117 protein-coding genes and 1 riboswitch (1 of these 118 cut by a window edge) are annotated in these 115343 nt (G+C 42.6%); of the genes, 74 read left to right on the plus strand and 43 right to left on the minus strand.

Annotated features, from left to right (window positions below; translation table 11 throughout):
• Together GZH31_RS00835 and GZH31_RS00840 are read left to right on the plus strand one after the other, a co-directional pair.
• Nucleotides 1–630, plus strand: partial view of a potassium channel family protein gene (locus GZH31_RS00835; RefSeq protein ID WP_036974230.1) — the 3' portion only. It extends 438 nt beyond the left edge of the window; only the last 630 of its 1068 coding nucleotides appear in the window; the start codon falls outside the window, past its left edge; it ends in the stop codon at nt 628–630.
• Entirely contained in the window at nt 630–836 is a 207-nt protein-coding gene (locus tag GZH31_RS00840) for a PLDc N-terminal domain-containing protein (protein ID WP_036974228.1), read from the plus strand. Before GZH31_RS00835 ends, GZH31_RS00840 begins: the two co-directional genes overlap by 1 nt.
• Nucleotide 837: 1 nt before the next feature.
• On the opposite strand, the gene GZH31_RS00845 is transcribed toward GZH31_RS00840, so the two are convergent.
• Nucleotides 838–1869: a cytosolic protein gene (locus GZH31_RS00845; RefSeq protein WP_180311292.1), complete on the minus strand. Its 1032-nt coding sequence runs from the start codon at nt 1867–1869 to the stop codon at nt 838–840.
• 85 nt (nt 1870–1954) lie between these two features.
• The gene (locus GZH31_RS00850; RefSeq protein WP_036974223.1) at nt 1955–2416 is read right to left on the minus strand and encodes an EVE domain-containing protein; all 462 of its coding nucleotides are present in this window, start codon (nt 2414–2416) and stop codon (nt 1955–1957) included.
• A gap of 79 nt (nt 2417–2495) precedes the next feature.
• Here GZH31_RS00850 and tesB point away from each other — a divergent pair, with 79 nt between their 5' ends.
• The gene (gene tesB / locus GZH31_RS00855) at nt 2496–3353 is read left to right on the plus strand and encodes an acyl-CoA thioesterase II (protein WP_036974222.1); all 858 of its coding nucleotides are present in this window, start codon (nt 2496–2498) and stop codon (nt 3351–3353) included.
• Here tesB and plsB read toward each other — a convergent pair.
• Nucleotides 3350–5800, minus strand: a complete 2451-nt coding sequence (plsB, locus tag GZH31_RS00860; RefSeq protein WP_180311293.1) for a glycerol-3-phosphate 1-O-acyltransferase PlsB — start codon at nt 5798–5800, stop codon at nt 3350–3352. The genes tesB and plsB overlap by 4 nt on opposite strands.
• 419 nt (nt 5801–6219) lie before the next feature.
• Here plsB and rpsJ point away from each other — a divergent pair, with 419 nt between their 5' ends.
• The 14 genes from rpsJ to GZH31_RS00930 all read left to right on the plus strand — a co-directional run bounded on the left by rpsJ (nt 6220) and on the right by GZH31_RS00930 (nt 13498).
• On the plus strand, nt 6220–6531 hold the full coding sequence (gene rpsJ, locus GZH31_RS00865) for a 30S ribosomal protein S10 (RefSeq protein WP_002957900.1): 312 nt from the start codon (nt 6220–6222) through the stop codon (nt 6529–6531).
• Between the two features lie 27 nt (nt 6532–6558).
• Nucleotides 6559–7194, plus strand: coding sequence for a 50S ribosomal protein L3 (gene rplC, locus GZH31_RS00870; protein WP_036974218.1), 636 nt, complete (start codon nt 6559–6561; stop codon nt 7192–7194).
• Nucleotides 7195–7211: 17 nt separating this feature from the next.
• Nucleotides 7212–7817: a 50S ribosomal protein L4 gene (gene rplD / locus GZH31_RS00875; protein WP_036974217.1), complete on the plus strand. Its 606-nt coding sequence runs from the start codon at nt 7212–7214 to the stop codon at nt 7815–7817.
• The gene (gene rplW / locus GZH31_RS00880) at nt 7814–8116 is read left to right on the plus strand and encodes a 50S ribosomal protein L23 (protein WP_036974214.1); all 303 of its coding nucleotides are present in this window, start codon (nt 7814–7816) and stop codon (nt 8114–8116) included. Before rplD ends, rplW begins: the two co-directional genes overlap by 4 nt.
• A gap of 17 nt (nt 8117–8133) precedes the next feature.
• Nucleotides 8134–8958, plus strand: coding sequence for a 50S ribosomal protein L2 (gene rplB / locus GZH31_RS00885; RefSeq protein WP_036974212.1), 825 nt, complete (start codon nt 8134–8136; stop codon nt 8956–8958).
• A gap of 16 nt (nt 8959–8974) precedes the next feature.
• Nucleotides 8975–9253, plus strand: coding sequence for a 30S ribosomal protein S19 (rpsS, locus tag GZH31_RS00890; protein ID WP_010376377.1), 279 nt, complete (start codon nt 8975–8977; stop codon nt 9251–9253).
• 14 nt (nt 9254–9267) lie between these two features.
• Entirely contained in the window at nt 9268–9600 is a 333-nt protein-coding gene (gene rplV, locus GZH31_RS00895; protein WP_004588690.1) for a 50S ribosomal protein L22, read from the plus strand.
• Nucleotides 9601–9611: 11 nt separating this feature from the next.
• Nucleotides 9612–10313 (plus strand): 30S ribosomal protein S3, encoded by a 702-nt coding sequence (rpsC, locus tag GZH31_RS00900; protein WP_036974210.1) that lies wholly within the window; start codon nt 9612–9614, stop codon nt 10311–10313.
• Nucleotides 10314–10325: 12 nt separating this feature from the next.
• Complete coding sequence (gene rplP, locus GZH31_RS00905) at nt 10326–10739, plus strand: 50S ribosomal protein L16 (RefSeq protein WP_036974208.1); 414 nt, start codon at nt 10326–10328, stop codon at nt 10737–10739.
• Nucleotides 10739–10930, plus strand: a complete 192-nt coding sequence (rpmC, locus tag GZH31_RS00910; protein ID WP_004588692.1) for a 50S ribosomal protein L29 — start codon at nt 10739–10741, stop codon at nt 10928–10930. Before rplP ends, rpmC begins: the two co-directional genes overlap by 1 nt.
• Nucleotides 10930–11187, plus strand: coding sequence for a 30S ribosomal protein S17 (gene rpsQ / locus GZH31_RS00915; protein WP_036974206.1), 258 nt, complete (start codon nt 10930–10932; stop codon nt 11185–11187). Before rpmC ends, rpsQ begins: the two co-directional genes overlap by 1 nt.
• Before the next feature lie 527 nt (nt 11188–11714).
• Nucleotides 11715–12476, plus strand: coding sequence for a hypothetical protein (locus tag GZH31_RS00920; protein ID WP_180311294.1), 762 nt, complete (start codon nt 11715–11717; stop codon nt 12474–12476).
• A 64-nt stretch (nt 12477–12540) separates the two neighbouring features.
• Nucleotides 12541–12837 carry a hypothetical protein gene (locus tag GZH31_RS00925; RefSeq protein WP_075594184.1) on the plus strand — a complete coding sequence of 99 codons (297 nt, stop codon included), beginning with the start codon at nt 12541–12543 and terminating at the stop codon, nt 12835–12837.
• Nucleotides 12838–12910: 73 nt separating this feature from the next.
• Nucleotides 12911–13498: a hypothetical protein gene (locus GZH31_RS00930; protein ID WP_180311295.1), complete on the plus strand. Its 588-nt coding sequence runs from the start codon at nt 12911–12913 to the stop codon at nt 13496–13498.
• Between the two features lie 42 nt (nt 13499–13540).
• Here the strand turns inward: GZH31_RS00930 and GZH31_RS00935 are convergent, their stop codons facing one another.
• Complete coding sequence (locus GZH31_RS00935; RefSeq protein WP_180311296.1) at nt 13541–15181, minus strand: endonuclease; 1641 nt, start codon at nt 15179–15181, stop codon at nt 13541–13543.
• Between the two features lie 340 nt (nt 15182–15521).
• Here GZH31_RS00935 and GZH31_RS00940 point away from each other — a divergent pair, with 340 nt between their 5' ends.
• The 5 genes from GZH31_RS00940 (at nt 15522) to GZH31_RS00960 (ending at nt 21174) form a co-directional block, all read left to right on the plus strand.
• Complete coding sequence (locus GZH31_RS00940) at nt 15522–17336, plus strand: assimilatory sulfite reductase (NADPH) flavoprotein subunit (protein WP_180311297.1); 1815 nt, start codon at nt 15522–15524, stop codon at nt 17334–17336.
• 49 nt (nt 17337–17385) lie between these two features.
• A complete protein-coding gene (cysI, locus tag GZH31_RS00945; RefSeq protein WP_065978922.1) occupies nt 17386–19083 on the plus strand; it encodes an assimilatory sulfite reductase (NADPH) hemoprotein subunit in 1698 nt (565 codons plus the stop codon).
• Between the two features lie 89 nt (nt 19084–19172).
• Nucleotides 19173–19862, plus strand: a complete 690-nt coding sequence (locus GZH31_RS00950) for a phosphoadenylyl-sulfate reductase (RefSeq protein ID WP_341868784.1) — start codon at nt 19173–19175, stop codon at nt 19860–19862.
• A 100-nt stretch (nt 19863–19962) separates the two neighbouring features.
• Complete coding sequence (locus GZH31_RS00955) at nt 19963–20685, plus strand: ABC transporter substrate-binding protein (RefSeq protein ID WP_081759807.1); 723 nt, start codon at nt 19963–19965, stop codon at nt 20683–20685.
• A gap of 15 nt (nt 20686–20700) precedes the next feature.
• Nucleotides 20701–21174 (plus strand): DUF4124 domain-containing protein, encoded by a 474-nt coding sequence (locus GZH31_RS00960; RefSeq protein WP_180311298.1) that lies wholly within the window; start codon nt 20701–20703, stop codon nt 21172–21174.
• A gap of 37 nt (nt 21175–21211) precedes the next feature.
• Here GZH31_RS00960 and GZH31_RS00965 read toward each other — a convergent pair whose 3' ends face one another.
• From GZH31_RS00965 to GZH31_RS00985, 6 genes are all read right to left on the minus strand, one after another.
• Nucleotides 21212–21457 carry a hypothetical protein gene (locus GZH31_RS00965; protein ID WP_036974184.1) on the minus strand — a complete coding sequence of 82 codons (246 nt, stop codon included), beginning with the start codon at nt 21455–21457 and terminating at the stop codon, nt 21212–21214.
• 84 nt (nt 21458–21541) lie between these two features.
• Complete coding sequence (locus tag GZH31_RS19955; protein ID WP_083633673.1) at nt 21542–22108, minus strand: DUF4097 family beta strand repeat-containing protein; 567 nt, start codon at nt 22106–22108, stop codon at nt 21542–21544.
• A 27-nt stretch (nt 22109–22135) separates the two neighbouring features.
• Entirely contained in the window at nt 22136–22429 is a 294-nt protein-coding gene (locus GZH31_RS19960) for a hypothetical protein (protein WP_083633672.1), read from the minus strand.
• A 187-nt stretch (nt 22430–22616) separates the two neighbouring features.
• The gene (acnA, locus tag GZH31_RS00975) at nt 22617–25367 is read right to left on the minus strand and encodes an aconitate hydratase AcnA (protein WP_036974180.1); all 2751 of its coding nucleotides are present in this window, start codon (nt 25365–25367) and stop codon (nt 22617–22619) included.
• A gap of 208 nt (nt 25368–25575) precedes the next feature.
• Nucleotides 25576–25995 (minus strand): hypothetical protein, encoded by a 420-nt coding sequence (locus GZH31_RS00980; RefSeq protein ID WP_036974178.1) that lies wholly within the window; start codon nt 25993–25995, stop codon nt 25576–25578.
• A 63-nt stretch (nt 25996–26058) separates the two neighbouring features.
• The gene (locus GZH31_RS00985) at nt 26059–26439 is read right to left on the minus strand and encodes an RNA-binding S4 domain-containing protein (RefSeq protein ID WP_036974175.1); all 381 of its coding nucleotides are present in this window, start codon (nt 26437–26439) and stop codon (nt 26059–26061) included.
• A gap of 236 nt (nt 26440–26675) precedes the next feature.
• On the opposite strand from GZH31_RS00985, the gene GZH31_RS00990 reads away from it, so the two are divergent.
• The 3 genes from GZH31_RS00990 to GZH31_RS01000 all read left to right on the plus strand — a co-directional run bounded on the left by GZH31_RS00990 (nt 26676) and on the right by GZH31_RS01000 (nt 28560).
• A complete protein-coding gene (locus tag GZH31_RS00990; protein ID WP_036974174.1) occupies nt 26676–26963 on the plus strand; it encodes a hypothetical protein in 288 nt (95 codons plus the stop codon).
• Nucleotides 26964–27020: 57 nt separating this feature from the next.
• Complete coding sequence (locus GZH31_RS00995; protein ID WP_036974172.1) at nt 27021–27683, plus strand: hypothetical protein; 663 nt, start codon at nt 27021–27023, stop codon at nt 27681–27683.
• A 67-nt stretch (nt 27684–27750) separates the two neighbouring features.
• Complete coding sequence (locus GZH31_RS01000; protein ID WP_180311299.1) at nt 27751–28560, plus strand: arylamine N-acetyltransferase; 810 nt, start codon at nt 27751–27753, stop codon at nt 28558–28560.
• Here GZH31_RS01000 and GZH31_RS01005 read toward each other — a convergent pair.
• The 5 genes from GZH31_RS01005 to glnA form a co-directional block, all read right to left on the minus strand.
• A complete protein-coding gene (locus GZH31_RS01005) occupies nt 28549–29007 on the minus strand; it encodes a cyclic nucleotide-binding domain-containing protein (RefSeq protein WP_036974168.1) in 459 nt (152 codons plus the stop codon). The genes GZH31_RS01000 and GZH31_RS01005 overlap by 12 nt on opposite strands.
• Nucleotides 29008–29032: 25 nt before the next feature.
• Nucleotides 29033–30418, minus strand: coding sequence for a nitrogen regulation protein NR(I) (gene ntrC, locus GZH31_RS01010; protein ID WP_036974166.1), 1386 nt, complete (start codon nt 30416–30418; stop codon nt 29033–29035).
• A 19-nt stretch (nt 30419–30437) separates the two neighbouring features.
• Nucleotides 30438–31508 (minus strand): nitrogen regulation protein NR(II), encoded by a 1071-nt coding sequence (gene glnL / locus GZH31_RS01015; RefSeq protein ID WP_036974163.1) that lies wholly within the window; start codon nt 31506–31508, stop codon nt 30438–30440.
• Between the two features lie 78 nt (nt 31509–31586).
• The gene (locus tag GZH31_RS01020) at nt 31587–32108 is read right to left on the minus strand and encodes a DUF4124 domain-containing protein (RefSeq protein WP_374027190.1); all 522 of its coding nucleotides are present in this window, start codon (nt 32106–32108) and stop codon (nt 31587–31589) included.
• Between the two features lie 123 nt (nt 32109–32231).
• Entirely contained in the window at nt 32232–33638 is a 1407-nt protein-coding gene (glnA, locus tag GZH31_RS01025) for a glutamate--ammonia ligase (protein ID WP_036974159.1), read from the minus strand.
• A gap of 506 nt (nt 33639–34144) precedes the next feature.
• On the opposite strand from glnA, the gene typA reads away from it, so the two are divergent.
• Both typA and GZH31_RS01035 read left to right on the plus strand, forming a co-directional pair.
• Complete coding sequence (typA, locus tag GZH31_RS01030) at nt 34145–35968, plus strand: translational GTPase TypA (protein WP_036974157.1); 1824 nt, start codon at nt 34145–34147, stop codon at nt 35966–35968.
• A gap of 314 nt (nt 35969–36282) precedes the next feature.
• Complete coding sequence (locus GZH31_RS01035; protein WP_065978929.1) at nt 36283–36702, plus strand: BLUF domain-containing protein; 420 nt, start codon at nt 36283–36285, stop codon at nt 36700–36702.
• A 69-nt stretch (nt 36703–36771) separates the two neighbouring features.
• Here GZH31_RS01035 and GZH31_RS01040 read toward each other — a convergent pair whose 3' ends face one another.
• A complete protein-coding gene (locus tag GZH31_RS01040) occupies nt 36772–37212 on the minus strand; it encodes an Rrf2 family transcriptional regulator (protein ID WP_180311300.1) in 441 nt (146 codons plus the stop codon).
• A gap of 106 nt (nt 37213–37318) precedes the next feature.
• On the opposite strand from GZH31_RS01040, the gene GZH31_RS01045 reads away from it, so the two are divergent.
• On the plus strand, nt 37319–37981 hold the full coding sequence (locus tag GZH31_RS01045) for a DUF542 domain-containing protein (protein ID WP_180311301.1): 663 nt from the start codon (nt 37319–37321) through the stop codon (nt 37979–37981).
• 2 nt (nt 37982–37983) lie between these two features.
• A complete protein-coding gene (locus GZH31_RS01050; RefSeq protein WP_180311302.1) occupies nt 37984–40266 on the plus strand; it encodes a nitric-oxide reductase large subunit in 2283 nt (760 codons plus the stop codon).
• A 46-nt stretch (nt 40267–40312) separates the two neighbouring features.
• On the opposite strand, the gene GZH31_RS01055 is transcribed toward GZH31_RS01050, so the two are convergent.
• Nucleotides 40313–41401, minus strand: coding sequence for an MBL fold metallo-hydrolase (locus tag GZH31_RS01055; protein ID WP_180311303.1), 1089 nt, complete (start codon nt 41399–41401; stop codon nt 40313–40315).
• A 181-nt stretch (nt 41402–41582) separates the two neighbouring features.
• Entirely contained in the window at nt 41583–42239 is a 657-nt protein-coding gene (locus GZH31_RS01060; RefSeq protein WP_180311304.1) for a DUF2959 domain-containing protein, read from the minus strand.
• Between the two features lie 86 nt (nt 42240–42325).
• Between GZH31_RS01060 and GZH31_RS01065 the strand changes: the two genes are divergently transcribed.
• Genes GZH31_RS01065 through dtd form a run of 3 tightly spaced genes read left to right on the plus strand, consistent with a single transcriptional unit; the run spans nt 42326 to nt 44602 of the window.
• Nucleotides 42326–43198 carry a virulence factor BrkB family protein gene (locus GZH31_RS01065; RefSeq protein WP_036974141.1) on the plus strand — a complete coding sequence of 291 codons (873 nt, stop codon included), beginning with the start codon at nt 42326–42328 and terminating at the stop codon, nt 43196–43198.
• Between the two features lie 25 nt (nt 43199–43223).
• Nucleotides 43224–44177, plus strand: a complete 954-nt coding sequence (locus GZH31_RS01070) for an alpha/beta fold hydrolase (RefSeq protein WP_036974139.1) — start codon at nt 43224–43226, stop codon at nt 44175–44177.
• Complete coding sequence (gene dtd / locus GZH31_RS01075) at nt 44165–44602, plus strand: D-aminoacyl-tRNA deacylase (RefSeq protein ID WP_036974137.1); 438 nt, start codon at nt 44165–44167, stop codon at nt 44600–44602. Before GZH31_RS01070 ends, dtd begins: the two co-directional genes overlap by 13 nt.
• Here dtd and GZH31_RS01080 read toward each other — a convergent pair whose 3' ends face one another.
• On the minus strand, nt 44603–45292 hold the full coding sequence (locus GZH31_RS01080; RefSeq protein WP_075594175.1) for a spermidine synthase: 690 nt from the start codon (nt 45290–45292) through the stop codon (nt 44603–44605).
• Nucleotides 45293–45521: 229 nt separating this feature from the next.
• On the opposite strand from GZH31_RS01080, the gene GZH31_RS01085 reads away from it, so the two are divergent.
• On the plus strand, nt 45522–46415 hold the full coding sequence (locus GZH31_RS01085) for a bifunctional GNAT family N-acetyltransferase/hotdog fold thioesterase (protein WP_036974132.1): 894 nt from the start codon (nt 45522–45524) through the stop codon (nt 46413–46415).
• Nucleotides 46416–46479: 64 nt separating this feature from the next.
• Here GZH31_RS01085 and GZH31_RS01090 read toward each other — a convergent pair whose 3' ends face one another.
• The 5 genes from GZH31_RS01090 to dapA all read right to left on the minus strand — a co-directional run bounded on the left by GZH31_RS01090 (nt 46480) and on the right by dapA (nt 51771).
• On the minus strand, nt 46480–47517 hold the full coding sequence (locus tag GZH31_RS01090; RefSeq protein WP_074989655.1) for a phospholipase A: 1038 nt from the start codon (nt 47515–47517) through the stop codon (nt 46480–46482).
• 285 nt (nt 47518–47802) lie between these two features.
• On the minus strand, nt 47803–48921 hold the full coding sequence (locus GZH31_RS01095) for a succinylglutamate desuccinylase/aspartoacylase family protein (RefSeq protein ID WP_180311305.1): 1119 nt from the start codon (nt 48919–48921) through the stop codon (nt 47803–47805).
• 5 nt (nt 48922–48926) lie between these two features.
• On the minus strand, nt 48927–50132 hold the full coding sequence (locus GZH31_RS01100; protein WP_075594173.1) for a PLP-dependent decarboxylase: 1206 nt from the start codon (nt 50130–50132) through the stop codon (nt 48927–48929).
• The gene (locus GZH31_RS01105; protein WP_036974123.1) at nt 50132–50872 is read right to left on the minus strand and encodes a 2,3,4,5-tetrahydropyridine-2,6-dicarboxylate N-succinyltransferase; all 741 of its coding nucleotides are present in this window, start codon (nt 50870–50872) and stop codon (nt 50132–50134) included. The genes GZH31_RS01100 and GZH31_RS01105 overlap by 1 nt, the downstream gene beginning before the upstream one ends.
• A 14-nt stretch (nt 50873–50886) precedes the next feature.
• Entirely contained in the window at nt 50887–51771 is an 885-nt protein-coding gene (dapA, locus tag GZH31_RS01110) for a 4-hydroxy-tetrahydrodipicolinate synthase (protein ID WP_074989658.1), read from the minus strand.
• Between the two features lie 137 nt (nt 51772–51908).
• A riboswitch (Lysine riboswitch) is annotated at nt 51909–52104 on the minus strand.
• Nucleotides 52105–52286: 182 nt separating this feature from the next.
• Between dapA and GZH31_RS01115 the strand changes: the two genes are divergently transcribed.
• From GZH31_RS01115 to GZH31_RS01145, 7 genes are all read left to right on the plus strand, one after another.
• Complete coding sequence (locus GZH31_RS01115; protein WP_074989659.1) at nt 52287–52982, plus strand: DNA-3-methyladenine glycosylase I; 696 nt, start codon at nt 52287–52289, stop codon at nt 52980–52982.
• 8 nt (nt 52983–52990) lie between these two features.
• Nucleotides 52991–54403, plus strand: a complete 1413-nt coding sequence (locus GZH31_RS01120) for a YdiU family protein (protein WP_180311306.1) — start codon at nt 52991–52993, stop codon at nt 54401–54403.
• Between the two features lie 469 nt (nt 54404–54872).
• Nucleotides 54873–55943, plus strand: a complete 1071-nt coding sequence (locus GZH31_RS01125) for an OmpA family protein (protein ID WP_075594171.1) — start codon at nt 54873–54875, stop codon at nt 55941–55943.
• A 613-nt stretch (nt 55944–56556) separates the two neighbouring features.
• A complete protein-coding gene (gene acnB, locus GZH31_RS01130) occupies nt 56557–59154 on the plus strand; it encodes a bifunctional aconitate hydratase 2/2-methylisocitrate dehydratase (protein ID WP_065978931.1) in 2598 nt (865 codons plus the stop codon).
• A gap of 217 nt (nt 59155–59371) precedes the next feature.
• A complete protein-coding gene (locus GZH31_RS01135; protein ID WP_075594170.1) occupies nt 59372–60313 on the plus strand; it encodes a hypothetical protein in 942 nt (313 codons plus the stop codon).
• A gap of 362 nt (nt 60314–60675) precedes the next feature.
• Nucleotides 60676–61308 carry a 2OG-Fe dioxygenase family protein gene (locus GZH31_RS01140; RefSeq protein WP_180311307.1) on the plus strand — a complete coding sequence of 211 codons (633 nt, stop codon included), beginning with the start codon at nt 60676–60678 and terminating at the stop codon, nt 61306–61308.
• Between the two features lie 10 nt (nt 61309–61318).
• Nucleotides 61319–62560, plus strand: a complete 1242-nt coding sequence (locus tag GZH31_RS01145; RefSeq protein WP_180311308.1) for a cysteine desulfurase-like protein — start codon at nt 61319–61321, stop codon at nt 62558–62560.
• A gap of 57 nt (nt 62561–62617) precedes the next feature.
• Here GZH31_RS01145 and GZH31_RS01150 read toward each other — a convergent pair whose 3' ends face one another.
• Nucleotides 62618–64660 (minus strand): glycoside hydrolase family 97 protein, encoded by a 2043-nt coding sequence (locus GZH31_RS01150; protein WP_180311309.1) that lies wholly within the window; start codon nt 64658–64660, stop codon nt 62618–62620.
• 237 nt (nt 64661–64897) lie between these two features.
• Here GZH31_RS01150 and GZH31_RS01155 point away from each other — a divergent pair, with 237 nt between their 5' ends.
• Nucleotides 64898–66499, plus strand: a complete 1602-nt coding sequence (locus GZH31_RS01155) for a methyl-accepting chemotaxis protein (protein ID WP_036974095.1) — start codon at nt 64898–64900, stop codon at nt 66497–66499.
• Nucleotides 66500–66577: 78 nt separating this feature from the next.
• Here GZH31_RS01155 and speE read toward each other — a convergent pair whose 3' ends face one another.
• Entirely contained in the window at nt 66578–67441 is an 864-nt protein-coding gene (gene speE, locus GZH31_RS01160; protein ID WP_074989836.1) for a polyamine aminopropyltransferase, read from the minus strand.
• Nucleotides 67442–67638: 197 nt separating this feature from the next.
• On the opposite strand from speE, the gene speA reads away from it, so the two are divergent.
• From speA to GZH31_RS01180, 4 genes are read left to right on the plus strand one after another with little or no spacing between them, the layout of a single operon-like run.
• On the plus strand, nt 67639–69519 hold the full coding sequence (speA, locus tag GZH31_RS01165; protein ID WP_036974291.1) for a biosynthetic arginine decarboxylase: 1881 nt from the start codon (nt 67639–67641) through the stop codon (nt 69517–69519).
• Between the two features lie 21 nt (nt 69520–69540).
• Nucleotides 69541–70419: an acyltransferase gene (locus tag GZH31_RS01170; protein ID WP_180311310.1), complete on the plus strand. Its 879-nt coding sequence runs from the start codon at nt 69541–69543 to the stop codon at nt 70417–70419.
• Between the two features lie 29 nt (nt 70420–70448).
• Nucleotides 70449–71372: an acyltransferase gene (locus tag GZH31_RS01175; protein ID WP_075594167.1), complete on the plus strand. Its 924-nt coding sequence runs from the start codon at nt 70449–70451 to the stop codon at nt 71370–71372.
• On the plus strand, nt 71369–72622 hold the full coding sequence (locus GZH31_RS01180) for a mechanosensitive ion channel family protein (protein WP_180311311.1): 1254 nt from the start codon (nt 71369–71371) through the stop codon (nt 72620–72622). Before GZH31_RS01175 ends, GZH31_RS01180 begins: the two co-directional genes overlap by 4 nt.
• Here the strand turns inward: GZH31_RS01180 and chrA are convergent.
• On the minus strand, nt 72619–73758 hold the full coding sequence (gene chrA / locus GZH31_RS01185) for a chromate efflux transporter (protein ID WP_180311312.1): 1140 nt from the start codon (nt 73756–73758) through the stop codon (nt 72619–72621). The genes GZH31_RS01180 and chrA overlap by 4 nt on opposite strands.
• A gap of 122 nt (nt 73759–73880) precedes the next feature.
• Here chrA and GZH31_RS01190 point away from each other — a divergent pair, with 122 nt between their 5' ends.
• Nucleotides 73881–74660: an ABC transporter substrate-binding protein gene (locus tag GZH31_RS01190; RefSeq protein WP_036974287.1), complete on the plus strand. Its 780-nt coding sequence runs from the start codon at nt 73881–73883 to the stop codon at nt 74658–74660.
• Nucleotides 74661–74729: 69 nt separating this feature from the next.
• Complete coding sequence (locus GZH31_RS01195) at nt 74730–75362, plus strand: OmpA family protein (RefSeq protein WP_036974089.1); 633 nt, start codon at nt 74730–74732, stop codon at nt 75360–75362.
• Nucleotides 75363–75431: 69 nt separating this feature from the next.
• On the opposite strand, the gene GZH31_RS01200 is transcribed toward GZH31_RS01195, so the two are convergent.
• A complete protein-coding gene (locus tag GZH31_RS01200; protein WP_075594165.1) occupies nt 75432–77204 on the minus strand; it encodes an ABC transporter transmembrane domain-containing protein in 1773 nt (590 codons plus the stop codon).
• A gap of 78 nt (nt 77205–77282) precedes the next feature.
• Between GZH31_RS01200 and GZH31_RS01205 the strand changes: the two genes are divergently transcribed.
• The 6 genes from GZH31_RS01205 to GZH31_RS01230 all read left to right on the plus strand — a co-directional run bounded on the left by GZH31_RS01205 (nt 77283) and on the right by GZH31_RS01230 (nt 86547).
• Nucleotides 77283–77687, plus strand: coding sequence for a DUF3224 domain-containing protein (locus GZH31_RS01205; protein WP_036974086.1), 405 nt, complete (start codon nt 77283–77285; stop codon nt 77685–77687).
• A 1-nt stretch (nt 77688) separates the two neighbouring features.
• Nucleotides 77689–77871 (plus strand): hypothetical protein, encoded by a 183-nt coding sequence (locus GZH31_RS01210; protein WP_036974085.1) that lies wholly within the window; start codon nt 77689–77691, stop codon nt 77869–77871.
• Nucleotides 77868–78485 carry a LysE family translocator gene (locus GZH31_RS01215; protein ID WP_036974083.1) on the plus strand — a complete coding sequence of 206 codons (618 nt, stop codon included), beginning with the start codon at nt 77868–77870 and terminating at the stop codon, nt 78483–78485. Before GZH31_RS01210 ends, GZH31_RS01215 begins: the two co-directional genes overlap by 4 nt.
• Nucleotides 78486–78665: 180 nt before the next feature.
• Nucleotides 78666–81560, plus strand: coding sequence for a TonB-dependent receptor (locus tag GZH31_RS01220; protein WP_036974081.1), 2895 nt, complete (start codon nt 78666–78668; stop codon nt 81558–81560).
• Nucleotides 81561–81582: 22 nt separating this feature from the next.
• Nucleotides 81583–85899, plus strand: a complete 4317-nt coding sequence (locus GZH31_RS01225; RefSeq protein WP_180311313.1) for an alpha-1,6-glucosidase domain-containing protein — start codon at nt 81583–81585, stop codon at nt 85897–85899.
• Nucleotides 85900–86007: 108 nt separating this feature from the next.
• Nucleotides 86008–86547 carry a PH domain-containing protein gene (locus tag GZH31_RS01230; protein WP_036974075.1) on the plus strand — a complete coding sequence of 180 codons (540 nt, stop codon included), beginning with the start codon at nt 86008–86010 and terminating at the stop codon, nt 86545–86547.
• Here the strand turns inward: GZH31_RS01230 and GZH31_RS01235 are convergent.
• From GZH31_RS01235 to GZH31_RS01245, 3 genes are all read right to left on the minus strand, one after another.
• Nucleotides 86544–88328, minus strand: a complete 1785-nt coding sequence (locus GZH31_RS01235; RefSeq protein ID WP_036974073.1) for an alkaline phosphatase — start codon at nt 88326–88328, stop codon at nt 86544–86546. The genes GZH31_RS01230 and GZH31_RS01235 overlap by 4 nt on opposite strands.
• Nucleotides 88329–88390: 62 nt before the next feature.
• Nucleotides 88391–88735: a rhodanese-like domain-containing protein gene (locus GZH31_RS01240; protein WP_036974070.1), complete on the minus strand. Its 345-nt coding sequence runs from the start codon at nt 88733–88735 to the stop codon at nt 88391–88393.
• Nucleotide 88736: 1 nt separating this feature from the next.
• Nucleotides 88737–88925: a DUF2892 domain-containing protein gene (locus GZH31_RS01245; RefSeq protein WP_036974067.1), complete on the minus strand. Its 189-nt coding sequence runs from the start codon at nt 88923–88925 to the stop codon at nt 88737–88739.
• A 134-nt stretch (nt 88926–89059) separates the two neighbouring features.
• Between GZH31_RS01245 and GZH31_RS01250 the strand changes: the two genes are divergently transcribed.
• The 3 genes from GZH31_RS01250 to GZH31_RS01260 are packed head-to-tail and all read left to right on the plus strand — an operon-like array spanning nt 89060 to nt 93698.
• Nucleotides 89060–89365 carry a metalloregulator ArsR/SmtB family transcription factor gene (locus GZH31_RS01250; RefSeq protein WP_036974065.1) on the plus strand — a complete coding sequence of 102 codons (306 nt, stop codon included), beginning with the start codon at nt 89060–89062 and terminating at the stop codon, nt 89363–89365.
• Nucleotides 89366–89368: 3 nt separating this feature from the next.
• Nucleotides 89369–92656: an efflux RND transporter permease subunit gene (locus GZH31_RS01255; protein WP_180311314.1), complete on the plus strand. Its 3288-nt coding sequence runs from the start codon at nt 89369–89371 to the stop codon at nt 92654–92656.
• On the plus strand, nt 92646–93698 hold the full coding sequence (locus GZH31_RS01260) for an efflux RND transporter periplasmic adaptor subunit (RefSeq protein ID WP_036974062.1): 1053 nt from the start codon (nt 92646–92648) through the stop codon (nt 93696–93698). Before GZH31_RS01255 ends, GZH31_RS01260 begins: the two co-directional genes overlap by 11 nt.
• 16 nt (nt 93699–93714) lie before the next feature.
• Here GZH31_RS01260 and GZH31_RS01265 read toward each other — a convergent pair whose 3' ends face one another.
• From GZH31_RS01265 to GZH31_RS01300, 8 genes are all read right to left on the minus strand, one after another.
• Nucleotides 93715–94782, minus strand: coding sequence for a hypothetical protein (locus GZH31_RS01265; protein ID WP_036974060.1), 1068 nt, complete (start codon nt 94780–94782; stop codon nt 93715–93717).
• 90 nt (nt 94783–94872) lie between these two features.
• Nucleotides 94873–95550, minus strand: a complete 678-nt coding sequence (locus GZH31_RS01270) for a nitroreductase family protein (RefSeq protein WP_036974058.1) — start codon at nt 95548–95550, stop codon at nt 94873–94875.
• Nucleotides 95551–95587: 37 nt separating this feature from the next.
• Complete coding sequence (locus tag GZH31_RS01275; protein ID WP_036974056.1) at nt 95588–95962, minus strand: DUF5329 domain-containing protein; 375 nt, start codon at nt 95960–95962, stop codon at nt 95588–95590.
• Nucleotides 95959–96801, minus strand: a complete 843-nt coding sequence (locus GZH31_RS01280) for an endonuclease/exonuclease/phosphatase family protein (RefSeq protein ID WP_036974054.1) — start codon at nt 96799–96801, stop codon at nt 95959–95961. The genes GZH31_RS01275 and GZH31_RS01280 overlap by 4 nt, the downstream gene beginning before the upstream one ends.
• A 120-nt stretch (nt 96802–96921) precedes the next feature.
• The gene (locus GZH31_RS01285; protein WP_036974052.1) at nt 96922–98160 is read right to left on the minus strand and encodes an ABC transporter permease; all 1239 of its coding nucleotides are present in this window, start codon (nt 98158–98160) and stop codon (nt 96922–96924) included.
• The gene (locus GZH31_RS01290; protein WP_180311315.1) at nt 98153–98860 is read right to left on the minus strand and encodes an ABC transporter ATP-binding protein; all 708 of its coding nucleotides are present in this window, start codon (nt 98858–98860) and stop codon (nt 98153–98155) included. Before GZH31_RS01290 ends, GZH31_RS01285 begins: the two co-directional genes overlap by 8 nt.
• Entirely contained in the window at nt 98860–100026 is a 1167-nt protein-coding gene (locus GZH31_RS01295) for an efflux RND transporter periplasmic adaptor subunit (RefSeq protein WP_180311316.1), read from the minus strand. Before GZH31_RS01295 ends, GZH31_RS01290 begins: the two co-directional genes overlap by 1 nt.
• Before the next feature lie 47 nt (nt 100027–100073).
• Nucleotides 100074–100784, minus strand: a complete 711-nt coding sequence (locus tag GZH31_RS01300) for a YIP1 family protein (protein WP_074989828.1) — start codon at nt 100782–100784, stop codon at nt 100074–100076.
• A gap of 169 nt (nt 100785–100953) precedes the next feature.
• Between GZH31_RS01300 and GZH31_RS01305 the strand changes: the two genes are divergently transcribed.
• Nucleotides 100954–101847 carry an aldo/keto reductase family oxidoreductase gene (locus GZH31_RS01305; RefSeq protein ID WP_180311317.1) on the plus strand — a complete coding sequence of 298 codons (894 nt, stop codon included), beginning with the start codon at nt 100954–100956 and terminating at the stop codon, nt 101845–101847.
• 70 nt (nt 101848–101917) lie between these two features.
• Here the strand turns inward: GZH31_RS01305 and GZH31_RS01310 are convergent, their stop codons facing one another.
• The 4 genes from GZH31_RS01310 to GZH31_RS01325 all read right to left on the minus strand — a co-directional run bounded on the left by GZH31_RS01310 (nt 101918) and on the right by GZH31_RS01325 (nt 104827).
• A complete protein-coding gene (locus GZH31_RS01310; RefSeq protein WP_036974042.1) occupies nt 101918–102595 on the minus strand; it encodes a TorF family putative porin in 678 nt (225 codons plus the stop codon).
• 287 nt (nt 102596–102882) lie between these two features.
• A complete protein-coding gene (locus GZH31_RS01315; protein WP_180311318.1) occupies nt 102883–104049 on the minus strand; it encodes a hypothetical protein in 1167 nt (388 codons plus the stop codon).
• A 149-nt stretch (nt 104050–104198) separates the two neighbouring features.
• A complete protein-coding gene (locus tag GZH31_RS01320) occupies nt 104199–104399 on the minus strand; it encodes a helix-turn-helix transcriptional regulator (protein WP_036974038.1) in 201 nt (66 codons plus the stop codon).
• Nucleotides 104400–104407: 8 nt separating this feature from the next.
• On the minus strand, nt 104408–104827 hold the full coding sequence (locus tag GZH31_RS01325; protein ID WP_036974036.1) for a hypothetical protein: 420 nt from the start codon (nt 104825–104827) through the stop codon (nt 104408–104410).
• Nucleotides 104828–105051: 224 nt separating this feature from the next.
• Here GZH31_RS01325 and GZH31_RS01330 point away from each other — a divergent pair, with 224 nt between their 5' ends.
• The 17 genes from GZH31_RS01330 (at nt 105052) to GZH31_RS01410 (ending at nt 115312) form a co-directional block, all read left to right on the plus strand.
• On the plus strand, nt 105052–106995 hold the full coding sequence (locus GZH31_RS01330) for an AsmA family protein (protein ID WP_180311319.1): 1944 nt from the start codon (nt 105052–105054) through the stop codon (nt 106993–106995).
• A gap of 276 nt (nt 106996–107271) precedes the next feature.
• Entirely contained in the window at nt 107272–107640 is a 369-nt protein-coding gene (gene rplN, locus GZH31_RS01335) for a 50S ribosomal protein L14 (RefSeq protein ID WP_010378257.1), read from the plus strand.
• Nucleotides 107641–107650: 10 nt separating this feature from the next.
• The gene (rplX, locus tag GZH31_RS01340) at nt 107651–107965 is read left to right on the plus strand and encodes a 50S ribosomal protein L24 (RefSeq protein WP_036974032.1); all 315 of its coding nucleotides are present in this window, start codon (nt 107651–107653) and stop codon (nt 107963–107965) included.
• A gap of 16 nt (nt 107966–107981) precedes the next feature.
• Nucleotides 107982–108521 carry a 50S ribosomal protein L5 gene (gene rplE / locus GZH31_RS01345; RefSeq protein WP_036974030.1) on the plus strand — a complete coding sequence of 180 codons (540 nt, stop codon included), beginning with the start codon at nt 107982–107984 and terminating at the stop codon, nt 108519–108521.
• Nucleotides 108522–108531: 10 nt separating this feature from the next.
• A complete protein-coding gene (gene rpsN / locus GZH31_RS01350; protein ID WP_036974028.1) occupies nt 108532–108837 on the plus strand; it encodes a 30S ribosomal protein S14 in 306 nt (101 codons plus the stop codon).
• A gap of 21 nt (nt 108838–108858) precedes the next feature.
• Nucleotides 108859–109251 carry a 30S ribosomal protein S8 gene (rpsH, locus tag GZH31_RS01355; RefSeq protein ID WP_036974026.1) on the plus strand — a complete coding sequence of 131 codons (393 nt, stop codon included), beginning with the start codon at nt 108859–108861 and terminating at the stop codon, nt 109249–109251.
• Between the two features lie 13 nt (nt 109252–109264).
• On the plus strand, nt 109265–109798 hold the full coding sequence (gene rplF / locus GZH31_RS01360) for a 50S ribosomal protein L6 (protein ID WP_036974024.1): 534 nt from the start codon (nt 109265–109267) through the stop codon (nt 109796–109798).
• A 9-nt stretch (nt 109799–109807) separates the two neighbouring features.
• Nucleotides 109808–110158, plus strand: coding sequence for a 50S ribosomal protein L18 (gene rplR, locus GZH31_RS01365; protein ID WP_036974021.1), 351 nt, complete (start codon nt 109808–109810; stop codon nt 110156–110158).
• A 9-nt stretch (nt 110159–110167) separates the two neighbouring features.
• Complete coding sequence (gene rpsE, locus GZH31_RS01370; RefSeq protein ID WP_036974018.1) at nt 110168–110674, plus strand: 30S ribosomal protein S5; 507 nt, start codon at nt 110168–110170, stop codon at nt 110672–110674.
• A gap of 3 nt (nt 110675–110677) precedes the next feature.
• Nucleotides 110678–110860, plus strand: a complete 183-nt coding sequence (rpmD, locus tag GZH31_RS01375; RefSeq protein WP_016710201.1) for a 50S ribosomal protein L30 — start codon at nt 110678–110680, stop codon at nt 110858–110860.
• Between the two features lie 4 nt (nt 110861–110864).
• Nucleotides 110865–111299: a 50S ribosomal protein L15 gene (gene rplO, locus GZH31_RS01380; RefSeq protein WP_036974015.1), complete on the plus strand. Its 435-nt coding sequence runs from the start codon at nt 110865–110867 to the stop codon at nt 111297–111299.
• A 10-nt stretch (nt 111300–111309) separates the two neighbouring features.
• Entirely contained in the window at nt 111310–112638 is a 1329-nt protein-coding gene (secY, locus tag GZH31_RS01385; protein WP_180311320.1) for a preprotein translocase subunit SecY, read from the plus strand.
• A 22-nt stretch (nt 112639–112660) separates the two neighbouring features.
• Nucleotides 112661–112774, plus strand: coding sequence for a 50S ribosomal protein L36 (gene rpmJ / locus GZH31_RS01390; protein WP_002959476.1), 114 nt, complete (start codon nt 112661–112663; stop codon nt 112772–112774).
• Between the two features lie 128 nt (nt 112775–112902).
• Nucleotides 112903–113259, plus strand: coding sequence for a 30S ribosomal protein S13 (rpsM, locus tag GZH31_RS01395; protein WP_036974011.1), 357 nt, complete (start codon nt 112903–112905; stop codon nt 113257–113259).
• 13 nt (nt 113260–113272) lie between these two features.
• Nucleotides 113273–113659 carry a 30S ribosomal protein S11 gene (gene rpsK / locus GZH31_RS01400; RefSeq protein WP_036974009.1) on the plus strand — a complete coding sequence of 129 codons (387 nt, stop codon included), beginning with the start codon at nt 113273–113275 and terminating at the stop codon, nt 113657–113659.
• 21 nt (nt 113660–113680) lie between these two features.
• Nucleotides 113681–114301 carry a 30S ribosomal protein S4 gene (gene rpsD / locus GZH31_RS01405; RefSeq protein ID WP_036974007.1) on the plus strand — a complete coding sequence of 207 codons (621 nt, stop codon included), beginning with the start codon at nt 113681–113683 and terminating at the stop codon, nt 114299–114301.
• A 24-nt stretch (nt 114302–114325) separates the two neighbouring features.
• Complete coding sequence (locus tag GZH31_RS01410) at nt 114326–115312, plus strand: DNA-directed RNA polymerase subunit alpha (protein WP_004589198.1); 987 nt, start codon at nt 114326–114328, stop codon at nt 115310–115312.
• The last annotated feature ends 31 nt before the right edge of the window (nt 115313–115343 follow it).

A 115343-nucleotide genomic window follows, 5' to 3' on the forward strand; every position in this document is an offset into this window, starting at 1 on the left:
CGTTTAGATCGTCGTATTCTGCTCGCTGTGACAGAGCAAATGGAGCATCCATTTTTAGCCAACCCGCACGTCGATTTTGCCCGTTTAAGCAGCTTTACCGACATTGACGAGCTAAAACGAGTGGCGATTGAACGCGCAGATAAAATTATTATAGATGGTCAAGATGACGACCAAACGTTTACTACAGCGTTACGTATCAGCAAATTAGTGAATGAACACTGCCATATCAGCGCGCATTTTGATGATGAAACAAAAATCGAAATGTTGCTAGAGCATTGCCATAATGTCGAGTGCAGCAGTGCAAAATCGGCTGAAATACTTGTACGCTCTATGCAAGACCCTGGCTCAAGCCGTGTTCAGGAAGAGCTATTATCAACCTTACATGGTGATACACAGTTCAGTTTGCCAATTCCTAAGGGAGTGCAAGCAATGACATTTGGTAATTTATTTCATCATTTTAAGCAAAGTCATGACGCTATTTTATTGGGCGTTGCCCATAATCTTAGTGCGCAAGATATGGATTTAAATCCGCCGCTTGACTATGTCGTTAGTGAAGGCGATATTTTACATTATATTGCTGTTGAGCGTGTGTTAAGCAACGAAGTTGATTGGCCGGCCTTGGTGAAATAATGAATGAAGTCGCGTTTTTAATTATTGTTCTCAGTGCCTACATTTTACCTGTGGTCATTGTACTCAATAGTAAGCGCACGCAAGGTCACGAAAAGAACGCCTGGTTGATCGGTATCATCTTTTTCTCATGGCTTGGTTTGATTATGTATCTGACCATTGTGCCCAAGCATGGGCACGTCAAAAAGCACCGTAAAGGTAAAAGCTAGATTACTTGAGTTGCTTTAATTTATGTTCAATCAATGGATCATCTGGCGACAGTTGCTGAGCGACTTCGAGTAACTTTATCGCGTCTTTAGGGTGCGCCTCTTGGTGCTTAATGGCTATATCAATCAGAGGCTGTACATCAACAGCTTCCTTTTGCTCTTGGAGATGCTCAGCCTTTTCATCAATCAAAATATTATGTGCGGTACTGAGCAAGGCTAAACGGTGTGCAGAGCCTTTATTCGCTTTATTTAAGCGTCGGTAGTAATCTTCTTTAAAGCGCAAGGTTTTTGTTTGTTGGCGAAACTGGGCAATATCAACCTGTTGATGGCGAATAAAATCCACCGCCACATCCTTATAAAAACCAAACTTATTTAAATAGGTTGCATGAACACTGTGACCCATGCCAAACACCCGTAAATGGGTTAATTGTGAATACCGTTTAGCATGAGCGCGGTCAATTCGATTGGTCGGGTCATAAATAATGTAACCTTTAGCCTGCCCTAAATCTACGTCGTGGTAATCACCTGCCCAATCAAATTTTTGTGCGATATCAGTACTTGAACGGTCATCCCATGGCGCTTTTTCTTTATTTTTTGTACTGACAGGGTGAAATAGCAGCACCTTATCGAGCTTCAACAAATTAGCAAATGCACCTACTGCAAAGCCACCTCGGCTTAAACCATAGCCTAAGCGTTCTTTAAAGCTGCCAATAAGGGGGGCTAACTGCTCAATAAAAAATAATAAATTACGGTGTCTAAACCAGTTACTGATACCTAAATGTTGAAAGGCAATAATATTAACATCTTGCTTTTTTGCAAGCTTGTAGGCCCATGGTGAGAAATCATCAGTAAGGTCATGTTCTTGATAATTTGTCCCCGCAGGAGAAAAGGTAAATAGCAGAGGTTTGCTGGCGTCGATGATATGATACTTCACATACACATCACCGAGTAAGTCACCGCCTGTGAACGGCACTTGTTTTTGCTGTTCTGCATGGGGGAGCTGGGTCCATTCATCTAGCCAATACAATAATTTCATACATCCCCCACGGTACCTCTAAAATAAAGGGGACACATTATAGCAAAAATAGCCATTTAATAAAAATGGCTGCGACTTTAATATGTTAGCTTTCACTCATGGCGATTATTTGTTGCCAATCATGCTCCGTGACGGGCATGACTGATAAACGCCCACCTTTTTTTAAGGCTATGTCAGTGATGGCGTCATTTGCTTTTATCGCTTGTAAGCTCACTAGTTTGTTAAGGTGCGCTTTATAAGTAACATCAACGACAAACCAACGTGGATTTTCTGCTGTGGCCTTCGCATCATAGTAGTCACTGCTTAAATCAAATTGCGTTGGATCAGCATAGGCTTCACGTGTAATTTCGCCAATGCCCGCAACGCCTACATGTTTACAGCTTGAGTGATAAATCATCACTAAATCCCCTGCTTTTATGCCATCACGCATAAAGTTACGGGCTTGATAATTACGTACACCATCCCACATTGAGGTTTGCTTTGGCGCGTTTTTTAAATCATTGATTGAAAACGCATCAGGTTCGGTTTTAAAAAGCCAATAAGCCATAATTAGGTGCCCTTACAAAGATTTACTTCCAATTAGTCTATAGTATCATTAAACGCTTGTCGGGATTGAGGATAAATAAATGAGCCAAGTATTAGATGATTTACTGTCGTTGCTATCGTTAGAAGAAATTGAGCAAGGCTTGTATCGAGGGCAAAGCCAAGATTTAGGGTTTCGTGCTGTATTCGGTGGTCAAGTTATGGGGCAAGCTTTGTCGGCTGCCAAAGAAACGTTACCAGAAGGGCGCATTGTCCATTCTTTGCATTCCTATTTTTTACGCCCTGGTGATGCCGAAAAACCAATCATTTATGACGTCGAAAATATTCGTGATGGTAAAAGTTTTAGTACGCGTCGCGTGAAAGCGATTCAATATGGCAAACCAATTTTTTATATGACAGCGTCATTTCAAGGGGAAGAAGAGGGGCTGTCGCATCAAGCTCATATGCCAGATGTACCCCAGCCTGAAGAACTTAAGTCATCGCTTGAATTTTACCAAGCGAATGCTGAGCATATACCCGAGGTGATCCGCAATAAATTTATTCGTGAGGTGCCGATTGAAATGCGCCCAGTCACGTTTCATAACCCATTTAAACCTCAGGTAATGGAACCTGTTAAGCACATTTGGTTTAAAGCCAATGGCGAGATGCCAGATGACCAACGGATTCATAATTATTTATTGGCGTATGCATCGGACTTTGAGTTTTTACCTACGGCTTTACAACCGCACGGTGTGTCGTTTATGCAACCTAATATGCAAGTGGCGACAATTGACCATGCGATGTGGTTTCATCGTCCGTTTAGGCTTGATGATTGGATTTTATATTCGATTGATAGCCCAAGTGCGAGCTCGGGAAGGGGTTTGGTGAGAGGGCAGTTCTTTGACCGTCAAGGCAACTTAGTTGCCTCAACGATCCAAGAAGGGGTGATGCGCCAGCGCTAATCCTTTGAGTGCGTAGCTTGGCTTTGCACTATGTCATCAATTGACTGCCAGACACGTGCTGGCAGCAATGCTTTTAGATACATATATACTTCACAAAGTGCATTACTACCGGTAAAACCGTGCTCTGTTTCGGTAATTAACTTTTGCTCACGTAAGCTTGAAATAAACCCGATAAGTACTTTTTTATCAAAAAACTCAGGGGTTTTAATGCCATGCAGCGTGCCTAAACGCTCTGCTAATACTTGGCTTTCGTGCTCAAGCTCTTCTCGCTCAATCCCCTTGCTGGTTTGAATAAAGCCAACCACGATTGCATAACGCTGCAAGGTTAAGCTCAAGGCTCGCCCTAGCATTTCGAGTTTTGCTAAGCAGTCGTTGCTGTTTGTTACTTTGATATTATTGCCATCGATTTCAATTAAGTCTTGATCAACAAAGCTGGCAAGAACGCGAGTAATGTAGTTTTTATCTAACTCATGTAAGAACCACTCTTTGGCAAATAGCGGGTAAAAGCGTGTAATCACGGCTTGGCAATCAGCCAGAGTCGTTTTGTGTGTTTTAAATAAATGCAGTGCCAGTAAGCTGGGAACAGCGAACAAGTGCAACACATTATTACGATAATAGTTAAACAGCGTTTTTTCTTTATCGTTAATTGCAATGATTTCGCCAAATTCGTCGCTGATCACATCAAATTTATTCAGTTTCAATGCATGCTCTAACAGCTGCTCTGCGCTTTCATTGGGGGTGGTCACTTTGTCGCTATAGCTTGCACTACGTTGCAGGTGCAAGTAGAACTCAAGTTGGGCAATCAGTTTGGGTTTACTCAGCGCATGTTTATCGTTAACCAGTAAGATCATCGCTAACAAATTCACCGCATTAAGCGCCGCAGCGCTATTGATATTAACCATCACTTTGTCTGCAAGATTAGCGACTTGTGAACCCAACCAGTGTGGTTTTTGTACATCTGTTGGGTGAATCGATTCACGCCAATCAGGTTGCTGCTCATTAAGGTATTGGTTTATCGAAATGGGGTCGCCAAAGTTTAAGTAGCCACGGCCATAGTTTTTAAGGTTTTTAATGGCCTTAAAAATCCCTAATACAGATTCGCCTTTTTTGTCGTTACCTGCCAGCTCTTTTAAATACGTATTAATCTCCATTACGTGTTCATAACCAATGTAAACGGGCACAATCGAAATAGGGCGATCGATGCCGCGCAGCATCGCTTGCAATGTCATTGCTAACATGCCCGTTTTAGGTGGTAATAAACGACCTGTACGACTGCGGCCACCTTCGGTATAAAACTTTACTGAGTAGCCTTTAATGAATAACTGGCTTAGGTACTCTTTAAATACAGAGGAGTACAATTTATTGCCCGCGAATGAGCGACGAATGAAAAATGCACCACTGCGGCGGAATACGCCACCTGCAGGGAAGAAATTTAAGTTGATGCCCGCTGCAATGTGCGGCGGTACTAAGCCTAAATGGTAAATCGAATAGGTCAGTAATAAGTAATCCATATGCGAGCGGTGACAAGGCATATAGATAATCTCGTGGCCTTTGTCGGTTAGCTCATGGACTTGCTCAGAAAATTTAATATCGATGCCGTTATAAAGCTTATTCCACAGCCACGTCAAAATACGATCGGCAACACGAATAGTCGCGTCACTGTAGTTAGCAGCGATCTCGTCTAATAATTTAAGCGCATTTTGACGCGCTTCATTTTGGCTAATGTTTTTTTCTTTTGCCTCTACTTGAATGGCTTTTTTGATGGTTGGCGAGGCAAGCAGCGAATTAAACAACTGCTCACGTGAGGGCATTTTTGGCCCGGTAGCTGCCAGTTTCTGACGACGGAAGTGCACGCGAGCAACACGTAGCAATTTATGTGGCAGTTCATCAACATCGGCTTTTTCGTTTACCAAGAGCGATAAGTCGAGCGGTTGGCTAAAGCGAATAAAGTTGTCACGACCTGAAAACAAAATGACAAAGAACTTACGAAACCAGCTTGGCGTAAGTGAGTGTGATACCAATGTACCTAAACCTGGCTTTTCTTTACCTGGGTTACGACCCCATAAAATAGTAACCGGGATAACCTGTACGTTTTTCTCACCTGAGTGCATTAGGTGGTCAATAATGTGTTTGCCTTGGTGAAGTGCATTACTGGGTTTACTTTTATTACCAAACAGAGGCGGCGGGTTTTGAATACCAATAAAACGATCAAGCTCTTTATTACCCAAAAGCTGCTCTTCTGTTGGACTTGGTAAGCCGTATTTTTTACACACGCGCGCGAGTGCCGCTAAATCAGAGCGCGCATTGAGTCTAACAATATAAAAGGTCGGGTTGGCGGGGTTTAGGTTATATTGCTCAATCGGGTTTTCTGGCAAGACCTTACTTTTAACAAATAAGCGGTTCATACCGGCAGAAATGATATTTAAACAACGATTAATGATACGCATTAACTCACCAAAGTAATTAAGAGTAATAATAGAAACAAAAAAAGCGCCATAGAATAGCAATTATTAACTGGACTGACCATTGCCATAGTGTGGCTTTTGGGTTTATTCAAATTAACTATAGTAAAGCAAAGACATAGCTTAACTGAATTTAACTGAAATATTATACAAAGCAGACTTTATTCGTTTTAATCCTAAAAAGTTGTTGCATTTATCACCAATCTCACTATAATACGCAGGCTTTCAAAATTCCCTCGGGAACTTGGAAGGAACATTAAGCTTGGATTTCAAGCTAATAAAACAGGAACTCCGATTTGGAGTTCAACGTAGATATAAGAGAACAGCCGACATCTTAGTTAGTAAGATTGTTTCGGTCGTTTTTTTATGCTCTTTTTAAATGCTCTTTATATTGAGGTTTAAGAATGTCAAATCAACGCATTCGTATTCGCCTAAAAGCTTTTGACCACCGTTTGATTGACCAATCAACGGCGGAAATCGTGGAAACTGCGAAACGCACTGGCGCACAAGTACGTGGTCCAATCCCACTACCTACACGCTTTGAACGTTTTACTGTACTAACTTCACCGCACGTTAACAAAGACGCGCGTGATCAGTACGAAATCCGCACCCATAAACGTCTGATCGACATCGTAGAACCAACTGACAAGACTGTTGACGCGCTTATGCGTTTAGATCTTGCTGCTGGTGTTGATGTTCAAATCAGCCTGGGTTAATCGGAAGATTAGAGAGGTTTTAGGAAAATGGCATTAGGTCTAGTCGGTCGTAAAGTGGGTATGACACGTATCTTCACTGAAGATGGTGTATCTATCCCTGTGACAGTTATCGAAGCGACTCCTAACCGTATTGCTCAGATCAAATCTGAAGCAACAGACGGTTATAACGCGCTTCAAGTAACCGCAGGCACTAAAAAAGCAAGCCGTGTAAACAAAGCTGCAGCGGGTCACTTCGCTAAAGCAGGTGTTGAAGCGGGTCGCGGTCTGTGGGAATTCCGCCTAAATGGTGGTGAAGGCGATTTTGAAGTAGGCGCTGAGCTTACTGTTGAATTATTCAACGAAATCAACAAAGTTGACGTAACCGGTACTTCTAAAGGTAAAGGTTTCCAAGGTGGTGTTAAGCGCTGGAATTTCAGCATGCAAGACGCGACTCACGGTAACTCTCTATCTCACCGTGCTCCTGGTTCAATCGGTCAAAACCAATCACCTGGTAAGGTGTTTAAAGGTAAGAAAATGGCCGGTCACATGGGTGCTGAGCGTGTAACGACTCAAAACTTAGAACTAGTTCGCGTTGACGCTGAGCGTAACTTGCTTTTAGTTAAAGGTGCAGTACCTGGCGCTATCGGCGGTGACGTTATCGTTAAACCAGCTGTTAAAGCATAAGTCCTGGAGATTTAGTGATGGAATTAGCAATTAAAGACGCTTCTGGCGCTCTTGAAGTTTCTGAAGCTACTTTTGGACGTGAGTTTAACGAAGCATTAGTACACCAAGTAGTTGTTGCTTACGCAGCAGGTGCTCGTCAAGGTACTCGTGCTCAGAAGACACGTTCTGAAGTAAGCGGTGGTGGTAAAAAACCATGGGCTCAAAAAGGTACTGGCCGTGCACGTGCTGGTACAATCCGTAGCCCAATTTGGCGTTCAGGTGGCGTTAGCTTCGCAGCTAAACCACAAGATCATAGCCAAAAAGTAAACCGTAAAATGTACCGCGGTGCGATCAAAAGCATCTTATCTGAATTAGTTCGTCAAGAGCGTTTAATCGTTGTTGAGCAGTTTGGTCTTGAAGCACCAAAAACTAAAGAACTAGTTGCTAAGCTTAAAGAACTTGAGCTTAAAGATGTTCTTATCGTGACTGAAGAAGTAGATGAGAATCTATTCTTATCGGCACGTAACCTGTACAAGGTTGACACGCGTGATGTAGCTGGTATCGATCCTGTAAGCCTAATCGCTTTCGATAAGGTACTTATTACAGCTGCTGCTGTTAAGCAACTTGAGGAGGCGCTAGCATGATCCGTGAAGAACGTCTTTTAAAAGTGATCCTTGCTCCACATATCTCTGAAAAAAGCACTATCGCTGCTGAAGAAAACAACACGATTGTTTTCAAAGTAGCTAAAGATGCAACTAAAGCTGAAGTTCAAGCTGCAGTTGAGAAGCTTTTTGAAGTAGAAGTAACTGGTGTTCGCACACTAAACGTTAAGGGTAAAACAAAACGTACTGGCATGCGTTTCGGTCGTCGTTCAGACTGGAAGAAAGCTTACGTTACTCTTAAAGAAGGTAGCGAGCTAGACTTTGTCGGCGGCGCCGAGTAATAAGGGGAGTTAGAATTATGGCACTTCAAAAGTGTAAACCAACTTCTGCGGGTCGTCGTCACCTGGTTAAAGTGGTTAACCCTGATCTTCATAAGGGTAAACCTTACGCACCACTACTAGAGAAAAACTCTAAGTCTGGTGGTCGTAATAACAAAGGTCGTATCACGGTTCGTCACATCGGTGGTGGTCATAAGCATCATTACCGTGTAATCGACTTTAAACGCACTAAAGATGGCATTCCAGCTGTTGTTGAGCGTCTAGAGTATGATCCAAACCGTAGCGCAAACATCGCTCTTGTATTATATGCAGACGGTGAGCGTCGTTACATTATTGCACCTAAAGGCTTAAAAGCTGGTGATTCAATCCAGTCTGGTGTTGATGCACCAATCAAAGCTGGTAACACATTACCAATGCGTAACATGCCTGTAGGTTCGACTGTTCACAACGTAGAATTAAAACCAGGTAAAGGTGCTCAAATCGCACGTTCTGCTGGTGCATACGTTCAAATCCTTGCACGTGAAGGTCAATACGTTACTCTACGTCTTCGTTCTGGCGAAGTTCGTAAAGTTCCAGCTGACTGTCGCGCAACACTTGGTGAAGTAGGCAATGCTGAGCATATGCTTCGTTCACTAGGTAAAGCTGGTGCAAATCGCTGGCGTGGTATCCGTCCGACAGTTCGTGGTGTTGCCATGAACCCGGTAGATCACCCGCACGGTGGTGGTGAAGGTCGTACATCTGGTGGTCGTCATCCTGTGTCTCCATGGGGTAAACCGACTAAAGGTGCTAAGACACGTAAGAACAAGCGTACTGATAAATTTATCGTACGTCGTCGTACTAAATAATAGTTGAGGAATAGCCATGCCACGTTCTCTCAAGAAAGGTCCTTTTATTGACCTACACTTGCTGAAGAAGGTAGAGAAAGCGTTGGAAAGCGGTGACAAGAAGCCAATTAAAACTTGGAGCCGTCGTTCAATGATCATACCTAACATGATCGGATTGACCATCGCTGTCCATAATGGTCGTCAGCACGTTCCTGTGTTTATCACAGACGAAATGATCGGTCACAAACTAGGTGAATTTGCACCAACTCGCACTTACCGCGGTCACGCTGCGGATAAGAAAGCGAAGAAACGTTAAGAGGAGAATGATAAATGCAAGCATTAGCTAAACATAAATTCGCCTCTGGTTCGGCGCAAAAAGCACGTCTAGTTGCAGATCAGATCCGCGGACTTCCGGTTGATCGCGCTCTAGAAATCCTGGCGTACAGCCCTAAAAAAGCGGCTGTATTAGTTAAGAAAGTACTTGAGTCTGCTATTGCTAACGCAGAGCATAACGAAGGTGCTGACATTGATGAGCTTCGTGTAACTACGATCTTTGTGGACGATGGTCCAACAATGAAGCGTATTATGCCACGTGCTAAAGGACGCGCAGACCGCATCCTTAAGCGTACAAGCCACATCACTGTTGTGGTTTCAGATAGCTAGGAGTATAAGTAATGGGACAAAAAGTTCATCCTACTGGTATTCGCCTAGGTATCTCTAAACCTTGGGTTTCTACCTGGTACGCGAATTCAAAAGATTTCTCTGATCAGCTTTTTGGCGATCACAAAGTACGTACATTCCTTACTAAGGAATTAAAAGCGGCTTCTGTGTCTAAAATCGTTATTGAGCGTCCAGCAAAATCTATCCGTGTAACAATTCACACAGCTCGTCCTGGTGTTGTTATCGGTAAAAAAGGCGAAGACGTTGAAAAACTACGTCAAGCAGTAACTAAGATTGCAGGTGTTCCGGCTCAGATCAATATTTCTGAAGTTCGTAAGCCTGAACTTGATGCACAACTAGTAGCTGACGGTATTGCGTCACAACTAGAGCGTCGTGTTATGTTCCGTCGCGCTATGAAGCGTTCGGTACAAAACGCAATGCGTATTGGTGCAAAAGGTATCAAAGTTGAAGTTAGCGGTCGTCTTGGCGGTGCTGAGATCGCACGTTCAGAATGGTATCGTGAAGGTCGTGTACCTCTACATACTCTTCGTGCTGATATCGACTACGCAACTTCTGAAGCCTTAACCACTTATGGTATCATTGGTGTTAAAGTTTGGATCTTCAAAGGCGAAGTTATTGGTGGTTTACCACTAGTACAAGAGCAAGAGAAGCCAGCTAAACGCGCGCCAAAGAAAGCCAAAAAAAGTGCTAAGTAGAGGTAGCGAGTAATGTTACAGCCAAAACGTACAAAATTCCGTAAAATGCACAAAGGCCGCAACCGTGGTTTAGCGCAAAACGGTAACAAAGTAAGCTTCGGTACTTTCGGTTTGAAAGCTACTGGTCGTGGCCGTATGACTGCTCGTCAAATCGAAGCAGCTCGTCGTGCTATGACACGTCACGTAAAGCGTCAAGGTAAAATCTGGATTCGTGTATTCCCAGATAAGCCAATTACGAACAAGCCATTAGAAGTTCGTATGGGTAAAGGTAAAGGTTCTGTTGAGTATTGGGTTGCTGAAATTCAACCTGGTAAAGTACTTTACGAAATGGAAGGTGTTTCTGAAGAGCTTGCTCGTGAAGCGTTCAACCTTGCAGCACGTAAATTACCATTCACAACAACTTTCGTAACTCGGACGGTGATGTAATGAAAGCTAGCGAACTAAAAGACAAAAGCGTAGAAGAGCTAAATGCTGAACTTCTAGGACTTCTTCGTGAGCAGTTCAACCTGCGCATGCAAGCAAGCACTGGTCAGTTAGCTCAAACACACACGCTAAGAACAGTACGTCGCGATATCGCGCGTGTAAAAACAATTATTAACCAGAAGGCAGGTCAATAATGAGCGATAAAATCCGTACTCTTCAAGGCCGTGTAATCAGCGACAAGATGGATAAATCTTTCACTGTTGCTATCGCACGTTACGTGAAGCACCCAATCTATGGGAAATTCATCAAACGTACGACTAAGTTACACGTACATGACGAAAACAATACAGCTCAAGCTGGTGACGTAGTTACTATCCGTGAGTGTGCTCCTATTTCTAAGACTAAGTCTTGGACTTTAGTAGACGTTGTTGAGCGTCCAAAGCAAGCTTAATTTTTAATTAAGTTTACTTACTAAAAAACCCCGGCTTTGCTGGGGTTTTTTGTATTTAAAATAACCTTCACTGCTTTGTGACGTGAGTCGTTAGCTCAGTGAGTAGGGGGTATACCCACCTGAAATAACACTGATACCAACCCGCAATAATACTTACTCATTTTGAGTGATTAAACCTGTTGCTACTTACGTTATAAATGTCTGATTTACGACTGCATGGAGGTAGGGGGAAATGCAGGAGCAATTGCCGAGAACAACTAAATAACTAAATTTTTGCCTTGTTATCAAGGAATGGTATTACTCATTTAAAACACTAAACCTGACGTTCACAGCGTTATACTTTGTTCATTTAGCACAATTCAATAACCAAATTAGTGCCTTGCCACCGACACGTTTTGCACCTCAACATAGACCACTTAATTAAGCGAATTGCGACCAGTTAAACGGGATTTACTGTGTGCTAACCCCTTACGAGTTAACAATGAACTTATTGGGTTATTAAATACTCTTAGAATAAAAAACAAGGAGTGTTGGTTTTAAAGGGACGTTATAAAGCATGGGTGTTTTCGATTACACTTCATGTTCTCATACTGCTTATATTTGCTAAACATGCTCAGCGTGTCATTGTTGCGCCTTGGCTTGAACCTAAAGGTGTGATGCAAGCCTATGTTACCGTTGATCTCACGACCTTACCTCGTTTAAATATAGATGTAGAAAAAACGCCCGAAGAAAAAGCTAAGAGTAGCCAATTAGGTTCTGCGACAGAACCAAAATCAGAGGACACTGCTTCAGAAGTTGCTGAACAGCCGAGTTACGCAGCTATGAATGAAAGTACTTTAAGTCTGGCTGCTCAAACAAATTCCAGAGGAAGGACAATGACCAATGCGTCAACAGTCGCTACGCCAACAAAAGAGCCTGAAATCGTTGCATCAGAGGTATCACCAAGGCCATTTAAAAAGCTTAATCCTTATGCGCCATTACCTAACATGGATGTTGAGTACAACCAGTCGACCGCGCACGCGACAGGAAATTTACACTCAGCAACAAACAATGCGAGTGGAGTACGAATAACGAGCCCTAAAGAGTACTCAATTTCAAGCGAAGCCACGGTATTATGGGAAAATGGTGATGGTAGTCGACGCATCGAGATGCTGAATGGACAGTGTTATGGCATTGACTTTAATTCAGTGTTCGGTAAATCAGGCGTACCGAGTGGTTCACCCAGACCCTGTGAAGATAAAGAAGCGGCGTTGTTCAAGGAGATTATGAATAAGTGGAGCAAAAAATAAATAAAGTTCTTTACCTCAACTAAAGTTGAGCTTTTAAAGTGGCGTTTTTTAGAAGGACGTTGCTATGAATGCACTCGAAAACTACCTGTTAAGTCTACAAATTAATTGCTACAACACCTCAGTCACACAAATCATCGACGTACAGAACCGTATTTTTCGGTCTCTTTTATCAGCATCTCATTACGCTGAGGCATTGTTAGTTGCACTCGATATTTCTCATTATTCAACACCGCAGCAGCATCAAGCTTTATTAAAACAGGTGTTACATCATCTTGGTTACCGTATCCGTGTTGAGCGGCAACGACATGATGTACTGTTTATTGAACACACACGTTTAGCATATACATTACATTTAGCGTGAGCTGTCATTAACTGGTCATGTTGCTGGCGTGAAATAACACTGTTTTAAGGAATAACATGGAGTGCCTTGGGTCATGCAACAACCAAACATTATTATTTTAGGTAATGGCCCTGTGGGTGCGCATATCGCAGCGAGCGTTAATCGCTGCCCACGCGTGGTTAGGTTTAATCGTTGTGCAGACATGCCAGCCCATTTAGGTAAGCGTTGTACCGATCTATGGCTAGTTGGGCGAGGCTATCAGGCGCATGGCTTACTACAGAGACCGCTTACAATACCACTCGAAGGGCTTTCACAGGTTATGATCACCGATCCTAACCCTCATCCGTTGTTGCACTGCTTTTTTAAATTAATTCATCGAAAAGGCAAGGTAGACTACGCTAATCAGTTATTTAAGATGTATGGTCTGCACTGTAAATGTGAACGTTTAAGCGCTCAGTTTCGACAATCATTACTCGCTCACTTGCTTACTTTAGGACCTGTAATACATCGACCTTATTGCCCAAGCTCTGGCACTCTAGCTATCGCTTTCTATTTATCGCAGTTTGATAAAATACATATTGCTGGATTCGCTTTTCGAGGATGGAAGCGTCATCCGTGGCATTTAGAAAAGCGCTATGTAGACGGGTTAATTGCGGCAAATAAAGTGGTTTTACTTGATTAAAAAAGACACTTAACTGACGTTAAGTGTCTTGCCTTAACGAAGTTACCAAATCATTTCTGCAAATTCAGGGTGATCAACAAATGGGTTACGATTTCCTTGGAATTCAAATGCGGCTTGGTTTCTATCAAGTTCAAGCTGACTAACAGGGTCGTCGTTATGCCATTTTAATAGCATCGCAATGACCCAGTTCTCGAACACCTGACTTGATGAGCCATTAAGCACAGCATTGCTATACGTTGTGTTGTTTTGCCAGTTAGCAATCACATTTTCATAGCGTGTTGCCATGTAAAAATAAGCCCGTGCAAAATCACCTTTAAACTCATCAATCGGTTCGAATACCGTACCTGAGTAATTTAATGAGCTAGCGGCACTGCCTAATTTGCTTCCATTACTAGAGGTGTAGCTTGCACTGGCGACTTCGCCGAAAGGGTAGTTACTGCGTTTTGAATTTACATAGCCATCAGTGGCAAAGATATGATGTACATCTGAATTCATGGGCTCAACAGTGCCACCAAACCAGCTTTTTGGGAACGAATGCTCGCGGTTATAGCAATCAGCTTCACTGTTGTAGGTACCGCACTGGTCGCTCACAGCAACATAGTTATAGCTGTCTTGGCCTGCTGGATTCTCTGAATAACGGTCTAAAATTGAGTTATCATTCTCAAAGTATTTATCACGCGATGCGAGGTCGTAAAATCCCCAAATAGCCGAATAACCTTGTGAGTTATGATCCTTAATTATGTTGTACAGTTCCGTTTTTAAAGCATAGCCCGTAAGACCTTGAGTCGTTACATAATAACCTGTCGGTTCTGTTGGTGTGGTACCGCCGCCATTCCCGCCGCCAGTGTTATCACCTAAACTAAACGGTGTAGCCTCTGAGCTTTGGAAGCTTGCGCCACTGGCAAGCACAGTTTGACCTAAAGAAAGACTGTAGCTGCCATTACCGAATGAGCAGCACATGCCATCACCGTAACTATCAAAAATAGTGAATGTGTAGTCACCATCAACTAAACAGGCTTGCTCGTTATAGTTCGTATTAGCAGCGTAGCTGCCGCCTGATGCTACTGTGCTGCCTTGAGCATTGGTAATTTGCCAACTGGTCTCTTCACCATAGTTGTCGGTGGTGAGGGTAAGAGCGACTTGGTTATCTGTACAGCCCCCCGCAGGTGGAGGCGGTGTGGCAATGTTTGGCGCAAAGTTATCGACATAAACAACTTCGCTGCCATCAAAGCCCGTTACGTCGTAAAAACGTAATCCTACATCGATAGAGGTTGTTACTGATGCGGTATATTGATAGCTGATCTGTTGCCATTGATTTGTTAATGCTGAGTTTGAATAACCTTGGTAGCCATCAACGACAAGGCGTGCCTTCACCCCCCCTTCGGTATGATAAACCCACGCCGAAAACTCATAGCTTTCACCCGCAACGACATCAACCATTTGTAATAAATCAGTATTACTTTGCGTACCTGTATTCACTGTAACGCGAGCTGAGTAGTTACCCGAGTAAACCACATTACTGTTGCTGCTGAGATTTATACCACTGTCAATTGTGCTCCAACCTGAGGGGGCACCTGCTGACCAAGTTTCGAAATCAGCATTGTTGATATTCGCCATTGCTGAACTTGCTAAACACAGCAAACTGCTGGCTAGCATTATTTTATTACATGTCCCGTGTGACATTATTGTTTCCTTTTCATTGTTATATTGTCTGTTCTTAAAATGAACACAGCGAGTATAGGCTAAACACGGTATGTTGCAATAATGTTAATTTGCAAAATATTTATTCGACTAAGTAAGCATTTAATCTGTTTTTTATAGTAAATATGAAAATTAATAACTAAATGGAATATCAAAGCAGATTCTATTCTTTTTTAATCGCGCGAGACCTCGTTATTCTTCACGCTCAGATAAACTTTTAAAAAGCATCGTTTGAGCTCTTTTAAAGTCGAAAAAATTGTTAGTGAAATGCCAGTAGCAAGGGGTTTCGCAGTTAACTTTCAGGGTTACGAGGAATAAATTCATGTTGTTGAGTCAACTAAATGCAGCGGCGAGCCCGCTATCGCAAGAGCAAGTACAAAAGCTGCAAGGCTTAGTGGCTGAACTTAATCCAATTCAGCAAGCGTGGGTAAGTGGTTACTTAGCTGCGAGTGCTAATGCGGGTGCATTAACAGGGGGCGTTGCTGCGGCTCCTGCTGCAGGCGATGCTGCACCACTCACTATTTTATACGGCTCACAAACAGGCAACGCCAAAGGTGTTGCAAGCAAATTAAAAGAGCAAGCTGAGTCACGTGGATTAGCAGTAAAACTAGTCAATATGGCTGACTACAAGCCTACAGCCCTGAAAAAAGAAAAATTTATCACTGTTGTGGTATCAACATACGGTGAAGGTGAGCCACCTGAAGATGCAGAAAGCTTACATGAATTCTTAACCACCAAAAAAGCACCTAAATTAGATGGTGTAAAGGTAGCAGTAATTGGTTTAGGTGATTCAAGCTACGAATTCTTCTGCCAAACAGCAAAAGATTTTGAAGAGCGCTTCAATAAACTAGGTGCAGAAACTATTTTCCAACGCGCAGACTTAGACGTTGATTACGATGACGAAGCTGCAAAATGGATAGACGGTGCGCTTGATGCATTTGAACCCGACCTAAAAGCACAGCAACAAACAAGCGGTGGTCAAGTGGTGGCAATGCCATTTGGTGCAGCGGCACCAGCAGCAAGTCAATACACCAAACAAAACCCGTTTGCCGCTGAGCTTAGTGTGGTACAAAAGATCACAGGCCGTGATTCAACGAAAGATGTACGTCATGTTGAGATTTCTTTAGAAGGTTCTGATATTACCTATACACCGGGTGATTCGTTGGGTGTGTACTTCTTAAATGACGAAGCGCTTGTTGATGAAGTACTTGCGCTTACACAAATCGATGCATCGAGCACGGTTAAACTAGGCGACGAAACGCTAAGCGTACGTGATGCACTGATTGAAAAGTTAGAATTAACGCAGTCTTACCCTGGCTTTGTTGAAAAATACGCAACAGCAACGGGTAACCCTGAATTATTAAAGCTTGTTGAAGATAAAGCGGCTATGCGTGAGTACATTGAGCCTCGTCAAACCTTCGATATTATTCGTCAAAACCCAGCAAAGCTTGACGCACAAACGTTAGTAGATTGCTTACGCAAACTACAAGCGCGTTTATATTCGATTGCATCGAGCCAAGCCGAAGTTGAAGAAGAAGTGCACTTAACGGTTGGTCTAGTTGAGTTTGACGCATTTGGCAGCGAGCACTTAGGGGGCTGTTCTGGTTATTTAGCGCGTCGAGCTGAAGAAGGCTGTAAGGTAAAAGTATTCAGTGAGCATAACGACAACTTCCGCTTACCAGTAAGCGACGAAACGCCCATTATTATGGTGGGTCCGGGTACCGGTATTGCGCCATTCCGTGCGTTTTTACAAGAACGAGACGCCCGTGAAGCAAGTGGTAAAAACTGGCTATTCTTTGGTAACCCACACTTTACGCAAGACTTCTTGTATCAAGTAGAAATTCAAGGCTACTTAAAGTCGGGCTTACTCACTAAAGTGGATGTGGCATTTAGCCGTGACCAAGCGGAAAAAGTTTATGTTCAAGACAAACTACGTAAAAACAGCAAAGAGGTGTTTGCGTGGTTAGAAGCCGGAGCACACATCTATATTTGTGGTGATGCTAATCGTATGGCGAAAGATGTGCACCACGCACTGGTTGACATCATCAAAGAAAACAGCGGCAAAGATGATGAGCAAGCTGAGCAATACTTAAAAGATTTACGTAGCGCCAATCGCTATCAGAAAGACGTGTATTAAACACGTTTAAAAGCTAACAGCCGTCACCGTAACAAATTTAGGAAATACCATGAGCGAACAAGACAAAAACGTAAAGCTTTCTGATAACGAGCGTTTGAAAAGAGAAAGTAACTTTTTACGTGGCACCATTGCACAAGATTTAAAAGATGAAATCACCGGTGGTTTTACCGCTGATAACTTCCAGTTGATCCGTTTCCACGGCATGTACCAGCAAGATGACCGCGATATTCGCGCTGAACGTGCTAAACAAAAGCTAGAGCCGTTACACAATGTTATGTTACGTGCGCGTATGCCTGGCGGTATCATCAAGCCTGAACAATGGTTAGCGATTGATAAATTCGCCGACGAGAAAACCAGCTACGGCAGTATTCGTTTAACAACACGCCAAACGTTTCAGTTTCATGGTGTACTTAAGCCCAATATTAAAGGCATGCACCAAATGCTTAATAGCGTGGGCATTGACTCAATTGCGACCGCGGGCGATGTGAACCGAAACGTACTGTGTACGACGAACCCAGTTGAGTCAGAGCTTCACCAAGAAGCGTACGAGTGGGCCGCAAAGATTTCTGAGCATTTATTACCAAAAACCAAGGCTTATGCTGAGATTTGGTTAGATGGCGAAAAGAGCGAAACCACCGAAGAGCCCATTTTAGGCTCAACGTACTTACCACGTAAGTTTAAAACGACGGTAACGATTCCACCGAATAACGAAGTGGATGTACACGCCAATGATTTAAACTTTGTGGCAATTGCAGAAAACGGCAAATTAGTTGGCTTTAACGTGTTAGTGGGGGGTGGTCTTGCGATGACTCACGGTGATACAGCTACGTATCCACGTAAAGCTGATGACTTTGGTTTTATTCCACTTGAACACACATTGAAAATTGCTGAGCACGTGGTGTCTGTTCAACGTGATTGGGGTAACCGTTCAAACCGTAAAAATGCAAAAACCAAATACACATTAGACCGTGTTGGTTCGGATGTATTTAAAGCGGAAGTTGAAAAGCGTGCTGGTGTTAAATTCGAAGACAGCCGCCCGTATGAGTTCACTCACCGTGGTGACCGTATTGGCTGGGTAGAAGGCATTGATGGTAAGCACCATTTAACGCTGTTTATTCAAAGTGGCCGTATTTTAGATTACCCAGATAAACCACTCAAAACGGGATGCCGTAAAATTGCTGAAATTCACCAAGGTGATTTCCGTATGACGGCAAACCAAAACCTGATCATTGCTGGCGTTCCCGCTGATCAAAAAGCCGTTATCGAAGAGATTGCTCGTAATCATGGTTTAATTGATGACAGCCATACTGAGCAACGTAAAAACTCAATGGCGTGTGTGGCCCTACCAACGTGTCCATTAGCGATGGCAGAAGCCGAGCGTTACTTACCAAGCTTAATTGAGAAAACAGAAGCGCTCTTAGCGAAACACGGTATGGGTGATGACAACATTATTATGCGTGTTGTGGGTTGCCCGAATGGCTGTGGCCGCGCGATGTTGGCAGAAGCAGGGCTTGTTGGTAAAGGCCCGGGTAAATACAACGTGTACTTAGGTGGTAACCGTGAAGGCACGCGTATTCCTAAATTGTATTTAGAAAATGTTGGCGAAGATGTCTACCTAGATGCATTCGATAAGCTCATAGGCCAATGGGCGAGTGAGCGTAATGACGGTGAATGTTTTGGTGATTTTGTTATTCGCAAAGGCATTGTTGCTGAAGTCAAAGTTTCAGTAACCGATTTTCACGCATAATTTTAAAAGCGATACCGCTTTAAGGTTTGGAATTAACCATGAGTGAATTTAAAAACATCTTAACGATGAGCAAAGAAGACCAAACAGCCATGCTGGCTGATATTAACGGTCTTCTTGCTGAAAAAAGCGCTGAGGAGCGTGTTGCGTGGGCACTTGAAAACTTACCAAGCACGCACTTTTTATCGTCTAGCTTTGGTATACAAGCCGCTGTGATGTTGCACTTAGTGACATCGCAGCAGCCAGATATTCCTGTGGTACTGACTGATACTGGTTATTTGTTCCCAGAAACCTATCAGTTCATCGAGCAAATGACCGAACGACTTTCGCTTAATCTTAAAGTTTATAAAGCTGAGCTTAGCCCTGCGTGGCAGGAAGCGAAGTTTGGTAAGCTTTGGGAGCAAGGAGAGGCGGGTATTAAGCAGTACAATCAGCTTAATAAAGTTGAGCCAATGACCCGCGCATTGAATGAGCTTAATGCGGGTACATGGTTCAGTGGCCTTCGTCGAGACCAATCATCGTCGCGTGCTGATAAACAAATAGTTGAAATTAGCCGTGGTACAGTGAAAGTGTATCCACTGATAGAGTGGAATAATCGCGATATCTATCAGTACCTAACGAAACATGATTTGCCGTACCATCCGCTTTGGGAGCAAGGCTATGTGTCAATGGGTGATGTGCATACAACACGTAAACTCGAACCCGGTATGACTGAAGAAGAGACTCGTTTCTTTGGGTTAAACCGTGAGTGTGGTTTACACATTGATGGTGACGGTATTTAGTCCTAATTTCCTATCAGAAAATTCATAAAGCGCGACATCGGTTGCGCTTTTTTTATACCAAAAATGTATAGTCCATGGCTCAATCGAGTGAGAGAAAATCATGAGCCGTTTAGTTATATTATTCTTGTTGTTTAGTCCATTGTGTTTAGCCGATACGCTTCGTATAGGATTGCCTGATAGCGATTATCCTCCTTATCATTTTATGGCCGGTAAAGAAGAGGGGATTGTGAGCGATTTACTGAACCGTTTTGCAAAACAATATGGAGTGAGTATTGATTACTTTTATGTGCCAGAGAAACGTTCACAAAAAATGCTTGATGAAGGGTTACTTGATGGTCGAATCGAGTCTGTAGAGTGGTATGTTGGACAGAATCAATACTATTGGAGTGATGCGCTCGCGGTGGTAGAAGATGTATTGGTCATGCCAAGTGGCTGCCATATTCCTATGATTGAACAGCTTGCCGGGTATGTGCTTATGGCGCGTTATGGCTACACCTATCCCCAGTTTGAACACTTATTTCAATCGGGTGATATGCACAGAGAGAATTTTTACTCAGAATTTGAAATGCTACTTGCCTTAATGGATTGGGAGCATAACCAACGCGTCGCAGTGATTTCTCGGGATGCCTTAACGTGGTATGTTGCTCGCAATAATGATTTTAAAAAGTTCACTGTGAGTGATTACTCTGTAGGCAAAGCGCCATTACAGTTACAGTTTGCGTTTGATGAACGTGGTAAAGAGACCAGCAAACAATTTAATGACTTTCTGAAAAATCTCAAATCATCAGGAGAGTTTGCTAAGATAATGAATAACTACCAATAACGGATAAATTGGATCATGAAGCGATTTTGCTATCTTGCAGTAATGCTATTACTGACCAGTATTGTGCTGCTATTTTATATAAAAAAGCCCGATGGTCAGCCTTACTTATCGCTCAGCATGTTGCAACGTTATTCACAACAAGTAAGTCATGATGTCACTCAAAGCGCGTCACAAAATGTTGAGTCGTGGGGTGTTAAAGCCGAGCAGCTTTTAAAGCAATTTAGCGAGCCTGATAATGGTCATGCAGCTGTTGTGGTTTATAAATGGCAAGATGAGCAGGGACAGTGGCATTTTGCAGATACACCTCACCCACAATATGCGAGTACGTTGGTGACGTTAGACTCGCGAGAAATCACGGTGTTACCCGCAGAGAGTTTTCAAGCAGACCCCGAAAGCAAGTTAACTGAGACACAGGTTAAATCAGCTGCAGATTCGAATTTATACGACCCTAAAAAATACAACAACTCATACAAGATGCTGAGCAAATAAAGCTGCAAATTGAGCAACGTAATAAGCAATTAGAACACTAAACGTGCGTGTTTTTTGTGGTTAATTCGCTTTCAAGCTTCATTAAAAGAATGGTTAAATAAATCTTTGTCGGTAATGAAAATAACACGCCTACCGCGATACAAGCCGCACTGATCATAATGCCGTGTACACCTAGGCTTTCATCTAAATAGTTACTTGCTAACAGCGAGTGGCCTAAAATAATTAAGCAAATACCTAATATAATAAATACCTTAAGGGTTCTTATAATATTTTTTTCTGTCATTTTAAGCACCAACATTTAAAGGCGTAATTAAAGTGTAGGTGCTATCTGACTTAGACGGTTTGTTTTAAATCAAGTAATGATTGGTTACTTATTAAGCTTTACTGGGCCGTTAATATTGTCAATACTTAAGTCGCCAGAACCAGCCTCAATAATAGTGAGTCCAAGGGTATCATTGACATAAATACTGCCAGAGCCATCGGTGATGGTAACGAGCCCTTTTATGTGTCTTACATCTATATCACCAGAGCCGTCTTCGATAGTGAGCGCACCACCTAATGTTTTAACGCTAATACTACCTGATTCATCAATGATACGTGCTGGGCCTTGGCTATTCTCGATGCGAATATCTCCAGAGTCATCTTCAATATCAATACGGCCTTGGCCTTGGTCTATTATAATTGAGCCAGAATCGTCTTCTATGTTGATATTGCCGCTTACATTACTAATGTGAATGTCGCCAGAGTCATCATCAAGACGAATATTGCGACCTCCTTCAATCACAATGGATCCTGAGTCATCATCAATACTGATATCGCTTTGCATAGCACGTATGACGATATCACCTGAATCATCATCAATATCAAGTTTAAGCTGTGCTGGCACAGATACGATTAAATCGATATGAGGTGATGAGCCACTGTAAAACGACACGCTACCATTATTGAGCTTACTGATAAGCTATGCTGTGTCGCCGTGTTTTTCAAGTGTTAGCGTATAGGTTTCATCGCCTTTAGCCGCATAGATATTGGCATTCACTGTGATAGCTGTGGCATTGCTGTCGCCTTTGATGATCAGTGAGCCGGCTTCGGCATCGATTTTTAACTGGCTTACATTTGCAGCCGAAACGCGTAAGTCTTGTTGTTTTTGTTCAGCAAACTGATCCGCAGATACATGAATAACACAGCCTGTTATTAATAAGCTCGATGAGATGGCAGTTGCGCACATCGCGCGTTTGAATGATGCAATAGTCATATGGATTCCAAAATTATTGTGATTTTTATCTGGTTAGCATTCGCAAATTATGATCCAAGTTTAACATACTGATTTTTATGTGCTTTTCATTTTTTGTAACTAAGTGTGCTGGTCTAAACTGCAATTTATTGGTGTTTTAAACAAAAAAGGGGCTGAAATTTCAGCCCCTTAGTTAACTTAAAAGTGATTACTGCTCAGCCAGCATATTACGAAGTACATACTGTAAAATGCCGCCGTGTTTGTAGTAATCCCACTCTTTGGGTGTATCAATTCGCACATCAACACTAAAGCTAACTTGCTTACCTTCGCTGTTAGTTGCAATTACGCTGACTTCATTGGTTTTGTCGTATAAGCCTTCAAAATCAAAGGATTCTTGACCAGTCAAACCAAGCGATTCATAACTTTCACCCTCTTTAAATTGAAGCGGTAATACACCCATACCAATCAGGTTAGAGCGGTGAATACGCTCATAGCTTTGCGCTATGACTGCTTTTACACCCAGTAATAAAGAGCCTTTTGCAGCCCAGTCACGTGATGAACCGGTCCCATACTCTGCACCAGCCAAAATAATCAATGGGGTACCGTCTTGTTGATACTGCATGGCCGCATCAAAAATGCTGGCAAGTTCATCTGTTGGTTGTATGCGTGTGACACCCCCTTCAGTGCCAGCAGCAAGTAAGTTTCTTAATCGTACATTGGCGAAGGTGCCGCGCATCATGACTTCATGATTGCCTCGACGAGAGCCATACGAGTTAAATTGTGCTTTTTCTACACCATGTTCTTGTAAGTACAAGCCAGCAGGAGCATCGGCTTTAATCGCCCCCGCAGGTGATATATGGTCGGTGGTGACTGAGTCTCCAAGTTTTGCTAAACAACGTGCTCCACTGATCGTGGGGATACCGGGCGGTTCTATTTCCATGCCATCAAAGAATGGCGCTTTTTTAATGTAGGTTGATGCGTCATCCCAGTCATAAAGCTTACCTTCAGGGATTTGGATTTTTTGCCAGCGATCATCACCTTGATAAACATTACCGTAGCTCGATGCAAACATCTCTTTGGTGACGGTATCACGCACTAACTCACTCACCTCACTCACACTTGGCCAAATGTTCTTTAGATAAATGTCGTTACCATTGGGGTCTTGTGCCAAGGGTTCATTGTATACATCAATGTCGGTGCGTCCCGCGATAGCGTAGGCCACAACAAGCGGAGGTGATGCTAAAAAGTTCATTTTTACATCTTGGTGGATACGGCCTTCAAAGTTTCGATTGCCCGATAAAATAGAGCTTACAACAAGTTTGTGCTTCTGAATTGCTTCACTTATTTCATCAGCGAGCGGGCCTGAATTACCAATGCACGTGGTACAGCCATAGCCCACAAGGTTAAACCCAAGCGCGTCTAAATCATCCATTAAATTCGCTTTTTTCAAGTAATCAGTGACCACTTGAGAGCCTGGCGCGAGTGATGTTTTAACCCACGGTTTTACTTTCAACCCTAGCTGTTTGGCTTTTTTAGCAACTAAACCCGCCGCCAGAATAACGCTCGGATTTGACGTGTTTGTACAGCTTGTTATTGCTGCAATGACACACGCACCGTCTTTTAACTCAAACTCTTCACCTTTAAAGTTAACTTTGGCTGCGCCCATATATTGCGCTTCGTTAACAGGATCATCCGGATTTGTTGTCGGACCTTCATCTTCGATACGTGCTTCTTGAGTATCACTTTTATCACGCTGTTGCATGCGCTCATTTTGGAAAGCTTTTAAGTGTTCCCCAATCACCTCGCCTGCTTTATCAAGGGCAATACGGTCTTGCGGACGTTTGGGACCAGCAAGGCTAGGCACTACATCATCTAAAGACAGCTCTAATGTGTCGGTGTAATGTGCTTCGTCGCCTGGGTTTCGCCACAGTCCTTGGTGTTTGGCGTAGTCTTCGATTAGCTTCAGTTGTTTTTCATCGCGATTTGTTAAACGCAGGTAATTAATCGTTTCATCATCAATCGGGAAAATACCACATGTTGCACCATACTCAGGTGCCATGTTTGCGATGGTAGCGCGGTCTGCAAGTGGTAAGTCAGCAAGGCCATCCCCATAAAACTCAACAAATTTACCCACGACACCATGTTTACGCAGTATTTCGGTTACTGTGAGCACTAAATCTGTGGCAGTTGTGCCTTCGGGCAAGCGACCATTGAGCTTAAAACCAACCACTTGTGGAATTAGCAAGCTGATGGGCTGACCAAGCATGGCCGCTTCGGCTTCTATGCCACCGACACCCCAACCAAGTACGCCTAAGCCGTTAATCATTGTGGTATGCGAATCTGTGCCGACTAGGGTATCTGGATAAGCGAGGGATTGACCATTTTTTTGATCGTTAAACACCACACGGGCCAAATACTCTAAATTAACTTGGTGTACGATACCGGTTGCGGGTGGCACCACTTTAAGGTTGTCAAAGGCTGTTTGTCCCCAACGTAAAAATTCGTAACGTTCTTTATTTCGTTCATATTCGAGCTTGGCGTTTAAGTCGAACGAGCCATCTTCGCCATAACCATCAACTTGTACAGAGTGGTCTATTACGAGTTCTGCAGGTGACAGTGGATTAATTTTAGCGGGGTCTCCGCCAAGCTTTTCCATGGCGTCGCGCATTGCGGCTAAATCAACAATCGCAGGGACACCTGTAAAGTCTTGCATCACCACGCGCGCAGGCGTAAAGGCAACTTCGGCGGAGGGTTTTGCTTGTGGATCCCAGTTTAGAAGTGCGTCTATATCTTGCTTTTTAATGTTTACGCCATCTTCGTTGCGTAATAGATTTTCTAACAATATTTTTAATGAGAAAGGCAGGCGTTTGGCTTTGTCACCAAGACCTTGTAAAGAGTGGATATGATATTGCTCACCATTAATCGTAAGCTGTTTTTGGGTATCAAAACTGTTATTCATTATTTGCCCCTGTGGTTTACGCAAGCAATGCTCGCTTTTTATGTTTCCTTTACGAGATATCTGCAAACTTAATACCAGCTATTAAAATTCACCGTGCTGATGAAAAAATATGCTATCTAATTATAGTTGATGCCGATGCAACTTATTTCAAGGGGAGAGAGCAATAAAAGAGCAGTAATTAGACAGCAGCTCATAACATAGACTGACGTTAAGTTAGCCAATGCTGCTGTTTTGCGTGATGGCTAACAAGCAACAATAATAAGCCAATTACAATCACGCAAAATGGCATTGCCAAAGCACTAAAACCAAAGAGGGCGAGGCTATCGATTACGATAAAGTTGTAATACTGCTGGACTAACACAGCGACAAACGAAATAAGAAACAACTCTCTCGCGAGGGCTTTTTTAGCAAGTAATAAAATGCTTGCTAAGCTGGCTGAAAACACCGCTATCGCAAAGGCAAGCGTTGACCACAGCGGGATATCACGGTATGCGGCTTGTTGATCGAGTGGTAATTGGTCAATCATCTCTGGGGTAATGAGTAGCTGCATAATAAGTGCAATTACCCCGAGTAGATTCCAAACTAATGCGGCCCATGCAAGTGGTTTGAGCCAAGCGGGAGAAGTCATAAATCACCTTTATATTGTTATTATCAAGCACAATTAAAGGGGATAAATATTAACTAAGCAAGGCTAACCAAAAGAAATAGGGCGACGACCTGTTTTTTCGTCTACTTTAGGCTTTTTAGTGCGCTTACGTTTTTTGGCTGTTGATGCGCTGCTCTCTTGCGGGGCGTTCTGTCGTTGTTGCTCAGGTTGTTTTTCTGGGCGAGGGTTCGGTATTGCATCTTCACTTAAGGTTAATTGAAATTGCTCACCATCAAACGAAAGTACGTCGCCACTGTATAATTTTTTCCGTTTTATTGTACAAATTTCATAGTTAACTCCAACATAACCTTCACCGATTAAGGTCTTTGCTTGGCCACCTGTCTCAACTAAATCGAGCACTTTAAGTAAGTTACATAACTCTATTGGCTCTTCTTCAAGCTCAATTTCGATGAAATCTTCGTTCATGTTGGTCTCTCATAATTTAATCGCAGCCATTATAAAGCCTAGCACTGGATTGAACCAAGGTTAAATTTTTAAGCGCTTCACATACTTAAAAAATGAGCATAAAAAATAATGACGTATTTTGCAGAGTCGTAAGAAAACTGCAGTATTTCATAAGTACACTGCGCGCGTCTTGATATGGTGCGCTACTTGCTAAATGCAACGTCGTTTTATTTATTATTCGTTCAGGAGAAGTAGTCATGGGCGTTAGGTCAGTACTGAAAAAAGAACTAATGGGGTTAGACGATACATCGTTACTTGCAGCAGATGATGTGCGTGCATTATTAACCCAAACAATGAAAGCGCAGCCTGATAAATCAGAACAAGGCTTTGCATTAATTTCGCGTTTTAATGATAACCACAGCCAGCTTGCCTATGGAGAGAAGAGTAAAGAAGAGTTACTTGAGTATCAGGTTCACCGCTTATTTAAAGATATTCTTTACACTCGACGCAGTGTTGATAAATGGCTAAGTCACCATTTAAATTAGTTGATTAATCAGCTTTCCTCCAATAGACTACATTTGTAATCTATTGGAGGGAATAGTATGAACAGGATGTATATTTGGTGTGTGCTGCTATTGTTAGTTGGTTGCCAACAGCCAACTGTTTATGTTTATACAGAAAACTTAGACGCACAGCAGCAAGCTCAGCTCGATTTAGCCTTAAGTGCTCAGCGTTTACCTTATAAATACACGCAACTGAGTGTGCCGCGAGAGTTTGGCGACGCGACTTTGATGTTATCCGAAGATAAAATTTTGACTGAACAGACTGAGATCTTAGCTGGCATCATGCAGCGACTGGGTTATCAGCCTGAGATCAAATACACCACCGCCGCAAATCACTTTTACAATCATGGCAATATTGGCTTTTACTTAAAAGCACCGAGTGAGGAGGATGAAATTTCTCTGCCTAATCGTGTTTTCACAACACACTGCGATGAGGATAAGTTTAATGGACTGATGGTGACATTTACCGAGAAGCACGCCGAGTTTGTGCTTCCTGGCGGGACCCCAGTATCACTTAAGTGGGATTATCTGTACGGTTATCTGGTTATTTATTATAAAAACTATTCACAGACCTACAGCCATTCAACACCCTATGTAAGTACACCTTTTGGTGAAAAGCCAACAGATACCTATCGATATACTATTAGGGTTAATCAGCCTAGTTGGTTAAATTGCTCGTTGCAAATAGTCTATATGGACTAAAAAATCTTTACCTCAACTAAACTTGAGGTTTTAGCATGGCTGTCATCATTACTTATAAGGACATGCCATGCAAAGCTATATTAAACATTATCTAAATTCTTTGGCTATTGATTACATTAATGAAGACAGAAATCTTGCATTGATTGAGCGTTTACAAGCGGCGCATTTAGCTCGCTATAGTTTCAGCAGTGTCAATGCATTACAGGCTAAATCACTGAGCCTTGATGACGATAAAGTGTTTTCACGTTTAATTAATTTACAAGAAGGAGGTTATTGCTTTGAACATAACAAGATCTTCTTTCTTGCGTTGGTCGCACTCGGTTTTGACGTTGAAATACTCATAGCGCGGGTGATGCTTAACGGCCGTGAAGAAAACCCTCGCTCGCACCGATTAACAAAATTGACACTCGAGGGTAAACACTATTTGCTCGATGTTGGCTTTGGGGTAAGTACACCGGTAATCGCATTGCCAATTGATCAGTCGTCACGAGTCAGTGAAGGTGTGAACTTATATGAAATTAGCCGACGTGACAGGCTAATTGATGTGAGGCAAGTTTTACCAAATACTCAGCATTTATACCGCGTTGAACTGGCTCAATTCTATGAGAGTGATTGCGAAATCGCTCATTTCTATAGTCATCACCATCCAGACGCTGCATTTGTTAACAACCTTGTTGTATCACGTATTGAAAAGGGTGAACGCTGGCTTATTCGAAATAATCTACTGCATTATTGGCACGAAACATCAGCAGTTCATACGCAACAGGTTATTCAATCACGTGAGCAATTACATACATTACTTACAGACACATTTCTTTTAAATGTAAGCAAAGCAACGTCTGCATGGTTAATGGAGCGCTATGTATTAGCCGCGTGATTCGAGGAAGTTACTCAGTTTAATAATACGCTCACTCATGCCTTCGATGATGCGATCTTTAATTTTTTCGCGTATCACGTTTGGCAAACGGGTGAGGGCTTCCGGTGTGATTGCCAGTAAAATAGTATCCACTTTAGCGCGGGCGCTAGTACTGCGCTCGCGATTATTGATAAATGCGCCTTCACCAATAAACTCACCCGGTTCAATGGTGCCGAGCTCAAGCAAATGGCTTTGCTTAAAGATGATTAATGAACCACTCAAAACAATATAGAGTCGCTTGTCATTATCAAACTGTTTAAATACAGCTCGACCTTGTTGTACTAAATACAAATGGCTGAAAGATTCTAATAACACCTGTCGTTCACTCAGGGTAAACTCCCGAAAGAACGCCAATCGGTTAATAATTTCCATCTGCTTAATAAGCGGAATATGTTCGATTAACTTCATTACTTACATCGTTTATAACGCAAAATTAGCTAATATTGCGCTCTTTTAACTTGCGGGTCAATGTATTGCGCCCCCAACCAATTTTAACCGCAGCCTCTTGTTTGTGGCCTGCACAATTTGCCAGTGCGGTTTTAATTAAACGAGTTTCCAGTTGAGCTTGAATCGCGGGCCAAATGTTTTCTTTCCCTTGTTTAAGCTCGAGGTTTAACCACTGTTGGAAAGCTTCAAGCCAATCACCTTCTTGCTCTACAGGTTCTGCCGCGATAATTTCCGGTGGTAAATCTTGCTCACTGATAAGCTCTCCAGGTGCCATTACGGTTAACCAACGACAGGTATTCTCGAGCTGACGTACGTTACCCGGCCAGTTAAATAATCGCAATTGCTCGGTCGCTTTTGGGCTTAAAATTTTGCTTTCGACTTGCAGCTCTTTGGCGCTTTTATGGAGAAAGTGTTGTGCTAAACGTTCAATATCCTCTGTACGTTCACGAAGAGCTGGTAAGCGAAGACGCACCACATTTAAGCGGTGGAATAGGTCGTCACGGAACTTACCTTGTTTTACCAAGTCTTCTAAGTTCTGATGGGTGGCGGCAATAATACGAACATCTACTTTAATACTTTGATGCCCGCCAACACGGTAAAACTCACCATCGGCTAAAACACGTAATAAACGGGTTTGTACATCCAGTGGCATGTCACCAATTTCATCTAAAAATAGCGTGCCGCCATTCGCTTGTTCAAAGCGGCCTTTACGAATACTGTCGGCCCCTGTAAACGCGCCTTTTTCATGGCCGAATAATTCTGACTCAACCAGTTCTTTAGGGATGGCAGCCATATTAAGAGCAATAAACTGGTTTTCTTTTCGTGGGCTATGGTTATGCAATGCACTGGCGACAAGCTCTTTACCAGTGCCTGATTCGCCATTGATTAAAACACTCATGCTTGACGCAGATAATTTACCTATTGCACGAAACACTTCCTGCATAGCAGGGGCTTCACCAATGATATGGGCATTGGTTTGCGGCGCTTGTTTGCGTCTGGTTTTCTTTGTGGAGTTTGCACGGCAAGCACTTTCAACTAAAGAAACGGCTTCTTCTAAATCAAACGGTTTTGCGAGGTATTCAAACGCCCCTTTTTGAAACGCATTCACCGCCGAATCTAAATCCGAGTGGGCAGTCATGATAATGACAGGTAACCCAGGGTTTTGCTCAGCGATTGTTTCTAGTAACGCCATACCATCCATACCAGGCATACGCACATCAGACACCAGCACGGTAGGCTGGCTAAACTTTAAAGCATTCAGCACTTCTTGCGCATTGGCATAGCTTTGAGTTTCAAATCCTGCTCGTGCCAGCGCTTTTTCTAATACAAAGCGTATTGAGGCATCATCATCAACTAACCACACTGTTTTCATGACTACTCCAAAAAAACCATTAATCCGTAAAAGGCAAATAGATATTAAATTCTGTATGGCCTGGCCAACTGTCACACTCTATGTGTCCATCATGTTGGTCAACCAACGTTTGCGCGATGGATAAGCCAAGACCCGACCCATTTTCTTTATTGGTAATCATCGGGTAAAACAAGGTTTCTTTTAAACTCTTGTCTATGCCTGGACCGTTATCCGAAATTTGGATCAGCAAGGTTTTCTTCGGTGCTTTACCAGGGCGTCTATGTTGATGGTTGATACGGGTTTTTATTCTAATTTCTCCCCCATCAACGAGCGCCTGTTGTGCATTACGAATAATGTTTAATACCACTTGTTGAATTTTACTCTGATCGATATATACGCTGGGTATGCTCGGGTCATAGTCTTTCACTAACGTGATATTTGCATTGTTATCAAGCATGCTTAATTTAACGACAGACTCAAGCGCTTGGTGAATATTGCCATACGATTTGTGTGGCAGTTGATTCGGGCCAAGTAAACGGTCGACTAATTCACGTAAGCGGTCTGCTTGTTCAATAATGAGTTCTGCACATTGATCTCGTTCTTGCTGATCAACCTCATACTGCAATAATTGCGCCGCTCCGCGTATACCCCCCAAAGGATTTTTTATTTCGTGGGCTAAACCACGAATTAAATTACGTGCAGCTTGATACTGATGCATTTGATTTGAGGCCTGATCGTGGCGAATTTCATCGTCCATCTGGCGGCATTCAAACAAGATATAATTGTCATCTTTATTGGTAATTCGGCGTGTACTAATTGTGAGCTTGGCATGGCGAGAATCGATGAACACCACGTCAGCTCTATGCTGGTGGCAATCAACACCATCAAAGAGTGAATACTGAGCAATGCGTTTAAGATCGATAGAGTGGTAGTTAAACAGGTTATCAAACGGTTGGTTGAGAATGCGCTTTGGCCCTAAACCAAGTAGCTCACTGGCACTATCATTGGCATAAACAAGTTTAAAATCACGGTTAAGTAAAATAACCGCTGTACTTAAATTTTTCCAAATGCTGTCGAGCAATTCTGAGTTAAATTGTGTATCACTGAGCATGGTTGCACCATTTTAGTGCGTTACGATTAAGTGCAGCTTAGCATAATCCTTTTGCATTGCGAGGCGCGTTTGAAAAAATTAATTCCCACCAAAAACAGACGCTCTGTGCATGTAGAATGTGCTAACTGGACTGACCGAAACGAGTTTATTGTTCGCATTAAATAGTTTGGCTTGTAATGTGTGCTCGCCTCGATTTACGCCTCGTAGTGCAAAAGTAGAACTATTACTTGGTTCACCATGGGGGGCACCATTTACAAAAAGTTGTACTTTAAAACCCGTTGCAAAGCGAGGAATGACACGGGTTGTAACATAAACAGAACCGGAGTTTTCTCTGACTGTTGCTTTGTCTTCAGGTGAGGAAATAGCGATTTTAAAGTTTACGGGTGTTGCACTGGCTGTGTTATCAAGAATACTGGTGTCGGTAGCAGGCATGGTCAAGTTAGGGGTATTAAGCTTTACTTCGGTAGCACCGGGGCGTGGCGTATCAGAAAATACTAGAACACCATTTTTATCTTTCCACGAATACACTTTTTTTGTTGTTCCATAACTAAAAAAGCTTACTGATAGTAACAAAAATACCAATAAAGTTGTTCTTTTCACCCTGCGACCCTGCATTTTTTTATGTAATTAAAACTGTAGAGGAGAACACGCCTAATTACCATTAAAAAAGCCCGCCAAAGCGGGCTTGAGAACACACATTAATTATTTACTGTCTACGACGTATTAAACGCTGTAGTACATTTCGAACTCAACTGGGTGAGTTGTCATGTTAAGTTTTTCAACTTCTTTGTTCTTAAGTGAGATGTATGCATCAATTAGGTCGTCAGTGAATACACCACCTGCTTTTAAGAACTCACGGTCAGCATCTAAAGCAGCAAGTGCTTCGCTTAGTGAAGAGGCAACTTGTGGGATCTCAGCTGCTTCTTCAGCAGGTAGATCGTATAAGTCTTTATCCATTGCATCGCCAGGGTGGATCTTGTTTTGAATACCGTCAAGGCCAGCCATAAGCATTGCAGAGAATGCTAAGTATGGGTTTGCTGTTGGATCAGGGAAGCGTACTTCGATACGACGTCCTTTTGCAGATGGTACTACAGGGATACGGATTGAAGCAGAGCGGTTACGTGCAGAGTATGCAAGCATTACTGGCGCTTCGAAACCTGGTACAAGACGTTTGTACGAGTTAGTTGACGCGTTAGCGAATGCGTTGATTGCTTTAGCGTGCTTGATGATACCACCGATGTAGTAAAGCGCTTCTTCAGAAAGACCTGCGTATTTGTCACCAGCGAAGATGTTCACGCCATCTTTACCTAAAGATTGGTGACAGTGCATACCAGAACCGTTATCACCTACAAGCGGCTTAGGCATAAATGTCGCTGTTTTACCATAAAGGTGAGCCATGTTATGGATAACATATTTCATCTCTTGGATTTCGTCAGCTTTTAATACCATTGTATTGAAGCGTGTTGCGATTTCGTTTTGACCCGCAGTTGCTACTTCGTGGTGGTGTGCTTCAACAACTTGGCCTAGCTCTTCAAGAACTAAACACGTTGCTGAACGCCAGTCGTGAGATGAGTCGATTGGTGAACATGGGAAGTAACCACCTTTAACACCTGGACGATGACCTTTGTTGCCACCTTCGTAATCTTTATCTGAGTTCCAAGCCGCTTCGATGTCGTCGATTTTATACATAGAACCAGACATGTCTGATTTGTATTTAACGTCATCAAATAGGAAGAACTCTGGCTCTGGGCCAAATAATACAGTGTCTGCGATACCAGTTGAACGCATGTACTCTTCTGCACGTTTAGCAACAGAGCGAGGGTCACGCTCGTAACCTTGAAGTGTTGAAGGCTCAACAACGTCACAACGTACGATTAAAGTTGCTTCTTCAGAAAATGGGTCCATTTTAGCAGACTCAGGAACAGGCATTAATACCATGTCTGATTCGTTGATACCTTTCCAACCAGCAATTGAAGAACCGTCAAACATTTTGCCGTCTTCAAAGAAGTCTTCATCAACCTGATGATGAGGAATAGAAACATGCTGTTCTTTACCTTTGGTATCAGTAAAGCGTAAATCAATGAACTTAACGTCATTTTCTTTGATAAAATCTAAAACCGATTGTGACATGTGTCCTCCAATTGTTGGGTTTTATTTTTGCTGCATTATTGCTTTTGTTCTATGTAAGCTGGTTTCATGCCAAATTTTTAACGCCTTGTTTAGGCTTATAAAAATAAAATAAAGCGCATTTTGTTAATTATTTTTGCACTATTTTGGTGCGTAAAATGTTCATTGTGGTGCGTTATGCTTACCGGTTGTATTTGCACAACGATTAGCCACCCTAGATAGCATAAACGAAATGTGCTTTAGTGCCAAAATATTGCTAAAAAGGTGATTTTTTACCAGTTTTGATGTTCGATTAAAGATAAAATTAATAAAATTGTCATTTATAAAACAGATACTTATAAAAAGCCTGAAGAAAGTTTATAAAATTGTATTGGATAAACTTTCATCCATGCCATTATTAAGGGATAATATGCGCCCTTTTAAATCCTATGCTTAGACATCTGTTGAAAATGCAGGTGAGTGCGTAGATCTTGCAGGATCAATGAGATTCAATTTCTCTGAGAAAAAATATGAGCATCGAAAAGTTAAGAAATATAGCGATTATCGCCCACGTTGACCACGGTAAAACAACTTTGGTTGATAAACTGCTTGAGCAATCAGGCACATTAGAAACACGCGGCGGTAATGAAGAGCGCGTGATGGACTCAAACGACATTGAGAAAGAACGTGGTATTACCATTTTGGCTAAAAACACAGCCATCTCTTGGAATGATTACCACATCAATATCGTAGACACCCCAGGACACGCCGACTTCGGTGGTGAAGTTGAACGCGTACTTTCGATGGCTGACTCAGTATTGTTACTTGTTGATGCTCAAGAAGGTCCAATGCCACAAACGCGCTTCGTAACGCAAAAAGCGTTCGCGCAAGGTTTGAAGCCAATCGTTGTTATCAATAAAATTGATAAGCCGGGTGCACGCCCTGATTGGGTTATGGATCAAATCTTTGATTTATTCGATAACCTTGGTGCAACTGACGAACAGTTAGACTTTAAAGTTATCTACGCATCAGCTATCAACGGCTGGGCAACATTAGATTTAGACGAACCATCTGACAACATGGAACCTATGTTCAAGATGATCGTTGACGAAGTATCACCACCGGATGCAGATCCTGAAGGTGACTTCCAAATGCAGATTTCTCAACTTGATTACAACTCATACGTAGGTGTAATCGGTATCGGCCGAATCAAGCGTGGTTCTGTAGCGCCTAACCAACAAGTAACTATTATCAGTGCTGATGGCACAAAACGTAATGGTAAAATTGGTGCGGTTCAAAGCTACTTAGGTCTTGAGCGAATTGATACAGACCGTGGTTATGCGGGTAATATCGTAACTGTGACAGGTATCGGCGAATTAAAAATCTCTGATACAGTGTGTGCGCCTTCTAACGTTGAAGCGTTACCTCCGCTATCAGTTGATGAGCCGACAGTAACAATGACGTTCTCTGTAAACACGTCGCCATTTGCGGGTAAAGAAGGTAAGTTCGTAACATCACGTAATATCCTTGAGCGTTTACAAGCTGAGCTTGTTCACAACGTTGCATTACGCGTTGAAGAAACTGACAACCCAGATAGCTTCCGTGTATCAGGCCGTGGTGAACTTCACTTAGGTATCTTAATCGAAAACATGCGTCGTGAAGGCTACGAGCTTGCTGTTTCTCGTCCAGAAGTAATCTTACGCACTGTAGATGGTGTATTAGAAGAACCGTACGAAACAGTAACGATTGACTGTCAAGAAGAGCACCAAGGTTCTATCATGGAACAAATTGGTCTGCGTAAAGGTGAACTAACTGACATGGCGCCAGATGGTAAAGGCCGTATGCGTATGGACTTTATGATGCCGAGCCGTGGTTTAATTGGTTTCCAAACTGATTTCATGACGCTTACATCAGGTTCAGGTCTTATGTACCACACGTTTGATCATTACGGTCCTCATAAAGGCGGTAACATCGGTCTACGTAAAAATGGTGTAATGATCGCTAACGCAACAGGTAAAGCGTTAACTAACGCATTATTCAACCTTCAAGAGCGCGGTAAGCTATTCATCGGTCACGGTGTAGAAGTTTACGAAGGTATGGTTATCGGTATTCATAGCCGTGATAACGACCTAACTGTAAACGCACTTAAAGGTAAGCAGCTAACGAACGTTCGTGCATCAGGTACTGATGAAGCGCAAACATTAACACCACCATTGAACTACACACTTGAGCAAGCGCTTGAGTTTATCGATGATGACGAGTTAGTAGAAGTAACACCTGAAAATATTCGTATTCGTAAGCGTCACTTAACTGAAAGTGATCGTAAACGTGCGAGCCGTGCTTCTAAAGGCTAATTTACGCTTTTAGCTCACGCAAAATAACACGCCGTCGTATTGCAAAATACGGCGGCTTTTTTGTTTAAGGAGACTTGTTTTTTGCTGTCAGCCGTAACACTCACAAATGTTCGTTCTTGTTGTTACTAAGGGGTGGCGTATTTTATTTCTATTGATAAATTAATTACTTGTCTACTAACCTCTAACCTCTAACCTCTAACCTCTAACCTCTAACCTCTAACCTCTAACCTCTAACCTCTAACCGCAAGTTGCCACTTTTTTGCTAAAGCCTCTATCTGTACTATCTTTTTAAATCTACCTTGAAGGAGATCAGGATGTATTTAGTCAGGCTTATTTATACGAGTGAAGTTTGTGAAGGATTTGGGCCGAGTGATATTGAGGATATCATTGAAAAAGCACAGAAAAATAATCATGCGTCGAATGTAACAGGGTTGCTGTGTTTTAATAGTTCGCACTTTTTACAGTGCCTAGAGGGATCTCGACAGGCGGTAAATGCAACCTATCATAAGATCTTAAATGATAATCGGCATCGAAATATTATTATGCTGAATTACTGCGAAATTTACGAAAGGGAGTTCGAAAACTGGTCAATGGGTTATATTCCGTATTCAAAAATAACCACACCGCTTAATTTAAAATACTCAGGCACCAGCGAATTCGATCCGTTAGCAATGTCAGGAGGCAGTGCACATAAACTCATGATGGCACTGAGGGATACATTAGTAAATCAATAATCCAAATGGAGTGTCACTGCCATGATACTCCAGGAATACTTACACCTTTGAGTGCGCCAAAATGTGAGTTTAGTTTTCTATTTTTAGCAGTTGAGAGAGCTGATTTGCGTGTTTTGGGGTGATCAGATCTGCGAGTGTATAGTTATCTAAATGAAGGAAAAAAGCCTCCATTGCTTGTGCAAATATTTGTTTAAGTTGACAGGCGGGGGTGATAACACATTGATTGTCATTACCAAAGCATTCCACCAACGTAGACCCTTGCTCTTGTAAGCGCACTAACTCACCAATGTTAATCTCGGCGGGATCTTTGCTTAAACGGATACCGCCATTCTTTCCTCTCGTCGCAATTAAATAGCCTCTATTACTTAGCTCTTGCACTACTTTCATGAGGTGATTTTTTGAGATTTCGTATTTTTCAGCGATCTCTTTAATGGTCACAAGCTCACCATTATGTAAGGCAGTAAAAATCAAAACACGCAGTGAATAATCTGTAAAACGAGTGACATTCATAGTGAGACTCTAAAATTTTAAATATGCATCTATTTTACATCTTTAATAAACGTGTGTAAACTTCTTAAAGATTCATTTCAAATGCATGTTTAAATAGGGGTGTTATATGAATTACTTAAATTGGCCTATCAGTAAAATTGCGACAGAAATTCCCGGTGCAACAGCACTCTTTTTTGCGCACCGAATAAACTTTTGTTGTCAGGGGCATCTGGTGTTGTCAGACGTTATCGAAAAACGAAATATTGATCGCGAAGAAATCATTTCAGACATAGAGGTTTTGCTAAGCAGGCAAACCGCTATTGATTACCACAACCTGAGTAATAAGGAATTGGTTGAGCATATTCTGACTCGCTATCACCGTGTTCACCGAGTACAGCTTGAAGAGTTGATACGTTTAAGTGAGCGTGTTGAAGAGGTGCATTTTGATAAGCCTAATTGTCCTAATGGTTTAGCGAATCATTTGAAGAATATGTATGTAGAGTTAGAAGATCATATGCAAAAAGAAGAGCTTATCCTCTTTCCAATGCTGCAAGCCGATACAATCCCTGCCATAGTCAGTGGACCAATTAGCGTAATGATGGCGGATCATGAAGCCCATATCGCAGAAATAGAGAAAATCTACCAATTAACAAATGATGTCACTTTGCATGCGGGAGCATGTAATACATGGACGGCTTTGTATTTAGGGCTGCAGGCATTTATTAGCGATTTGAATATGCATATTCATATTGAGAACGCTATTTTGTTCGCACGGGTTGAGGGACGATAGAAATGAGAGAATACAAAAAGTTATGGTGGACCTTGTTTGCTGTTCTTGCTGTTACATTTGCTATTTTGGGTTACTTTGGTAAAGAGGTATACCGAGTTGCCCCTCCTATAGCTGCAAAATATGTCACCACATCGGGGGAGCTGTACACAGGTAAAGAGGCGATTTTAGATGGTCAAACTGCATGGCAATCAGTAGGGGGAATGCAACTAGGCTCAATTTGGGGGCATGGTGCTTATCAAGCGCCTGACTGGACTGCTGATTGGCTTCACCGTGAGATTATTAATTGGTTAGATATTGCTGCACAAGCGCAATATGGTGTGCTTTTTGATGAGTTAACTGAGCAGCAAAAGCAACCATTGCTGTGGGAAGTAAAGAGAGAGTACCGCACTAATACGTATGATAAACAATCTGACACGGTTACTTTATCGACGCGTCGGATAGCGGCAATTAAGCAAACAGCGCAGTACTACAACGATTTGTTTGGAGGGGCAGAGGCATTACAGCAAACACGTAAAAACTATGCAATGAAAGAGGTGACACTTCCTGATCCTGAGCGTCGTCAGCGTCTAACTGAGTTCTTTTTTTGGACGGCATGGTCCGCATCGACAGAGCGCCCTGATGGGGATGCAACCTACACTAATAACTGGCCGCATGAGCCACTGATTGATAATAAACCGACCGCTGAAAACATTGTCTGGTCAATTGTTAGTGTTGTGATACTGATTGCAGGTGTCGGCGGATTGATTTGGGCATGGTCATTTTTACATAAAGACGAGGCTCCCCCTGAGGCTCCAAAAGACGATCCAATAGCGAGCTTTAATTTAACGCCTTCTCAAAAAGCATTAGGTAAGTATTTATTTTTAATTGTTGCTCTCTTTACGTTCCAGGTTTTATTGGGTGGATTTACTGCGCACTATACTGTTGAAGGGCAGGGATTTTATGGCATCAATACCTCAGAATGGTTCCCCTATAGCCTAGTAAGAACATGGCATATTCAATCGGCATTGTTTTGGATTGCGACAGGGTTTTTAGCTGCAGGTTTATTTTTAGCGCCGATTATTAACGGCGGTAAAGATCCTAAGTTTCAAAAAATAGGTGTTGATATTCTTTTCTGGGCGCTAATTATCGTCGTGGTTGGGTCATTTATCGGCAACTTTTTAGCCATCGCGCAAATTATGCCTCCCGAGTTAAGCTTTTGGTTGGGGCATCAAGGGTACGAGTTTGTTGATTTAGGCCGACTTTGGCAGATTGGTAAATTTACAGGCGTCGCATTTTGGCTGCTGCTAATGTTACGTGCAATTGTTCCGGTATTTAAACAAGAAGGAGATAAAAACCTACTGGCATTATTTACGGCTTCAGTGGTGGCAATCGGGCTGTTTTACGCTGCTGGGTTTTTCTATGGCGAACGAACGCATATTTCGGTAATGGAATACTGGCGTTGGTGGATTGTGCACCTATGGGTAGAAGGTTTCTTTGAGGTTTTTGCAACCGCTGCGCTGGCTTTTATTTTCTATAATATGGGTTTAGTCTCTAAACGTTCGGCAACAATTGCGTCATTGGCGTCTGCATCGCTGTTTTTATTAGGCGGTGTGCCAGGCACATTCCATCACTTATATTTCTCTGGTACAACGACCCCTGTAATGGCAGTGGGAGCAACCTTTAGTGCGCTGGAAGTAGTGCCGTTAATTGTGCTTGGTCATGAAGCGTGGGAGCATTATAAATTAAAAAATCGTACTCCATGGATGCTAAAAATAAAGTGGCCATTAATGTTTTTTGTCGCTGTCGCATTTTGGAATATGTTAGGGGCCGGCGTATTAGGGTTCTCAATTAATCCGCCTATTTCACTTTATTATGTACAAGGTCTTAATACGACGGCTACCCATGCTCATGCCGCATTATTTGGTGTGTATGGCTTTTTAGCTCTTGGCTTTACCTTGTTAGTACTGCGTTATATTCGTCCTCATCTTCAATTTGATGACACTTTAATGAAAACTGCTTTTTGGTGGATGAATATCGGTTTAGCGTTAATGCTATTTACCAGTTTATTACCTATTGGAATCATTCAGTTCTTTGCAAGTGCTTCTAAAGGGTTGTGGTATGCACGCTCTGAAGCGCTACTACAAAGTGACACCTTGGTGATACTAAGATGGGTAAGAACGGTTGGTGATGTGGTGTTTATTGTTGGCGCATTTGCCGTTAGTTGGCAAGTCGTTAAAGGGGTCTTTGCAAAGCAAAGCAAACCTGCACCCAAAGCGCTTGAAGCGCAAGAGACACATTCACTGTAATAAATAAAATGAGGGTGAGGTATTAACTCACCCCCATTTTGGAATGTTATAAATGAACCTGCTCACCTTCATTTAAAATATACAGGGGAACAGGTTCATTCATGTTATGAGACATGCGTAGTAAACGCAGTAATGCTGAGTGACTAGAATGGTCGCCCATTTGCCAACTTGCATTACCATAACCCCATGGGATCATTACTTTACAACTTAATTCACGTGCTGCATTCAAGGCATCTTCGGGTGTGGTATGCACATAGCGATACCATTTACCATTTTCTTCGTGATAGTAAGATGCGATTGGCATTAAGCACACATCTATTTCACCATACTTTTGCTTAATATCGCTAAAATGCTGTGAGTAGCCGGTATCCCCTGCAAAAAATAGTGTGTTCCCATTTTGCTCAAGTAACCAACCATTCCATAAATCTTTGTTGTTATCTTCGTAGATAAATGGCACTAACACACGACTGCTAAAATGGTGCGCTGGCACAGCATGTATTGTTAAATCATTAATTTGGGTGCTGGCATACCATGCCATCTCACTAATATTAAAACCACCTGTTGGAAAATTATCAGCGACGCCTAGGGGCACTAAATAGCGGGGCTGATTGCCAATTTCTTCGATGTCGGCTTTATTGAAGTGGTCGTAGTGGATGTGTGAATACATGACAGCATCAATCTGATTTAGCTCATTTTTTGTGGGCCAAAATCCGGAGTTGCGATACATGCCGCCAGCCAGCTTAAAGGCTAAATCGACCGGTGAATCAAACTGCTCTTTGACGGGGTCAAATAGCAGGTGCTCGCCGTTAGGTGTCTCAATCATAAAGCTGGCATGCCCAAGCCAACGTACAGTAAAACCGGTGTTAATCGACACTGGATTCTGCTGACCTTGATATAAACAGTGTAAAGGAGTGTCATTACATTGAAGTAACTCGGTCTCGGGATAGCAATCATCAGTACAGGTTGTTGGGTAGTGTTTATCACCGGGATACAGGTTGTGATAGCGACCAGCTCGCTCACCTTCATTGTGCAAAGGTATAACAGACTCTTGCCCTGCTATAACATTAACTGTGTTTGGACTACTGCAGGCACTGAGTAACGCCGCAGCAATTATAACTTTAAGGTGGTTCTGCATAAGGTGACTAACTTTTAAACTTTGCGCACAGTGTAGCAAATTAACATATCGGGTAAATCATCGAAAGGTAACAAGACGTAACAATAAAAAAGCCTACGATATTGTAGGCTTAGTGATTTAATTTATTTAAAAAATGTCGGTGCCGAGAGCATCTAACTGCTCACTGTGTTTACTCAAATTTTTAGCCCGCTTTATTCATTTGTTCAATGAATTTATTTGAATCGTCAATCGACTTGTTCATATCGTCCATTAAGATTTTGATATCGCGTTTTAAATTAGTGAATTCACCTTTTATTGCTGTCACAGCTTGAGCATTCAAGTTATGTTTTAGATATAAAACATTGTCATGCAATGACGACAGGACGGGTTCCATTTTACTTTCGGCGCTGCGCATTGAACGAAGCAATTGGTCAAACTGGCGCTTCGTTGAATTTAGCTTTTTGCTGCTTTCACGCTTGAGAGAAGCGCTTTTGTACTGTTCTAGTTCGTCAGCCCACTCTTCAAAAAGTGCTTCGGCTACATCTTCAACTTTGTTGATATTACTGGTGACATCGTTCGCTGCCGCAAGGCTCGATTCATAATCATTATTAAGTTGAGTATAAGCTTCTTCGAGTTCACCGCCATCAAAGTTAATTAAGGTCGTTAACCTGTCTAGTGCAGATTGAAACTCTTCTTGCGACTCTTGCTGTGATTCTTTCGTTTCTTCAACACGGTCTACTAAAATATCGCGTTTATGCACTCCGACTGATTCCATGGCTGAGTAATAAGCTGACTGACAGCCTGATAATGCCATAGTAACTGCAAAGAGTGGTGCGCTTAAAAGTGTCAGTTTTTTCATTGAGTTCCCTTTTTAGATGCCTGTCGTTTCAAATTATGTGGTGGATTGCTATGATTATCAAAACATTTTAGCAGAAAGTTGGTTCTATGGATGAGAAACTCAGTCGTTATAAGTTGCAAATAAGTATTTTCTTAAAGCAGCAACCGGGTTGGTGGATGCAGTATTTGACCCGCTGTATTGATGATCAGATCACGGTTAATGCGGGTTACCTTGCTTATGTCACCTTATTATCCATTGTACCGTTAGTGGCTGTGGGGGTCGCGATATTCTCTGCATTTCCTGGCTTTGAAAGTACTCTCATTACCATTGAAAACTTTTTGTTCACTAATCTTGTGCCCACTTCCTCTGATGTCATTAAAGAGCATATCAGTGCGTTTGCGGGGAATGCGAATAAAATGACCGCCGTGGGGGTTGGCTTTTTGGCTGCGGTGTCGCTTTTATTGATCCGCAATGTTGATGCCACCCTGAATCGCATTTGGCGAATTAAGAAAAAACGCCCGATGATGATCTCATTTGCAGTGTATTGGATGGTATTAAGTTTGGGGCCAGTCTTGTTAGGAGCAAGTATTGGTGTGACGTCTTATATTGTTTCTTTGGTGTCGTTTGCCGATCAGGGGATACCTGGCTTCAGTGGATTTTTGTTAAAGCTTTTACCTTACATTATTTCCATGGTGGGCTTTATTATGCTCTATACTTTAGTTCCTAACACACGAGTTCCATTTAGAGCGGCAATTCCAGGGGCGCTGTTTGCAGCTATGTTATTTGAGCTGACAAAAAAAGGCTTTGCGCTGTATATCAGCCATTTCCCATCTTATGAAGTGATTTATGGGGCCCTTGCGACAATTCCTATTTTATTTGTATGGGTTTATTTGTCGTGGATTGTCGTATTACTCGGTGCAGAATTTACGGTCTGTATCAGCCCTGAGAAAATAGAAGACACTCCTGATATAGACATTTAAATACACTGCACCTAAGGAGAGCGAGGTGCAGTTATATCCACAGTACAATGCAAGTCGTGACTATCACTTAAGCGTGGGTGATGGACATCAAATACATGTTCAAGAATACGGTGATCCTCAAGGCATGGTGGTTGTGTTATGTCATGGGGGGCCGGGGGCGGGTCTTCGGCCTGAAAATTGCCGATTTTTCGATCCCGCACGTTATCGGGTGATCATGTTTAGCCAACGCGGCTGTGGTCACTCAACGCCGCACGCAACTAAGGCAAATACCACCTTGGACTTAGTCGCCGATCTGGAGTTTTTGCGTTCCCAATTAGGTATTAACAAATGGCTTGTGTGTGGCGAATCGTGGGGGGCGACGCTTGCCTTAGTGTACGCGATTCATCACCGTGAACACGTGGCAGGACTCATCTTGCGTGCCAGCTTTTTAGCCTGTGACAGTGACTTTGAGTGGCTTTACACGACGCGTGGAGCTGGTGCTCACTTTTATCCCGAATGTTTTAAAGTGTTTGCTCATCAGTATTCTAACTGGCATGAATTACTTGATTTTTACCATGCGCAGTTAACCTGTGATGATCAAATCAAGGCCAGTAAGTATGCTAAGCGTTGGTGTCAATGGGAGCAGGTACTTTGTCATGGTGAACCATTAATAAACTGGAGTTTACATGAACCTCATGTTGGCCTAAACCAAGCTACGCTCATGGTGCATTATTTTCGACATCATTGCTTTATCGAAGAAAAATTTATAGCAGAAAACTGCAAAGAACTTGCTCATTTACCTATTTGGTTTATTCATGGCCGTGCTGATTTAGTGTGCAGGTACAGTGCGGTACAACAGTTAGCAGAGCAGCTTAATGCGCAATTACTTATTTTAGATGGTGTTGGGCACAGCAGTGATAATCAGGTATATTTGGCGGCCATGCGACGTGCCGCAGATTTAATGTATATCAAGTTATCGAGGGATCAATGCAAGGCTTAATTCAAAGAGTAACCCAGGCTAAAGTTGAGGTAGATGGGGAAGTTGTTGGTGAAATATCAAAAGGTATTCTGTTGTTATTAGGGGTTGAAAAACATGACACAGAGCAATCGGCAGAAAAGCTTTTGCACAAGGTGAGTAATTACCGTATTTTTACTGATCAGCAAGGAAAAATGAATTTAAGCTTGCAAGACATCCAAGGTGAGCTATTAGTTGTGTCGCAGTTTACGTTGGCTGCTGATACCAAAAAGGGGATGCGGCCAAGCTTTTCAAGTGCAGCTACCCCAGCGCAAGCCAATGCGTTGTACGAATATTTTGTAGAAAAAGCCAAAGCGGTCGATTTACGAGTTGCCACAGGGCAGTTTGCTGCTGATATGCAGGTAAGCTTGTGTAATGATGGGCCCGTTACTTTTAACTTATCTGTGTGATTACTTTCTGATCATAACGATATGATTAACGTAGTTGGGTATTTTTTCAATACTTGGGCGTTTACCAAATTCGGTGATCAGTAAATGCTCAAGTTGTTTTAATTGTGATGGATGATTCGATAAAAAATTAATAAACAAGCGGCCATTTTTAGCCATTGCAGCCCGAAGTTTTGCGTAAAATGCGTGTTTGTATAAAAACAGTGGCGCTTCTACCTCACTAAATAAATCTAAGATAATCCAATTGTATTCATTGCCTTGTTCTAACACCTGTTGGGCATCAAAACAGCGCAGGTTATTGGCATGGTTTCCGCCAAAATAGCGTTTATAGCAATGAATAATATCAGGGTTTTTGTCTACCGAAGTGAGTTGGCTTTGAGGGTAAGTGTGTTGTAGATAATTACGAATTGCACCACCCCCTAAGCCAAGTTCCAGCACTTTTTTAGGTGCTTCGAGTTCTTGCCAACGTTTTGCAAGGTATTGTAAATGTGGGAAAAATAATCGAGCTGGCCGGCGTTTTTCAATAACAGATTGCAAGGTTTCATTAATTAATAACCAACGTAGCTGATTTAGTTGCCTTACTTGAATACAGTCATTACCTTGTTTATGCCAGTAGATAAGCTGCCCGAGTCGGTGGCATTCCTCAATAAAACTGTGTTTCACTGCGCCACTGGGTTCTAAAAAATGTTCCATATTTCGGGCCTTTAGCGGTTGAATTACAAAAATAATACAATTATTTCAGCATAGACCAGCACACTTAAAGTGCCAATTGTGCAGTAGTTTTTACAGCCTTAAATAATAATTTAGGTTGGGTCACCAAAGTATTATTCCAACTTGAGTGAAGATCGCGTATCGTAATTTGCATTCGTCAGGCCACGTTAAAATAACAACAGACAGTGGCTTAACTATCACAGGAGTATTTATGTTTAAAGTGACCACCCCACAAAGTAGCGAAGATTGGCAAGCGTATTATTCATTGCGTTGGCAAGTTTTAAGAGCACCTTGGGGCGAGCCGCGTGGATCTGAGCAAGATGACTTAGAGCAAGACGCAGAGCACCGCTTTATCAAAAATAATGATGGCGAGGTATTGGGGGTAGCGCGTCTGCACTTCAATAATCATCAACAAGCACAAGTGCGTTATATGGCTGTGGCTGAGGGTAATCGTAATCAGCATATTGGTAGTCGTTTGTTGCATGAACTCGAAAAAATAGCATGGACACAAGATGCCGATGAATTAGTCTTATTTGCGCGTGAACGGGCGCTCGACTTCTATAAACGCCACGGTTATGAAGTAAAAGAAAAAGCACATTTGGCTTACAATGATGTACAGCATTGGAAAATGGTGAAACAAAAGCCGTCTGAGCCAGGTTGGTTCCGTCACCCTAATTGGACACAAGTGCTACAAAATACGTGGCGTGAATCAATTCCAATCAGTGATGCAATGGGGATTAAAGTTGAAAGTTATACTGACTGGCAGTTTACGACCCGTGCTGATTTAGATGCCAATTTAAACTTACATAACACGATGTTTGCCGGTTCCATATACAGTTTAGCGACATTAACAGGGTGGGGAGCAACCTATCTTGCATTAAAAGAAGCCGGTCTTGAGGGAAATATTGTGTTAGCTGATGCGAACATTAAATACCTAAAACCTCTCAATAACGATCCCCGAGGCCGTGTTGAGTTGCAAGGCTGCAAAGGGAAGTTAGCTGATTTAGAATCAAATGGTAAAGCAAGTTACCATGTCCCAGTGAATGTGTACGATGGCGATGTGTTAGTTGCTGAGTTTGAAGGGCACTTTATCGTAAAAAAATAGCATAGTTTTAGCCTTTAACAGCGGGCGCTAAGTTGCTCGCTGTTAAAGGCTCATAATGCGTTGCTTACAGTAAGTCTGTTAAAAGAATACCCACACCAAAACGCTCTATATCGGCATTGTAGTCAATTAGGCTCTCACCATAACCGTTGAAATATTGTGCGTAACCACGTAACCGTCCCCACAGCGGGAAAGACCAATCAAGTTGGATTGCACCGCGATTATCAGAATTTAAGTTATTACGCGACATAAAGCTAAATTCATGTTCGTTGTAGCGATACGCCCCAGAGAATTCAAAGTAGCCCATGTATTTGTAGATATCGGGGTTATCATCGCCGCGAGCTTTTAACTCGTTATCTTTTTTGTCTTCAGGAATGCGGTACCAAGGTTTAAAGCTAAATACAAAGCCGTTTTTTTCCCATAAAAAGTCAGCGTATATGCGATTCCATGAACGTGAGTTTGGCTGGCTGCGGCCATTAGACTGATGCGATGCACCAATGGCTATCGCCATTTCATCACCCCAAAGTACATGCTCAGGATCAAGGTAGTTTATCCAGAATATTTCAGGCTCGTAGTTGGTCTCGCGAAAGGGTGATGAAATATCTTTGTTATAAAACTGCCAAAATGATTGCATGGTAAAAGCAAAAAATACGCCTTGGTCTTTATCAGAAAAACCCTCAAAAATAGGCACTTTTATTGATAATTGATATTTAACTTCTAGGTTATCAAGTGGCTCGCCATCGGCGTCATCAGCCAACTCTTTTAAACCATCAAACGGGCGAACATTCGGATCAGACACATAAGAAAGTGGTAAAATGTAATTACGTTTATGGGGGGTGATGACATTGCGGTTCTTTTTACTCACTTCTTCACGCGCTTTACGCTTATCCAGAGCGGTCAGCTTTTTGCTTTCGTCTAGATCGGAGCATTTCTTGCGCAGCTGTTCGAGAGTTTGCTGACCATCTCCGCCAATCGCTTCATTTAATATACATTGCTTAACTAATTCGAGCGCATCATCTTGCTCATTCGTATTTTGCTCTTCGGTTTGGGCTAAAACAGGTACAGAAAATAAACTCGCGGCAACTAGCCAAATACGCCATCCCATTGCGATTCCTTTAAATAGATGTAGAAGTGTGATCAGTATAGTGATTTTTACATAACTCGCCGTGAACTTGTACTGAATTGTGGACAAATGTTATCTCTACCCCTTAATCGGCGAGTTTAAACACGGTTTAGGTAAGGTGGAATTGACAGAGGCGAGGACTTGTTAAACGCTATTGTAAATAGAGAGCCCCAAGCTAGGCTTGGGGCTCTAATATAACGGCCTTTGGATAGAATCCTGTTGGCCGTTGACTCTCACGCAATGAGAAGGAATGAGCTCTGGGTTTAATCACAGCTCAAAGACATTGGTAAAGAACTTATAAAGCTCAGTACCTTGGTTTACGCTCGCTGATGCGAAATGCAATATTGCAATCGCGTCTTTATCAAAACTGAGTGTTTGCAGTGGTTGTTCACATAAGTAGCGCTCCATACGTAAAATATGGGCTATCGGCTCACCTGCTTTGATATGACCGCCTAACGGTGCTAAGTACTCGACCATACCGCCCATCGGGGCGTAGTAAGCAATGTAGTCATCGAGCATACAACCGTAACGAGTCATCGCTTTAGGCTGATACGCTGCATCAACAAATACACCTTTATGAGTCAAGTAGCTTAAAATACTGTGTGCATCTTCAAGGGCGGCACTCAAATCAATTTTTTCTTGGCTGCCAAGCTCAACAGTAAAAGCCTCGACCTGTACTGAAAGTTCGCGTCCGTATTTAGCAAGCTCTTCAGATAAAGACCACCACGGGCAAAAGCTTGCTTCATCCATCGCACCCCCAAAGTCATTAGGTATGAGCAATACATGTTCAATATTGAAGTATTGTGCGCTGTTTTTGGCATACTCTGGACAATATAGGTGCTGGCTTGAGATTGGGCCTGTGTGAAGGTCTAATACGATGTCGGCTTGATGTGCCAACTTTTGTAAGTTGAGCGCGATACGTTTACCCGTTGTTAAGCTGTAATCTGGGCCGTTTAGTTGTGCATTGATATCTGCGACTAACGCGTCTTTAAGAGCACTTCTGATCGTGTCTTCATTGCTTGATGCATGCTGCTCTGCAATCTGGGCAGGTAACGCGTTGTTAAAGCGATACATACGGTTCCAGTTGGTCCCTGTGATGGGATCAAAACGACCTAATGTAAATTCCCCCGACTTTTGGTTACAGCCAATCGGGTTTGCATAAGGGACAAGTGTGATATCACCGCGCAGTTTAAGCGTTTTTAATTGTTCAAGTAGCTGGTAAATAACGGCATTACCTTGTACTTCTGCACCATGCATGTTGGCCTGAATGTAAACGCTTGGGCCACTTCCATCGCCTTTTAAGCGATAGACTGGGATGGTCAATGGTAAGCCATTCGCAATTTCGCCGACGACAATGTTTTCTTGGCTAATTAACTCTTTACTCATGGTGATTACCTTAAATAATAGCTGGCATCTTCAGCGCTGCGGATACATTCAATGTTGCCTTGCTCAATGACGTATTCGGCAGCAAGTTCATGGCATAAAAAGTACGGCATACTCTCTGTGAAACCATAAGCACCACATTGACTGAATATGAGCCAGTCATGTTCATCTACGTCATTCGCTAATGTATGTTCACCTAAACAATCAAGCGCGGTACAAAGTGGGCCATAGAGTGTCATTGTTGTCAGTGAAGCCTGTGATTCACGCAATACTGTAACTGGGAAGTCTTGGTTTGTGACCGCAGGACGAAGCAGGTGATTAATCCCGCCCGATAAAATCACTTGCTGTTGGCCATAGTTTTCTTTTCGCTCAACCACAGGTGTTGCGTAATGACCACATTCACCTACGGCATAACGGCCTAATTCCATCCAAAGTTCTGCTACACCGGCTTGAGCTTTAATGCTGGCAAGGGTCTCGATAAGTGCTGACCAGTCTAATCGGCTGGCATCTTGAGTATAAGGGATGCCTAAGCCGCCCCCTAAATCGAGTATGTTAAGTTCAATGCGTAATGCACGTGCTAGTTGCTGTAATGGCTGGATCATAGCGCGCCAAAGCGCTGCCAGTTTGTCAGTGCTGAGCATGTTGCCCCACTGAAAAATATGCAAACCATCAACCTTAAGTGCTGGGTAGTCATTGACATTAAGCGCGTGCCACTCTTCACAACCAAGGCCAAAAGGAGTGAGGCTATCGCCACCAAGCGGGTTCTTTTCGCTGTCTGGCCAGCGAAGTTGTACACGCAATAATACTTGCAGTTGGCAGTTAGCTTTTGTGGCTTGCTCGTTTAGCCAACGGACTTGGTTAATGCTCTCGGCGACGAAAATACGCACACCTCGCGCAATAAAATGACTAATTTGTGCAGGGCTCTTTGCTGGCCCTGTGTTGAGCACGCGCTCGCTATTGATGCCTTGAGCAAGTACTTGCTCAAGTTCACCTTTACTCGCCACATCAAAATTAAACCCCGCACTGTCTAAACACTGAATAATGCGAGACAGGGGATTAGCCTTAACGGCATACCACAGTTTCACATCGGTTTGGGCTGTGAGTTGTTTTAAATGTGTCGTTAATTTATCAAGGTCATAGATAAAAAATGGCGTATCAAGGTGCGCTGAAACTTGTTCAACTGCTTGCTTGATGGGCGTGCTCAAAAAGCTCATTAACGTAAAACCTCTTCTAATAACAATGACGCGTCACTTTGTTCGTCACGGTATTTTACGATGAGCGCACATGACATGCTGAGGCCTTGCTCGCGAGCCCATGCATTGGAAGCAGGGCGAGAACCTGGGATCACAATAGCGTACTCAGGGATTGGTTCGCCTTTTTCTAATTGGCGCTCGTTCACGCAATCATAGACTGGAATGGTCGCAGATAAGCGGACTCCCGGTGCAAGCACTGCGCCTTTTTTAACGACAACGCCCTCTACAATCACACAACCTGCGCCGATAAATGCATCATCTTCAATAACCACAGGACTGGCACCAATTGGTTCAAGTACGCCACCTAACTGAACCGCTGCGCTCAGGTGAACATTTTTACCCACTTGTGCACATGACCCTACTAAAGCGTGGCTATCGACCATAGTCCCTTCATCAATAAATGCTCCGATGTTTACATACGCGGGTGGCATAATGATCGTGCCTTTAGCAACGTGCGCACCTCGGCGAACACTGCTACCGCCAGGGACCATACGCACACCTGCATCTGCGGCAAAGCCTTGAGGGGCTAAATTGTGTTTATCAACAAATCCACCAGGAAACTCCGTGTTTGTGCCATTTTTAAAGGCCTCTAAAATGCCTTGTTTTACTTCAATATTGGCATGCCAGTTGCCATTCTCGTCTTGTGTTGCGGCACGTACTGTGCCCGATTCTAAGTTATTTAATAATGCTAACCAGCTCATGATAAAACCTGTTTTTAGTTCCAAGATAAAATTGTATTGTTTGCGTGGGTGATGCTGTCTGTATGCTCAAGCTCTAAATGAGTCAGCGGTGGACGTAATTGCGGGGTGTTTATTCTACCTTGCAGGTGCATCAGTACTTTTACGGGAATTGGGTTTGCGACAGCAAATAAGCTTTGAATTGCGCTAGACCAATCGGTGAATAAATTGGGATGTTGACCGCTTAAACTTCGTTTAACAAACTCATGAGTTTGACTTGGCCATGCATTCGCCGCCACTGACACTAAGCCTTTAGCACCCGCTTGCGCAAAATATGGCATCAGTGCATCGTCACCACTAAAAATGGCGAGCTTAGGTGAGGCCGTTCTAAAGCCTTCAAATTTGCCGATGTCACCACTGGCTTCTTTAAGTGCCCACAGGTTTTTATGATCGGCGAGGTTTTTAATGACGGTAGGTGAAATCTCAACAGCACTGCGTCCAGGTACGTTGTATAGCATACATGGGTGTTTACTCGCATTTAGTAAGCTTTCAAACCAATGAGTTTGGCCAATAACGCCAGGCTTTGCATACAGTGGCGAACCTAACAAGTAGCCATGAATAGGCAGTTGATTACAGTACTCGACCCACGCAACTTGCTGCTTAAGGTTCATACCACCAACGGCAACCATAAGCGGTACGCTAGGGGTTAGCTGGCATACGTGTTCAACAATGGCTTGTTGTTCTTTGAGTGAAAGAGCAAGCCCTTCACCGGTACTGCCCAGCAATAAAATACCATTGTTGGCAGCTTGTTGTTCAGCCACAAGCTGTTCAAGGGCGATGTAGTCTACCTCGCCAGATTCAGAAAATGGCGTGATTAGCGCTGTCCATAATGGATAGTCGTTTAAATCAAAATTGTTGATCATCTCTCACGAACTTATAAGGTATTCGAAGAGTCAGTGCGGAAACAATTGAATGGAGTCGCATGTCGTCATTCGAACAAGGTATAATTCGAAGAGCGAATGGGCTTAAAATAATAAAGACGCGACGGCCTTATTATACTAAGACCAGAAGCTCTCCACCAAACTTATCAATAGCATTGCTATTGTTGGTGACAGTCGCTGGGATTCAGCCCAGTCGCCCGAAATAAGCACCTCACAAACGGTGTTACTTCTCGGCGTTAATTTCCCCTCACGTATGATCAACAGAGTCTGTGCTCTTCCCATACGCTACCTGAATAACGCACCTCTTCCAGCCCTTTATGCTCGCTTTAACGTTAAAGCCAACATAATGAAATAGGGTATTGGCGCTGATTAAAGCATTTTAGCCTTCTAGGTGTCAAGGCGGTGGATTTGTTTTTTATTGACCAATTAAGCAATCGGGTTACGTATAACTTCGTTTTTACGTACACTTAGAACGAAGCAGACGAATTGGAAGAATGATGGAAAAGTTTACCGACATTTATCAACGAGCCGTTAAAAGAAAAGGCAGTGAAGAAATGCTGCATGCACTGTTATCAAACCCGCTCGATGATGCTGATATTGCTAACATAGCGGATGATTTATGGTTGGAGGAGTTCACTCGTAAGGTATTTCAAAGTGGATTCTATTGGTCTGTAATCAATAATAAATGGGCGGGGTTTCGTGAAGTATTTTGGGACTTTAGCGTCGAAAAACTATTGATGATGCCACCTGATATGCTCGAACAAAAAGCGATGGATGAGCGAATTATTCGCAATTTCAAAAAAGTGCAAACAATTCCTGAAAATGCTTACATGATCCATGAAGTCGCTGAAAAAAATGCAAGCTTTAGCCAATTTATTGCACAGTGGCCCAGCGACAACATTATTGGTTTATGGGCTTACTTGAAGAAGCATGGCGCACGCTTAGGCGGGAACACCGGCCCTTATGCGTTGCGCGCGATGGGAAAAGATACCTTTTTGCTCTCGCGAGATGTGGAAAGTTATCTTCGTGCTCATCAGCTCATTGATGGGGGATTGCAGACCAAAAAATCACAGCAAGCGGCGCAGAACTTTTTCAATGAACTACAGCAGCAAAGTGGTTATAGCCTGCAAGCACTGAGTCAATTAGTTGCTTATGGAGTGGGTGATAACCGAGTAGGCATTGCAACACCCTAAGGAATAATATGAAACTGCACACCCGATATACAGACATTAGTGATCTGTTAGCAATTGAAGACACCCCAACAGCGGTTTCTGACCCGAACTTATTGCTATTTAATGCTAATTTAGCCCGCGAGTTTGACATTAGCACTGACCCTGAGTTTTTAGCAAAACGTTTAAGTGGCTCAGAGGTAGATAACGCTGTAAAGCCTGTGGCGCTTGGCTATTCGGGTCATCAATTCGGTCATTTTTCGCCGCGTTTGGGGGATGGTCGTGCGCACTTGCTTGGTGCCATTGAAGATAAACATGGCGCATTATGGGATTTGCAATTAAAAGGTGCAGGTGCAACGGTTTTTTCGCGTGGGGGAGATGGTCGTTGTGCACTAGGCCCTGCCATACGTGAATATATCATGAGTGAAGCCTTGGCGGCCTTAGATATTGCAACTACCCGTTGCCTTGCTGTTGTAACGACTGGAGAAACTGTTTACCGACAACCCCCACGACCCGGTGCCGTTGTAACGCGTGTCGCGAATAGCCATATCCGTGTTGGTTCATTTCAATATTTAGCAACTCAGGGTGATATTGAAGGACTTGAAAAGTTAGTTGAATACGCAATTAGTTGTCATTTTCCTGATATTAAAAGTGAAGGTGAGCAGCGTATTACAGACTTTTTAGCGGCGGTAATCGATAAGCAGATTGAGCTTGTTGTGGGCTGGATGCGAATTGGGTTTATTCATGGTGTGATGAACACAGATAACACATTAATTAGTGGTGAAACCATTGATTATGGCCCGTGTGCAATGATGAATCAGTTTGATTTAGAAACAGTTTTTAGCTCTATTGACCACCAAGGACGTTATGCTTTTGGTAATCAACCAACTATTGCAAATTGGAATTGCGCGCGTCTTGCAGAAAGCTTATTACCGCTTTTTAAAGATGAGGAACGTGCGCTCAGTGAATTATCAGCGATTATAAATGGCTTTGCTGCTAAGTTTAACACGGCATTTGATACCATGTGGCGACTAAAGTTAGGTTTAGATGGCGAGCAGGCAGGCGATCAAGCATTAGTTTCAGAGTTACTCACTTTGATGAAACAACATAAACTTGATTACACGAACACATTTAATGCGCTGACAGAGTCATTACGAACAGATTTCCCGCTCCCGGGTAGTTTAAAAGAATGGCTTTGTAAATGGCGGTTAAGAATTTCGGGTGAAAGTTACGGAGTGATGCGCGCTGTTAATCCTGCAGTCATTCCACGTAATCATAATATTGAAATGATCTTGACTGAATATGAGCAAACGGGCACGAGTTCATCGATAGGTGAGTTGTTGAAAGTCTTAGAAAACCCGTATAGCTATGAAGAGCGATTAGTAGCTTGGTACCAGCCCCCTCATGATGGGGATAGTCATTACCAGACTTTTTGTGGTACTTAAGGGCGATGTTGCACAATATGTTGCAGCTGTAAATGCTCATTTTTTAAAATCTAAGTGTTCGCCGATTGAGCAAGGTAGCTGCCAGTGATATGATTTATATCAATAAAACAGCACTAAAGTTTTGCTTTTTAACGAATATTTACAAATAAAGTTGCTTTCAACTTGTTGATTTAAAAATAACCAATATAATAATGTAATTGGGAATGGACTTTAATCGGTTTTGAGGTCAGTAGATTAGGCAAAAAAGCAACTTTTGTCTGATTTTAACAAAGCGATCTAAAGGCATTGTTATGCAAAGTTATTTAGATAACCTATTATTATGGGTAATTGACTGAAATTACTCGGCAAGATATTTGTTCTGTACCGAGTGTGTTAAGTTTTGATTAACTATTAGTCGACTACTCTGTTTAAACTGATTGAGCTGGGATGACTTAGCTACAATTTTAATTGTGAAAATGGGAAGGAAACAATGAAATTAAAATCACTTACTATTGCTTTAGCATTAGCTGCAACTAGTGCATCAAGCTTCGCAGCCGAAAAACAAGGTTTTTATATCGGTGCATTTGGCGACTACTATGATGCGTCTTGGGAAAATGTTCGCGATTTCGCGCCAGGTGGCCTAGATGTTGATGACTCTACAGGTTGGGGTTTAGAGCTAGGTTATCGCTTCAGCGATTACTGGAGCGCTCGTCTTGAGTATGCTGATATGGATTTTGATTACAGCGTAGCTCTGAACGACGGCACGACTATGAGCGGTTCAGAAAGCGGTAAGCGTTACGGTATCGATGGTTTATATCACTTCGGTGGTGGCCCATTCTACGGTATCTTCGGTTTGAAAAACCTTGATGCAGTTGACGAAGACCTAATGTTCGCTAACCTAGGTGCTGGTTACCAACATTACTTCACTGACAATTTCGCATTTAACGCTGAAACGTCTCTATACCAAGGTCTTGACCGTGGTTATACAGATGTAGGCGCTAAATTAGGCTTAAGCTACATTTTTGGTGCTCAAGAATCTTCAGCTGAGCCAGTTGAGCCAGCTCCAACAGTTGTTCCTGTTGCTGTTGAGCCTGTAGACAGCGATGGTGATAACATCCCTGATGCTGACGACCAATGTGCTAACACACCGATGACTGATGCAGTTGACGGCACGGGTTGTACATTATATGAAGACCGAGAAGTAACGAAGAGCTTACTAATCACGTTCCCTAACAACACATCTAAAGTGTCTCAACAGTACTTAGATGACATCGCTAAAGCTGCTGCTTTCTTAAAAGAGCACCCAGGCACTAAAGTACTACTTGAAGGTCACACTTCATCTGTAGGTAAAGCTGACTACAACAAGTGGTTATCTAAGAAACGTGCTGATGCCGTTGCTAAGAAACTTATTGAAGATGGTATCGATGCAGAGCGTCTAACGACTGTTGGTTTAGGTGAAGAGCGCCTTAAAAACCCAGCTAATACAGCTGAAGCACATGCTGAAAACCGTCGTGTAGAAGCACACGTAAGCGTTATTGAGCGTGTAAAAGTAGAGCGTTAATAATTAACCTTTGCGACTAATTTTAAAAACCCAGCCAAGTGCTGGGTTTTTTTATGGTTAAAATAGTGTGCTCATAAGGATAAGTCGTTAAGCCAATCTGCAAAAATACCTACCCCAGTTCACAATAACGCTTAACTATTGTGAGGTGCTAAATTTGTCGCTAGCTGCGTTAATACCAATCATTTTGAGTGATTAAACCAGTCGCTACCTGCGTTAAAAATGTCTGATTTACGACTGCATTGATTGAGCTGGTAGAGCGATGCAGGAGCAATTGCTAAAAGCAGCTAAAAGACAAAATTTTGTCTTGTTATTATCGAGATTTTCTTGCCTTTAAATAATGCGCTTAATAAAGCGAATAGGGTTAAACGCACTGTTAATGACCGCTAAAGCAGATAGGAATGATTCTTAGTTAATAAATATTCATTTGAATAGCTTTTTTTTCTACCACTATTCATGTTATTTATAGTGAATATAAAGTGCCTAACCGCAGCATGGATTTTCATCTATACTTAAAAGCTTTATAATTAACCGTCAGAATACTATAAGTACTGGGTAATGATTGTATTTAGTTTAATACTACCGAGTACTCTCACGTCACCAAGAGGGCAATATTGTGCTACAAGAATATCGTAAACACGTAGAAGAACGTGCCGCGTTAGGTATCGTACCAGCGCCACTAGATGCTCAGCAAACGGCTGATCTTATTGAACTAATTAAAAACCCACCTGCAGGTGAAGAAGAGTTTATCGTTGATCTTCTTGTTAATCGTGTACCACCAGGCGTAGACGATGCTGCATACATCAAAGCTGGCTTTTTAGCGGCAGTAGCAAAAGGTGAAACAAGCTCACCATTAGTATCAAAAGAAAAAGCGGCAGAGCTATTAGGTACTATGTTAGGTGGTTACAACATCGCACCTATGATTGAACTTTTAGACGACGAAGCGTTAGCGCCAATTATCGTTAAAGGTTTATCAAACACATTATTAATGTTCGATGCTTTCTACGACGTAGAAGAAAAAGCGAAGGCTGGTAACGAATTCGCGAAACAAGTTATCGAGTCTTGGGCAAATGCAGAATGGTTTGTAAATAAACCAGCCGTTGCTGAAAAAATCTCTGTTACTGTTTTCAAAGTAACGGGTGAGACAAACACTGATGATCTTTCACCTGCACCTGATGCATGGTCTCGTCCAGATATCCCACTGCACGCTTTAGCTATGCTTAAAAACGAGCGTGACGGTATCAACCCAGACAAGCCTGGTGAAGTTGGTCCAATTTCACAACTAGAAGAGCTTAAAACGAAAGGGTTACCGCTCGCGTATGTTGGTGATGTAGTTGGTACGGGTTCATCGCGTAAATCTGCAACTAACTCAGTGCTTTGGTTCATGGGTGATGATATCCCTCACGTACCTAACAAGCGTGTTGGTGGTGTATGTCTAGGCGGTAAAATCGCGCCTATTTTCTTCAACACGATGGAAGATTCTGGTGCATTACCAATCGAATTACCTGTTGATGAACTAAACATGGGTGACCAAATCGATATCTTCCCTTACGAAGGTGTGGTTAAGCGTCACGGTACTGATGAAGTTATCTCAACGTTCTCTTTAAAATCAGACGTAATTCTTGACGAAGTGCGTGCTGGTGGCCGTATTCCACTTATTATCGGTCGTGGTCTAACAGACAAAGCGCGTGCATCTCTAGGTCTAGAAGCAGAAGATATCTTCCGCAAACCTGCTCTTGTTACTGACTCTGGCAAAGGCTTTACGCTTGCACAGAAGATGGTTGGTAAAGCATGTAACATGCCTGGCGTACGTCCTGGTCAATACTGTGAGCCGAAAATGACCACTGTTGGTTCGCAAGATACAACAGGTCCTATGACACGTGACGAACTTAAAGATCTAGCATGTTTAGGTTTCTCTGCAGACTTAACAATGCAGTCTTTCTGTCATACATCAGCATATCCTAAGCCAATCGATGTAAACACTCATCATACGCTTCCTGATTTCATCATGAACCGTGGCGGTGTATCACTTCGTCCAGGCGACGGTGTAATCCACTCATGGTTAAACCGTATGTTATTACCAGACACCGTAGGTACGGGTGGTGACTCGCATACGCGTTTCCCGCTAGGTATTTCATTCCCAGCAGGTTCGGGTGCGGTAGCATTCGCAGCTGCAACAGGTGTAATGCCACTTGATATGCCTGAGTCAATCTTAGTACGTTTCAAAGGTGAAATGCAGCCAGGTATCACATTACGTGACCTAGTACATGCTATCCCTTACTACGGTATTAAAGAAGGTCTTCTAACTGTTGAGAAGAAAGGTAAAATCAACGAATTCTCTGGTCGTGTACTAGAAATCGAAGGTGTTGAGCACTTAACAGTTGAGCAAGCATTTGAGCTTTCTGATGCGTCAGCTGAGCGTTCAGCGGCAGGTTGTACCGTTAAACTTTCTAAAGAATCTATCGCTGAATACCTTGAGTCAAACATTGTCATGCTTAAGTGGATGATCTCTGAAGGTTACGGTGATGTTCGTACTATCGAACGTCGTATTAATGCAATGCAAGAGTGGTTAGCGAACCCAGAGCTTATGGAAGCGGATGCCGATGCAGAGTACAAGCACGTACTTGAAATCGACCTAGCTGAAATCAAAGAACCTATTCTTTGTGCGCCAAATGACCCAGATGACGCACGTTTACTATCTGACGTTACAGGCGAGAAAATCGACGAAGTATTCATCGGTTCTTGTATGACTAACATTGGTCACTTCCGTGCTGCGGGTAAACTTCTTGATGGCTTCAGCGGTCGTATTCCAACTCAGTTATGGGTTGCTCCTCCAACGAAGATGGATAAAGATCAGCTTACTGACGAAGGTTACTACGGTATCTTTGGTCGTGTAGGTGCGCGTATTGAAACTCCAGGGTGTTCATTATGTATGGGTAACCAAGCACGCGTTGCTGATAAGGCGACAGTTGTGTCTACGTCTACTCGTAACTTCCCTAACCGTCTTGGTACTGGCGCAAACGTATTCTTAGCATCAGCAGAGCTTGCAGCGGTTGCTGCAATTCTAGGTAAACTGCCTACACCGGCTGAATATCAAGAGTACGCAGATAAGATCAACGCAACAGCAGCTGATACTTATCGCTACCTGAACTTCCACCGTATGCCTCAATACACTAAAAAGGCAGATCAAGTAATTGTTCAGCAAGCTGTGTAATAAGTAACTAATTGAGTTTTACTGTAAAAGGCCCGCATTATATATGCGGGCTTTTTTATTAACTTTTTGTTCAGTTTTATTTGAAATACTAATACGTTTGTCTACACTGATTAATGTAAAAAGTTAATTAGTGTAACTTAATGTTTAAAAGTGTAACCAAGGAAGGGCTGCATCTATTTCTTGGCGACGCAGACTCTGTATTTCAAGGAACTGAATAATGAAAGCACTCCTTTTTCTACTCCCATTTAGTAGTTCTGTATTGGCAGTTAACCCCTCTTTTAGTGAAGTTAGAGTAGGTTTCGAAACAATTAGCTACAGCGAAACTTTAAATGATGTTGCAGGCTTTGGGAAACTTAATCAATCTATTGATGTAACAAACCCTGCCGTACGGCAAATTTCATACACAGGTATCGATGATAACTGGGGCTTTTATATTGAAAGTGCTGCAACAATATCCACAGAAATTGAAACTGAGACGTGGTACATGGATGACTTTGGTGCTATTCAAGAAAATGCATTTAAAACGAAAGCGAATGAAATAGGTTTTAAGGGGGCGTATAATTTTTCTCAAACAGTGCAATTTACACTAGGGACAAAGTTTTTTACTTCTAGTTTCACGCGTTCGAATTTTGCATTTGTACAACCCGGTGCAACAGCATTCGACGAAGCATTAATCGCATTATCAGATGACCCAAATAATCCCGCGCGATTTACATTACCCGGTATGAATTCAGGTAATAATACAGGAGAGCAGCAGGATTATGCTTCGCAGTTACGTCCGGTTATTTCGGTTTCTGAAGATCAAATGGGGATCTTGCTGACCATAGGAGCGCGTTACGATAGTCGCTTGCAAAAGAGTTTTAATAAATATAGTTGGTATATTGAAACTGAATTAAGTACACCTATGTATTCTGAGATTCAGAATACGCAATTTGAAACCTCGACACTCACCGATAGCTTTAATGGTTGGGGTGTTATGGGGCGGGTAGGAATGCGATATCAAGTACTGTCTCATATCGCATTGATTGGTGGAATCGATGCTCAGTATAAGTCACGTGATATTGTGACCAAGAATCTAGAAAACGGTCAACGCCTTCGTGTACCTGAAGTTGAATACAGTAATGTATCGTTTGCATTAGGCTTACAATGGAGCTATTAATACTCGGTGATTCACTTTTTAATGAGACTGTACATTCCGATAAGCAGATTACGCGAGTGAATTTGTAAGCGTCTCAGATACGACGACCATAACTTATTGAGTAAACTAAAAGCCACGGTTCGCTGTGGCTTTTTATCAACTTCACATTGTCTTGTTATTTAGCGGTTTGAAATAGGTACCCTAAGCTTAAACGGTGTATTTCAGCACTTTTTATTTTTTTAGATTAAACTTCTAAAATAAGAATAAAAACGATCTTAAAATTAAACAATAGACCGGTTGTGTTTACATAAAAACGCAAAATTTCCTCATCAATTGCATTAAAATCCTCGTCAATATTCTCAACGTATTAAGGCGAGATCTTTATGACTACATTAAACAACCAGAACCTCCTACAACTTCGTTTTGTAAGCCAATCACATATTGACGCAGTAAAGCCTTCTTTTGCTAATTTACCCGCTAACCCATACGCAGATGGTGCATTTCGTAAACGTCGCTATTCGGTAATTAAAGTGGTTGATGGCGAATTAAAATTACAACCAACAAAAGCATTTGTTCAAGATGATTCAATCAATACGTTTCAAGGGAATGTAGAGCGTACCTATGAGAATCTTGAAGACAGCTTATTAGCCAGTAATGGCATGAAGCAAATTGTTAATCAATTCCGTGAAATGACCGGCATCAGTGCTGACCGTGATATTGAAATTCATCAATTTAGAATGCTTGCGATCGACAGTGACACACCTGCTGCACCTGAAGGAGTTCACCAAGATGGTTTCGACCATGTATGTGTCTGTGGTGTATCACATGAAAATCTCGAAGGCGGTGAGCTACTTGTTTACGAGAATCAACAAGCTGATCCTTGCTTTAAAATGGAAATTAAAGACGGCATGTTCGCACTCATTAATGACCGTGAAGTGTGGCACAACGCAACACCAATGAATAAATTAGATGCAAGCAAAGAGGGTTACCTTGATTGCTTCGTGCTTACTGCGTAAGGAAAATACGATGAACTTAACGCAATTACGTCGTCAATTTCCGGCATTAATGCAAAATGTGGCTGGTACATCGCCAGTTTTCTTAGATGGTCCCGGTGGCTCACAAGTACCGCAGTCTGTTTTAAGTGCCATGAGTGCGTATTTAGGTTATTTCAACTCAAACCTAGGCGGTGCTTTTTTCTCAAGTGATAAAACTGTTGAGCTAATGGCGGATGCTCGCCAAGCAGCGGCAGACTTACTGAATGCGCCTTCTAAAGAGCAAATCGTGTTTGGTGCTAACATGACAAGCCTCACGTTTAGCTTTAGCCGTGCGATTTCTCGAGATTGGACTGCTGATGATGAAATTATTGTCACTAACGCAGATCACTACTCAAATGTATCCTCTTGGCAGCAAGCAGCTGAAGATAAAGGTACATTAGTTAAAACGGCTTTAATTAACGAAGCCGATTGTAGCTTAGATATGGCTCATTTTGAGAGTTTATTATCAAGTAAGACAAAACTCGTTGCCGTGACATATGCATCAAACACCACTGGTTCAATTAACGATATTAAACGTGTTGTCGAGCTTGCCCATGCTGTTGGTGCCCTTGTATACGTGGATGCAGTTCACTTTGCACCGCATGAGCTGATTGATGTTCAAGCACTTGATTGTGACTTTTTAGCATGCTCTGCCTACAAGTTTTTTGGTCCTCATTTGGGTCTTGTATACGGTAAGCGTGAGCATTTAGAAGGTTTCACCCCGTATAAAGTAGAACCCGCGAAAGACGTCATCCCAGGCCGTTGGGAGACGGGGACACAAAGCTTTGAAGCTTTAGCTGGCTTAATTGCTGCCGTTGATTACATTGCTGCTATTAGCGAGTTGGATGATAGTCATTCGCGCCGAGAAAAATTAGCGGCTGCTTTTGCTATTACTAAACAACATGAAATGACGCTCAGTAAGCATTTCTTAACTCGCTTAGCCGATTACTCACGTATTAAATTGTTTGGTATTAATGACGTTGCGCGCTTATCAATGCGTACTCCAACCTTTGCATTAATCTTTGAAGGCATTGAACCGCGTGTTGTATCTGAATTTTTAGGTAAACATCACATTTGTGTATGGGATGGCAACTTTTATGCACAAGGTTTATGCAAGCAATTAGGTGTATTAGACACGGGGGGTGTAGTGCGTATTGGTTGTATGCATTACAACACAATTGAAGAGCTTGATCAGGTGTTCGATTTGTTTGATCAGTTATTAAAAATAAATTAATACCTTTAAACATGATGCTACAACATGGTTGTAGCATCATTTTCTTGTGACTTTCTTTTACAGCGCTTTAAAACGAATCGCGACACCACCACTTGTGGCAAGTTTTAAAGTGAGTTTATCGCTTGCAGACACAATGCGTTTCTCTACTTTTAAGTCGTAGGGATTGTTAACCCATTCAGCTTTATCGCCATCACGGTAAATTTGCGCCTCAAAGCGTTTACCTTTCTCTAAAAAGTCGAGTTTAACTTGCAGTGTACGTGCATTTTCATCAGTGACTGCACCTAGGTACCAGTCATTGCCTGAATAGTGATCGCGTTTACGCTCTTTGCGTGCAAAGACAACGTAATCACCTACTTCACCTTGCAGCGCAATACTGTGTTGCCAATCTGTAGGCACATCTTGAATAAATTGGAACGCATCCGGTTTTGCTAAGTAATTGCGTGGTAAGTCAGCAGCCATTTGAATAGGGCTGTACAGTACTACGTATAACGCCAGTTGCTTTGCAAGTGTTGTTTGTGGACGATTACTATCAGCACCCAACCCATTGAACCCCATATCAAAAATACCAGGGGTGAAATCCATAGGTCCCGCTAACATACGTGTGAAGGCAAGCATTGGAATATGCTCCGGTGGATTAGGCGGTGTGCCCCAAGCATTAAACTCTTGGCCTCGCGCGCCTTCACGTGCAATCCAGTTTGGATAAGTGCGGCGTAAGCCAGTATCTTTAATGGGTTCGTGAGTGTTGATGCTGATTTTGTGCTTTGCTGCAAGTTTCACGTTATAAAGGTATTCATTCACCATGAATTGACCATCGTGCCACTCTTTACGCACTATGCCATTTTCATCAATACGTTTAATATTGCCACCGTCTGCAACATAGCCCGTTTTTACTTGGCTTACGTTTGATTTTTCATACAGGGCAAAGGCATCTTCCATTTGGTTACGATAATTAGTGACATTCCCCGAGGTTTCGTGATGACCAATTAGCTGTACACCTTTCTCTTTGGAGTAGCGAGTAAGCTCTGCAATATCAAAGTCGTCATAGGGTTTGGTAAAACTAAATACATCACCGTTATAGAACCAGTCGCCATCCCAACCAATGTTCCATCCCTCGACAAGTACACCATCAAAACCATATTGTGCGGCAAAGTCCATATAGTATTTGGTGTTTGCGGTCGTTGCGCCGTGAATTTTTCCACTTCCCCACGTATTTTCATTAATATGCATACCCCACCAAATACCCACATATTTACCGGGCTTAACCCAAGATACATCACCGAGTTTATTTGGCTCATTAAGGTTGAGAATGATGTCAGAGTTAATTAAATCAACTGCTTCATCCCCAATTTGAATAGTACGCCACGGCGTGTTGAATGCGCCATGTTTCTTAACGGCAACCCCATCGGACCACGGTGTTAAGTCAGCTTGGAAAGTACCATCACGGCGTTGGTTTAATACCATACCCGCGTAATCGACCAGCGCAGCTTCGTGGATGCTGATATGAACACCTTCTTTGTTTTTAATAGTAAACGGAGTGTGTACTAAAGGAGCTTTGTGAACAGGCGTGGTGTTATAAACATATTCGTATCGATTCCAACCGCGAGCAGGTATCCACCATGCAGTTGCATTGGCTGAATCGGTGATTGCAAATTCAGTGAGCTCTTTGGTGATCTCTACATCTTCAAAACCTGATTGATTCGGTAGTTCGTAGCGAAAACCGACCCCATCATTAAAGGCACGAAAACGCACAGTAAAGGTGCCACCTTGGGGTTGTGGCTTTTTAAAGGTGACAGCAACTTCGTTGTGGTTATCAACTACCGTTTGGCGTTCACCCCAAGGTTGTTCCCAGCTGCTTTTTACAGAATTAGTCGTTTGGCTGCTAATTTTATAGCCTTCACTCATTGCAGGTTGTTGTTTAAAAACAAGTCCTAAAGCAGAGTGTGCAATAACTTGCTTTCCCGCAAAGCTGATTTCATAGCTAGGGGTGTGTTGTTCATCAGAAATCGTGACTTTAATTTGCCCATCAGGCGAACTGACCGTGGTAGTGTGTGCTAAACACGTCCCTGAGAAGGCAGCGAGTAGTAAGGCTGTATATTTCATTATTATTCCTTGGCGATGCAGAATATGGATTGTTGTCGTATATGTTCCTATAAGCTTTAAGCATAAATTGACTTGCCTGCTAATACGAGTGATCTGCATACGTATTCAATTTTCAGGTTGTAATAGCCGCCTTAATTAAATCGCCTCATTTTGTATTTTTAATTTCGCACACTTTTACTATTTTTCTACTAAGATCTTAAGGAATGAGCTGGTTTCGAATTTGAATTAGGAAAACGTATGAAGTTACAGAGTATTCGTGTCAAAAGTTCACTGCCCATTGTGTTGCTTGGGGTCGCTATTATTATATTAATAGCTGGCTACAGTTATTTAATTAACTTACAAAAAGAAGCCATAGATACGCAATCGGAGCGATTTTTAAATGCGGTGTCAGTTATCGTGAATGCAGATCGAGATTTGTATCAAGCGAAAGTGGCAGAGTTGCACTTAGTGACAATGGATAAAGGTGATCAGTCTTTTCTAGCGGAACATCAAGAAAATGCTGACCAAGTGCAAGAACGCTTTGAACAATATTTATCTTACATGTCACCTTATCCAGAAGTGTTAGCACAGTTTCGTAATTTTAATAGTGCTTTTGATGCATGGTATTCGGCATCGACAGCCTATATTAATAGCGCAACCAGTGCGTCTCAAAATCAAATGGCAGAACAGTCCTTTTCGGCGCTTCGTGACATTTTAGATAAAGCGGGTGAGGTGGCAGAACAAACCTCGCAGTCCGAAACTGAAAAGCTAATGGATAAAATCACAGGTTTTAAAGCATTACTAATGATAATGATTGCCGTGGTATTAGTGGTTGCGGGTTGGTTTAGTTATGTCATTCCACGACAGTTAACGACCCAAATGAATTATGTTACAGAACGAATAAACGAAATTGCGTCTGGTGATGGTGATTTAACTGGGCGTATTAATGTTAAAACCCAAGATGAGTTTGCAGATTTAGCAACCGCGTTTAATCGCTTCTTGGATAATTTACAGCAATTGATAAAAGACATACTTGAACAAGCCAAAGAATTACAAAGTCTCGGGCATGATCTAGATTCGTTTTCAAATCAGAACCATCAAGTTAATCAAAAGCTTAGTCAGGCGTCCGAGTCAATTGTGAGTGCAGTACACGAAATGAGTGTTGCAAGTCGTGAAGTCGCAAATGTGGCGCAACAGTCTTCTCATGAAGCAGATAATTCTCAGCAATTGGCTAAGAAGGGGTTATCAGCGGTTGATAATTCCAGTAAGAAAATCGTTGCTTTGTCTGAGAATATGGATCACGCAACGCAGCGCTCTACCGAGTTACAACAAAGCTCAGATAATATAGCGAAGGTACTGGAAGTGATCCGTGCAATCGCAGAGCAAACTAACTTACTGGCACTAAATGCGGCAATCGAAGCTGCGCGTGCCGGTGAGCAAGGTCGGGGCTTTGCAGTGGTTGCCGATGAAGTAAGAACATTGGCAACGCGTACTCAAGAAAGCACGAACGATATTCAAACCATGGTTGAACAATTTGCTTCAAGCGTTGAGCAATCTTTGCAGGCTATAAACAGTGGTAAGCGTTTTGCCGATGAAGCTGTTGAATCATTCACACAAACGAATGACGTGCTTAATGCGATGCAAGCCTCATCGGTAAAAGTGAATGATATGGCAATGCAAACAGCACAAGCCACTGAAGAGCAAACGGCTGTTGCAGATGAAATTAGCCAGAATTTATCTGATTTAAATGATCAAACCCAACAAGGAGGCGGCTTGGCAAGTTCAACACAAGAAGTGGCAAACCGAATGAATCAGCTCACCAATGAGCTAAATCATTTAGTGAACCGTTTTAAGGTGTAATGCCCCTCTGCGTAAACTATTCTAAAGGAATTAAAAAAGGGCTCAGCGAGCCCTTTTTAATCAATAAACAACCTTACATTACTTTTTCTCAAAAGCGCGCTTCATGTAGTTAGGTGTTGCTAGTGCGCCGTAGTGGATACCAGCGTTGTAGTATTCAGTTCCTTCAGCTAGTGTATTCGCGTCGTCTTCACGAAAGCCATCAAATGCCTGTGATTTACGTGCAAGAGTAACTGACCATAAACCGCTTGGGTAAATTGGTTGTGGAAATGGCAGCGTTTGTAGGTCATTAAAGCCCACGTCTTTCATCGCGTCACGCATCTCAACTAATAAAGGCATGTGCATAAGCGGTGATTCACTTTGTTGAATGAGTATGCCGCCAGGACGAAGTGCTGTTAAACAACTTGTATAAAAAGCATGGTTGAATAACCCTTCACCTGGGCCCACCGGATCGGTGCCATCAACAATAACCACGTCAATTGATTCTGGCGCAGCTTCACGCATGTATTTAATGCCATCATCAAACATCACTGTGGCACGCGGGTCTTGGTTTGACTCACATAATTCAGGGAAGTATTTAAGCGACATTTGCGTTACAACTTCATCAATATCGATTTGCGTGACGCTTTCAACACCAGGGTGCTTTAATACTTCACGCAATGTGCCACAGTCACCGCCACCGATAATCACTACATTTTTAGGATTAGGGTGCGCAAGAAGAGCAGGATGGCTGATCATTTCGTGATAAAAGAAGTTCTCACGGCTACTTACCATTGTACAACCGTCAATAATCATAAGATTACCGAAGTCAGTTGTTTCATACATCTCTACTTTTTGAAACGGCGATTGCTGTTCATCAAGCTTTTTGTTTATACGCAGTGAAAAGGCGCTACCATCACGGTCACTAATTTCAGTGAACCAGTTGTTTTGATCTAAATTAGCCATCTTGCTTATACACTTTTAGTTAATGGTAAAAAAGGGGGCAATTCTGCCAGTGCTTGGCCAATTGCTCAATCAAATTTTAATCAGTATAGCGAATATTTTTTATCACTTTGGCATATAGGGCAATTTTTGTTAGCGTGGTAGGCGCGAGCGTATTAAAATGCGCGTTTATATTTAACGAATTTACAGAAGACATGGCCATGACTTGGGGTTTAGACAAAGCACGCGAAACGTATAATGTTGCTCATTGGAGTGACGGTTATTTTGATATTAACGCACAAGGTGAGCTGGTCGCTTACCCTGACGGTGATCAAACTAAATCTGCAATTTCTTTATCTGAACTCACCGAGCAATTTAAGAAACAAGGTCTTACCTTACCTGTTTTAGTTCGCTTTACTGATATCTTGCAAAATCGTGTTGATACGCTGACAAGCGCTTTTACTAAAGCTCGTCAAGCTCGCGACTATCAAGGCACTTATACGTGTGTTTACCCAATTAAAGTGAACCAGCAACGATCGGTCGTAACAAAGCTACTTGCTCACCCAAGTGGTTTAGTGGGTCTTGAAGCGGGTTCTAAACCTGAATTAATGGCAATTTTAGGTGTAGCCAAAGAACCGATTACCATTGTTTGTAATGGCTACAAAGACAGTGAATTTTTACGTTTAGCGTGTATCGGTCAAGGTTTAGGTCACAAAGTGCATATTGTGGTAGAAAAACTGTCAGAACTTAGCACCTTATTAGCTGAAATTGATGACTTGGGCATTGAACCATCGATTGGTATTCGTATTCGTTTAAACTCTGTGGGCAAAGGCAAGTGGCAGAACACGGGGGGTGAAAAAGGTAAGTTTGGTTTAACTGCTGGGCAGGTGCTGTCTGCGGTTGAATTACTTCAGTCGCGAAACAAATTACATTTAATGCAGTTGGTGCATTTTCATATCGGTTCTCAAATTGCCAATATTCGTGACATTCATCGCGCACTTCGTGAATGTGCACGTCATTTTGCCGAACTAACCCAGTTAGGTGTACCACTTAATACCGTTGATGTAGGTGGGGGTCTAGGCGTTGACTACGAAGGGTCTGGTTCACGTAGTGCGTGTTCTATGAACTACAGTGTTGATGAGTATGCGCGTAATGTTGTGAATGCATTTGCAGAAGTGTGCCAACAACATGACTTAAAGCAGCCTGCAATAATCACCGAATCAGGGCGTGCGCTAACGGCGCATCACGCGGTATTGATTACCGATGTGATTGATGTCGAGCGTGCGCCAAATCATGTAAATCCAACTCCGCCAGAGTCAAACAATGTTTTAGTGCTAGATGAAATGTGGCAATGCTTACAGCGCTTAACACCTCGCATGGCGCTGGAGATTTATCATGATGCAATGCATTTATTTAGCGAAGCACATGATCAATATGTCCATGGTCTTCTGACGATGCTGGAATGGGCGAAGCTTGAGCAACTTTATTTTACTATTTTACATCGCGTTCGCGCTTCACTGAGCGACAATGCGCGTGCACACCGTGAAGTGCTCGACGATTTAAATGAGAAGCTTGCCGATAAGTTGTTTGTTAACTTTTCACTGTTTCAGTCGTTGCCAGATGTGTGGGGGATCCAGCAATTATTCCCTGTAATGCCTGTTGAAAATTTACATAAACCACTCACTCAACGCGCGATCATTCAAGATATTACCTGCGATTCAGACGGTCAAATTCGCAATTATGTTGAGGGAACCGGTATTGAAAGTAGCTTACCTATCCCTGAGTATAAATCAGGTCAGCAGTACCACATTGCCATGTTTTTAGTCGGGGCTTATCAAGAAATCTTAGGCGACTTACATAATTTATTTGGTGATACCGATTCAGTGCACGTAGAGCTGACAGAGGCTGGCTACCAATTAACCAATGCGATTAAAGGCGACAGTGTTAAGGACGTATTAAAGTTCGTTGATTATGATAGCGATATTCTGGCTGCCAACTTCGCAAAACGTGTGGATGAGCTGGAAATTGATGCGCAATCTAAGGCACAATATTTGTCTGAATTAAATGCGGGCCTTGCTGGCTATACGTATTTTGAAGATTAAAGGTTAAAGGAATAAGTAGTAATGTCCGTTATTCGTTGTGTATTGAGTATTTTATTTTACACCCTAAATACGCTGTTTTGGTTCGTGCCTATTTTTTTGTGTGGTTTGGTTAAACTCATTCCAATTAAACCATTACAAAAGTTGATGAGTTGGATTGCTAAGCAATGTGCCACAGTGTGGGTTACGTGCAATGGTATAAACCAAAATGTATTTGCTTCTTATCAACTGAATGTAACGGGCCTTGAGCAACTTCGTTCAAAAGACTGGTACTTAGTGATTGCTAATCATCAAAGCTGGGTTGATATTTTAGTCATGCAGCGTATTTTTAATCGCCGTATCCCGTTTTTAAACTTTTTCTTGAAAAAGGAATTGATATACGTTCCTTTTCTAGGGCTTGCATGGTGGGCGTTAGACTTTCCGTTTATGACGCGTACTAGCAAGTCACAGCTTAAGAAAAATCCAAAGTTGCGCGGAAAAGATTTAGAAACAACGCGTAAAGCCTGTGAAAAATTTAAAGAAATGCCAGTAAGCATCGTAAATTTTGTGGAAGGCACGCGCTTCACCGCTGAAAAACATGCGCGTCAAAAGAGCCCTTTTCAGTACTTATTAAAACCGAAAGCGGGTGGTGTGGCGTTTGTTATGCAAGCTATGGGTGAGCAGATCTCAAAAGTTGTAGATGTCACCATTCACTACCCGGGTGGTATTCCAAGTTTTGTGGATTTTGCCAGTGGCCGAGTGAAGCAAATCGATGTTCGCGTTGAAGTGATGGATGTCAGTCCTAATTTAATAGGTGATTACACTGGTGATGCAGACTTTAGAGTGAATTTTCAAGCGGAGTTAAATCGTATTTGGGAAGAGAAAAACCAGCAGCTTGCCCAGTTTGAATCGCAAGCTGAGTAGATGCTGCTGGCACAGCTGAGAGCACACATATGTTAAAGAAATTTTTACCTAATTGGTTAACCGGATTGTTGGTCAGTATTGTGCTGTTTGCCAATGTCATTCTTTGGGGAACCCTTGTGTTGCTGTTTGGTGTGTTGAAACTTATTTTACCATTCAACATCATTAGTCACATTTTGCATGGTGCTTATCGGGGATGGTGCAAAGGGAATCGTTTTGCTCTGTGGCTAGGTTGCCCGAATATTGAAATTAATATTAAAGGCAATGTTAATCGCGATAGCTGGTACTTACTTATTTCTAACCATATGAGTTGGTTAGATATTGTGGTGCTTAGTGCGATTGATGTATTACCGGCGCCAAAGTTTTTTCTAAAAGATGAGCTAAAGTACGTGCCTTTTATTGGCACGGGTGCGTGGGCGATGGGAATGCCTTTTATGAAGCGTGTCAGTAAGTCGCAGCTGGCTAAAAACCCAAAGCTTAAAGGCCTTGATGTTGAACGGACCAAGCGAAGCTGTCGTGATTTTCGTAATCACCCAACCACCATTATTAATTTTGTTGAGGGGACACGTTTTACCCCGCAAAAGCATACAAAACAGAACAGTCCATTTGGTTATTTACTCAAGCCGAAAGCGGGAGGGATTGCGTTTGCGCTGGAAGTGCTGGGTGAACAGTTTGATGCGTTACTTAATACTTCTATTATTTACCAAGGTGAGGGCAGTCATATTTGTCGCAACTTAATGCGTGGCCGATTAGCGCTCATTAAAGTAGATATACATGTGCAGGCTATCAGTGCTGAGATGATTGGTGATTATCAACATGACCGTGAATTTAGAACCGCTTTTCAGCAACGAATCAATGAAATTTGGCTTCAAAAAGACGCGCAATTATTTAATTATTATCAGGCCAAACAAGGTAGTCTGGTAGCAAATATCAGTAAGGAAGTTGAAGCACCATGAAGCAAACTCACCTGCAACAATTGGTTATGCCTTGGTTTGAAACAATGCCAGATGCGGAGCTTTTCAGTGCGCTGACAGCCACCGCAATTGGTGTGAGTGCTTTATTGCTGGTGTATGTCTTTACTCGGCGCTTAATGCTTCCTGGAATACAAAGTGTTGTAACGCGCCTTTCGCCAGAACGCATTGGTGCATTAGCACCCATGCTAACTAAACTTAATAGACGTTTTGCAGGCACCTTATGTTGCGTGTTGTATTTAGCAACATTCGACAATGTTTACCCTGTCACAGAGGTGGCAGCGTTAGTTTTAAAAACCATTGGTCAAATTGTTCTGATTATTTATGGCGGTTTTATCATCAGCAGCATTGTCAGTATTGCTGGGGGCATTTATAACCAGCTGGAGTTTGCCCGAGAAGTGCCCATACAAGGTTTGATTCAAGTTGTGAAACTGATCACCTTCATGATCTGCGCTATTTTGATCGTCAGTATATTACTTGAAAAGTCGCCCACCTATATTTTATCTGGTTTTGGTGCCATTGCAGCGGTGACCTTGTTAGTGTTTAAGGACACTATTTTGGGGTTTGTTGCCAGTATTCAAATTGCTGCTAATCGCTTAGTTACTTATGGTGATTGGATTCAAGTTGATAGCTATGGCGCTGATGGTGAGGTTATCGACCTTGGTTTGAACACGGTAAAAGTGCGTAACTGGGATAACACGATTACCACCATTCCTACCTACATGTTGGTGGCCGGTTCATTTAAAAATTGGCGGGGTATGCAGGAGTCGGGTGGTCGTCGAATTAAACGCTCTTTAAATATAGATATGAACAGCATTCGTTTAGTTGATGAGGCTTTCCATACGCAAATAAATAGCGCAATACCTCTGCACGACTACATTCGTGTGACAACGTTACCTGATCCTGTTACGAATTTAGGTTTATTTCGTCGTTATGCTGAAGGATACTTGAAACAGCATGAAAGAATTAACCGTGATTTGACCCTCATGGTGCGAGAACTTCAGCCATTTAATCATGGCTTACCAATTGAGTTTTATTGCTTTAGCGAAGACAAACGTTGGATATCGTACGAACATCTACAAGCAGAGATCATGGATCACCTGCTTGCAGTATTGCCTATTTTTGGATTGCGCCCATATCAGAGTGTGACGGGGCAATTTTCGGCTAATGAGCAGCATGTCGTAGATAAACCAAGTATTAAAGTGGTTAACGCGGCGCCTAAAAGTAAAGACTAGAGCGACTGCACTGCCAAAGCGATACCAATAAAGCCAAGTAATAACCACCAAATAGGGGGCTTAGCGACCCTTAACCATGTGAAGGCTGTAACCACTAATACAATCTGCCATATGTTGTTGATTGTGCTGAGCCAAATCGGCGAGTAGAGTGCTGCCGCTAAAAACCCGACTACCGCAGCATTGAGAGCGGCAATACTGCCAGCAAAGCGTGGTTTATCAGCCAATTGTAGCCAGCTTTTTAAAAATGCAAGCATCAATAAAAAGCCCGGTAAAAAAATCAATAGCGTCGCAATAAGTGCTCCCAATAGGGGAGAATGAGGTGTCAGTTCAGCCCCTAAGTAGGTCGCTATTGTAAACATAGGGCCAGGAATTGCTTGTGCACTGGCATAGGCTGACAAAAACTGCTCGGTTTCAAGGCTTGGTATGCTTGCTTGCAAAATAGGTAGCACAACGTGCCCCCCACCAAACACCATCGCTCCTGTTTGATAAAATTGAGCAAATAGTGAGGACCACTCGCCAAAGGGTAAAAAGCTCGCGATAAGCAATACTGCAAAAATGATAAAAGGTAACCACGATACTTTAACGGGTTTACTTACATTCTCATGCTGAGGGAGTTTATGTTGTGGATAAAGCCAGCCAATAATCGCAGCTATAATTAACACAAAAATTTGGCTGGAAAACTGTGAAAAAATAATCAACGATAACGTGCTTAATACCGCGATAAGTTTAAGTAAATGTGTTTTACAAAAGCTCACCGCCATACTGTAAGTTGCATCAGCGACAATAACGATGGCAAATAATTTAAGTCCCGCAATAACAGCAAAATAAATGTTACCAAATTGGTGGGCACTCAGTGCCAAAAAAAACATAATTAAAAAAGACGGTAGAGTAAACCCAATAAAGGCACACAAACCGCCCAATAGACCGCCTTTCTCAACCCCAATCGCAAAGCTTACTTGGCTTGACCCAGGACCCGGTAATGCTTGGCTTAAGCTTATTAGTTGTGCGTAGCGCTCGCTATTTAACCATTTTAAGTTATCGACAAAGTGACGTTTAAAATAGCCTAAGTGCGCTGCGGGGCCACCGAAACTCATGCAGCCTAATAAAAAAAATTGCTTAAATATAACTAGTAACATTGTTTTCGCCATCGAATCTAATCACCTAATTATGACAAATTTCTATGACATTTTTGTGGTTTTTATGACATACACATCGCTAGGATATATAGTAAGGTATGAACGTAGTAACGAGTAACCCTATGAGACTGAGTATCGTAAGCCTATTATTAGTACTTATATCAAGCTCCTTGTATGCAGAACCTGTGCAGAGGGTTATTGTTGCGGTTGATCATTCTCCTCCCTACGGCGTTGTGTCTGAAAAAGGGCATGTGAGTGGCGCGGTGGTCGATATTATGCGTGAGCTGCAACGTACCATACCGATGAAATTAGAATTTGTCGCTTGCCCATTTTCTCGCTGTTTAAAAATGCTCGAACAAAATGAAGTGGATGTGATGGGCGGGTTAATTCGTACCAGCGAGCGTGAGCAAAAAATGCAGTTTATGTCTCCTCCGTACATGATGTTGTCTTCTTCTTTTGGGTTCTATGCAAGAGCAGACCGTGACATCGTTATAAATCGTTACCAAGACTTGCTAGGAAAGCGCATCGCGGTCATGCGAGGAGCCGCTTATTTTTCGCGTTTTGATAATGACAGCTCACTCACTAAAGTGGAGGCTTTGAGTGAAGGTAATGCGTTTGAAATGCTGCTTAAAGATCGCGTCGAACTCGTTATTTCAGTTGAAGATACCGCGGATCATGCCTCGGGTTATTTACAACTCCCTTCACAGCAGATCGTCAAAATGCCTTATCGCTATAAAGACATTATTTACGGCCATATGGCTGTTAGTAAACAGTTTGCCGACACCTCGTTAGCAAAGGAAATTCAATCTCAGTTACACGCTCTTGTACGTAATGGACGTTTAACAGAATTAGTTAAAGCGTATAACCTACCAGCTGTTACACTTATTAAAGAGAACTATTAACCTAATGTTCATGATTTAGTGTTCATAATTGTTAATAGATCAAAATTACTAAATGCCATGGAGAGACACATGAGTTTCAGCAAGTCGATTTTAACAGTGGGTGTTTTAGCCGTTTTATTAACGGGGTGTGAAACAACTAACACAGGTAAAGGTGCTGCAATCGGTGCCGCAACAGGTGCGGTATTAGGTAAAGCAACAGGCGATCATGATGATAAGCGTATCTTTATTGGTGCGGCCATTGGTGCGTTAGCGGGTGCTGCTGTCGGTGACTACATGGATAAGCAAGAAGAAGCATTCCGTGACGAGCTAGCAGGCTCGGGTGTTGAAGTGGTACGTGAAGGCGATAATATTCGCTTAGTTATGCCATCAAACATCACTTTTGCGACAGATCAATCTTATATCTCATCAGGCTTTCACAGCACCCTTGATGCCATTGCACAAGTGATGAACAAATACGAAAAAACCTACTTAAGTGTTGAAGGTCACACTGATAGCACAGGTAAAGACAGCTATAACATGACACTGTCGCAGCAACGTGCGCAAAGTGTTAAAGATTATTTAGTTAATCATCAAATTATGTCGGCACGTATTAGCACACGTGGCTATGGCGAAACACGCCCTGTAGCGAGTAATGATACAGCCAATGGTCGTGCTTTAAACCGCCGTGTAGAGATTCAAATCGTACCAAACACACAAGGTTAGGCTTAATGTAGTCTAGATTTGTGGTCAGGTTTGATATGCCCTTTCAAACCTGACATCCCTCCTTGGATATTAATCCCGATTAAATTGCAATTCGCAAAGCTGCTTATACAGTGGGTTACTAGTCAATAGCTGCTGGTGTGTACCTGTCGCTATAATTTCACCCTTGTCCATTACCACGATGACGTCAGCATGTTTTACGGTGGCTAAGCGGTGGGCAATAATGAGTGTTGTTCTGTCTTTCATTAAGTGCTCGAGTGCCGCTTGCACATGAGACTCGCTTTGTGCATCAAGTGCGCTGGTTGCTTCATCGAGTAATAAAATAGCTGGATCCTTTAAAATAGCGCGAGCAAGCACAATCCGCTGCTTTTGCCCACCAGAAAGACGTACCCCTTGTTCACCTAAAAAGCTGTGATAGCCCTGCGGTAGCTGCGTGATAAATTCATCGGCGTGTGCATATTTGGCTGCCGTGTATACCTGCTCGTCACTCGCATGGGGATTGCCATAGCGAATGTTATGCATTACATCGCAGCTAAACAAAATGGGGTTTTGTGCCACCATGCCCATTTGTTGGCGTAAACAGTGAAGAGATAATTCTTTAATATTAATGCCAGCTAATGAAATACTCCCTGCGCTCGGATCGTAAAATCGTTGCAATAATTCAAATAATGTTGTTTTGCCTGCACCAGAGGGACCAACAATGGCGACTGTTTGACCCTGTTTTACTTCTAAATTAAGTGTACTAAGTGCTGCATTATCGGGTCTAGATGGATAATTAAATGATACATTGTCAAAACGAATAGCAGGGTGGTCAGCTTTATTTAATTCGAGCTGATCATCTTTATTGTGTGCGGGGTTTTGAATCATACTTTCAACAGCGAGCAGCTCTAACAGTCTTGCTGCCGCACCTGCTGCGCGTTGTAACTCACCGTACACTTCGGCAACTGTTGCAACCGACATAGCCACCATAATGGCATAGAATACAAAGGCACCTAGCTCGCCGCCCGTCATGGTACCCGCGAGCACATCACTGCCGCCTACCCAAAGCATCACGCTGATGGCACTAAAGGTTAGAAAGATCACTGCAGCAATTAAAAGTGAGCGTTGTTTAATACGACTTTTTGCGACTAAAAATGCTTTATTCGTTTCTTCAGCAAAAGCCGCTTTTTCGCGCGCTTCATGACTAAAACTTTGTACGACCTTAATATTTTGAATAATTTCGCCTGCATAAGTACTGATATCGGCAATGGCATCTTGGCTCGAACTTGCTAGTTTACGCACTTTACGACCAAAAATTAGCATAGGAACTAACACCATAGGTACACAGGCAACGACCACTAAGGTTAGTTTTAAATTAGTAATTAGCAGCATAGCAAGGCCACCCACTAACATTAAGCTGCTACGAAGCGCCATAGAAAATGATGAGCCAATAATCGATTGCAGCAATGTGGTGTCGGTGGTGAGTCGTGACATCAGCTCGCCGCTACGGTTTTCTTCAAAGTAGCTTGGGTGTAACGTTACAATTCGCTCGAAAATCGCGTTACGAATATCATTACTGACTCGTTCACCTATCCACGACATTAAATAAAAACGACAAAATGTGCCGATTGCTAATAGGCTGATAAGGCCAATAAGAACCATCACTGCTTGTTGAAGTTGTTCTTGAGAGCCTGCAATAAAGCCATGATCAATAACAAACTTCACTCCTTGGCCGAGTGACAAGTTAACGCCTGCGGTGAGTAATAATGCCCCAAGGGCTGCAAATACCACCCATTTGTAGGGCTTAATAAACGCTAAAACGGGTAACAGGCTACTGAACGCGGCCTTTTCTTTGTTAATTGCCATGCTAGATTCTTATTTGTGAATAGGGTATAGATATGGTTATCATCGCTTTAAAAATCAACAGTAAAATAAGGGATTAGTATGGAATCAACAGTGATAAGCGGTCAATTTAACGTGAAATTAAACCCAATTGGGGGGTATGCGACAGGTCAAGATGGCGTGAATCTTGGCCGTATGTCGATAGATAAAACGTTTACAGGCGCTCTGGAAGCAACTAGCCAAGGAGAGATGCTGAGCGCAATGACGGCAACCCAAGGCAGTGCAGGATATGTTGCTATTGAACAAGTGGTTGGTAGTCTGAATGGCAAACAAGGTAGCTTTGTATTACAACATTTTGGCACCATGGATAAAGGCACAGACAGGTTAATTTTAGAAGTCGTGCCAGATTCAGGCGCTGGTGAATTGGTGGGGCTTACGGGTAAAATGGCAATCCGCATTGAGGCGGGAATTCATTACTATGATTTTGAGTATGAGTTAACAAGCTAATATGCAAAAAATTATTGAATTTAAAAAGAAACGTTTTCTGGGTGGACTTGATATCACTGCGTTAAATCAGAAAGTGTACGAGTTAGGCCAATCTGGCTGGCAGGTTAAAACAATCACCACAGCCACCGGTTTTTATGGTCAAATAACGGCCGTTTTATTGTTAGTAGAGAATAATGAATTATGACACTCACAGAGTGGTTGAGTTTAGTGTTAATTTGTATCATGGGTGCTATGTCGCCAGGGCCAAGTTTAGCGGTTGTGTTAAAGCATAGCCTTCACGGTGGTATGAAAAACGGCATGCTGGCGGCCGTGAGTCATGGTGTGGGAGTGGGGTTTTATGCGAGCGCCTCTTTGCTTGGATTAGGTGCACTGATGACCAAGTTACCTACACTTTATAACGTACTCGTGTATGGTGGTGCCGCCTACCTTGCTTATTTAGGTATACGTATATTACTGGCAAAACCCAGTTCGCAAGCCGTGAAAGTTGAACAAGCCATACCTAGTCAACGCGCTGCGTTACAAGATGGTTTTGCTATTGCGTTTTTGAACCCCAAACTTGCGGTGTTCTTTTTAGCGCTCTTCTCACAGTTTATTGACCCAGAAAATCTCACGTTACAGGTTGGCTTGATCATGTGCTTAACTGTATTTGTACTGGATACTGGCTGGTATTTGTTGGTTGCCTTACTCACAGAAATATCAAAAAAGCGCTTTGGTTTTACTAAAGCGAATCCACTTTTTGAAAAACTACTCGGCATGATCTTTATCGCACTTGCAGTGCGTGTCGTGATAACACTTTAAAGCTCTCTATTGCTCCTCTCTCAATAGTAAAACGTGAGAGGAGCTCCTGCTTATCCCCAGGAAACGTATAGTGCATACGTATTCATCACACAATATTTACCTTTTGGTTACACTTTGTTGGTTGTTTTTTGACAACAAGAATAAACATAACGCCTCCAATGACAACAGAGTGGGAATCCAATGGGGAAATTTAAGCTAAGTGCATTAATGCTGGCAATGGTTGCAGCAAACAGTGCTATGGCAGCGAACGAAGCAGAACGCACATCTGCAAAGGAACTTGATCCTGAGCTTGAAGTAATCGAAGTGCGCGGCTTTAGTCGCAGCTTAATTCAATCATTAAACCAAAAACGTTTTAGTGACACCGTATCAGAGCAGTTATCTGCTGATGACTTAGGTGCACTTCCCGATGTATCTATGGCAGATGCATTAACACGACTACCGGGTATTTCGGCGGTACGAACAGGTGGCCAAGCTGCCGAAATTAATATTCGAGGTTTATCTGGTGGATTCGTGTTTTCGACTCTCAATGGTCGAGAACAAGTATCGACCAGTGGTAGCCGTAGTATTGAGTTCGATCAGTATCCGTCTGAGTTAATTAGTTCGGCAGCTGTGTATAAGTCACCCAAAGCATCATTAATCGAAGGGGGCGTTGCCGGTACTGTTGAGTTACAAACAGCCAGCCCACTGGATAATGACCAGCAACACAAATTTACCGCTAATGTGCGCGGTATGTATAACGATCGTGCTTCAGAGGTTTTTGATGCCACTGAATATGGCGACCGTATTAGCTTTTCTTATCAGGGTAAGTTCTTTGATGATACCCTCGGTGTCGCGCTAGGTTATGCTCGCTTATTCCAACCTAGTGTTGCCACCCAGTTTATCGGTCTAGCATATAACGGTAATAAAGATGTTGACGGACTTGCAAATGACATCGATGGCCCTGCAGATAACCCCGCTAATGAATATATCAGTGAAGGTTTCGAGCTTCAGCATTTAGGTGGTGAAGAAACGCGTAATGGCTATTTAACATCGATTGAATGGGCACCAACCGATAACTTTAAACTGAAAGGTGATGCGTTTTTATCTCGTTTTGATAGCGAATCATTTGCCCGTGGTTTTCGGGTTAAATTTGGTGGCCCGTCAGCTGTCTATGCGAACCCCTTACTTGACGGCAATGCGGTAATCGGTGGGGCAATCAACCGCACATCAAATAGCTTTACCCGTGTTGAAATAGTCAATGATGATAATCAAGATTTTGATGAAGTTGATAGCTATGGAATTAACGCCGATTGGCAAGTAACCGAGCGCTTGAATGTCAATGCTGATGTGTCGTTATCACGCGCGAAGAGTAATTTCCGCAATGGCTTACTTTGGGCACTGGTAGCGGAAGACGCTACAATTGATAATCCGGTATTTGATACCAATGTGTCACTAAATTATCAATTAAACGGTCTTGATTTACCTGATATTGGTTTTAATCAAGCTGATGCATTCAGCGATATTGATCGCGTTATGCTTAGTAAATACGGCATTTACCCGTATGAAAATGAAGATGAAGTCAAAGCGTTCCGACTCGATTTTAAATATGAGTTAGAGAATAACTGGTTTAGCTCAATTGAATTTGGTGCGCGTTACTCAGACCGTGAATACAGCAATAATCGGTCAGTATTTGAGTACGGTAACGATGGCGCATTCTCAGCCACTCAACCTCCACTTCGTTTGACTGATGACATGACCACCGTGGTTGATTGGCAGGGTGAGTTTAGTTATTTCCCATCATACTTAGCGATAGATTTGGATAAAGCACTAAACGCGTGGTTCCCTAATGGCATCCCACAACCTGTTCAAACTTGGGGTAACGCTGAGGGGGTTGTTGATTTAGATGGTGATGGTGAGCCAGATACACAAGGTTATACCACTAACTACTCATGGACCATGCTACAAAGTGGTTCAGTGTATGAAGAAGTGGTATCAGCGTATCTCATGCTCAATATTGATACCGAAATTGGCAAACTGCCTGTCACAGGTAACATTGGTATTCGTCGTGTTGATACGGACCAATCAGCGACGGTGCTTGAAAACGTTGGGAGTGATCCTCAACTCGGTGCGCAATACATTGTCGATGATAACGGCATTGTTAACGACCTTTATGCACCAAACATATTAGGCATTAAATACACAGACTACCTACCTTCATTAAACCTTAATTTTAAAATCAGTGATGCAACGCAAATTCGTTTTGCTGCAGCAAAAGTGATGGCACGTGCTCCGATTAACCGTTTAGCGGGTGACGCCAGTGCATCGGTTAATAATGATGGCGAAATTAATGGTTCAAGTACGAATAACCCATTCTTAAAACCTTTCTATGCGAATCAATACGATATTTCTTATGAGCAATACTTTGAAGATACGGATGGTGCCTTAGTCGTGGCGGCGTTCTATAAGAATATTGATTCATTCATAGATACGATAGCTATTGAAAACTTTGATTTTAAAGGGAATGGCTTCAACGTCCCTGAGTACATTGTCGACCCTGTAAGCGGTGAGCAAATCGAAACGACGAATGGTGTGTACACAACTGCGGTTAACAATGCTAAAGGGGGGTATATTCGCGGGATTGAGCTTGCTTATACGCAAGTTTTCTCTTTCTTGCCATCACCGTTTGAAGGGCTAGGGATTAATGCCAGTTATTCGTATACCGAGAGTGAAGTGCAATCAATCACCGATTTAGGTGGTGATTCTGTTTCGCAAGACTTACCGGGTCTCTCAAACAACGTCTTTAACGGGACACTTTTTTACAGCTACGAAAACTTTGAAACACGCTTAAATGTGCGCTATCGCGATGATTTTGTCTCTGAGCAAGTTGCTGTCAATGAGCAAGTGGTGAACTTTGATGCGGAAACCGTTATCGATTTCCAAACATCGTATCAGTTCACAGATTCATTTGGCATGTTATTACAAGTGAATAACCTGACTGATGAGCCTACACAAAGCTACTTCGGTACAACCAGTAAAACAGGGACCACGCAATTCTTTGGTCGCCAATTTTACTTAGGTTTTACCTATAACCATTGATCAGTAAGCTGGAGATAATAATATGAAAATAATAGCTGATTTTAACCGCTTACTCATTACCTGTAGCATAGCGTTGCTAGCTGCATGTGGTGGTGGAGCTAGTAATGATATTGATTCAGGGCAAGTTTTATTGACCTGCAGCGTACCACAGATCCCCAATGCAGCGGGTACTGAATGTGTTGATCCACCCCCGATTAATTGTCCGGCCCCAACTGTGCCTGATGAAAATAATGAGAGCTGTGTAGTTGGGGCTGATCCAACACTGCCTGATCCTGTGGTTTTTCCAGCGGATGACGAAGCCATTTTGTTCTATAACCGTACCAGTGATGATGCTTATGAAGGGTATCGTTTGCACACGTGGAATAATGATGTGTGTGATGCATATGCAGCACCGTTTGATGCGACGGATTGGGCAAATGGTCATGAGTACGATGGTATCGATCCGAACTATGGCGCGTACTGGATTGTAAAACTCAAAGACGGCTACAACGAGTGTGCCAACTTCATTGTACATATTGGTACTGAAGGTTCAGGCAAAGCGTTTGGTGATGTCGATTTAAAAATGCCATTGATGCAAGACGATGAAAAGTTCCAACGTATGAACTTTACCATTCATGGTGAACCATCAGTATTTGAATACCCAATTGTTAGCTTAGGTGAGCGTCCGGTGAGTATTTCTGGTGCGTCTGCGCATTGGATTGATCTTTCAACGGTGATTTATAAACCAAGCAATGAGCTTACGAGTATTATTAAATTGCACGCTTCAAGCAGTGCAGATTTAGCTGTCGATGAAGATACTGGTGAGTTAAATGGTCAAGTGGTTGAACTAACATCGACGTCTTTGAACGATGAGCAAGTAGCTAAAGTGCCACACCTTGCTGCATGGAATGCTTACCAAGGTAGCTGGGATGCAGCCGCTGCAAAAGAGCTGATTAAACACCAGTTGGTTGTGGCAGGCTATGATGCTGATGGCAAGCTAATTGAAGCAACTTATGTGCAAACCGCTAAAGCTCTCGATGACTTGTACACCAGCGGTGAAAGTGATGCCAATGAAGCACAACTAGGTGTGCATTACGCCAATAATGGCATTGATATCTCGGTATGGGCGCCTACTGCAAGCAATATGAAATTAGCGCTTTACGATGCTAATAAAACTGAGCTTGAACAACTTGCTATGACCTTTGATAGCACAACGGGTATTTGGTCTAGTAATGTCGATATCAGTCACGATCGCCATTACTACCGTTTTATGTTTGATGTTTATCATCCTACTACCAAGCAAATTGAACGTTTATGGAGCACAGATCCTTACTCTTTAAATGTTTCAACTAATGGTTTATACAGCCAACTAATTAATCTTGATGATGACGATACTAAACCGAGTGGCTGGGATGATCGTGTTGTACCAACCATTGATTACCCCGAACAAGCGGTGATTTACGAAGGCCATGTACGTGACTTTAGTGTTCGCGATGAAACGGTAAGTGAAGCAAACCGTGGTAAGTATCTTGCGTTTACTGAGCTTGATAGTGCGCCAATGCGACATCTTAAAAAGCTAGCTGATAATGGCTTAACACATTTCCACTTACTGCCACTGACAGATATTGGCACTATTGACGAAGATGCGAGCCAACGTGTAGATATTACAGCAACGTTAGGTGATTTATGTACACGCATTAACGATGATGCCGATGCATGTAAAACCGAAGATAAGAACGCATTGATTATTGACCTAATGGCTTCATACCTACCGGGGTCTGATGACGCACAAGCACTTGCCAATGCAATGCGTGGTGTTGATAGTTTTAACTGGGGTTATGATCCGCATCACTTTATTGCCCCAGAAGGCTCTTACGCTTCATCGCCTGAAGGTATAGCACGAGTTAAAGAAACGCGTGCGATGATTCAGTCTTTACAAGAAATTGGTTTACGTGTCGTGCTTGATGTTGTTTATAACCACACCACGTCATCAGGTGTCTGGGATAAATCAGTCTTCGATAAACTGGTACCAGGTTATTACCACAGATATAACGAAATATCCGGTGATATCGAACGCTCAACTTGTTGTGAAAATACAGCAACAGAACATGTCATGATGGATAAGTTTGTTGCTGACTCTATGGTGATTCTAGCTCGTGATTTTGGTTACGATAGCTTCCGCTTTGATGTGATGGGGCATATGCCAAAAGCGTCAATTATGACGGCTCTTAGTGCAGTGCAAGCGGTTGACCCTGATACCTATTTCTACGGTGAAGGTTGGAACTTTGAGGAAGTAGCTGATAATCGATTGTTTGTGCAAGCTAAGCAAATAGATATGGCTGGCACAGAAGTCGGTACATTTAATGACCGAATTCGTGAAGCAATTCGTGGTGGTGCTTTCTTTAGTAATAGTGCGACAGATGGCAACTTAGCCGAGCAAGATACGCTTCGCTTATCGCTTGCCGGTAACTTACAAAACTACATTCTTAAAGACTTTAAAGGCAATTCAGCAAAAGGCAGTAGCTTTAGTTGGAATACGCAGCCTGCAGCCTATGCACTGGACCCTGCTGATAGTATTAACTATGTCTCTAAGCATGATAACGAAACATTGTGGGATCAGCTGCAATATAAACACGGCAATAACCTTAATATTGAAGAGCGTGTGCGTATTCACAATATGGCTCTAGCGATGCCATTAATGAGCCAAGGTATTCCATTTATGCAAATGGGTGCGGATATGTTGCGTTCTAAATCAATGGATCGTAATAGCTATGATTCTGGCGATTGGTTCAATTTTGTTGATTTCAGTAAAGAAACTAATAACTGGAATGTCGGTTTACCACCGGCACAAGATAACCAAGCTAAATGGGGCGAAATCGCACCAATTTCAGCAAATACCAATGCGCAAGCGATGGCAAGCGACATTGAATATGCAAGTAATGTATTTACTGAGTTCTTATCAATTCGCAGTAGCAGCCCGTTATTTAGCCTAACCACGGAACAAGACATTTTAGACCGCGTAGGTTTCCATAATATTGGAAAACGTCAACAGCAAGGTTTAGTGGTTATGAGCATTGATGATGGCGTTGGTTTGACGGACCTTGATAGCCAGTATGATGCGATTGTAGTGATTATGAATGGAACCGAGCAAAGCTTATCGCATACGATATCTACTGCCTACGGTTTTGAGTTACATCCTGTTTTAAAAGCGAGTGTTGATTCAAGTATGTCAGCAGCAAGCTTTATGACAGGTGAGGGAGAGGGGACTTTTACAGTTCCTGCTTACACGATTGCTGTGTTTGTGAAACCACAAGGTGTTACGCAAGGTGAAGGTCTAAGTGCTAATGCTACTGTGGGTGCACCAGATATCGTGCCATTCGGTAGTACAACCGTTTATGTTCGTGGCTCATTAAACGATTGGGGTACGGCAAACGGCTTTGACTATGTAGGTAATGGCGAATATAAAATTGCCATCCCACTTACAGCAGGTAGCTATGAGTTTAAAGTGGCATCTGAAGATTGGTCTACGGTTGATTTTGGTGCGCTTTCTGCAGATGTTGCTGAAGTGATTGAAGGTGAAGACGAGCCACTTGCACGCAGTGGTGCCAATATGACCTTTACTGCAGCAATGGACGCTATCTATGTGTTCTCATTTGATGCAACCGACATCGAGAACCCAGTGCTTAAAGTGTATAACGAGGAGCCATTTGTGGGTACTTCAATCTATGTACGTGGTAATTTAAATGATTGGAGTACCAGTGACGAATTGATGTATCAAGGTAAAGGCGTTTACACCTTCACTAAGCAATTAATAGCTGGCAGCTATGAGTTCAAAGTAGCCTCTGAAGATTGGAAAACGGTGGATTATGGTTCAGGTGAAAGCAGTGCGGTTGTTACCGTAGGAACTGAGAAACTGCTTGCAGTGAAAGGTACAAACATGACTATCGACATTGCAAGGGATGGCCAATATCAGTTTGTATTTGATGCTAGCAACCTTGAAGAGCCACTCATGACCGTGTTTAACGCAGAAATGTTTGGTGAAACCCCTGTTTATCTGCGTGGAAGTATGAACAATTGGGATCCAGTTAACCTATTAACCTATGCAGGCGATGCTACATATAGTACGACAATAGCACTCGATGTTGACGACTATGAATTCAAAGTTGCGTCTAGTGACTGGAACACAGTGAATTTAGGTGGTAGTGGTGAGTCGCCACTCGCTGTTCTTGGCGAAGCGGCCTCGTTAGAAGCTGTCGGCGCCAATATCTCATTGAGTATTACACAGGCGGGTAACTATCGTTTTACAGTGCAAGGACCTGATCTGAATAAACTAACAGTAATGGTTGAAGCTGTGGAATAGCTTTCCCTGCAGTACCCTTAAGCCGGGCTTTGCTCGGCTTTTTTTATTTTTATTGAAGCAGAGCTGAAGATTGTTTATGGTCATAAATCACCTATAAAGGAGACTGTGATGTCAGAGACAAGTATATTGAGCGCCCGCTTTAATCCTAAAGTAAAACAGTATTGGTTATTGCTGGGTATGTTTACCTGTGTGATTAGTATGATAGGTATTCCTTTTATCCCTATTGTTGCTCTTATTATTTGGCTGGTGGCAGGGCGTATTCTAGCCGCTATGTCGGCACAGCTATTAACGCGAAAACTGGTGGTTAAACGAGGTGTGTTCTTCAAAGAAGAAAAATCAATACCGCTTGAAAAAATCACTGATGTGGCATTAAGCCAAGGGCCTTTAATGCGCCAGTTTGGTTTGTACCGACTCAGCTTCGAAACGGCTGGGCAATCTGGTCAGGGGGCTTTGGTGTCTTTACTCGGCGTGATTGATGCTGCTGAATTTCGTGAAGCCATCCTAAAGCAAAAGGATGAAATAAGCCAAACAAGCGCTAAGGCTGAGCCACAATCTGAGGATAGCCAGTTAGCGCTTTTGCGTTCACTGACCTATAGCGTAAAAAACATTGAGCAAATGTTAGTTACGCTATTAGATGAAAAGCGTTAAACAGATTGCAACGTTGTGCTGCCAGCTTTTAGCGTAAAGGCTTTTTTGCGATCATTGAGCATGGTGTAACTGGCCGTTTTAATACTGCTTACAAATTGCCATTCTGCATGCGCTTGCTGTTCGGTGAAAGTGACTGTTAAATAACCGCGTTCAACTAGGTTATTATAGGCCAAGTCATTAACCAGTAATGCGATCACTTGTTCCATCTGTGCAACTGTTTCGGCTGATTGGCTGTTGAGTGCCAAATAGTTTTCAAGGCCAGGTGATGATACAGAAGACGTTGCAAACTCAACGCCGGCAGTGAGTGACGCTGCAAACGGATTACTCGCATCGGTAACGAGTTGGCCTGCCCATGCATTGTGAGTGTCGCCAGCGAGGACCACGAGGTTTTTCTCTGCAGTGATTGCCGTGCCAAGTATCACTTCTCTCTCGTAAGCATAACCATCCCATGCATCTAGGTTATAAGGTGCTGTTGTTTCTACCCGTGCTCGTTCTTGTGCTGTCACACTTGGATCCCCCGCTAAAATGCGTCCTTTAATTTGCGCAAGTTCGCTGAATAATACATTGGCTTTTGCAAGTAACTCACTGGGATCATTGCCTCCGGCTTGTGCTATTTGAATTGACATTAACAGTTGCAGTATTTCAAAAGGTAAGTGCATTTTAGTCATTAATACTTGCTGACCCAGTACTTGCCATTGTGTTGTTGCCGTACTTAACCCGTCGGTAAGCCAAGTGAGTTGCTCGTTTCCTAATAGGGCTCTCGATGGTGAACTGATTGCAGCGGCAAAATCGCTTTGTCCTTGTGCACTTGTTAAATCAAAGTCGGCATAGTTTAGTTGTTCATCACGGGCTAAAACACGCGTATCGAGCATGTGCAATGACACTAAATTACCAAATTCAAAACGGCGATAAATTCGTTCTTTATCGGCGACATTGCGTATTGGCATCCATTCAAAATAGGCTTGTAAGGCGTGCAGCTTACGTTCGGTAAAATCGCCTTCTCCTTCGTTATGGTTTTCAGCACCATTTTTCCACGTGTCGTTGGTAATTTCGTGGTCGTCCCACACCGTTATAAATGCGCAATTACCGTGTGCGGCTTGTAAGTCTTTATCTGTACGGTAATGGGCATAGCGTTTGCGGTAATCAGTAAGCGAAATAATTTCTTCACTGTTATCATTGGGCAGTAAGCGTCCAAGTAAGGCTGCATCCTCTGTGGCATAGCCGTTATTACCGTATTCGTAAATGTAATCACCCAAATGCAGTACCGCATCTAAATCGGTTTGCTTAGCTATTTCACCATACACATGGAAAAAGCCTGCGGGGTAGTTGGCACATGACACAACTGCAAATTTTACTTGTTCAATGGTGCCCGTAGGGAGTGTTTTACCTTTCCCAATAGGTGATGTTTTGCCATTACTTATAAAGCGGAAATAATAGGTGGTGTTTGCAGTTAATCCTTGTAGATCAACTTTTAAGGTGAAATCAGTTGCCGCTGTTACGTCGGTCTCGCCATCGTGGCTAATCGTGTCAAAATTAGCATCGGTAGATGCTTGCCACTTGACTTTAATACTGGAGGTTGCGGTATCAAGAGGCGTAACGCGGGTCCAAATTATAAGGCTATCGGCCAGTGGGTCACCACTTGCAACGCCATGGTCAAAACTGACATGGGTGCTGACATCTTCATCGTCGTCTAAAGTGCAGCCCGTTAAACCTAAAGATAAAACGGCGACCCCAAATCCGGCCGCCGATGCTTTTAAAAAATGTCTTCGTGTAAATGTCATTGCTCTGTACCTGTTAAAAGAAAAGTAAGAGCTTATCCGACCAGTGTTACTGTTCTGTGAAGCTAAAAAACGTGGCAGATTTGTTCAGCATTACACGTAATTACTGTGACATTTTCGTAACCTACGCGGGTTAGTGCTTCAGCACTGAGTGTGGCCCGGGCGCTACTTGCACAGTGCAAATAGATTGGCCGAGCAGGGTCTTTTTCAATTTCCATTAGTTTCATTTCAAGCACACCGCGCGGGATATTAATCGCACCTGTTGCGGCTTTTGTGGCATGCTCGGCGGGCTCACGTACATCAATCAATAAACCATGATTTTCGCTTAATTCTTGTTTTGCTTGCTCTGCACTAATGCGGCGCTGATTAGGGGCAACAATTTTCATTAGGTCAGGAATTGGGGTTAGCATACTAATCCTCCATGCCAAGTTTGCGTAATAGGGTGATCATAGGACACCACTTAGTGAATGCCGATTGAATTAAGTTTAGAGCAATAAATACCGTAAACCAAATCCACATAGGATTGTGAAACTGTTGGAGCAACAATGAAATACAGATCATTACACCAGCAATAAGGCGGAGCGCGTCATTTAGTTTCATAATTAAACCTCAATAACAAAGGGTGATGTAATTAATATATTAGAAAAATCTACATTAGTAAATTCTAATATTAGACTTTTCTAATATATCTATCTATACTTTACGGGTATTTAAGAATATAGAGTGGTGTGATTATGAACATCGATTTTGCGGCAATGGCCGACAATGTTGAACAAGCAGAGCAAATATTAAAGATCTTAGCGAATAAAAATCGCTTGATGATTCTATGCTCATTGCAAGAGGGAGAACTGAGTGTCAGTGAGCTTAATGAAGCGGTTCCTCTGGCACAGTCTGCTTTGTCTCAGCATTTAGCTGCACTCAGAAAAGCTGAAATTGTGGCGACTCGTCGTGAAAGCCAAACAATTTACTATCGTGTCGTTGATAAAAGTGTGATGGCTATTTTAGAAACACTTCATGGTTTATTTTGTAAAGGTAGTTAAGGGATGAATGCTATCGATAATGCCGTAAAAAATAGCTTAAGTGGGCGAATTCCAGTCATTATTTTTATAATGGCGATACTGCTTGGTCTCATGGCGCTAAAGCAAACACCACGCGAAGAGGAACCACAAATAGTGGTGCCCATGCTCGATATTTATGTTGCTGCCCCGAATGTTGAAGCCCCAGAAGTCGCTCGGTTAGTGACAGAACCATTAGAAAAGCTATTAGCGCAATTAACCGGTGTTGAACACATCTACTCGACGACACACAGTAATAATGCCGTGGTTACATTGCGCTTTGAAGTAGGCCATGATCGCGAAAAAGCGATACTCGATACGTATGCCAAGCTTTACAGTTACCAGCACACTATGGCGTCAGTGATTACATCGTGGCAAATTCGCCCCGTGGAGGTGAATGATGTGCCAATTGTGATGCTTGGGTTATTCAGCAAAGACCCAAAACTCTATGATGACTACCAGTTAACGCGTTTTGCGAATGAAATTGCCACAAGCTTACAGCGCATTGAAAATACCAGCGAAGTCAAAGTGATAGCAGGTCGAACTCGGCAGCTCACTATCGACCTTGATGCCAGCGCATTAGCGGCACACCAAACCACTTTAAACGACGTATATTATGCCCTCAAGGTGTCTAACCAGCTGGTTAATGTTGGCAGTGTTGTAGATGGTAAACAGCACATTGCTTTGCAAGTGGGGGATGTATTACGTACTCAGTCGGCAATTGAACACCTCGTTGTTAACGTAGTAAATGGTAAAAGTGTTTATTTGAATGATGTGGCGACTGTCGCCGATGGCCCCAGCGAAGCCCAAAGTTATCAATGGCTTGCTCAATCAGATACTGAGCAGCAACTGCCATTAGTGACGATTAGTGTTGCCAAGCAAGCAGGCACAAATGCGGTGGCTGTTGCGAATCAAGTGCATGATGTGATGAACCAGCTATCGGTGACATTATTGCCTGATGAAGTTGGCTACACGGTACTGCGTGACTATGGCCGAACTGCCAATGAAAAAGTGAATAACCTCACTTCTAGTTTGGTGTTTGCAGTATTTACAGTGGTTATTTTTGTTGGCGTGTTTTTAGGCTGGCGGCCTGCTATTGTGGTCGGTCTTGCGGTGCCTATTTGCTACGGTATTACTTTAGCGCTCGACTTCGCATTTGGGTATACCATTAACCGAGTAACCCTGTTTGCACTGATTTTATCTCTGGGCTTACTTGTTGATGACCCTATTACAGGAATCGACAATATCAGCCGTTTTATCACTAAAAAAGGTGATAAAAAACAAAACATTGTTGATGCCATGAGTGAAATTAGAGTGGCTCTATTTATGTCGACTCTAACCATTATGGTGGCATTCATTCCGCTTGCGTTTATTACTGGCATGATGGGCCCTTACATGGCACCTATGGCATTCAATGTGCCTGTTAGTGTAATGGTTTCAACTATGGTGGCGTTTTTTGTGACGCCATGGCTGGCCATGAAATTACTCAAAGCCCCCGTTGATGACAACATGCAATTAGAGGCCAACCCTCATAGTTTATATGAGCGTATTTTGTCGCCATTACTTGAATCTAAAGGCCGTGCAAAACTAGTACTATGGACCACCTTAGGGTTGTTTATCGCCAGTGCCATGTTGCCAGTAATGCGCGCTGTCCCTTTAAAGTTGCTGCCGTTTGATAATAAAAACGAACTCCAAGTCTTAATCGATATGCCAGAAGGCACCAGTCTTGAGCAAACAGCCGCTTTTACCCGAAAAGTACAATCGGTCACTTGGCAATTAAATGAAGTGAGCGAAGCCGCAGCGTATGTTGGCCAGCCATCAAGCATGGACTTTAATGGTATGGTCCGTGGGTATTACCGAAGAGAAGCCGCAAACCTTGCTGAGCTTAGAGTATTACTACTTGATAAAACCGAGCGTGACCATCAATCTCATGGTGTGGTTATGCGCTTACGTGCTGCATTAGCCCCTCTGGCAACCGAGGGTATTGTGCTAAAAGTGGTTGAAGTACCGCCAGGGCCTCCTGTCCTAAGCACCTTGGTGGCCGAAGTATACAGTGATCCATTTGTTGATACACACACGCACCATCAGGCTGCAGCTGCTGTTGCAAATAGACTTAAACAAGAACCGCATGTAGTCGAAGTTGATACCAGTATGGCTGCTAATGCGCCATTACAACGCTTCATAACAGATAAAACCAAAGCGTCGTTATCGGCTGTTTCAACCCAAGATATCGCACACGCTTTAGCGATTGCCTCGCACGGCCAAAATGTCGGTGTGCTGTATGTTAGTGGAGAAACTAACCCTGTCGCTATTAAATTGCAGCTACCATATCAAGATCGTAACCAATTTGCTCAGTTACTCGCATTGCAAGTTCGTGGCGACAGAGAGCTTGCAAAAACCAGCGATGAGTTTGGGCTGCAAAGTGCGCCACGTCCGCTGGTGGCATTATCTGAGTTAGGGGCATTTAAATATCACGATGTTGCAAAACCGATTATGCGTAAAGATCAGCGAAATGTGGTTTACGTCATGGCTGAACTCAATGGCCGGACACCCGCTGAGGTAATTGCCGATGTTAATGCAGATTTAGCTGTTAGCAGTAATGCGTTCAAGCAAAGTGATTGGCAAAGCAGGCATTTTTTTAGTAACGGTGGCACCGCGTCATGGCAATTACCTGCGGGGACAGAGGTCACTTTCAGTGGTGAAGGTGAATGGCGCATAACGATTGATGTATTCCGTGACATGGGGATTGCGTTTGCGTTTGCATTAACGGCCATTTTTATCATTCTGCGTATTCAAACACACTCTGCCAGTTTGTCACTGATTATTATGTCGGCTATTCCCTTGACGGTCATTGGTATCATGCCGGGTTTTTGGTTATTGAATCAATTTGGTGAGCGCAGTATTGCTGGCGCCCCTGAGCCTGTGCTGTTCACTGCAACGGCCATGATAGGCATGATTGCGCTTGCGGGGATAGTTGTGCGTAACTCACTTATTTTAGTTGAGTTTATTAATCAAGCGCGCGGGCAAGGTATGGCTATTAAAGAAGCACTTATTGCAGCGGGTACTGTGCGTATGCGGCCTGTTTTACTGACCGCAGGCACCACTTTATTAGGTAACTTGGTAATCACTTTAGACCCTGTGTTCAGTGGCCTAGCGATTGCGATTATTTTTGGTATTGTGGCATCAACACTGTTCTCATTGTTTGTTGTGCCACTGGTTTATTATTTAGTGTTTGCAAAGGATGCAGCCAAAGAGGAACACGCTCATGCAGGGTAAATCGAAACTTATTGGTTCAATTATCGCGTTAATGGTCATTATTGTTGCGGTACTTTACATGGCTGGTAGCTTTTCTGATAAACAAGCCCCAGGCATAAAAAATCCCGCGGCGAGTGAGTACACAGGTCAGTTACTGACTGTGACATTGGCTGATATTGCACGTGATGAAATTGTGCCAGGGACCGTTATTGCTAAGCAAAATACCCAAATATCATCGCGCGTTATGGCGCAAGTTGAACGTTTAAATGTGCGTGCTGGTGACACTGTGCGCCAAGGTGATGTATTAATTACCTTGCAACAAGACGATTTTAAAGCACAGCTTGCTCAAAGTGACGCACAAATTAATGCTATTAATGCCTCGCTTATCCAAGCTGAAAAGCAGCTCAAGCGAGTTAATGACCTTTTCAAACAAGGTTTAGTGTCAGTCAGTGATTATGATGATGCGAAAGCAAGGTTTGATAATTTAAGCGCAAATCTAGCTATTGCTAAGCAGCAGCAAACTCAAGCGCAAGTGGCATTGAGTTTTACAAAAATTAAAGCGCCTATTTCAGGTGTGGTCGTAGAGCGATTTGCTGAACCGGGTGATACCGCCACTCCGGGCAAACCGTTACTTGCGCTTTATAACCCACAACAATTGCAATTGGCGTTTAATGTCAGAGAACAGCAAGCTATTAAGTTGGCTGTCGGGCAAACATTAACAGTAACGCTTCCAGCATTATCGACATCTATGAGCGCAACGGTAACCGAAATTGTTCCCGTAGCTGATAGCGCAGCCCGCAGTATGGAAATCCGCTTAGAAACGCAGGCTCAAATAGGGTTAATGCCGGGATTGTATGCGCAATTACGTTTACCATTGGTCACTGCCAAAGGCGTATTGATTGACCCAAGCTGGGTGCATCAATATGGTCAATTAAGTATGGTGTATGTGAAAGAAGGCGGTCATATTGTGCGTCGCTACGTACGCTTAGGCGAAATGGTGGGTAATAAGCAGCACATCGTTGCAGGCTTAAACCCTGGTGATGTGCTGGCTGTCGATTATTAATGTAACCAGTTTATATTTAGCATGGGACTTTAACCGTCGCTATTTTTTCGCCTTGAATGTCATGATAGTGTTTTTCACATAAATGATTATCCCAACCTCCTGAACTTCCTCCAAAAATAGGTGAGTGGCTGCTGCCACTGCCTATGGGAGTTTTAGATGAATGAGATAAATTTTGATCCAGTGCTTCTTCCAGGCAAGAAGAGATCTCCTTCACTCCCCCTTTAGTTAGCAGAGAGAGTGTATATCCTTCGAACTTCGTAAATAATGGATTTAATTCGACATCTAATCCCCTGAATTCTTTAATCCACTTTACATTAAAAACCACTTTATAACCTGTGCTGTCAGGTACATCAGAGTGGGTAGGTAAATCAACTATGGTATTGAAGTTGCGTGATACTTTTTTCCAGCTACCTTGATATGAAAACCCTAAAGCAAACAGCGAAAATCCCGTTGAATCCATTTTATCTGTCATGAAGGCAGATTCTGGGTTTTTAAAATCTCGATAAACTTTATGATTTAACTTCGTTTGTAATTCTGAAGCTGTTTTTCCGCCATATGCAGCATTAACTGCGCTTTTTATGTGTGAAGGACATGTCTCAGAGTTAGTTTCGCTTATTGACATGAAGTTATTCGTGGTGTCGGAAGAGCTGCTTACAGGTTGCTGCTTAATTTGCGCTTGAGCTTCTTTTATAAAAGTAGAAAAGTTTTTATCAGTTATTTTGACTTTGTTTATAACTGATAAATCATTACTTGCTGGTGAGATATTTTGACTATATTTCTCAAGGTTCAAAGCCGGTAGGCCTTGGTTTTTATAACTAATCAAAAAAACAAAGTGGTTATCGCTTTGTGTGTCTGCAATAATTACTTTTTTACTGTCGGCATAACACGCTTCATTTCCTAAAGTTATTTCGTGCTTTGGATTCGATGACTCACAACGCATGTGTGGTGACTCTTGATTTGCATAATACTTAGCTTCGTTATAACTGCAGTTTTCACATAAATGCAGAGTAATATCTTTTTCAATAGCACTTACAGTGTTACTTATAAGAGTCAAAAGTAAAAAATAAAAAAAGAATAGTTTCATCGTAGCTCCTTGCTTTGATTTAATCTTATGATGTTAACTTTGTGAGTGTGTTTTTATTATAAAAAAGTGAGCGCACTTTTATCTTGTCAATCAAATAAAGGTTGCTATCTCGTCCAGTGGCTTTTTCACTAAGGCATGCTCAGGCAGGGTTGCATCAGCACTCGGGTAGCCTGCGATAAGGAGCATATAAGGGCGTTCGTTATCTTTATCTCGACCACAAATCTCGGTTAAAAAGCTCATTGGTTTTGGCGTATGCGTTAGTGTGGCAAGTCCTGCTCTGTGCAGGGCTTGAATCAAAAAGCCTGTGGCAAGGCCGACAGATTCATGCACATAATAGTTGGTGTTTTTGTCATCGGATGTAATACCGCCTTTCTTTTGACTGAATACAGCAATAAGCCAAGGGGCATGCTCAAGGTAGGGTTTACTGGCATCGGTGCCAAGTGGTTTTAGAGCGTTCAGCCATTCTTCGCCAGCACGGCCTTCGTAAAAGGAGCGTTCCAGTTTTTCTGCCGCATCACGAATTTGTTTTTTAACGTCATGACTGTGTATCGCAACAAAGTGCCAAGGTTGATGGTTTGCGCCACTCGGTGCAGTACCTGCGGCTTTAATACAGGTTGCAATTATTTCTTTTGGGACTGGGCGGTCACTAAAACTGCGAATACTGTGTCGTCGCTGACTCACGGCTAAAAATTCTTCTGCACGCTTGAGCATTTCGTCGTGAGGGTATTCAATAAAATCATTAAGTGGCTTATTTTTGTGTTCTTGCATGGCTTTTCGCTTCTTATCTGTTAATGATGTCATCACATTATAGTTGTGTATGCAGGTTTCGGCGGTAGTCTTCTAACTCATTACTTAACCAGTCTTTTGATGTAAGTAACGTGCCATTGCTAAGTCTGACTTTATAGGGCTTACCGCTCCATGAACTTTTACTGGCGAGATTCTCTATAAACTTTTCGGCGGTTTTAGCGTAACGAGTTGCTTTACTGTATTTCATCGCCAAGTGCTCGGCGGCATCTTTACTTGAATGTTCGGTCCCGTTGCGAATAAAAATAGCATCGCTCTGCGCCACAAAATCTATTAAATGATTAATCTCTTGCTCTGCAGTGTTGGCATAACTTAATTGACTAACAGATAGTAACATCAGGCTCAGTAGCCAATATCCTTTGATCATTACTTTCATTGTGCTTCTTGCTCTATCGTGAGGGTTGCAATTATGGGATTGTGATCTGAACTTTCAAGCTCAGGCACAACCGTTGTTTCTATTTTGACACCACGTACCCACACTTGGTCAAGTGCTAATCCAAATGCTTTGGTGCGTTTATCGTCTAAATAGATGGCTTCATGTAAACCAAGATTATTGAGTGTCTGTGTGACGAGTTGTTGTCTTTCATCACTCCAGGTGTTGAGGTCGCCAGCAAATATAATGGGGCCGGTGTGATGGCGCATAATGTCTGCGGCATCATCGAGTTGCTGTTTTAAGTCGCTAATGCCAAAGGTAAAGTTTATACCGTGTAGGTTAACACTGAGTAATAACTGTTGATTTGGTAAGGCATATTCAACGATATTGGTCGCTTTTGGGCTGCGCAGCCACGGTTCTACATGCGTTAATGTACAGTGTACGGTAGCTGGCCAGCGGCTTAAGGTCATGACACCAGATTGCACGTTACCACTTTTATAGCCTTTGGCAAAACGCCAATAAGGCTTTAGATTGGTAAGGGTTGAGTCTTTAATGGCTTCTTGTAATAAGACAATATCTGCACTTTCATTGAGCGTGTTTAAGTCGTTGAGTAAGCCGTCAATTTGGGCTTTATAAATATTCCAACTGAGCAGTTCAAATTGATATGGCAATATATAGTGTCCCGCATAAGTTTGCAGACGGCTTTGTGCTAATTGTTGCTGGCAGCCAGCTAAATTAGCCGCCGTTTTTGTGATCCCTTGTTGTTCATCGGAAAGTGGCTCACTTGAAAGACTGTTCCAAGATAATAAACTCAAAAACAATAAGTGCAGATACGATGCCATAATGCCCCTAAATTGCTGACCTAACCCTTAGTTGAAGACAACTTAAGTTTAGTTCAAAGTAAGCATGCTAAAAAAGAGATGCTTTTCTGGTACTCAATCACATATTAACACTGCGATGTTTTACTCATAACGCAGCGCATCAATTGGGTTTAAACGCGCAGCCTTAATAGCGGGCGCTAAACCAAACACAATACCAATCAATGAAGTAAAGCCAAACGACAGCATAATCGCCCAACCCGGTATGTAGGCTTCTGGCATGCTCGGCACTAATATTGAAATCAGTGCGGCAGCGCCATAACCAATCGCTAAACCAATTAAGCCGCCAAACAGCGATAGCACGACAGCTTCAACTAGAAATTGCAGCATGATAAAACCAGGTGTTGCCCCTAAGGCTTTTAAGGTGCCGATAACGCGGGTACGTTCCGTTACCGAAACCAGCATGATATTCATCACACCAATTCCACCGACGACTAGGCTTATACCTACAATTCCAGCGGTAATGGCAGTTGCGCTACCTGTAAATTTATCAACATTAGCACGGACTTTTTCCGCGGTCTCAAATTCAAAGTCGTCTTCATCACCGTCTTTTAATTTATGAAGCTGTCTGAGAATTCGACGAATTTTAGCCAACACTTGTGCTTCGTTAGCGTCGTCTTTTAAGCGGAACATCATTTGTACATTCGTATCAACGCTACCCCCTTCGAGGGCACTCATGGTGCTGATCGGAATATTAATATAATCGTCTTGATCAAAGCCAAGTAAGCTCCCTTGCTTTTCAGCAACACCAATAATGCGAAACCACTCACCGCCCAGTTTAATGTACTCGCCAACGGGGTTGTCGGGTAAGTTAAGCTTTTCAATTATCGATGGACCAATAAAAGCAACGCGACGGCGCTTTTCGTCATCTTCTGCGCGAATAAATCGGCCTAATTCAGGGTAGGTACGGTAGGCTCTTTGATAATCTTGTTCGGTGCCCATCACTCGTGACGAGTGGCTTTTGTTGCCATATTCAGCAGCGCCAGAAAATCGCCATGTAAACATTAATGCAGTGAAGGTTTCAGCCTCTTTTATTCGCGCCTTTAAGGTTAAGAAGTCGCTATAAGTAAGCTTGGCTTGCTGTCCCACCATTTCTTTTTCAACACTGGTATAGGGCTTTATATTAGTTACATCTGGAGACATATCAGCGAGTTGGTCATTAATTTGTTTGGTAAAACCCTGCATAACGGCCACCACAGTGACAACCGCAGCGACCCCAATGATGATCCCTAAACAGGTGAGGGCACTGCGCATGGCATTGGCTTTAATTGCCATGAGTGCCGCTTTACTTCCTTCCATTATTGCAATAGCAGATCTAAACATGCAGCCTTGCTCCTTCACCTTTACGAGTGTCGCTCACCACTTTCCCATCGACGAGTCGAATAACGCGTTGACAATGGTCGGCAATATCTTGCTCGTGAGTCACTAAAATAATGGTGTGGCCTTCGTTATGTAATTCATCAAATAGGGCCATGATCTCGGTGGTCGTTTTGCTATCTAAGTTACCGGTTGGCTCATCACCAAGTAGAATGTGTGGCTTGGTTACGAGCGCGCGGGCAATGGCTACACGTTGTCGTTGACCGCCAGATAGCTGGCTAGATAAATGGTTCACTTTATCGCCAAGGCCAACACGCTGTAATGACTCAAGCGCTTTTTTTTTGCGTTCTTTCGCGGGGATAAAACGATAAACGAGCGGCTGCATAACATTTTCCAGTGCGGAAGCGCGGGGTAATAAGTTAAAACTTTGAAATATGAAACCCATGCTTTCATTGCGTTGATGAGCAAGCTCAGTTTCACTCATTTGTTTAACTAACTTATCTTTTAAATAGTAATCACCACTGGTTGGGGTATCTAAACAGCCAAGCAAATTCATTAAGGTTGATTTACCTGAACCCGATGGGCCGATGATGGCAACATACTCATTTTGTGCAATTTCGATATTGATGTCATCCAGGGCTTTGAAAACTTGCTCGCCCATTTTGTACTGTTTATTAATATTAGTCAGTTTGATTACCACAGACATCAGGATGCCCCTTTTACAAGGCTGTCTTTAATTGCCACGGTATCGCCATCTTTTAATGAACTAAGCGGTCTTGCAGGACCAATCACAATGCGTTCACCCACCGTTACACCCTGTGTTATCGCTTGCTCTATATCTGATGAAATTCCCACCTTAACAGGCGATTTAGTGACGGTGTTATCGGCGTTTAGCTTCCATACAAAGTAGGTATCGTCTTCCTTTTGAATTGCTTCAATGGGGAGTTTTAAACCATTTTCGGTAATGCTTGTGGCAATTTCAGCTCGGCAACTCATACCAGCATAAAGTTGACGCTCAGTGGCATCAAGCAGCACTTTGACTTTAAACGATAGCCCTTGCGAACCTGGTTGGTTTTTTGCTGAAGTGCCAATGTTTATGACTTTTCCTGTAAAGGGTTGATTAGGGTAGGCTGCGGCATAAATGTCGGCATGTTGATTTAACTTTATGCCAGCAATATCAGTTTCATCAACCCGTAACTCCGCTAAAATTGCACTGGGGTCGGCGACTAGCATTAGGTCTGAACCAATAATGTTTGTCGTACCGGCTATCACGGTCTCACCTTCTTTAATGTTGACAGAAGCGAGTAGCCCACTCATGGGTGCGCGAAACACACTTTTATTTAAACGGTCTTCGGCAATCAGCAACGACGCTTGTGCTTGATGATAGGCTTCACGTTTCGCTTCAATATCAATTTCGGCTAAATCACGCGCGTTTTGTAGGTTTTCATACACTTCTTGGCCTGCAAGCCCGACTTCATAGAGCTCTTTTTGTCGACTTAATTGTCGCTCAATATTTTTCAGGCGTGTTTCGCTGTGTTTAATATCAATCTCGGTTGCACGCAACACCGCTTTGTTTCGCGCCACCTCAGATTCAAATGCAGTGGTATCAAGGCGCATTAAAATATCGCCTTCGGTGACACTTTCACCTTCTTCAACAAATACCTTCGCAACCCGCCCAGTGACTTCTGAGCGTAACTGTACTTGGGTGTTAAATACCAGATTACCAGAGGCCAAAATTGAATCAGCAATACTACCTTGTTCAACGTTTGCTACATGCATTTCAGGCACTTTTTTGCTGTTTGTTATTTGCTTAGATATGAGTAATGCTGCAAATGCCGTGATAGCAAGGCTAATAATGATGGCTTTTTTCATGTTACTTCCTTGTGGGAGTAAGAGCGGCAATGCCGCTCATTTGATAGCTAGATGATTGCAATAACTGTCCAAATACCGTAGATCGCGATACTGGGTAGGGCAGCAAACAGGAGTGCTTTATTAAAGTTGAAGTTAGTCCAACACTTTAAACCGACTGCCGCTAGTACAATGCCCCAGATAGAGAAAATGTTTAGGCTTTCAAGCATGGTATAAAAAGGATGACCGACCTCAAGGCCGATGAGCAATTGATTGATTGAGGCATAATTAAAGAGGGTTGGTGAAAGCTGGTTGTTGCTGGCAGTTAAAACGAGGATCAATATACCCAAGCTTGAAATAACCATTGGCATCATGGTCCACACGCCAAACCCATACCACGCACCGTAACTATAGTTAGCCTCTGGATCTTGCTTTGATACAAATAGGTAGTAACCCGCCATCAATGCATTAATAACAGCTAAGCCAATAATACCACCAAAGAGCGCAAACCATACCTGCATATCAAGCGTTTGCTCCATGCTTTGACGGATCATTTTTTGCTCAGCAATTGTGGCATCAACACTGGCTGCAGCGACTTGCTGATCGATTAAAAACTGAGGATCTGCTTTGTTATAAAAAGCGAGCATACTTGCCGCGAGCATGCCTGCAAGTAATATGAAAGCAACAAAAGACCAGCCTTTTGCCTCCTTCACTCCATTAAACGCTTTGCTTGGGCTGATAAAAATATCAACTAGTGCTGTCACTGCATTCGACGATTTCATTATTATTCCTTGTTAAGTAACATTTATTTTTAGGTACTAAAATACCCTGATTTATTATTAATTAGAAGTCTGACTTGTAACTATATGTTAACAGTTGTGAATAGGGAAATTGTGTTATTCTTTAAATAGTAAGATAGGTGTAATAATCAAGATTAAGTAGGTATATATAGTGAATAACAATGTGCGTTGTATTGATGAATTAGTACTGGGATTTTGGCGCTTGCTAGATTGGCAAATATCACCACAGCAATGCTTAAGCTTTTTAGAGCAAGCCATTGAAGTAGGGGTTACACACACTGACCATGCTGATATTTATGGTGAATACGGCTGCGAAGCTGAATTTGGTAAAGCGTTACAACTAAAGCCGAGTATTCGTGATGAAATAAAAATAATCACTAAATGTGGAATTAAACCCGCATTTCCCAGTTTAGGCTTGCAAGGCAAAGCGAATCATTATGACTCGAGTGCAGCCCATATCATCGCATCCGCTCAGCAATCGCTTAAACACTTTAATACCGACCGATTAGATGTGTTACTGATCCATCGCCCTGATTATTTAATGAATGCAGAAGAAGTAGCTGAAGCATTCAATACTTTAAAAGCAAATGGTGATGTTATTGACTTTGGTGTTTCAAACTTCACGCCGTCACAACTCAGCTTACTGCAGTCCCGTTTAGACTTTGATTTAGTCACGAATCAAATAGAGTTTTCGCCTTATGAGATGAAAGTGCTTGATGATGGGACTTTGGATCAATGCCAATTACTTGATATTAAACCCATGCTTTGGTCACCTTTAGCGGGCGGGCGTTTATTTTCAAATGACGATGAAAAAGCAGTGCGTTTGCGTGCGGTGTTGGAGCAAGTTGGCAACGAAATTGGAGCCAGCTCTATCGATCAAGTTGTGTATACTTGGTTACTCATGCACCCAAGTTTGCCATCGGTAGTATTGGGTACAGGCAACATTGCCCGGGTTAAATCAGCCGTCGCAGCGAAAGAATTCACGATGAATCGTGAGCAATGGTATCGTATTTGGCAAGGCTCTACAGGCCACAGTGTGCCATAATTTTAAAGTGCGCTTTAACGAGAAAAGGGCCTTTCGGCCCTTCGTGTTGCAGCAAGTAACACATTCTTTTTTAAAGCGTAAAGTCAACTGCGTAAGCGACATACACTTTTACATCAGAGCCATCAATGTCTGTGTCAGACACGCCAAATGTAAAGCCGTCTTTTGACACAGAAACACCGTAGTCAATGATATTATCATCACCAATGAAATCGCCTGAGTAATGACCCAGATGAAGAGCCATTTCTGCACCGGTACTGCCAACTGGGAAGCTATAGTCAGCATTTAAGTATAAAGAATCTCCAAAATCTGTACCGTCACCGCTGGCTGCTGATGTAGCAAGGATTGCAGCACCAAAAGTGAAACTACCCATGCTGATGCTACCGTAGATCTCTGAAAAGTCAGCGTCAGTATAAGATGCTGCATCAGGGTAAGCATAATAAATGTAGCCAACATCGTAGCTAAATGTTTCATTGATATCACCGCCAAAACCTGCATAAAGGTCTAGCTCGTAAGTCATGTCGTCAGCCCAGCTGGCATTCGATACCCAAGTACCTGCGTAAAAGCCAGATTCACTTGCGTAATCAATACCGCCCTGAATTGCAGCATCACCCCCAGTTTGCTCTTGACCACGCCATAAATAGTTTGAAGTAGCCGCAGCGTTTGCTGTTACTTCTGCATAACTATATGTTGAGCTCAAAGTTAATAGCGCAATGGCGCTTGCTACGACCGTTTTTTTTAGTTTTAGCATGTTTCTCGTATCCTGTTGTTATGTTGATTTGCCCCATTTCAGATTGCAGTCTGGTTATTATTTGAGGACAGTTTTTATGTGTTGTCTGGATACGATGTAGCACTGGTTGTGCCAAGTTAATTCTGAAAGGGATATTTTATGTTTAACTGCTTTAAAAACAGCCTTTTAAGCGTGTTATTTTTTAAAGTTTAGATTTATTTGAATTGTTCATGCGCACACCTGTGGTGCAAAAAATAACCCGGTTGCACAATCGCGAAGCAACCAGGTTTTTCTTGTTTGATAGAGACTTAGCCAAAAATGGCACGCATTAGGCTGATTGTTTCTTCAACGCTACGTCCTTTTTCAACTTCGCTGACGATAGAGTCTCGTTTTGCTTTTATATGCTCGGGGATATCGTCACTTGCAAGCGCGCGGTCTACTAAAATCTCAGCAGACTCTTTGCCGCGACGCACCGTCTTTTTACCTGCTGAGCTCGTTGTACTCTTAGGCTTGTTTAACAACTTAATATAATTAGAGTTATCTGCGGTGCTCTTATCTGCATAATAGAAGAAGCTCGGTAATAGGGCTTTGATTTCAACTAAAGATTGCTCAAGCTCATTTGCTGCACTGGCCATTTTGAACCAAGGCATGCTATGAATTGCAGTAACCACGTCTTGCCAATAACGTTCAAAATCACGGTTGTTTAATTTAGGAACTCCCAACGAAGCGCAAAGCGCATCAAGCTTACTATTTGTAATAGGCGTAAATACATCAGGGCGGCGCATTGCTAATAAGCGCGTTGCAGGCGCAAGCGTTGGTTTCTCTTCGCTGCCTGTAAAGGCCATAAAGTAAGCAACCATAAAATGTTGATAGTGTTCTTGTGTCACATCGCCTTCTAGGGGAATGTGCGCTAGGGCTTCGTCAAAAGCCGCAGGCAGGTCGCTCAGCATTTGATGGAACCCTTTGGCGCTTTTGGTTGAAGCAAACCATTCAACATCAAAGTTATAGCTACTTGGGTCAAGAGAAGCCGTGTGTTTGCCTGCAAAAGCCAAGCGGTCTTCTGGAATCATTTCTTTTAAAGTTTGTGATTTAATTGCGCCAATGTAGTTTGCTAAACGTAATTGCTCATCAAGCGCAATGAGCTCTCTATGTTGCTCAATAAAGCCTGTAACGACAGGCCAAGGTGCAACGCGCAGCGTTTTCAATTGCAAGAAGCTAATGGCAGAGATCAGTAAGTCGTGAAGTTTTTTTAATGTCGGTAACTGCTTATCTTCTAATAAATCATAGTTAATACGATCGCGGCTTGCACTGAGTAGCTCATAGCACCAACCTAAAAAGTCTTCTGGGTGGTTGTCTACTTTCACGGCCATTAGGTTGAGGCTTAGCTCTGAAGATTGCTTGAGAATATTTTGATAAATTTGACTTTCTTGCTCGCTAAGCGCCATTTTTGACGGTGAAATAAGCAGTTTCTTCATGCCTTGTAGACTCTCCAGTTTGATATATTTTTTAGTCACTTTATTTTAGCTTAAATAAGCTAACAGCAACAGGGGCGTGCATCATACCGAAGAATACAGGGGATGCAATCTTGATAAGTTAAATCTGCACAAGATTGCATTTAAAGGCGTTAATCTGCTTCGTCTAGTGAAAATAATTGCTCGACAGTTGTATTAAACTGCCGGGCTATCTTTAATGCAATGATCACTGAAGGCGTAAAGCGAGACGTTTCGACCGTACTAATTGTTTTACGTGAAACAGCGATAGCATCGGCTAGCTCTTGTTGCGAAAGCCCTGCGGCTTTGCGATATTTTGCAATATGATTTTGCACTATTGCTCCTAGTCTCTACTTTGCCAAAGAATTGAGATGCCATATATTAAACTCATTTCAGCCAAGTAAAAGGTAGCCATCATGCTATGAGAAACATCTAAAGCTAACTCATCAGACAATAAATACACCGCACCCATACTAAAGAGTAAACCAAGTACAACATGTTTATAGGCAATGGTGTCAATCGTATTTAAAAACTCATCTTTATAAGTAAGGCGATATTTCATTTTCCATGTAAATCCACCTCTTATCACAAACATACAGAATGATCCCAGAAAAGCAGCACTGCCTAAAAACAACAAGGGGGCCGATGTTTGATTAAGCGCAGGGTAAACACTGATAATGAGTAGAGTGATCCCCATAAACACTGAAAACCATGCATTTTGGCTCATAAATTTCTCTTCCGTTTGGATATCTTGCTTTGACATAAATCTTCCTTTTAATTTTAATTGTAACCTCTAGGTATCGATGTAACCTTTGGGTATCATCTAGTCAACTATTTAATGTAACCTAAAGGTTTCAAAATATTTCAGCGACGATTCATATTTGTCTACCTAAGCTTGCTGAATAGCCTTTTTATTTGTTTAGCAATGATTTTCGGCTTAACACCCGCTATGATATGAACAATGTTTGCCCATTTTTAAGGATGATTATGAAAACCTTACTAAAGATTATTGGTGTCATATTCGTATTACTAATTGCCTTAGTAATCGCCGCACCGTTTCTTATCCCAACTGATGCAATCTTTAACAAAGTCTCGCAGCAAGTTGAACAAACGACGGGTCGAAGCCTCACCATTAACGGTGATAAAAAACTGTCGGTTTTCCCTTCGTTGAAGCTTGAACTGAATGATGTGCATTTTGCTAATATGCAAACGGGTTCACAAAAAGACATGGCAAGCATGCAACAGTTGGCCATTCATATTCCCTGGATGTCGCTTTTCGGTGGTGAGTTTAAACTTGATAAGTTCGTTATCAACGAGCCAACAATTTTGTTAGAAACTGATAAAAATGGCAAAGCTAACTGGCAGTTGTTTGATGGCGTAGCCGAACAACCAGAGACTGAGCAACAAAAGAGCTCAGGAGCTGTAAATTTGCCTGATAACTTTGATATTCAGTTAGGTGAAGTGGCAATTTATGGCGGAACCTTCACGTATCTAGATGGTAAAACGGGCGCAAAACAACAGATTAGTGACTTAGAGCTGGCTATTTTACTCCCATCACTGCGTAAAACATTAGAGCTTAAAGGCGGGATTACCTATATGGGGGAGCGCTTTGAACTTGATGTAACCCTTGATACACCCGTGAAAGTGATTGAAGGAGCGACTTTTAATGTCAGTACAGAGGTTGATTCACGTTTGGTAGATATGACTTTTAAAGGTGCGATTGCTGAAATGGGTCAAGATGTACAAGGTCAATTGTCTATCAGCGGTGATTCGGTTAAAAATATTGCTAATTGGCAAGGTGTGGACTTAAATGCCAAAGACAATGCTTTTAATGCCTTTAATGTTAAAGGGGCCATGCATCTACAAGGTGACACATTCAAACTAACAGAGCTTTTGGCAACATTAGATGAATTACAAATCAAAGGTAAAAGCGACATTAACCTTGGTAATCGCTTAGCGGTCAATGCGGATATTGATTTAGGCATGCTCGACTTAAATCCGTACCTTCCAGAAGGCGTTGCAAAAGAGGCACAACCTTTACCTGCAGAAGATGCACCCGCTCAGCCTATCGTATGGGATGATACTAAAATTGATTTAAGTGGTTTAAATGCCTTGGATGCGAGTGTAGTTGTTCGCTCAAGTGGTCTAAAAGCCAAGAAGATCACACTCGGTGAGAACCAATTCACTGTAAACCTTAAAAATGCTGTAGCGAAAGTAAGCCTAGACAAATTTGTTGCTTATGAGGGCAATGGTAAAGGTGTTATTACACTCAATGCAAAGCAAGCTCCTTATGCAATCTCAACGAACTTCGCTTTAGATAAAATCGATGCGCAGCCATTATTAACTGACGCAGCAGGTTTTGATAAGTTAATGGGTAAAGGTTCATTAAACTGGAATTTAACGACAACGGGTCAAAGCCAGAAAAGCTTTATTAATGCGTTGAATGGTAAATTAGCATTTGAATTTGCAGATGGGGCAGTTAAAGGCGCAAACATTGCTGAAATGGTCCGTAAAGCAAAAGAGCTAATCAAAGGTAACTTAGGGGCCGTATCAGAAGGTCTCGATACAGGCTTCGATAACTCTGAGCAAACAGATTTCTCAGCGTTAACAGGCAGCTTTAATTTCACTAATGGGGTGGGTGAAAACCGTGACTTGTCATTATTAAGCCCGCTTATTCGTATTTCGGGGGCTGGTAAGGTGGATTTACCGATGACCAACGTTGATTATCGTCTCGTGACAGGCATCGTTGATTCAATTGAAGGGCAAGGTACCACAGATGACAGCACAGGCTTTAAAATTCCACTGCGTATTAAAGGCCCATTCCATGATGTGGGTTATAGCCTCGATGTGAGTGATGCGGCCAAAGAAGAAGTGAAAGAAAAAGCGAAAGATAAAATAAAAGATAAGCTTAAAGGCTTATTTGGAAATTAATAAAAATTTAATTTAATCCTTAAAGCAGGGCGCATCGGCGCCCTGTTTGTTTTATAATCAATAACAAACCAGTAAACGGTTGTAAGCCCACCTTGATATAGCGACCCTTTATTATAAATTAATTAAAAAATAACCTACCACTTCATTGCTATTGCTGATACAATTGCCCGCCCTTAAGAGACAACTCGTGTGTTTTTTGAGTGGAATTTAACCGAAATGTCTTGATTTTAAACAAAATTAAGGCGTGTTGTAATATCTACACCGGAGGTCATTAACATGATCCAAATGCAAACTCAGCTGGACGTTGCTGATAACAGCGGCGCTCGCAAAGTGCAGTGTATTAAAGTCCTTGGCGGTTCGCACCGTCGCTATGCAGCGGTTGGCGATATCATCAAAGTTTCTGTAAAAGAAGCGATTCCTCGCGGTAAAGTGAAGAAAGGTGATGTTAAAAACGCAGTAGTTGTGCGTACTAAAAAAGGCGTTCGTCGTCCGGACGGTTCTTTGATCCGTTTCGATAGCAATGCGGCTGTTATCTTAAATGATAACTTACAGCCAATTGGTACTCGTATCTTCGGCCCTGTGACTCGTGAACTTCGTACTGAAAAGTTCATGAAAATCGTTTCACTAGCACCAGAAGTACTATAAGGAGTCTATCATGGCAGCAAAAATCCGTCGTGATGACGAAGTAATCGTACTAGCCGGTAAAGACAAAGGTAAGCGCGGTAAAGTGCTTTCAGTTGTTACTGAGTCTGGTCGAGTATTTGTCGAAGGCATCAACTTAATCAAGAAGCACCAAAAGCCTGTTCCTCAGTTGAACCAAGCTGGCGGTATTGTTGAGAAAGAAGCGTCTATCGACGTATCAAACGTTGCGATCTACAACTCGGAAACGGGTAAAGCAGATCGTGTAGGTTTCAAGATTGAAGATGGTAAGAAATTACGTATCTTTAAATCTACTGGTAAAACTATCTAATAGTTGGAGTAGAATGATGGCGAAACTGCATGAAGTATATAAAGACAAAGTAGTGGCTGAACTTCAAGAGAAGTTTGGTTTCAGCTCTGTCATGCAAGTCCCTCAGATCGAAAAGATCACATTAAACATGGGTGTGGGCGAAGCTCTAGCTGACAAGAAGATCCTAGATAATGCTGTTGCAGATCTAGAAGCAATCTCTGGTCAGAAACCTCTAATCACTAAAGCACGCAAATCTGTTGCTGGCTTCAAAGTGCGTGAAGGTTACCCAATTGGTTGTAAAGTAACCCTACGTGGCGAGCGTATGTGGGACTTTTTTGAGCGTTTGGTTTCAATCGCTATCCCACGTATCCGTGACTTCCGTGGTGTAAGTGCTAAGTCTTTTGATGGACGTGGTAACTACAGCATGGGCGTACGTGAGCAAATCATCTTCCCAGAAATTGATTATGATAAAGTAGACCGTGTACGCGGTATGGATATCACTATCACTACTTCTGCGAAAACAGATGAGGAAGGCCGTGCGTTGTTAGAAGCGTTTAACTTCCCATTTAAGAAATAAGGGTAGGGTTATGGCAAAGAATTCTATGAAAGCGCGCGAAGCAAAGCGCACTAAATTAGTTGCTCAGTATGCTGAAAAGCGTGCTGCACTAAAAGCTATCATCAGTGATGTGAAAACATCTGACGATGATCGTTGGGACGCGGTATTAAAGCTACAAGCTTTACCACGTGATTCTAGCTCTTCACGTCAACGTAATCGTTGTAACGTTACGGGCCGCCCACATGGTTACCTTCGCAAATTCGGCATGAGCCGTATTAAAGTTCGCGAAGCAGCTATGCGCGGTGAAATTCCTGGCCTTAAAAAGGCTAGCTGGTAATAGTATCACGGGAGTAAGACTATGAGCTTGCAAGATCCTATTGCGGATTTGTTTACACGTATCCGTAACGGTCAGTCAGCGAAGAAAGTATCAGTAACGATGCCAACTTCAAAACTGAAAGTAGCAGTAGCTAAAGTATTAAAAGATGAAGGTTATATCGCAGATTACGCTGTAAGCGGTGAAGCGAAGCCTGAGCTAGCAATCGAATTAAAATATTTCGAAGGCAAAGCTGTTATTGAAAATATCCAGCGTGTTAGCCGCCCTGGTCTACGTATCTATAAGAAACGTGACGAATTACCTAAGGTAATGGGTGGTCTTGGTATCGCTATCGTATCAACTTCTAAAGGCCTAATGACAGACCGCGCAGCACGTAGTGCCGGCGTTGGTGGTGAGATCATTGGCTTTGTAGCTTAATCGGAGGGGAACTATGTCTCGCATAGCAAAGGCACCAATCAATGTTCCTGCCGGTGTAGAAGTTACATTAAAAGGCCAGGACATCACAGTTAAAGGCAAAAACGGTGAATTAACTCGCACTATCAACGATGCTGTTGAAGTACAAGTTAACGACAACGTTATTACAACTTTACCTCGTGAAGGCGTAGTCAATGCATGGGCTCAAGCAGGTACTGCTCGCGCTCTAATCAACAATATGATTGTTGGTACGCATGAAGGTTACGAGAAGAAGCTTCAGTTAGTAGGTGTTGGTTACCGTGCAGCGGCTAAGGGCAAAGTTTTAGACTTAACTCTTGGTTTCTCACACCCAGTGAATTTCGAAGTACCTGAAGGTATTACGATTGAAACACCAAGCCAAACAGAAGTTCTAGTTAAGGGCGTAGACAAGCAGTTAGTTGGTCAAACAGCTGCTAACATCCGTGCATACCGTAAACCTGAGCCTTATAAAGGTAAAGGTGTTCGTTACGCGGACGAGAATGTACGCCGTAAAGAGGCTAAGAAGAAGTAAGGTAAGACGATGGATAAAAAAACAGCTCGTCTACGTCGTGCTAAGCGCACTCGTAGAAATTACATTGAACAAGGCACAACGCGTCTTGTTATCCACCGCACGCCACGTCACATTTACGCTCAAGTAGTTACTGCTGAGGGTACTGTACTGGCTGCTGCTTCTACTGTTGAAAAAGCAATTAGCGAAACAGTTAAAGGCACAGGTAACGTAGCAGCTGCTCAAGCAGTTGGTAAAGCGGTTGCTGAACGTGCAGCTGACAAAGGCATCGAAAAGATTGCTTTTGATCGCAGTGGCTTTAAATATCACGGCCGTGTGAAGGCGCTTGCTGATGCAGCGCGTGAAGCCGGTTTGCAATTCTAGGAGTAGACAATGGCTAACGTAGAAGCAAAGCAACAACAGCCTGATTTGGCTGAAAAGCTAATCGCGGTAAACCGTGTGTCTAAAGTGGTTAAAGGTGGTCGTATCTTTAGCTTCACTGCACTAACTGTAGTTGGTGACGGCGCAGGTAAAGTAGGTTTCGGTTATGGTAAAGCACGTGAAGTTCCAGCTGCTATTCAAAAAGCAATGGAAAAAGCACGTCGTAACATGATCAGTGTAGACCTAAACGGTAACACGCTACAGCACCCAATCAAGGGTCGCCACGCGGGTTCTAAAGTATACATGCAGCCTGCTTCAGAAGGTACAGGTATCATCGCCGGTGGTGCGATGCGTGCAGTACTAGAAGTAACTGGTGTACAGAACGTATTGTCAAAAGCATACGGTTCAACTAACCCGATCAATATCGTTCGTGCAACGATTGCAGCTCTAGAGAACATGAACTCTCCAGAGTCAATCGCTGCTAAACGTGGTCTTAGCGTAGACGAAATCACGGGGTAAACCATGGCTAATAAAACTGTTAAAGTAACACAAGTAAAGAGCTCTATCGGTCGTTTACCGAAGCATAAAGCTACATTACGCGGTCTTGGTTTACGTCGTATCAATCACACTGTTGAGTTAGAAGACACAGCATGTGTGCGTGGTATGATTAACCAAGTTTCTTACATGGTAAAGGTTGAGGGTTAATTCGATGCGTTTGAATACACTTTCACCTGCTGCTGGTGCAAAAACTGAAAAGAAACGTCTAGGTCGTGGTATTGGTTCTGGTCTTGGTAAGACTGGTGGCCGTGGTCATAAAGGCCAAAAATCACGTTCTGGCGGTAAAGTACGCGTTGGTTTCGAAGGCGGTCAAATGCCTATGCAACGTCGTCTACCTAAATTTGGTTTCACTTCACGTAAATCATTAGTATCTACTGAAGTAAACCTTTTTGAAATCGCTAAAGTTGAAGGCGATGTAGTAGACGTAAACGCGTTACAAGCAGCTGGTCTAGTTAAAAAGAACATCCAGTTCGTTAAAGTAGTAAAATCTGGCGAAGTTTCACGCGCAGTTACCGTTAAAGGTCTTAAAGTGACCAAAGGTGCTCGCGAAGCTATCGAAGCTGCCGGAGGCAAGGTAGAAGACTAAGGAAGTACTAATGGCTAAACCAGGTCAAGATATGAAAAGTGCACAAAGTGGGCTTTCGGAATTGAAGCGTCGATTACTATTTGTATTGGGTGCTATCATTATTTACCGTCTAGGTTCATTCGTGCCGATCCCTGGGATTGACGCCGCTGTACTTGCCGATTTCTTCGAGCAACAAAAGGGCACCATTGTTGAAATGTTTAACATGTTCAGCGGTGGTGCGCTTGAGCGCGCTTCAGTGTTGGCACTGGGTATTATGCCGTATATCTCGGCTTCGATTATTACGCAACTATTAACGCATATGTATCCGCCGTTTATAGAGCTTAAGAAAGAAGGCGAGCAAGGGCGTAAGAAAATCAGCCAGTATACACGCTATGGCACGCTTGTGCTTGCTACTATCCAATCAATCGGTATTGCCACAAGCTTACCGGGTATGATGGACGGGTTAGTTGTTAACCCTGGTATTGGTTTCTACTTCACTGCTGTAGTGAGTTTAGTTACCGGTACTATGTTCCTTATGTGGTTGGGCGAGCAAATTACAGAACGCGGTATCGGTAACGGTATTTCAGTTCTGATTTTTGTTGGTATCGTAGCAAACCTGCCGTCTGCTATTGGTTCGACAGCCGAAATGGCGCGCCAAGGTGATCTGAATGTACTTGTACTGTTATTGATTGCTGTAATCGTATTCGCTGTTACTTACCTCGTTGTATTCTTCGAGCGTGGTCAACGTCGTATCGTCGTTAACTATGCTAAGCGTCAACAAGGTCGTCAGGTATTTGCTGCTCAAAGCACGCACTTACCGCTGAAAGTAAACATGGCGGGTGTTATTCCACCAATCTTTGCTAGCAGTATAATTCTGTTCCCTGGTACAATTGCAAGCTGGTTCGGCCAGGGTGAAGGTCCGGTCGCTGATGTGCTACAAACAATCGCTACAACATTGACTCCAGGTCAACCGTTATATGCGATGGTTTTAGCTGCGGCTATTATCTTCTTCTGCTTTTTCTACACCGCGTTGGTATTTAACCCGCGTGAAACAGCAGATAACCTGAAAAAATCTGGCGCATTTATCCCAGGTATTCGTCCAGGTGAGCAGACATCTAAATACATTGATAAAGTGATGACACGCCTGACATTGGCAGGTGCTTTGTATATAACCTTTATCTGTCTGGTGCCCGAATTCATGACTATGGCATGGCAAACGCCATTCTATTTCGGCGGTACATCAATTTTGATTATCGTTGTTGTAATCATGGACTTTATGGCACAAGTACAGACGCATCTGATGTCACATCAGTATGATTCTGTGCTGAAAAAAGCAAACCTTAAAGGCTACGGCCGATAAGGTCAGTTTACGGAGTTGAGCAATGAAAGTACGTGCTTCCGTTAAGAAAATATGCCGTAACTGTAAAGTTATTAAACGTGCTGGTGTAGTACGCGTAATTTGCAGTGAGCCTAAGCATAAGCAAAGGCAAGGCTAATTAAACAGTCGTGCAGGCTGAGTTATTTACTCGGCCTGTGTTTTTAGTTGTGATTTGGTCTTCGTTTGAGTATCCTTACGGGCTTTTCAAACAGATGATAACCAAATTCAAATATAGGAGATGTGTTAGTGGCCCGTATCGCTGGCATTAACGTCCCTGATCATAAACATGCAGTTATCGGTTTAACTGCTATTTATGGCATAGGTAAGACTCGCTCTAAGGCTATCTTAGCAGCGACTGGTATCGCCGAGACCACAAAAATCGGTGAGCTTTCAGACGAAACACTTGACGTATTGCGTGAAGCAGTTGGCAAGTACACTGTAGAAGGTGACCTTCGTCGTGAAGTTACATTAAATATCAAGCGCCTTATGGACCTTGGTTGTTTCCGTGGCCTACGTCACCGTCGTTCGTTACCACTACGTGGTCAACGTACTAAGACTAACGCGCGTACTCGTAAGGGTCCTCGCAAGCCTATCAAGAAATAAGGTGGGGTAGATTATGGCTAAAGCACCAATTCGTCGTAAGAAGGTTAAAAAGCAAGTTGCTGATGGTATGGCTCATGTTCATGCTTCTTTCAACAACACTATTGTAACAATTACCGACCGTCAAGGTAATGCACTATCATGGGCTACTGCCGGTGGTTCAGGTTTCCGTGGTTCACGTAAATCTACTCCATTTGCTGCTCAGGTTGCTGCAGAGCGTGCAGGTACTGCTGCTCAAGAATACGGTTTAAAAAATCTAGAAGTGTTCATTAAAGGTCCAGGTCCAGGTCGTGAATCTGCTGTACGTGCTTTGAATGCTGCTGGTTACCGTATCACCAACATCACTGACGTGACGCCAATCCCTCATAATGGTTGTCGTCCACCGAAGAAACGTCGCGTTTAACAATAGGTTAGGAGAAATAACATGGCAAGATATTTGGGCCCTAAGCTCAAGCTGAGTCGTCGTGAAGGTACTGACCTGTTCCTTAAGAGCGGCGTAAGAGCTATCGACTCTAAGTGTAAACTTGAGACTGCACCTGGTCAGCACGGCGCTCGTAAAGGTCGCTTATCTGATTACGGTTTACAGTTACGTGAAAAGCAAAAAGTACGTCGTATCTACGGTGTATTAGAAAAGCAATTCCGTAACTACTACAAAGAAGCTGCTCGCCTTAAAGGTAATACAGGTGAAAACTTGTTACAGCTTTTAGAGCAACGTTTAGACAATGTTGTATATCGCATGGGTTTTGCTAGCACACGTGCAGAAGCACGTCAGTTAGTTAGCCACAAAGCGATCTTAGTTAATGGTCGTGTTGTGAATATTCCTTCATACGTAATTACACCAGAAGATACTGTTGTAATTCGTGAGAAGTCTAAAACACAAGCACGTATCATCGCTGCTCTAGAGTTGGCTGAGCAACGTGAAAAGCCGACTTGGGTTGAAGTTGACGGTAAGAAAATGGAAGGTAGCTTCAAGCGCCTACCTGAGCGTTCAGATCTGTCTGCGGACATTAACGAACAACTAATCGTCGAACTTTACTCTAAGTAAAGTTAAGAGTTAAGAGAGGATAAAATGCAGGGTTCTGTTACCGAATTCCTAAAACCAAGGTTAGTCGATATCGACGCTATCAACCCAACGCGTTCTAAAGTAGTTTTAGAACCATTAGAGCGTGGCTTCGGTCATACTCTGGGTAATGCCTTACGCCGTATACTGTTATCATCTATGCCTGGATGTGCAGTAACTGAAGTAGAAATCGACGGTGTATTGCATGAGTACAGCGCGAAAGAGGGCGTACAAGAAGACATCATTGAAATTCTGTTAAACCTTAAAGGTCTAGCAGTAACTTTAGAAGGCAAAGATGAAGTTTTTCTGACCCTGACTAAATCTGGTGTAGGCCCTGTGACTGCGGCTGATATTCAGCACGATGGTGATGTAACTATCGCCAACCCAGATCACGTTATCTGTCACCTAACGACAGATAGCAGCGAGATCAGCATGCGTATTCGTGTTGAGCGCGGTCGCGGTTATGTGCCGGCATCTAGTCGTTTATCCTCTGATGACGATGAGCGTCCAATTGGTCGATTGCTGCTTGATGCATCATTCAGCCCAGTTGAACGTATTGCGTACTCGGTTGAATCAGCCCGTGTTGAGCAACGTACAGACTTAGACAAGTTAATCATTGATATGGAAACGAACGGCACTTTAGATCCTGAAGAAGCGATCCGCCGTGCGTCTACTATCTTAGCTGAGCAATTAGATGCATTCGTAGATTTACGTGATGTAACTGAGCCAGAAGAGAAAGAAGAGAAGCCAGAATTCGATCCTATTCTACTTCGTCCAGTTGATGATCTTGAACTAACAGTACGTTCAGCAAACTGTTTGAAAGCCGAGCAAATTCAATATATCGGTGATTTAGTTCAGCGCACTGAAGTTGAGCTTCTTAAAACACCTAACTTAGGTAAGAAGTCTCTAACTGAAATTAAAGACGTGCTAGCTTCACGTGGTCTATCTCTAGGTATGCGCCTAGAAAATTGGCCGCCTGCAAGCCTAGCTGAATAATCTAAATCACTATATTAGTTTAGTTAGAAGG

It is taken from the genome of Pseudoalteromonas sp. JSTW, from assembly GCF_013423925.1.
Classification (GTDB): Bacteria; Pseudomonadota; Gammaproteobacteria; order Enterobacterales; family Alteromonadaceae; genus Pseudoalteromonas; species Pseudoalteromonas lipolytica.

Bases quoted from the DNA above. Each gene is read 5' to 3' on its own strand.
- GZH31_RS00840 (WP_036974228.1), top strand. From the start codon at position 630: ATGAATGAAGTCGCGTTTTTAATTATTGTTCTCAGTGCCTACATTTTA.
- GZH31_RS00845 (WP_180311292.1), bottom strand. From the start codon at position 1,869: ATGAAATTATTGTATTGGCTAGATGAATGGACCCAGCTCCCCCATGCA.
- GZH31_RS00850 (WP_036974223.1), bottom strand. From the start codon at position 2,416: ATGGCTTATTGGCTTTTTAAAACCGAACCTGATGCGTTTTCAATCAAT.
- tesB (WP_036974222.1), top strand. From the start codon at position 2,496: ATGAGCCAAGTATTAGATGATTTACTGTCGTTGCTATCGTTAGAAGAA.
- plsB (WP_180311293.1), bottom strand. From the start codon at position 5,800: ATGCGTATCATTAATCGTTGTTTAAATATCATTTCTGCCGGTATGAAC.
- rpsJ (WP_002957900.1), top strand. From the start codon at position 6,220: ATGTCAAATCAACGCATTCGTATTCGCCTAAAAGCTTTTGACCACCGT.
- rplC (WP_036974218.1), top strand. From the start codon at position 6,559: ATGGCATTAGGTCTAGTCGGTCGTAAAGTGGGTATGACACGTATCTTC.
- rplD (WP_036974217.1), top strand. From the start codon at position 7,212: ATGGAATTAGCAATTAAAGACGCTTCTGGCGCTCTTGAAGTTTCTGAA.
- rplW (WP_036974214.1), top strand. From the start codon at position 7,814: ATGATCCGTGAAGAACGTCTTTTAAAAGTGATCCTTGCTCCACATATC.
- rplB (WP_036974212.1), top strand. From the start codon at position 8,134: ATGGCACTTCAAAAGTGTAAACCAACTTCTGCGGGTCGTCGTCACCTG.
- rpsS (WP_010376377.1), top strand. From the start codon at position 8,975: ATGCCACGTTCTCTCAAGAAAGGTCCTTTTATTGACCTACACTTGCTG.
- rplV (WP_004588690.1), top strand. From the start codon at position 9,268: ATGCAAGCATTAGCTAAACATAAATTCGCCTCTGGTTCGGCGCAAAAA.
- rpsC (WP_036974210.1), top strand. From the start codon at position 9,612: ATGGGACAAAAAGTTCATCCTACTGGTATTCGCCTAGGTATCTCTAAA.
- rplP (WP_036974208.1), top strand. From the start codon at position 10,326: ATGTTACAGCCAAAACGTACAAAATTCCGTAAAATGCACAAAGGCCGC.
- rpmC (WP_004588692.1), top strand. From the start codon at position 10,739: ATGAAAGCTAGCGAACTAAAAGACAAAAGCGTAGAAGAGCTAAATGCT.
- rpsQ (WP_036974206.1), top strand. From the start codon at position 10,930: ATGAGCGATAAAATCCGTACTCTTCAAGGCCGTGTAATCAGCGACAAG.
- GZH31_RS00925 (WP_075594184.1), top strand. From the start codon at position 12,541: ATGAATGCACTCGAAAACTACCTGTTAAGTCTACAAATTAATTGCTAC.
- GZH31_RS00930 (WP_180311295.1), top strand. From the start codon at position 12,911: ATGCAACAACCAAACATTATTATTTTAGGTAATGGCCCTGTGGGTGCG.
- GZH31_RS00935 (WP_180311296.1), bottom strand. From the start codon at position 15,181: ATGTCACACGGGACATGTAATAAAATAATGCTAGCCAGCAGTTTGCTG.
- GZH31_RS00940 (WP_180311297.1), top strand. From the start codon at position 15,522: ATGTTGTTGAGTCAACTAAATGCAGCGGCGAGCCCGCTATCGCAAGAG.
- cysI (WP_065978922.1), top strand. From the start codon at position 17,386: ATGAGCGAACAAGACAAAAACGTAAAGCTTTCTGATAACGAGCGTTTG.
- GZH31_RS00950 (WP_341868784.1), top strand. From the start codon at position 19,173: ATGCTGGCTGATATTAACGGTCTTCTTGCTGAAAAAAGCGCTGAGGAG.
- GZH31_RS00955 (WP_081759807.1), top strand. From the start codon at position 19,963: ATGAGCCGTTTAGTTATATTATTCTTGTTGTTTAGTCCATTGTGTTTA.
- GZH31_RS00960 (WP_180311298.1), top strand. From the start codon at position 20,701: ATGAAGCGATTTTGCTATCTTGCAGTAATGCTATTACTGACCAGTATT.
- GZH31_RS00965 (WP_036974184.1), bottom strand. From the start codon at position 21,457: ATGACAGAAAAAAATATTATAAGAACCCTTAAGGTATTTATTATATTA.
- GZH31_RS19960 (WP_083633672.1), bottom strand. From the start codon at position 22,429: ATGACTATTGCATCATTCAAACGCGCGATGTGCGCAACTGCCATCTCA.
- acnA (WP_036974180.1), bottom strand. From the start codon at position 25,367: ATGAATAACAGTTTTGATACCCAAAAACAGCTTACGATTAATGGTGAG.
- GZH31_RS00980 (WP_036974178.1), bottom strand. From the start codon at position 25,995: ATGACTTCTCCCGCTTGGCTCAAACCACTTGCATGGGCCGCATTAGTT.
- GZH31_RS00985 (WP_036974175.1), bottom strand. From the start codon at position 26,439: ATGAACGAAGATTTCATCGAAATTGAGCTTGAAGAAGAGCCAATAGAG.
- GZH31_RS00990 (WP_036974174.1), top strand. From the start codon at position 26,676: ATGGGCGTTAGGTCAGTACTGAAAAAAGAACTAATGGGGTTAGACGAT.
- GZH31_RS00995 (WP_036974172.1), top strand. From the start codon at position 27,021: ATGAACAGGATGTATATTTGGTGTGTGCTGCTATTGTTAGTTGGTTGC.
- GZH31_RS01000 (WP_180311299.1), top strand. From the start codon at position 27,751: ATGCAAAGCTATATTAAACATTATCTAAATTCTTTGGCTATTGATTAC.
- GZH31_RS01005 (WP_036974168.1), bottom strand. From the start codon at position 29,007: ATGAAGTTAATCGAACATATTCCGCTTATTAAGCAGATGGAAATTATT.
- ntrC (WP_036974166.1), bottom strand. From the start codon at position 30,418: ATGAAAACAGTGTGGTTAGTTGATGATGATGCCTCAATACGCTTTGTA.
- glnL (WP_036974163.1), bottom strand. From the start codon at position 31,508: ATGCTCAGTGATACACAATTTAACTCAGAATTGCTCGACAGCATTTGG.
- glnA (WP_036974159.1), bottom strand. From the start codon at position 33,638: ATGTCACAATCGGTTTTAGATTTTATCAAAGAAAATGACGTTAAGTTC.
- typA (WP_036974157.1), top strand. From the start codon at position 34,145: ATGAGCATCGAAAAGTTAAGAAATATAGCGATTATCGCCCACGTTGAC.
- GZH31_RS01035 (WP_065978929.1), top strand. From the start codon at position 36,283: ATGTATTTAGTCAGGCTTATTTATACGAGTGAAGTTTGTGAAGGATTT.
- GZH31_RS01040 (WP_180311300.1), bottom strand. From the start codon at position 37,212: ATGAATGTCACTCGTTTTACAGATTATTCACTGCGTGTTTTGATTTTT.
- GZH31_RS01045 (WP_180311301.1), top strand. From the start codon at position 37,319: ATGAATTACTTAAATTGGCCTATCAGTAAAATTGCGACAGAAATTCCC.
- GZH31_RS01050 (WP_180311302.1), top strand. From the start codon at position 37,984: ATGAGAGAATACAAAAAGTTATGGTGGACCTTGTTTGCTGTTCTTGCT.
- GZH31_RS01055 (WP_180311303.1), bottom strand. From the start codon at position 41,401: ATGCAGAACCACCTTAAAGTTATAATTGCTGCGGCGTTACTCAGTGCC.
- GZH31_RS01060 (WP_180311304.1), bottom strand. From the start codon at position 42,239: ATGAAAAAACTGACACTTTTAAGCGCACCACTCTTTGCAGTTACTATG.
- GZH31_RS01065 (WP_036974141.1), top strand. From the start codon at position 42,326: ATGGATGAGAAACTCAGTCGTTATAAGTTGCAAATAAGTATTTTCTTA.
- dtd (WP_036974137.1), top strand. From the start codon at position 44,165: ATGCAAGGCTTAATTCAAAGAGTAACCCAGGCTAAAGTTGAGGTAGAT.
- GZH31_RS01080 (WP_075594175.1), bottom strand. From the start codon at position 45,292: ATGGAACATTTTTTAGAACCCAGTGGCGCAGTGAAACACAGTTTTATT.
- GZH31_RS01085 (WP_036974132.1), top strand. From the start codon at position 45,522: ATGTTTAAAGTGACCACCCCACAAAGTAGCGAAGATTGGCAAGCGTAT.
- GZH31_RS01090 (WP_074989655.1), bottom strand. From the start codon at position 47,517: ATGGGATGGCGTATTTGGCTAGTTGCCGCGAGTTTATTTTCTGTACCT.
- GZH31_RS01095 (WP_180311305.1), bottom strand. From the start codon at position 48,921: ATGAGTAAAGAGTTAATTAGCCAAGAAAACATTGTCGTCGGCGAAATT.
- GZH31_RS01100 (WP_075594173.1), bottom strand. From the start codon at position 50,132: ATGAGCTTTTTGAGCACGCCCATCAAGCAAGCAGTTGAACAAGTTTCA.
- GZH31_RS01105 (WP_036974123.1), bottom strand. From the start codon at position 50,872: ATGAGCTGGTTAGCATTATTAAATAACTTAGAATCGGGCACAGTACGT.
- dapA (WP_074989658.1), bottom strand. From the start codon at position 51,771: ATGATCAACAATTTTGATTTAAACGACTATCCATTATGGACAGCGCTA.
- GZH31_RS01115 (WP_074989659.1), top strand. From the start codon at position 52,287: ATGGAAAAGTTTACCGACATTTATCAACGAGCCGTTAAAAGAAAAGGC.
- GZH31_RS01120 (WP_180311306.1), top strand. From the start codon at position 52,991: ATGAAACTGCACACCCGATATACAGACATTAGTGATCTGTTAGCAATT.
- GZH31_RS01125 (WP_075594171.1), top strand. From the start codon at position 54,873: ATGAAATTAAAATCACTTACTATTGCTTTAGCATTAGCTGCAACTAGT.
- GZH31_RS01135 (WP_075594170.1), top strand. From the start codon at position 59,372: ATGAAAGCACTCCTTTTTCTACTCCCATTTAGTAGTTCTGTATTGGCA.
- GZH31_RS01140 (WP_180311307.1), top strand. From the start codon at position 60,676: ATGACTACATTAAACAACCAGAACCTCCTACAACTTCGTTTTGTAAGC.
- GZH31_RS01145 (WP_180311308.1), top strand. From the start codon at position 61,319: ATGAACTTAACGCAATTACGTCGTCAATTTCCGGCATTAATGCAAAAT.
- GZH31_RS01150 (WP_180311309.1), bottom strand. From the start codon at position 64,660: ATGAAATATACAGCCTTACTACTCGCTGCCTTCTCAGGGACGTGTTTA.
- GZH31_RS01155 (WP_036974095.1), top strand. From the start codon at position 64,898: ATGAAGTTACAGAGTATTCGTGTCAAAAGTTCACTGCCCATTGTGTTG.
- speE (WP_074989836.1), bottom strand. From the start codon at position 67,441: ATGGCTAATTTAGATCAAAACAACTGGTTCACTGAAATTAGTGACCGT.
- speA (WP_036974291.1), top strand. From the start codon at position 67,639: ATGACTTGGGGTTTAGACAAAGCACGCGAAACGTATAATGTTGCTCAT.
- GZH31_RS01170 (WP_180311310.1), top strand. From the start codon at position 69,541: ATGTCCGTTATTCGTTGTGTATTGAGTATTTTATTTTACACCCTAAAT.
- GZH31_RS01175 (WP_075594167.1), top strand. From the start codon at position 70,449: ATGTTAAAGAAATTTTTACCTAATTGGTTAACCGGATTGTTGGTCAGT.
- GZH31_RS01180 (WP_180311311.1), top strand. From the start codon at position 71,369: ATGAAGCAAACTCACCTGCAACAATTGGTTATGCCTTGGTTTGAAACA.
- chrA (WP_180311312.1), bottom strand. From the start codon at position 73,758: ATGTTACTAGTTATATTTAAGCAATTTTTTTTATTAGGCTGCATGAGT.
- GZH31_RS01190 (WP_036974287.1), top strand. From the start codon at position 73,881: ATGAGACTGAGTATCGTAAGCCTATTATTAGTACTTATATCAAGCTCC.
- GZH31_RS01195 (WP_036974089.1), top strand. From the start codon at position 74,730: ATGAGTTTCAGCAAGTCGATTTTAACAGTGGGTGTTTTAGCCGTTTTA.
- GZH31_RS01200 (WP_075594165.1), bottom strand. From the start codon at position 77,204: ATGGCAATTAACAAAGAAAAGGCCGCGTTCAGTAGCCTGTTACCCGTT.
- GZH31_RS01205 (WP_036974086.1), top strand. From the start codon at position 77,283: ATGGAATCAACAGTGATAAGCGGTCAATTTAACGTGAAATTAAACCCA.
- GZH31_RS01210 (WP_036974085.1), top strand. From the start codon at position 77,689: ATGCAAAAAATTATTGAATTTAAAAAGAAACGTTTTCTGGGTGGACTT.
- GZH31_RS01215 (WP_036974083.1), top strand. From the start codon at position 77,868: ATGACACTCACAGAGTGGTTGAGTTTAGTGTTAATTTGTATCATGGGT.
- GZH31_RS01220 (WP_036974081.1), top strand. From the start codon at position 78,666: ATGGGGAAATTTAAGCTAAGTGCATTAATGCTGGCAATGGTTGCAGCA.
- GZH31_RS01225 (WP_180311313.1), top strand. From the start codon at position 81,583: ATGAAAATAATAGCTGATTTTAACCGCTTACTCATTACCTGTAGCATA.
- GZH31_RS01230 (WP_036974075.1), top strand. From the start codon at position 86,008: ATGTCAGAGACAAGTATATTGAGCGCCCGCTTTAATCCTAAAGTAAAA.
- GZH31_RS01235 (WP_036974073.1), bottom strand. From the start codon at position 88,328: ATGACATTTACACGAAGACATTTTTTAAAAGCATCGGCGGCCGGATTT.
- GZH31_RS01240 (WP_036974070.1), bottom strand. From the start codon at position 88,735: ATGCTAACCCCAATTCCTGACCTAATGAAAATTGTTGCCCCTAATCAG.
- GZH31_RS01245 (WP_036974067.1), bottom strand. From the start codon at position 88,925: ATGAAACTAAATGACGCGCTCCGCCTTATTGCTGGTGTAATGATCTGT.
- GZH31_RS01250 (WP_036974065.1), top strand. From the start codon at position 89,060: ATGAACATCGATTTTGCGGCAATGGCCGACAATGTTGAACAAGCAGAG.
- GZH31_RS01255 (WP_180311314.1), top strand. From the start codon at position 89,369: ATGAATGCTATCGATAATGCCGTAAAAAATAGCTTAAGTGGGCGAATT.
- GZH31_RS01260 (WP_036974062.1), top strand. From the start codon at position 92,646: ATGCAGGGTAAATCGAAACTTATTGGTTCAATTATCGCGTTAATGGTC.
- GZH31_RS01265 (WP_036974060.1), bottom strand. From the start codon at position 94,782: ATGAAACTATTCTTTTTTTATTTTTTACTTTTGACTCTTATAAGTAAC.
- GZH31_RS01270 (WP_036974058.1), bottom strand. From the start codon at position 95,550: ATGCAAGAACACAAAAATAAGCCACTTAATGATTTTATTGAATACCCT.
- GZH31_RS01275 (WP_036974056.1), bottom strand. From the start codon at position 95,962: ATGAAAGTAATGATCAAAGGATATTGGCTACTGAGCCTGATGTTACTA.
- GZH31_RS01280 (WP_036974054.1), bottom strand. From the start codon at position 96,801: ATGGCATCGTATCTGCACTTATTGTTTTTGAGTTTATTATCTTGGAAC.
- GZH31_RS01285 (WP_036974052.1), bottom strand. From the start codon at position 98,160: ATGTTTAGATCTGCTATTGCAATAATGGAAGGAAGTAAAGCGGCACTC.
- GZH31_RS01290 (WP_180311315.1), bottom strand. From the start codon at position 98,860: ATGTCTGTGGTAATCAAACTGACTAATATTAATAAACAGTACAAAATG.
- GZH31_RS01295 (WP_180311316.1), bottom strand. From the start codon at position 100,026: ATGAAAAAAGCCATCATTATTAGCCTTGCTATCACGGCATTTGCAGCA.
- GZH31_RS01300 (WP_074989828.1), bottom strand. From the start codon at position 100,784: ATGAAATCGTCGAATGCAGTGACAGCACTAGTTGATATTTTTATCAGC.
- GZH31_RS01310 (WP_036974042.1), bottom strand. From the start codon at position 102,595: ATGCTAAAACTAAAAAAAACGGTCGTAGCAAGCGCCATTGCGCTATTA.
- GZH31_RS01315 (WP_180311318.1), bottom strand. From the start codon at position 104,049: ATGAAGAAACTGCTTATTTCACCGTCAAAAATGGCGCTTAGCGAGCAA.
- GZH31_RS01325 (WP_036974036.1), bottom strand. From the start codon at position 104,827: ATGTCAAAGCAAGATATCCAAACGGAAGAGAAATTTATGAGCCAAAAT.
- GZH31_RS01330 (WP_180311319.1), top strand. From the start codon at position 105,052: ATGAAAACCTTACTAAAGATTATTGGTGTCATATTCGTATTACTAATT.
- rplN (WP_010378257.1), top strand. From the start codon at position 107,272: ATGATCCAAATGCAAACTCAGCTGGACGTTGCTGATAACAGCGGCGCT.
- rplX (WP_036974032.1), top strand. From the start codon at position 107,651: ATGGCAGCAAAAATCCGTCGTGATGACGAAGTAATCGTACTAGCCGGT.
- rplE (WP_036974030.1), top strand. From the start codon at position 107,982: ATGGCGAAACTGCATGAAGTATATAAAGACAAAGTAGTGGCTGAACTT.
- rpsN (WP_036974028.1), top strand. From the start codon at position 108,532: ATGGCAAAGAATTCTATGAAAGCGCGCGAAGCAAAGCGCACTAAATTA.
- rpsH (WP_036974026.1), top strand. From the start codon at position 108,859: ATGAGCTTGCAAGATCCTATTGCGGATTTGTTTACACGTATCCGTAAC.
- rplF (WP_036974024.1), top strand. From the start codon at position 109,265: ATGTCTCGCATAGCAAAGGCACCAATCAATGTTCCTGCCGGTGTAGAA.
- rplR (WP_036974021.1), top strand. From the start codon at position 109,808: ATGGATAAAAAAACAGCTCGTCTACGTCGTGCTAAGCGCACTCGTAGA.
- rpsE (WP_036974018.1), top strand. From the start codon at position 110,168: ATGGCTAACGTAGAAGCAAAGCAACAACAGCCTGATTTGGCTGAAAAG.
- rpmD (WP_016710201.1), top strand. From the start codon at position 110,678: ATGGCTAATAAAACTGTTAAAGTAACACAAGTAAAGAGCTCTATCGGT.
- rplO (WP_036974015.1), top strand. From the start codon at position 110,865: ATGCGTTTGAATACACTTTCACCTGCTGCTGGTGCAAAAACTGAAAAG.
- secY (WP_180311320.1), top strand. From the start codon at position 111,310: ATGGCTAAACCAGGTCAAGATATGAAAAGTGCACAAAGTGGGCTTTCG.
- rpmJ (WP_002959476.1), top strand. From the start codon at position 112,661: ATGAAAGTACGTGCTTCCGTTAAGAAAATATGCCGTAACTGTAAAGTT.
- rpsK (WP_036974009.1), top strand. From the start codon at position 113,273: ATGGCTAAAGCACCAATTCGTCGTAAGAAGGTTAAAAAGCAAGTTGCT.
- rpsD (WP_036974007.1), top strand. From the start codon at position 113,681: ATGGCAAGATATTTGGGCCCTAAGCTCAAGCTGAGTCGTCGTGAAGGT.
- GZH31_RS01410 (WP_004589198.1), top strand. From the start codon at position 114,326: ATGCAGGGTTCTGTTACCGAATTCCTAAAACCAAGGTTAGTCGATATC.